Here is a 113,025-nt window from a genome sequence, read left to right on the forward strand (position 1 = left end):
TTCCGCGGCGGCCAGTATCTGCGCGAGCTCGGCGTCCCGCCCGATCAGGGTGTACACGTCACGCCGGAGTGCGGTCCGCAGCGCGGGACCCACCTCGGGGGCCGTCCCCGGTGCGGGTGGGCGTGGTTCCCGCAGAATTCGGCGGCGCGTCTCGAGCCAGGCCGGTAGATCCTCCCTCGGGACGCCGCAGCACCACAGATAGATCTCCAGCCGGTTGTCGATATCCGGTGCGGCCCGGCCGCCTTCGAGCCGGTGCCCTTTCTCCATGGACTCGATGATGTTCTTCGTCAAATTGACATAGGTCGCGGCGCCGCTGTTCTTGCGGGCCGCGGCCCGGAGTTCGAGAGCGCGAATGGACAGCGTCGCCGCCATCCGGGTCCGTTTCAGCCTCGCACCGAATTCGGCGGTGGTGTGCACTGCTTGCAGATCTGCCCGGGTCGTCTCCCGATTCGGTTTCTCGCTCATCGCATATCTTTCTGAATATGGGCACCCGATCGGTGGCTGCTTTCCGGTGTCCGGCAGTGTCTTCCCTGTCCGCCGGACAGCCGTGAAATGCGGCGTGCGGCCGCCGTCTTGTCTTCCGTGCTGTCGGACACCGGCCGCGACCGGGTGTGCTGTTGCTGCGACCGCAAGGTCGCAGACGAACCGGAGGACAGCGATGAACCCGATGATTTCGACAAATGTCACCGACGGGGACGGCCCTCGGCCGGGCGGCCGCGCCGAATTCCGGAACCGGTGCGAGACGGCCGTGTCCGTCCGGAGGAACGGCAGCGCCTTCGCCGGCCACGACGGACGACGGCGGAATTTCTCCGCGCCGGACATGGGACGCGCGGCGCACGGCGAGGTGGTCACCTCGACCTGGGACCAGGCCGCGCGGACCTGGTCGGCGGCGCTGCGGGCCGCGGACCGGCACCGGCGTTCCGCGGACCCGGCCGTCGTCGCCGCGAGTCTGCTCACCAGTCTGCCGCCGCACGTGGTGGTCGCCCTGCACCGCTTCCGAATCCAGGGCTCGCCCAACAACGCCCTGTTGCTGCGCGGCATCTGCCCGGTACTCACCGATCTGCCCGCCACCCCCGCCACCGTCACCCCGCGCACGACGACCCGCACCGTCGAGGCCGCCGCACTGCTGCTGCTCGCCCTGACGCTGCCGCTGGGCGAACCGTTCACCTTCCGCTCGCTGCACGAGGGCCGGCTGGTCCAGCATGTCGTGCCCGTACCCGGCCGTGAGGGCACCCAGACCGGCGTCGGCAGTACGGCGGCGCTCGACTGGCACGTCGAGGACGGATTCACCGACGACCGCTGCGATCACTTCGGATTGCTGTGCCTGCGTGGCCATCCCGGCGTGTTCACGGTCCTGTCCCCGGCCCGGCGCCTGGACCTCGACCCCGCCGATCTCGCGACACTGCGCGCCCCGCGGTATCTGGTCGCGCCCGACGACGCCCACGTGGGCGCCCGTATCGGCGAGCAGACCCCGGCACCGGTCCTCACCGGTCCGCCCGAGGACCCCGAGATCTGCTTCGGCGAGGGTGACGTACGCCCGGCCGACCCCGCCGACCGCCGCGCGGCGGCGGCGCTGCGCGCCCTGACCACGGCCCTGGACCACGGCGCGATCGGTCACGAACTGCGGCCGGGCGATGTCCTGATCGCCGACAATCGGCGAATAGTACACGGCCGCACCACTTTTCGACCGCGCTACGACGGCGCAGACCGCTGGCTGCTGCGGGCGATGACCTGCGCCTCGATCCGCGCGCACCGCCGCCGTGGCGCGCGGCGTGCGCTCGGCTGACCACGTCCGGACCACCCCCGCCCCCGTCTCCGAAGGGAAAGTGTCATGTCGTCTCCGTCGATCTCGCCGACCGTGAAGAACCCGGCACCCGCCGAACCCGTACCGGCCTACTCCGCCGACGAATTCAGCCCGCTGTTCGAGGTCGTCGTCGGCGTCGCCGACGGCGCCCGGATCCCGCCACTGGACCGCTCGGCGTGGCTCAACCTCTACCCCGGACTCGATGCCGCCGAACTGGCGCGAGTCCGGGTGGGACGCTTCCCGTCCCGGGTACTCGCCGAAACCGCCGAGGATCTCGACGGCCTGGCGGCGCTGCTGGAAAGCCTGGGCGTGCAGGTCGCCCGGCCCGCACCGGTGGCCCACGACCGCGCGTTCGCCACCCCGTGGTGGCGGACCAGTGGCTTCTACTCCTACTGCCCCCGCGACCTGGCCATCGTGATCGGTTCCACCATCATCGCCGCGCCCAGCCCGGTGCGCGCACGGATGTTCGAGCTCGCGGGGCTGCGGGAGCTGTTCCAGCAGCGCATGCTCGGCGGCTCGGCCTGGATCGCCGCGCCGACGCCGCAACTGCGCGACGAGCTCTACCCCGACGACGGCCACGGCCGCCCGGTCCTGGGCGAGACCGAGCCGGTGTTCGACGCCGCCAACATCCTGCGCTGCGGGCGCGACCTGTTCTACCAGGTCTCCGGCAGCGGCAATGAGCTCGGATACCGCTGGCTGCGGAATACGGTTGCCGCACTGGGGAACTACCGCGTGCATCCGATCCGCGGCATCTACCCCTACACCCACATCGACTCCACGATCAGCCTGCTGCGGGAGGGTCTGGTCCTGCTGAATCCGGACCGCATTCGCGACGCCGCGCAACTGCCCGCACCGCTGCGGTCGTGGGAACATCTGTGGTGCCCGCCGATGGCCCCGGCATCCACTCCGAGCGGTCGTCCACTGTCCTCGGAGTGGATCGGGATGAACCTGCTGATGGTGCGGCCCGACCTCGCCGTCGTCGATGCCGGTCAGCGGGAACTCATCGCCGCCCTGCGCCGCCACGGCATCGATGTCGCGCCGCACACCCTGCGCCACGCCCGCACCATGGGTGGCGGATTGCATTGCGTCACCTTGGATCTGCGTCGCGAACGCCGGAGGACCGGCGACCGCCGCCGGCCCGGCGTCAGCTGTACGAAGCCGGCGATCCGATGAGTTCGCGCGTCTCGGCCACCTGGGGGATGGCTCGGCCGGGCAGTGGCGCGAGAATTTCGCGCACCCGCTCCGGAACCTGGCCGACCTGGAACTCCAGCGGCAGGCGCAGCCATGTCGTGGTGATGGTGTGGCACGCACCCTCGAGCTCCCCTCGGTCGACGTGTGCCGCGGCCGCATCCAGGTGCAACAGGGAACTGCCGACCAGATCGTGCCGCGCCGGCGGCAGCTCCAGCACCCGGTCGCGCAGCGGGGCGGCCTCGGCGTGCGCCCCGCACAGCGCCAGCGCATTGGCCTGGTTCCAGCGCAACAGGTACTCGCCGAGGTGGAATCCGTCGGCGACGATCTCCTCGTCCGGCAGTTGGTCGAACATCCGATCGGCGCGCGCCACCGCGGCGAAGGTGGCTCGCCGGTCACCCAGGCGGGCCTGGATGCCCGCCTCGGCGAGATACCCCAGGACCGCCGCCGCGCAGGGCCGGTCCGCACCGGCCGATTGCGCGGCCCGCGCCGCGGTCAGACCCGGCTTGAACTGCCGGTGGAAAGCGCAGGCGTCTCCGGTCCAGCCCGCGATCCAGGCCTGCACGGTCTCGTCCTGCGCGGCCCGGGCGGCACGACGCGCGATCCCGAACCATTCGAAGGTGTCGGCGACCGCGCCGACGTCGGAGAGCCGGATCGCGATCAGACCGGCGTTCTTCGCATAGACCCGGTGCAGCCGACGCCGCAGCACGGCACTGCTCGTGGTCAGCAATCCGGCCTGGACCCGGGCGAGATCCATCATCCGCGCCGGGATGAACTCCGCGGGCGGAGCCGACTGCAACTGAAAACCGCTCTGCTCGACCAGTTCTTCGAGCAGTCCGACATATCCCGCACCGGCCTGACGGCCGCCCGGTGGGTCGAAGGTTCCGGTGAACAGCCCGGCCGGCACGAGTGCCGCACTCGCCGCGACAAGTCCCGTGAAATAGCGTCGATTCATGGCGTCCTCGGGTTCGTTGTGCGGGAACGAACCCGCCTCCGAGTAGTCGCTCCCGAATCCGAGCCGGTCCGGCCGGCTCTGGTACAGGAAACACAGTGCATCCATATAGTGCGGCGACGGGATGTCCTGGCCCTGTTCCCATTGCGACAGCCGCTGATGCCCCAGGCCGTCGGCGGGGGTACCGCGTTCGGAGAGCACATGTTTCAACGCCTCGACCGCCTCGACCAAGGTGTAGCCCCGGGTCGCCCGATACGCACGCAGCAGCGACACCGCGCAATGCGCGTGTACCGCGCGGGCCGCGTCGTGATCGGAACCGCCGGAATTCTTGACCTCGCGAGCGACACGACGTGCGCAACGCATCGAATGTGGGCCGACCGCCATGTGCACCATCCATCCCCTGGGCCCCGCCGGTTGCACTGTGGTCGATGCTAACCCCGCGTTCCTACCGTGTCGACGTCGGGAAATGTTGTGCACGCGATGCGTGCAGAATTCCTCCGCATACCGCGAAAACACCCGTATCGGCTCGTGATACGCGGGCCCGGCGGCCCATTCTCGACATGTTGCCGTCGTGTCCGGGTGCCATCCCCATCCGGCGTGGACGGTCGCACATGTTCCCGAGCGGCGGGACGAGGGGTACCGCCGCTCGGGGACTTCTCCAGAGTTCTTTCGCGAGAAGGAATCCGGTAGGACACGGAACGAGGTTTCTCATCCATGAATTCAACAGCAGAGGTCGGTTCGTTCACCTCACGGGCGCCGGCAGGGCGCGATACGGAGAACGGAATCGGTGGCGCCGCACCGGGTCCGGTGGAGGTCGGCACCCTGGTTCGCGGATTCGTCGCGCTCGGCGCCACCGTCGCGTGGGTCTTGGTGGCGATGGTCTCCGTCGCCCAGACATCGCCCGACGCCGGCCCGCCGGCTCCCGCGGTCGCGCACGTCGGCTCACGATGAGGGTGTGATCATGTCCGGTGTCACCGTCGAGCCGACGGCCGGGCGCGCGGATTCGCCCGAGATCGAAATAGTCTGGGACACTTCTGGTTTCACCACCCTGGTGAGCGCGATCCGGTGGCTGAACGATCGGCTCGCGGTCGCGGGGACGAAGGCGTTCGGCACCATGTGGGCCTGCTACGGCCTCGCGGTGTTCGGCCTGGCCCCGCTCATCGATCCTGGCCGCCAGGCGACCTATCTGTATCTGTCCAATCTCGTGCAACTGATCGCCGTGCCGATGCTGATGGTCGGCTCGGCGCGAGCCGTACCGCCAGACGAGCCGCGATCGCGCCCCCGGCGTTGACGGCGAAATGCAGCAGGGCCGGGGTGAGGACGGTGCCGGTGCGGCGGCGCAGCCCCGACAGCGCCGCCCCCGCGACAGCGGTGGCGGCCACGGTCGCGGGGACATCGTCGCCCGCGATCCGGGCCGGTGCGAGGTGCCACAGCCCGAAAAGCACGGCGCCCATGACATTTCCGGTGCGGCCGAGGGCGGACTCCAGCAGCGGGTCGAGGGTCGCGCGGAAGATCAGCTCCTCCGTGTACACGGTGCCCCAGGGGATCTGCACCGCAACCCATTCGGCGAGGGGCGCCTCCGGCGACCGGTTCGCGAATGCCGCCAATCGGTTTCGCAACACCGGAATGCCAAGGGCCACAGCATATCCTGCGACAACCACAGCCGCCGGAGCAACGGCAGCGGCGATCATCGGCCATCCCGGCGCGCCGGGCGGCCGGCTCGTGTGCGCGCGGGCCCGGGGCACCCGAACGGGCCGCGGGCACCGGACGTGCGCGGTCCTCCACTCCTCGCCGAGCTGCGAATCACTGTGATCACCTTGCTGGACAGTGTTTTCCGGTCGCACCGAGCCGACCTCACCGCGTCCGTGGAGCGAGCCGTGTACACCGAAGACCGCAGCGTAGGCGGTCGCGAAAGCGACGTTGGCGACGGTGCGGGCGCGCGGGCCGTAGTGCATGCGGGGTAGCAGCAGGTCGTTCCACAGGGGTGGCAGCGTCGCGGCCGCGACGAGGCGGACGATGGGCAGCACCCTCACTTCACGACCCGCTCGTAGGTCTCGGCCAGTTCCAGTTGGGTGCGGACGCGTTCGGTCAGGTCCGGGGTCCAGTTCGGGGGTGGGAGGACGGCGGCCCAGCCGTCCAGGACCAGGCTGCCGTAGTTGTGGCCGTGGCCGTCGGTGACGCTCTGGGCGTTGGTCAGGTCGGCGGCCACCTGCCAGAAGGTGACGAAGGGCCACCAGCGCATCTGGCTGGAGACGTCGGGGCCGCGGGGTTCGGACAGCCAGGCGGGGCGGGAGAAGATCAGGTCCGGGGACCACCAGACGATCGGGTCGGAGGCGTGCTGGAGGTAGGCGATGCGGGGACGGCGCCAGTCGGGCGAGGGCTTGCTCAGATCGGCTGTGTCCGAGGCGAATCGGACCACCAGGCCGTCGGCGTAGACGGGTTCCACCTCGGGCGAGCCCGGGTCGCGGCGGGAGACGAACTGGCTCCACAGCCGATTCGAGTTGGGCGGGCCCACCCACAGGGCGCCGTCGACCTTGTCGCGCAGGTCGGCCAGTCCGCCGAAGGCGGCCTCCGAACCCTGCGATCCCAGGCTCTCGCCGTACACCACCAGTTTCGGGCGGGACTGCGGCGGGCGCGCCGACCAGGCCGCGTAGACCGCGTCGAACATCTTGTGCCCCGCGACGGCGACCTTCTGCCGGTCCGCGAGGAAGGACAGCACGCTGGGCAGATAGGAGTACTGCGAGGCCACGATCGCGGTATCGCCGCTGTAGAGGTATTCCAGGGCGGCCGCGGCGGTCGAGTTCACCCAGCCGGTGCCGGTGGTGGTGACGATCGCGAGCACCTTCCGGTCGAAGGCGTGCGTGCGTTCCAGTTCGGCGACGGCCAGTTCCTCCTGGGTGTGGCCGGCGGTGGCCGAGTCCAGGCCGACGTAGACCCGGATCGGTTCGCGCGCGGGCTGTCCCGTGGCGGCCGACAGCAGCAGCGGGTCCGGGCCGTGCGAGACGAACCAGCGGCCCTCGGAGCCGAGGGTGTCCCAGGCCGCCAGCGATTGCGGACTACCGGAGCGCTCCGGCTGCCGCGGCTGGACCGCGTACGGGGTCACCTTGTCGTTGCGAACGCTGAACGCCGAATTCGCGACCGCGAAGAAGGCTTTGGTCGCGATGCCGTTGAACAGCAGCACCAGCAGCACGATCAGCAGGGCCGAGCCGACCGCCGGTGCGAATCGTGGCGGTACCCGCACCCAGCGGCTGAGTTCCCGGGCGACGAAGCGGACGAGCTCCCGCAGCGTCCGATAGCCGGCCACCACCGCCATGCCGACCGCCAGGCTCAGCCCGCCGGTGCGCAGGTACGCGGCCCGGGTGGTGCCGGGCATGTCCATCAGGGTGTAGATCTGCCGTTGCCAGTCCGCGGACAGCACCAGCATGTACGCGGCGATCAGCCCGCACATGATCAGGATCGCGACCTTCAGCACGTAGCGCCAGCGCATCGGCAGGCCGCCGACGCGCAGCCGCGGCCGCACCCAGCGCCGGAATCCCCACTCCAGCAAGCAGCCGGCGCCGTAGCCGATGGCCGCGTTGATGCCGCTGATCAGCCCCTGGAACAACCAGTCCCGCGGCACCAGCGACGGTGTCACCGACCAGGCGAAGAACACCGTCCCGGCCACCAGGCCGACATAGTTCAGCCCGATCACGTCGACCTCGATGCGGCGCGCCACCCGCAACGCGCGCAGCCACACCGACCGGCCCCGGCGGACGACGGCCGGGCCGCGCACCCGCGGCAGTGTCGTCGATTCAGTGGCTTCCGGCACCCGTCAAGTATGGCCAACCCCGCGGCGCGAACGCGGGCACCGCACGGCGACCGACCAACTCGGCGCGAACATCTGCGGGACCGGCGGCCGGATTTCGAGTAGTCGAACACTCGGGTCCGCACCGGTCGAACCGCAGATACTGCACGACATGACGAACCCGCAGAAGAACAGCCCGGCATTCCTCATCCAGTCGGCGACCGCCTTCGTGCTCAGCTTCGGTGCGACGGGCTTCGGCATCTTCCGTCTGCCACTGGACATCTGGCAGCGCGGTTTCCTGTTGATGGCCACGCTGTTCCTGGTGAGCAGCACCTTCACGCTGTCGAAGGTGGTGCGGGACCAGCACGAGGCGAACCGCGTCCATCACCGGATCGACGAGGCCCGGCTGGAGAAGCTGATCGCCGAACACGATCCGTTCAAGAGCGTGAGCTGACCGGGCCCGGCCGACACCGGGCCCGGTCCGGAACCGGTGTCAGCCGAACAGCGTCGGCAGCGTGCCCTCGAAGGCAGTCCGCAGCTCGGCCAGGGTGGCCGAGAACTGCCCCTGCACCTCGACGGAGTCCGAACCCTGGTCGACCACGCCGATGCGCACCCACGGCAGTTCGCGCGCGCTGCACATCTTGGTGAACCTGGTCTCCTCGGAGCGCGGCACCGCCACCAGCACCCGGCCGGCGGATTCGGAGAACAGCGTCACGAACGGATCGGCGCCCTCGGGCACCAGGATTCGGCAGCCGGTCTCACCGGCCAGCGCGGCCTCCACCACGGCCTGGGCCAGGCCGCCCTCGGACAGGTCGTGCGCGGCGCTGATCATGCCGTCGCGGGAGCCCGCCGTGAGGATCTCGGCCAGCAGCTGCTCGCGGGCCAGATCGACCCGCGGCGGCACGCCGCCGAGGTGATCGTGCGCCACCTGCGCCCAGATCGAGCCGCCGAACTCGTCGCGGGTGTCGCCGAGCAGGATCAGCGTCTCGCCCGGCTCCAGGCCCAGGCCGGTGGGAATGCGGCGGTGCACGTCGTCGATGACGCCGAGCACACCGACCACCGGCGTCGGCAGGATCGCGGTCTGCCCGGTCTGGTTGTAGAAGCTGACGTTGCCGCCGGTGACCGGAATACCCAGCGCCGCACAGCCGTCCGCGAGACCGCGTACCGCCTGCTGGAACTGCCACATCACGCCCGGATCCTCCGGCGAGCCGAAGTTGAGGCAGTTGGTGACGGCCTTCGGGGTGGCGCCGGTGGTGGCGACGTTGCGGTAGGCCTCGGCCAGGGCCAGCTGGGCGCCGGCGTACGGGTCGAGTTTGGTGTAGCGGCCGGAGGCGTCGGTGGCCAGTGCGATACCGCGGCCGCCGACCTCGTCGATGCGGATCACGCCGGCGTCGGCGTGCTCGGCGAGCACGGTGTTGCCACGCACGTAGCGGTCGTACTGCTCGGTGATCCAGCGGCGGCTGCACAGCTGCGGGCTGGCGATCATGGTCAGCAGCGTCGCGCGCAGATCCTCGCCGGTCTGCGGGCGGGGCAGCCGGTCGGGGCTGTCGGCGATCAGCGCGTCCTGCTCGTCGGGGCGGCGCACCGGGCGCTCGTAGACCGGGCCCTCGTGCGCGACGGTGCGCGGCGGTACGTCCACCACGGTCTCGCCGTGCCAGGTGATGATCAGGCGCTCACCGTCGGTGACCTCGCCGATCACCGTGGCCAGCACATCCCACTTCTTGCAGACGGCCAGGAAGGCGTCGACATTGTCCGGCGTCACGACTGCGCACATCCGCTCCTGCGATTCGCTGGAGAGGATCTCGGCGGGGGTCATGTGCTTGGCGCGCAGCGGCACCTTGTCCAGGTCGATGTGCATGCCGCCGTCGCCGGCGGCCGCGAGTTCCGAAGTGGCACAGGACAATCCGGCGCCGCCGAGATCCTGGATGCCGACCACCAGACCGGCGGCGTACAACTCCAGGCAGCACTCGATGAGTACCTTCTCCGCGAACGGGTCGCCGACCTGCACGCTCGGCAGCTTCTTGCGGCCGGCACCGGACTCGTCGCCGGAGAAGGTGTCCGAGGCCAGCACAGACACGCCGCCGATACCGTCGAGGCCGGTGCGCGCGCCGAACAGGATGATCTTGTTACCGGCGCCGGAGGCGAAGGCCAGGTGCAGATCCTCGACCCGCATCACCCCCGCGCACAGCGCGTTGACCAGCGGATTGCCCTGATAGGAGGCATCGAAGACGGTCTCGCCGCCGACATTGGGCAGGCCCAGCGAATTGCCGTAGCCGCCGACCCCGCGCACCACGCCGTCGACCACCCGGCGGGTGTCCGGATGGTCGGCCGCGCCGAAACGCAGCTGGTCCATCACCGCGATCGGCCGCGCGCCCATGGCCATGATGTCGCGCACGATGCCGCCCACGCCGGTCGCCGCGCCCTGATAGGGCTCCACATACGAGGGATGGTTGTGGCTCTCCACCTTGAAGGTGACCGCCCAGCCGTCGCCGATGTCCACGACACCCGCGTTCTCGCCGATACCGGCCAGCATGGACGCGCGCATCTCGTCGGTGGTGGTCTGGCCGAAGTAGCGCAGATGCACCTTGGAGGACTTGTAGGAGCAGTGCTCGCTCCACATCACCGAGTACATCGCCAGTTCGGCGTCGGTCGGACGGCGCCCGAGGATCTCCCGGATCCGGGCGTACTCGTCGTCCTTGAGACCCAGTTCCTTGTAGGGCTGCGCGGTCTCCGGGGTGGTGGCGGCGGTGCTGACGGTGTCGATGTGGACGGTCACTGTGAGTACCGGGGTCCTTTCGGCGAACAGGCGAACACGGCGCCCGGGACGCGGATAGTGGGAGACCACGCCAGTTTAGAAGCAGCATCCACCGGGCCCGCAGCCGCGGGGTCCGGCCGCCGCGGCGGGCCCGGTGAACCCGGCCACAGCCGTTGCGAAACCGGTATGGACCTGGGTGTCCGACCCGTTACGCTGGATCGGTGACCGATCGAGCCCGGCTCGCCGCTCCGGGCGGATCGCCCGCTGATCCCCGAACCCGACGCCCGCGCCGATTGCTGTGGATCGCGGTCGGACTGTTCCTGCTCTCCGCGGTGATCGAGATCGCCGCCCGGCAATGGGCCGGCTACATCGATCTCCAGGTCTATCGCAACGGCGCCCGGGTCTGGCTGGACGGCGGCGACCTGTACGGGCCGCTGCCGCCCTCGGGCGGGCTCGGGCTGCCGTTCACCTACCCGCCGCTGGCGGCGCTGTTCTTCACCCCGCTGGCCATGATGCCGCTGTGGCTGGCCGGGCCCGCGACGGTGCTGGTGTCGGTGGTCTGCCTGGGCCTGACGCTGTGGGTGGTGTCCAACACCCTGGAGCCGGTCCCGGCGCGGATCGTGCGGTGGGCGCTGGTGATCGGCGGCGTGGCACTGCTCGGACTGTCCGAACCGGTCCGGCAGACCTACAACTTCGGCCAGGTCAATCTGGTCCTGATGACCGCGATCACACTGGACGTGCTGCTGCGCCGGCCGGTCTGGCCGCGCGGCATGCTGGTCGGCATCGCGGTGGCGATCAAGCTGACCCCGGCCGGATTCCTGCTGTACTTCCTGGTGCGCCGGGACTGGCGGTCCGCGATCACCATGGTGCTGTCGGCGCTGGGCGCCGTCGGGGTCGGGGTGGCGCTGTTCCCGCACGAATCGGCCGAGTACTGGTCCCGGGTGATCCGCGACACCGGCCGCATCGGGCCGCCCGCCTTCGCCGGGAACCAGTCGCTGAAGGGAATGGTGTTCCGGCTCGGCCTCGGCGAGCCGGCGTCCACCCGGCTGTGGCTGACCCTGTCGGTGATCGCGGTCGCGCTGGCGGCGGTGGTGATGTGGCGACTGCTGCACGCACCGCAGGTGACCGGCCTGGAGCGGGCCACCGCGCTGCTGGTGAATGCGCTTGCGGTGCTGCTGGTCTCACCGGTGTCCTGGTCGCACCACTGGGTGTGGGTGGCCCCGGCGCTGCCGGTGGCGCTGATCTGGCTGCACCGCGCCGGGCTCACCCGGACCCGGATCGCGGTGGCGGCGGCGATCACGCTGATCTTCCTGGTCGGCCCGCACTGGCTGCTGCCGCACAGCGCGCAGCGGGAGCACGGCTGGGCGCTGTGGCAGCAGCTGATCGGCAGCAGCTATGTGCTGGTGGCGTTCACGGGCCTGGCGGTGGCCGCGATCTGCTACCGGCGGCGCGATTACCGGGGCGCCAGGAACGCCGCCAACGCGGCCGCGTAGGCCGGCACATCGGCGGCGGCCATCAGTTCCCGGGCCGAATGCATGGCCAGCTGCGGCGCGCCGACGTCGACCGTGGGCATGCCGGTGCGGGCCGCGGTCATCGGGCCGATGGTGGAACCGCACGGCAGATCCGCGCGGTGCACATAGCGCTGCAACGGCACCTCCGCCTGGGCGCAGGCCAGTGCGAAGGCGCCTGCGCCGACCGCGTCGGTGGCGTAGCGCAGGTTCTGGTTGACCTTCAGCACCGGGCCGCCGCCGGCCACGATCCGGTGCGCCGGTTCGTGCCGCTCCGGATAGTTGGGGTGGGTGGCGTGCGCCATGTCACCCGAGGCGCAGATCGAACCGGCAAGGGCCGCAAGGTATTCCGACCGTCCACCGCCGCGGGCCAGCACGATCCGCTCCAGCACCGCGGGCAGCAGATCCGATTGCGCGCCGCGATCGGACTGGCTGCCGACCTCCTCGTGGTCGAAGATCGCCAGCACCGGTGTGGGGGCGCCCGGCGCGGGCTCGGCCAGCGCGGCCAGGAAACCGTGCAGGCCCGCGTAACAGGTGGCCTGGTTGTCCAGGCGCGGGGCGCTCACCAGATCGCCGTCCCGGCCGACCGGGCCGCTCGGCGCGAGATCGTGGGTCATCAGTTCCCAGCCCAGCAGGGCGCCGACGGCGACCCCGGCCCGCTCGGCCACGTAGCCGGCCAGCGAACGCGGCTCACCGCCGAGGCCCCAGACCGCGTTGACGTGCCGCTGCGGATCCAGGGTGACCCCGCGCCGGTCCTCGGACAGGTGGATGGCCAGCTGCGGCACCCGCAGCAACGGCTCGTCGATGCGGACCAGCACCTCCCGGACAGCGCCGCCGTCGCGCACGGTCAGCCGGCCGGACAGACCGAGATCGCGATCCAGCCACGAGTTGAGCCAGGCGCCGCCGTACGGTTCCAGGCCCACCAGTTGCCAGCCGGCGACCGCGAGATCCGGATGCTGCTTGACGCGCAGGTTGGGACTGTCGGTGTGCGCCCCGGCCACCCGGAAATTGCGGGCGGCGTCGGCGGCGGCGTCCGCGGGCTCGGCCCAGGCCACCAGCGAACCTCCGCGCACCACGAAATATCGTCCCGTACCGGCGTGTTCCCACGGCCGGGACTCGGCGAGTTCGGTGAATCCGTGGGCCGCCAATTCCGTTGCGACGGTTCGGCACACGTGAAACGGGGAGGGGGACGCGTCGATGAAGGCACACAGTCCGGACGCGGTCGCGGTGATCGAGACGGGCATACCGCGATCCTAGGTGTCTTTACAATTCGCGAGAATTCCCGCCCGTGTGACTCACGATGCGAACGTGCACATTTTCGGCGCGCGCATATCGGCGGATCAACCGACGGCCGGCGCCTCGACGACCAGTTCCAGCAGGTGCAACAGGTCGGCATGCCGTTCGGCGCCGATCCGTTTCCGCAATTCCTCCTCCACCCGCGACTCCTCGGCGCGCACCGAGTGCACCAGCGCCACACCGAGATCGCTGAGGCCGATCAGGATGCGCCGGCGGTCCTCCGCGGCGGCGATCCGGAAGATCAGACCCCGATCGGCGAGCGCATCGGCATGTCTGGTGGCCGAGGAGGGCGGCAACTGGGCGCGCGCGGCCAGATCGGTCATGGTGATGCCGCTGTCGTCGGACAAATTGGACAACATCGCCCACTGATCCGCAGATAGTTGCCGGGCACACAGTGCCGCATCGAGGTGGCGCAGCCAGCAACGTTCCGCGGCACGCAACGCCCCGTGCAGCGTAGAAAATCCGCTCACAATGGTCGACATCGATTTCCGCCCATCGATTTCCGCCAGGACGAGACAGAGGGTACCGAATGTTTCCGCGCAGTGAGGGCCCGAACGAGATAATGCGTTCCCTGTTCTGTGGCCGATGGCGAATTACGTCGATGTCGTGAGCGGATGCAATTGCAGAGTTTGCCAGCAACACGCACGTGCACTGTTTGCCCGTGATCTCCGGTCGCACGGGCCGCGCGATCACCTCGTGGCACATGTGGTGTTCGCGGGGTGAAGCGGGTTGTTCGCGGGCCGGGAAGACATGTTTGCGGACCGGTTCCCGGTAGTTCGGGAGCCGGTCCGGCGGGTCGGAATGCGCTACGCGGTGCTGATGCGCTCAGGCGGAGACGAGAGTGTCGACGACCGACAGGAACAGGCCCAGTCCGTCGTCGCTCGGGCCGGTGAGCGGCTCGGTGGCGTGCTCCGGATGCGGCATGAGGCCGACGATCCGGCCGTCGGCCGAACTGATCCCGGCGATGTCGCGCTGCGAGCCGTTCGGGTTGTCGGCGTAGCGGAAGACCACCCGGCCCTCCCCCTCCAGCTCGTCGAGCACTCGCTGCGAGGCCTGGAAACGGCCCTCCGCGTTCTTGACCGGGATGAGGATCTGCGCGCCCGGCTCGTACCGCGACGTCCAGGCGGTGTCGGTGCGCTCCACCCGCAGCCACTCGTCGCGGCAGATGAAGTGCAGGCCCTGATTGCGGGTCAGCGCGCCCGGCAGCAGCCCGGCCTCGCACAGCACCTGGAAACCGTTGCAGATGCCCAGCACCGGCAGGCCCTTGGCGGCGGCCTCGACCACCTTGCCCATCACGGGGGCGAACCGGGCGATGGCGCCGGCCCGCAGATAGTCGCCGTAGGAGAAACCACCCGGCACGACCACCGCGTCGACGCCGCGCAGATCGGCATCGCCGTGCCACAGGGCCACGGCCTCGGCGCCACCCAGCCGCACCGCGCGGGCCGCATCGACATCGTCGAGGGTGCCGGGGAAGGTGATGACACCGATGCGAGCGTTGCCGGTGGCACCCGTGCGCGCGTCGGTGGTCACGGCAGCCGCACCACTTTCCAGTCCTCGATCACCGTGTTGGCCAGCAGCGCCTCGGCGATCTTCTCGAGCTCCGCGTCGTCGACGCTGTCATCGATATCGAGTTCGAATCGCTTGCCCTGCCGGACGTCCGCGACACCCGGAAAACCCAGACGCCCGAGCGCGCCGACGATGGCCTGACCCTGCGGATCCAGGATCTCGGCCTTCGGCATCACCTCGACCACGACTCGTGCCACGCGTTGCTCCTCAGCTGGTGGGGGAATACCGCCACAGCGTAGTCGGCGAGTTCCGCGCCGCACGGCGCGGGTGGGCCTTGTACGTTGGCCGTATGCGAGTCGCACACTTCGGACATTCCTGTGTTCTCGTCGAGCTCGACGGCATGAGGATCCTCTTCGATCCGGGCAACTTCTCACACGGATTCGAGGGCATCACCGGGCTGGACGCCATCGCGGTCACCCACCAGCACCCCGACCACATCGACGCCAACCGGATCGAGGCGCTGATCGAGGCCAATCCCGGTGCGCGCCTGCTCTGCGACCCGCAGACCGCCGCGCTGCGCGGCGAGCCGTGGGAGGCGGTGCACGCCGGTGACGTGCTCACCGTGGGCGAGGTGCAGATCACCGGGGGCGGCGGCCGGCACGCCGTCATCCACCCGGAGATCCCGGTGATCGACAACACCGTCTTCCAGCTCGGCACCCCCGCGGATCCGTCACGGTTCGTGCATCCCGGCGACAGCCTCTGGGTGCCGCCGACCCCGGTCGGGGTGCTCGCGCTGCCCGCGGTCGCGCCCTGGATGAAGATCAGCGAGGCCGTCGACTACCTGCGCGCGGTGCATCCGCGCACGGCGCTGCCCATCCACTACGGCATCATCAGCCCGCAGGCGCAGGGCATCTACTTCGGACGGCTGTCCGAGATGCGGCCCGCCGACAGCGATTTCGTCGTGATCGAGCCCGAGGATCAGACCGAGTTCGCCACCGCGTAGGTATCGAGGAACAGCGCCTCGGCCAGCGCGATGCGCTCGATCTCGGCCGGGTCCACGCTCTCGTTCGGGGCGTGGATCAGGCAGGCCGGCTCCTCGACGCCGATCAGCATGATCTCCGCGTCCGGATAGGTCTCCGCGAAGACGTTGCACAGCGGGATCGAGCCGCCCTGCCCCTGGGTGGTGGCCGGACGGCCGTACGCGGTGGCCAGGGCGGCCTCCATGGCGGCGCGGGCCGGGCCGCCGGTGCCCGAGCGGAACGGCGCCCCGACGGCCTCGGTCTCCACCGTGAGCCGCGCCCGCCAGGGCGTGTGCGCTTCCAGATGCGCGGTCAGCGCCCGCAGCGCCCGATCCGGATCGAGACCGGGCGGGATCCGCAGGTTCAGCCGAGCGCGGGCGCGCGGTTGCAGGGCCGCAGCCGAACCGACCACCGGCGGGACGTCGATGCCGAGCACCGTCAATGCCGGTCGTGCCCACAGCATGTCGGCGATCGTCCCGTCGCCGAACAACTCCACCTCCGCGAGCACGCCGGCATCGGCGCGGAACTGCGCGGGCGGATACTGCACCCCTTCCCAGATCTGGCCGCCGGGCAGGCCGTCGACGGTGGTGTTGCCGCGCTCGTCGTGCAGCGTCGCCAGCAGCCGGATCAGCGCGCTCACCGCATCCGGGGCGGCGCCGCCGAACATGCCGGAATGCAGAGGGCCCGACAGGGTTTCGATGGTGACCAGCACGTTCACGGTGCCGCGCAGGGTCTGGGTGAAGGTCGGCACCCCGACGGCGAAATTACCGGCGTCGGCGATCACCAGCGCGTCGGCGCGCAGCAGATCGGCATTACGGGGCACGAACTGCTCCAGCCCGCCGGTGCCCTGTTCCTCCGAACCCTCCGACACCACAGTGATTCCGACCGGGAAGTCGTTGCCGCCCAACGCTTCCCGCAGTGCACGCAGGGCGATCAGGTGGGCCACCAGATTGCCCTTGCAGTCCGCCGCGCCGCGGCCGTACCAGCGGCCGCCGCGCTCGTGCAACTCCCAGACCGGGGTCTGCCAGGCGGCCTCGTCCAGCGGCGGCTGCACGTCGTAATGGCAGTACAGCAGCACCGTCGGCGCTCCCGGCGGCGCCGGGTGGCGGGCCACCACCGCCGCACTGCCGTCGGGGGTCTCGTACAGCCCGGCGTCGGTCAGCCCTTCCGCGCGGAAGGCATCGCACACCCACTGCGCGGCACGGCGGCACTCCGCAGCCGGGAACTGCCGGGGATCGGCGACGGAACGGAACGAGACCAGTTCGGCCAGATCGGCTTTCGCCCGCGGCATGAGCGCCCCGACACGGGCTCGCAATGCGGCGGTACGGGAATCGTCGGTCATGGTTGTCCTTTCTACCCGTCCAAGGCGGGCATGATGAGAAGCGCCCGATCGACCTGCCGTCCAGTGAGAGGCCCGATAACCGTGAGCGACGACTCCGAGGATCTGTTCACCCTGCCGGCGCTGTCCCACGGCGCGCCCAAGGATCGGTTCCCGCACCGATCGATCCCGGCCCAGGCCGCGTATCAGATCGTGCACGACGAGCTGCTGCTCGACGGCGTCTCGCGGATGAACCTGGCGACCTTCTGCACCACCTGGCTCGACGATCAGGCGCGGCGGCTCATGTTCGAGACCACGGACAAGAACATCGTCGACAAGGACGAGTACCCGCAGACCGCGGAGCTGGAGCAGCGCTGCGTGCGGATGATCGCCGACCTGTGGCACTCCCCCGATCCCAGCGGCACCCTGGGCACCTCCACCACCGGTTCCAGCGAGGCCGCCATGCTGGGCGGGCTGGCGGCGAAATTCCGATGGCGGGCGCGCACCGACGGCCCGTACGCCGCTGCCAAGGGGGTGCCGAATTTCGTCTGTGGTCCGGTACAGGTCTGCTGGGAGAAGTTCGCGCGCTATTTCGACGTCGAGATCCGGCAGATCCCGTTGCGCGCCGACCGGTACACCCTGCACCCGGACGACATTGCGGCACACTGTGATTCGAACACGATCCTGGTGGTCGCGACGCTCGGCCAGACCTTCACCGGGCTCTTCGAGGACGTGGCGGGCATGGCCGCGGCGCTCGACGAGCTGCACCGCGACACCGGGCTGGACATCCCGCTGCACGTCGACGCGGCCAGCGGCGGATTCCTGGCGCCGTTCACCGCGCCGGAACTGATCTGGGACTTCCGGCTGCCGCGGGTCAAGTCGATCAACGCCTCCGGGCACAAGACCGGCCTGGCGCCGCTGGGCTCGGGCTGGGCGATCTGGCGCGAGGCCGCCGACCTGCCCGAGGAGCTGATCTTCGACGTCGACTACCTCGGCGGCAGCATGGCCACCTTCAACCTGAACTTCTCCCGGCCCGGCGGACAGGCCGTCACCCAGTACTACGAGTTCATCCGGCTGGGCCGGATCGGGTACACCGCCGTGCAGGAGGCGCACCATCACGTCGCGCGGCATCTCGCCCAGGGGGTCGAGCAGGCCGGGCCGTTCGAGCTGATCCACGACGGCGATCCGTTGCGCGGCATCACCGCCGCCTCGTGGCGGCTGACCGGGCCGGCCGACTACAACCTGTACGACCTGTCGGACCGGCTGCGCAGCCGGGGCTGGCTGATCGCCGCCTATCCGCTACCGGCGAACCGTCAGGACGAGACCATCATGCGCGCGGTGATCCGGCACGGTTTCACCTTCGACATGGCCGACCTGCTGCTGGCGGACCTGAAGCGCAGCATCGAACACCTGCACCGGCATCCGCTGGAATCCTCGCTGACCCGGAAGGAGGCCGGAGGGTTCACCCACACCGCGACCGCGCGATCGTCCTGAGCGGATCAGGCGGCCTGGGCGGTTTCGAAGCGCTCCCAGCGGTAGACGTCGGGAGTGGCGCTGTGGAACAGGGCCAGATCGACCGCGTCGAGCATCGCCTGCCGCGGCCCCGAGCGGTTCAGCTGGGCCGCGGAGACGGCCAGCCGGAGCGTGCCGCCGCGGCGGGCGGTCCGCACCGCGCTCATCACCAGGGCGTGGCACCACCACGGCTCGGCGCGGAAACCCTCGCCGATGCCGTGCACCCAGGCCCGCTGCACCGTCTGCCGCTCCAGATCGTGGATCGAGGTGAGGGTCAGGGCCAGCCGGAATCCGACCTCGGGCAGCGCCGCCAGCGCACCCTCGGAGGCGTTCCAGCGCGGCGCGGCGAACAGCCGGGTGCGCAACCCCACCTGCTCCAGCACGCGGTCGGCGGCCATCAGCCGCAACCGCGCCTCGTGCCGGGGCAGTGCGGCGAATTCGGCGCGACGGCTCCTGGTGGCCGCCTGGTCGTAGCCGTGCAGGACGACGGCGTCGCCGACGGCGCGGCGGGCCCGCAGCCACTCCTGGGTGTGCCGATCGTCGACGAGCCGGTACTTGCCCTTCAGCCGGGGAGCCACCAGCAGCGACAGCGGCACTCCGCGCCGGTCCATTTCCGTGGCGAACGACATGGCGGCCGCCCGCGTGGTGTCACGAATACCGGAAACCGAAACGATCAACTGCGAGCCGCTCATGTTTCCACTGTGTGGGCGGCAGATGTCCGTGACGTGCTGCTCCGGTGACGTGCCGACGAATTCGAGCTACCGAATCGTGAGCCGCCGGCACCGCCGATCAGGGTTCGATTCGTGGCCCGTTCGGAGAGAATCAGCACGACAGGAGTGTGATATCACTCACCGGATAACCGAACGATATCGGCGCGGACGCTGACACGCGGATGCGGACGCGCCGTTTCCGGATTGATGCAGCATGTACACGACAACGCAACGGTTACTAGACTGCGCCGCGTGAAAGCCGCAATTGTTTCCGCCCTCGCTCTCCCGTTCCTGATGGCCGTCCCGGTCGTGGCGAATGCCCAGATCGCGCCGCCGCCGGCCAACATCATGCCGGGCCAGTCCCAGTCCCCGGATCAGATGTGCGACACCACCGGTCAGATCGTCGACTGGGCGCGCGCGCAGCAGCCCGACGCCGACCCGGAGCAGATCGCCACCGCGTACGACACGCAGATGGCGGCCAAGGTGCCCGGCTACAGCTTCTTCCAGGCACAGCAGCACAGCGACCTGGTCGACCTGATCAAGGCGTGTGGGTTCGCCAAGCCGCAGCCGGCGCAGAACTGACCCGGCGCCGTCAGGCGCCGCGCCCCACCACGTCCAGCACCCACGCGTATTCGAACGCGACTTCCTTCCATTTCTCGTAACGGCCGCTGACGCCGCCGTGACCGGCGCTCATCTCCGTCTTCAACAGCAGCAGGGAATCGCCGGTCGCGGTGGCGCGCAGCCGGGCCACCCACTTGGCCGGTTCGACGTACAGCACCCGGGTGTCGTTGAGGCTGGTGACCGCCAGCATCGCGGGATAGCGCTGCGCCGAGACGTTCTCGTACGGCGAGTACGACTTCATGTAGAAGTACACCTCGGGGTCCGCCAGCGGATTGCCCCACTCGTCCCACTCGATGACCGTCAGCGGCAGCGACGGATCCAGGATCGAGGTGAGCGGGTCGACGAACGGCACGCTGGCCAGGATGCCCGCGAACAGTTCCGGCGCCAGGTTGGCGACCGCCCCCATCAACAGCCCGCCCGCACTGCCGCCGTCGGCCACCAGCCGGTCCGGGGCGGTGGCGCCGGTGTCGATCAGGTGCCGGGCGCACGCGACGAAATCGGTGAAGGTGTTCTTCTTCGTCAGCGTCTTGCCGTGTTCGTACCAGAGCCGGCCCATCTCACCGCCGCCGCGGACGTGCGCGACCGCGAACACCACGCCGCGATCCAGCAGCGACAACCGCGACACCGAGAATCCCGGGTCGATACTCGACTCGTACGAGCCGTAGCCGTAGAGCAGCGTGGGGGCGGGTCCGGCGGCCACGGCGGGTCCCGCGCCGGGCCGGCGGCGCACGATCGAGATCGGGATCCGGGTGCCGTCCTCGGCCACCGCCCAATCCCGGTGCTGCTCATAGTCGTTCGGGTCGTAGCCGCCGAGCACCTGCTGTTCCTTGCGCAGGATCAGCTCACCGGTGGCGGGTACGTAGTCGAACACCTGCATCGGAGTGATGAACGAGGTCAGCCCGATCCGCAGGGTCGGCTGTGCCCATTCCGGATTCGAGCCCACCCCGGCGGAGAACAGCTCCAGGCCGAATTCCAGCTCCTGCACCGTGCCGTAGCCGGCGCCGGGCGCACCGGAGGTGTCGTCGGTCAACGGCCACACCGCGACCCGCGGCAGCGCCTCGCGACGGTAGGACAGCACCAGATGGTCGGCGAAGCAGTCGATGTCCTCCAGCCGCACATCGTCGCGATGCGAGACGAGGATGGTCTGTTCCCCCGGCGCGTCCACCGGAGCCTCGGACAGGACGAAGTTCTCCGCCTTCACCCCGTCGACGACATCGTTGTGCAGGAACAGGAATCGGTCCTGCCCGGCGATCACGGCGTGCTCCGCGGAGTACTCCACCCCCTCGCGGCGCGGCAGCAGTACCCGGAATTCACCCTCCGGGTCGTCGGATTCGAGTACCCAGCCCTCGCTGGTGATCTTCGAACCGACCCAGATCATCAGATATTTCTCGGAGCGGGTGGCGCCGATGCTGACCCAGTACCGTTCGTCCGGCTCGTGATAGACGGTGACATCGCTGTCCTTCGCCGTGCCCAGGCGGTGCCGCCACACCGTGTCCGGCCGCCAGGACTCGTCGACGGTCTGATAGAAGACGTGGGAGCCGTCCAGTGACCAGGTCGCGCCCGGCGCGGTACCCGCGATCTCGTCGGCGAGGATCTCGCCGGTGCGCAGATCCTTGAACCGCAGCAGATAACGCTCGTCGCCGACGGTGTCGATGGAGAAGGCCAGCAGGTTCCCGTCGTGGCTCACGGAGAACGCGCCCAGCGAGAAGAAGTCGTGCCCCTCGGCCACCGCATTGCTGTCCAGCAGCACCTGCTCACCCGGGATCTCGGCCTCCGCCAGCAGCGTCGGCGGCGTCCAGTCGCCCGGATCGACGACGGGGCACCGGCAGTGCACGCCGTACTGCTTGCCCTCGAAACTGCGCGAGTAGTACCACCAGTCGCCCATCCGGGCCGGGACCGACAGATCCGTCTCCTGGGTGCGCGCCTTGATCTCGTCGAAGACGGCCTCCCGCAGCGGTTGCAGGTGGGCCGTGCGCGCCTCGGTGTACCCGTTCTCGGCCTCGAGGTAGGCGATCACCTCGGCGCTGTCCTTGTCTCGCAACCACTCGTACTCGTCGACGACCAGGTCGCCGTGGTGCAACCGCTCGGCGGGTACCCGTTTCGCCACCGGGGGGACCGCTCCGGCGGCGGTGGCCGGCGCCGCGTCGCCGGGGTTGGGGACCGTTCCGGTACCACTGTCGAGAGCCATGCGGTCCACGGTAATCGCGGGTCGCCGCCGGGCGACGTCCGGGCTATCCCAGACCGGTACGCCGGGCCGAACCCGGCAGACCGGCCCGGCGGGTGTCCACCCGGCGGGCATCCATCAGGAAATACAGGGCCGCATTGCGGCGCGGGCATTGCTCGGACGGACAACTGCGGTGAATGTGCAGGATATGGTGGGCCAGCTCGACGGTGAGGTGTAGGGGCACCACCGAGCAGGTGTCGTATTCGGGTGCCATCGGCGCTCTGTCCTTGTCGTGCCTGTTCGTGGCGAAATGCGCGATCAGGATCGTCCTGACCACATCGCCGTCCTCGTTCCGATACAGAGACAGAGGTTTCCGCTTCGATTGCCGGATAAACCACTTCGGCCACGACTACTGTGGATCGCGCTCGAGATCACCGAATCCCGCACCGAGGCAAGCCGAATCGTTCGGGCACGACGCCGACGCACAGGAGCAGACGTGGAAGCGAAGAATCGCGAGATCGAACCCGACGCCGTGTGGCACCGCAGCGGCGGCGGTACCGGCGGCGTGGAGGTGGCCTTCCTCGCCTCGGGCAATATCGGCCTGCGTGATGCGAAGAATCCCGGCGGTCCGGCGCTGATCTTCACCCCGGGCGAGTGGACGGCCTTCGTCGCCGGCGCCCAGGACGGGGAGTTCAACCGGCCCACAGCCTGATTCGTCCGGCCCGGACACCCGAGCCGCCCTGATCACTCCGGGTGCCGCGATCACCCTGTCGCCACGACCGCCCTGCCGCCGCGATCACCCTGCCGTCACGACCTCGCGAGGCCTGTCGCCTCCCCAGTGCCTCGAACGTCGGGCACCGGTGGGGCTAGGCGCCGATCGCTGCCGCGACCGTGGGCCAGGACGAGTGCAGGGTGTCCTGCCAGTACGACCACGAGTGGGTGCCGACCGGATCGTGTTCGATCCGGGCCGGGATGTCCAGCCCGCGCAGACGTTGCTCGAAGGATGTCACGCAGGCGTCGACCCCGGCCTCGATCGGCCCGCCGAAGACGATGTTCTCCGGTAGTTGCGGTTTGACCTCCGTCTCGTGCGGGCCGGGGAGGCCGGTACCGGTGGACAGGTAGATCGTCGTGCCGCGGAGATTGTCGGCCAGCAGCGCCGGATCGTGCTGGGCCCAGGCCGGATCGTCGGGCAGGCCCCACATGGCTGCCGGATTGCCGCCGCGATTGGCGATGGAGAATTCGATCGAGCCCTGGGCCATGCCCAGATCGGGACAGGCGCTGTACCCGGCCACGGCGTGATACCTGCCCGGATTGCGTACGGCCAGCACGAATGCCGCGATCCCACCCATCGACAGACCGCCGATGGCATCGACACCATTGCCGTCGAACGTGGCATCGATCAGCGGGGGTAGCTCGCGGGTGAGGAAGGTCTCCCAGCGGTAGTGCCCGAACTTCGGATCGTCGCTGCGCCAATCCGTGTAGTAACTGGCCTGGCCGCCGATCGGCAGCACCACGTTCACGGCTTTGTCCGCGAAGAAGGACTCGGCATCGGTGGCGTTGGTCCACGTGCTCTGCTGCTCGCCCGGGTCGAGGCCGTCGAGCAGGTAATACGTCGGCCGGGCCGCACCGCCGCGCGGATGCAGCACCTGGACCGGAACGACCCGGCCCATTGCGGGCGAGTCGATCGACAGGGCGGCCCGGGTCGGACTCAACTGCTCGACGGCCACGACCCGGGCGGCGGACACCGGGTCCGCGGCGGCGAGAGGCAACCGCCCGGCACCTGGAGTCCAGATCGTGACAGCCACCGAAAGCAACACGGCAGCAACAACACTGAAACGCATGCCCCACCTCCATCAGCCCACGTCGAGTGAGTCCCAACGTAGCTCACAGCGGTCGGCTTCGGCAGTGCTTTCCCGGTGCCGCACCCCTTGCGTGAACGTCGCACACCGTGGACCGAATCCGGCCCCGCACCAACGGGTTACCTCCCGGACACATCATGGTCCGAAATCCCGCCCGCACCAACGGGTTACGTCCCGAACCCGCGCGAACGCGCTACCGCGGCGCCTGCCGGTCCAGCGCGCCGCGCACCGAGGAGGCCAGGTAGTCCAGATCGGCGCGCACCGGATGGGTGGGCCGCGCCCGCAGACCGAAGCCGTCGCCGGGAGTCCGCGGAATCACGTGCAGGTGCACGTGGAACACCTCCTGCCCGGCCGTGACCCCGTCGGCGAGAAAGAAATTCACGCCGTCGCAGCCCACCTCGGAGGCGCGCAGCGCCGCGGCCAGCTGCTGCCCGACACGGAACAGCTTGCCGCCCAACTCCGGATCCAGCTCGGCCAGGCTGCGCGCCTGCACCTTCGGGATCACCAGCAGATGGCCGGGCGTCACGGGCCGAATATCCATGAACGCCAGCACATCGTCGTCCTCGTACACCTTCGACGCGGGAGCGCGGCCGGCGACGATATCGGCGAAGATCGTGTACGGATTCATGGCGAGCAGCCTACGTGCCCGATCCGCCGCACCCTCCGGCGCGGCGGAACCGCTGCGGCACTACAGGATCGGCGCCGGACTGTAGTGCGCGGCCGCCGGATCCGCGTCGACCAGCTTCTGCACCTGCGCCACCACCTCGGCCACCTGCGCCTCGGCCGCGCCGACGAAGGCGGAGCGATCGGCCAGCGCGGCCTCCAGTTCGGCGCGGGTCAGCGGCAGCCGGTCGTCGGCGGCCAGCCGATCCAGCAGATCCGGTTCGCGGCCCAGCTCGCGCATGGCCAGCGCGACCGCGACCGCGTGCTCCTTGATGACCTCGTGCGCGGCCTCGCGCCCGACCCCGGCCCGCACCGCCGCCATCAGGATGCGGGTGGTCGCCAGGAAGGGCAGGTAGCGATCGAGTTCGCGCCCGATCACCGCCGGATAGGCGCCGAATTCGGCGAGCACCGTCAGGAAGGTCTCGATCATGCCGTCGATGGCGAAGAACGCGTCCGGCAGCGCGACCCGGCGCACCACCGAACAGAACACGTCGCCCTCGTTCCACTGCGCACCGGCCAGTTCGGCGGCCATCGAGGCGTACCCGCGCAACACCACCTGCAGGCCGTTGACCCGCTCGCAGGACCGGGTGTTCATCTTGTGCGGCATCGCGGACGAACCCACCTGACCGGGCTGGAAACCCTCGGTGACCAGTTCGTTCCCGGCCATCAGCCGGATGGTGTGCGCGAACGAGGACGGTCCGGCGCCCACCTGCACCAGCGCGGACAGCACGTCGTGGTCCAGCGACCGCGGATACACCTGGCCGACGCTGGTCAGCACGCTCGCGAAACCGAGATGCCGGGCCACCCGCTGCTCCAGCAGCGACAACTTCGCCGCGTCGCCGTCGAGCAGGTCCAGCATGTCCTGTGCGGTGCCCATCGGGCCCTTGATGCCGCGCAGCGGGTAGCGGTCGATCAGTTCCCGCACACGGGTCAGGGCGAGCAGCAGTTCGTCCGCGGCGGAGGCGAAGCGTTTGCCGAGAGTGGTGGCCTGCGCGGCCACATTGTGCGAACGACCGGCCATGACCAGCGGCGCGTAGTCGGCGGCCCGCTCGGCCAGCCGGGCGGCGACGGCCACCCCGTGCCGGTACACATGCTCGAGCGACAGCCGGATCTGCAACTGTTCGACGTTCTCGGTGAGGTCGCGGCTGGTCATGCCCTTGTGGATGTGCTCGTGACCGGCCAGCGCGTTGAACTCCTCGATGCGCGCCTTCACGTCGTGACGGGTGACCCGCTCCCGCTCGGCGATCGAGGCCAGATCGACCCGGTCGATCACCCGCTCGTAGTCGTCGACCACGCCCGGCGGCACGTCCACGCCGAGTTCGGCCTGTGCCCGGAGCACCTCCAGCCACAGCCGGCGCTCCAGCACGATCTTGTTCTCCGGCGACCACAGGTGCCGCAGCTCCGGACCGGCGTACCGGTTGGCGAGGACGTTCGGGACAACACTCACGTCCGACGAGTCTAGTGTTCGGTGCCGACCCGATTGCCGGAGGTATGCGGGTGCAGGATGGTCTGCTGCGGAGTGGCCGGGGCGATCACGTCGATCAACTCCAGCAGGGCGCCGCGCGCGGTGCGCCGCGGCTGCGGATCCGGCTCGGTCAACGCCGCCACCACGGCCCCGTCGACCACCGCCACCAGCCGCCGCAGTTGCTCGCCGCGGACCACCCGATCGGAGCGGCGCAGCACGTCGGCCAACAGCTCCTCGAGCTGGCTGCGTAGTCGTAGCTGGACCTCGCGCAGTTCCGGGTGCCGGGCCGACGCCACCGAACGCTCGTAGCGGGCGAGCAGCTGTCCGCGCGCGAATTCGTCGTAGCCCTCGGCGCCCACCAGCAGATCCAGGATCAGGTCGACCGTCGCCTCCGCGCCGCGGCGGCGGTGGGTCACCTCGCCGATGCGGCGGCGCATCGCCTCGAGTTCGGCATTGCCGCTGAACTCGACCGCGCGCGCGATCAGATCCTCGAGGGATTCGAAGTAGTACGTCGTCGACGCCAGGGGGAGATCGGCCCGCGTGGCCACCGAGCGATGCCGGACAGCATCGAAACCACCTTCGAGCAACAGCTCGGCGGCAGCCGCAACCAGAGCCTGGCGACGCCGTTCGCCTTTCGGGGTCGTCGCGGTTATCACCGTGTCATCGTGCCAGTCGTCATCGGTTCATCCGTACCAAATCGGTGCGATCGCTGTCGGTTCTTCTTCTGCCGGTTCTTGTTTTGCGCACCCGATCCGGCCGAGGGCAACGTGATCCGGCCGACGGCAAAGGGGAGGGTGCGGTGCGAAATCAAACCATGCTTTTTCTACCGCATCCGCGGGCCGCAGGGGGCCCGGAACGGAAAGTCTTTGCGGGACTGGGCAGTCCGATGCGACGGATGTCACACAAAGCGCCCCATCCGGACCAGCGCCTCCTCGATATCGGCCGTGGCGCCGGCAAAGGAAATGCGGACCGTATGGTTTCCGTTCTCGGTGTCGAAATCGATTCCCGGTGCGAGCGCGACTCCGGTGTGCGACAACAGATCGGCACACCAGCGCGTCGAATCATCGGTCAGATGCGCGATGTCCGCGTAGGCGTAGAAGGCGCCGTCGGCCGGCGCCAGTTCGGTGATGCCCAGTTTCGGCAGACCGTCGAGCAACAGCGACCGGTTCTGTGCGTAGCGCCGCACGTGCCGGTCCAGTTCGACGCGGGACTCCGGATCGAACGCGTGCACCGCGGCGTACTGCGACACCGCCGGCGGGCACACCGTCATGTTCGAGGCCAGCCGCTGCAACGCCGGGCGCAGCCGGGCGGGCGCCAGCATCCAGCCCAGCCGCCAGCCGGTCATCGAGAAGTACTTCGACACCGAGCCCACCACCACCGAATCCCGCGAGGTCTGCCAGGCCGAGGCGGTCGGTTCGGTGTCGGCGTAGGTGATCCCGTGGTAGATCTCGTCCGAGATCAGCAGGGTGCCGTGGGCATCGCACCAGCGCGCCAGCGCGGCCAGTTCGTCCGGGTCGATCATGGTGCCGGTCGGATTGGCCGGGCTGGCCACGATCAGGCCCGCGGGCGGCTGGTCCAGCTCCTCCAGCATGGTCACCGTGGGCTGGAAGCGGGTCTGCGGCCCGCCGTCCAACTCCACCACCCGGCAGCCCAGCGCGGTGAGCGTGTTGCGGTAGGCCGGATAACCGGGCCGGACCACCGCCACGGTGTCGCCCGCGTCGAAGGCGGCCAGGAAGATCAGCGTGAAAGCACCGGAGGATCCGGTGGTGACCACCACGTCGTCGGCTGTCACCGCGACACCGTAGCCGTCGCGGTGGTACCCCGCGATCGCCTCGCGCAGCTCCGGGATACCGAAGGTCTCGGTGTAGCCGAGCAGTTCGTTGTCGATCGCCAGTTTGGTGGCCCGCAGCACCGGCGCCGGGGCGGGGGTGGACGGCTGCCCGGCGGCGAGCACCAGGACGTCACCGTGGGTACGGGCCCGTTCGGCAGCCGCCTTCCAGACGTCCATGACGTAGAAGGTCGGAATGGTGGATCGAAGCGATTCACTGCGCACCCGGTCGACGGTAGAACACGCCCGCACACCGGCTCACCCCCGGTCGCGAGACCGTCCTGTTATGGTCGGCGGTATGTCCGGACCGGGCATCGAGCGACGCGGTTCAGGGGGTGCGCACGGTGGTAGTGGTCCGCCCCGACTGGCGCTCGCAGCCCCCGCCGCCGACGCCGCGAGCGCGGATGCGGGACCTGGCGGGCCGTGTCCGGAGGCTCGCCGCACGACTGTGGGCCGCAGCGGCCCTGCTGTGGCGGTACGCACGACACCCCCGGCATCATGCGCGACGGCTCCGGCAGCGCACACAACGCCTCGAGCGCCGGGTGCGACGCCGGTGGCACGACGCGCGACGGCTCTCGCACACCGTCCGCACCCGGGATTGGCGTGCGGCGGGCCGGGATTCGGCGCACCGGGTCCGGCGCTTCGCCGAAACGCACCGGGCCCTGCTGATCGGCCTGTGCTGCACCGCGATTCTCGCCACGGCCGATGCCCGGCCCCCGGGTACGGTCGATATGGCTCTGGAAGTCGGTGCGACACAACGCATCCCGATCGCGTACGGGGTGGAGAACCAGGCCGCACCGGAATCGGCGCGGCGCTATCTCGACGCCATCGACAACGGCGAGCGCATCCGTGAATCCCAGGTGGTGGCCGCTGCCTCCCGCGCCACCCTGGAACGCGCCAAGGCCGAGGCCGCCGCCGCGGCGGCCGGACGCCCTGCTCCCTGGCTACCCGGTCCCGGCAGTCTCCCCGGCCTCGCACCCGGCCTCGGCGGCTACGCCCTGCCCGCCCGCGGGGTGTTCACCTCCGGATACGGAAACCGCTGGGGCACTTTCCATTACGGCGTCGATATCGCGGCGCCGATCGGCTCGCCGATCTACGCCGTCGCCGACGGCACGGTCATCGACGCCGGACCCGCCCAGGGCTTCGGACTGTGGGTGCGCCTCCGCCACGACGACGGCACCATCACCGTCTACGGCCACATGTACGACTTCTCGGTCTCCGTCGGCGAACGCGTCCACGCCGGTCAGCAGATCGCCCGCGTCGGCAACCGCGGCGATTCCACCGGCCCGCACCTGCATTTCGAGGTGCTGATCAACGGGCAGCACGTCGACCCGCAGCCGTGGCTGGCCCTGCACGGCATTCCACTGTCCTGACCCCGCGCGGCGACGCCGCACCGCTCTCCGGGCGACGAGCACGGGCCCCGGTCACGGCGATACGGAAATCGCGTGCCGTGCGTCAGACCCGGGACGGGACGGAGATGCGGTCCTCCACCGCCGCCAGCGCGATATCGGTACGGCAGTGCGCGCCGGGCAGTTTCACGCCCGCCAACCGGTCGTAGGCGCGACCGCGCGCCTCGGCGAGATCGGCGCCGACGGCGACGACGTTGAGCACGCGGCCGCCGGCCGACACCAGGGCGCCGTCGGCGCGCAGCGCGGTACCCGCGTGCAGCACCTCGGTATCGGGCTCGGCGTTCTCGGTGCCGGTGATCACGTCGCCGGTGCGGGGGCGGCCCGGATAGTTCTCGGCGGCCAGCACCACGGTGATCGCGGCGCCGGACCGCCAGCGCAGCGGCTGCGACCGGTCGAGGGTGCCGGTGGCGGTCGCGTACAACACCTCACCGAGCGGGCTGTCCAGCAGCGCCAGCACCGCCTGGGTCTCCGGATCACCGAAGCGGCAGTTGAATTCGACCACCGCGGGACCGGCCTGGCCGATCGCGAGCCCGGCGTACAGCAGCCCCGAGAACGGCACGCCACGGCGAACCATCTCGGCGGCAACGGGTTTCACGACATCGTCGACGATCTCCGCGACGGTCGCGGCGGACAGCCAGGGCAGCGGGGTGTAGGCGCCCATGCCGCCGGTGTTGGGCCCGGTATCGCCGTCGCCGACCCGCTTGTGGTCCTGCGCGGGCAGCAACGGCACCACGGTCTCGCCGTCGACCAGACAGAACAGCGACACCTCGGGCCCGTCCAGGAAGGACTCCAGCAACACCGGATGCCCCTGCTCGAGCAGTTCGGCGCCGTGATCGCGGGCGGCCAGTCGATCGGCGGTGACCACGACGCCCTTCCCCGCGGCCAGCCCGTCGTCCTTCACCACCCAGGTGGGCCCGAACCGATCCAGCGCCGCGTCCAGCTCGCCGGGATGATCGACCACCTCGCTGTGCGCGGTGCGCACCCCCGCGGCGGCCATGACGTCCTTCGCGAACGCCTTCGACCCCTCGATCCGCGCCGCGGCGGCCGACGGCCCGAAACAGGCGATCCCCGCCGCGCGCACCGCGTCGGCGACCCCGAGCACCAACGGCACCTCCGGGCCGATCACCACGAGGTCCGCCGCCACCTCCCGGGCCAGCGCCACCACGGCCTCGGCGTTGACCGGATCGACCGGCCGCAACTCGGCCGCCGGCGACATCCCCGGATTACCGGGGGCGGCGAACACCGCCCGCACCCCGAGGTCCCGGCGCAGGGCCAGCACGAGGGCGTGTTCACGGGCTCCGGAGCCGATCACGAGTACGCGCACGGCAGACAGCTTAGGTGACGTCGCCGGCCACCCCGACAGGTATCGCCCACCCACCCCGGGTGCCTCCGGCGCGGGCCGCGCGGGGACGGCAGAATACCCACCATGGCTTCCGTTTTCAGTGCGATCATCGCCGGTCAGTTGCCCGGACGCTTCGTCTACGAGGACGACGAATTCGTCGGCTTCCTCACCATCGCCCCCGTCACCCAGGGCCACACCCTGATCGTTCCCCGCGCGGAGATCGACCAATGGCAGGACCTCGACCCCGCCACCTTCGCCCGCCTGATGGCGGTCGCCCAGACCGTCGGGCAGGCCGTCCGCACCGCCTGGGACGCCCCCCGCGCGGGCCTGCTGATCGCCGGCCTCGAGGTCCCCCACCTGCACGTCCACGTCTTCCCCGCCTTCGACCTGGGCGATTTCAACATCTCCGGCGCCGACCAGGATCCGAGCAAGGAATCCCTCGACGAAGCCCAGGCCAGGATCAAGCAGGCCCTCCGCGACCTCGGCCACGGCGCCAACGTCCCCGCCTAGCCGCACGCCGCGGCCCGGCACCGAGGCGGTGCACTGGCCGGAGAATCCGTTACGGCCGATCATGATCACATGGTCGGCCGGTTGGAGGAGCTCTTGAGCCGCGTCACGCGGCGCTTGACGAAGGTCACCGACGACGCCGCGGTCGCTGCCGAGCGCGTGCCCCGGACGATCGGCACCGGTGTGCGTGAGGTTCGCGAGACCACGCTGGCCAGCGAGGCCCACGCATTTCCCGCCACCGAATTCTCCGTGCGTGACACCGCGACCGACCACGATGCGGTGACGATCCCCACGGGAGGTGGCGCCGCCACTCGCGACTCGACCGCATCCCACGCGGATATCGGCTCCGGGCGGGCCTATCGGCCGAGCCCGGCCGAGTCGGCGATGCGGACCCGTACCGGGCTGGTCGAGGATCCCGACGCAGCCGTGGCGGTCGGCGCCCGGACCCAACCGATACGACCAGTGGGCGCCCGGCCACAGCTGAATCGCCGACCGGCGCTGGCGATGCGATCGGACGACGGCGAACTCGGGATCTACAAACCGGCCGGACGCGAACGCCAGAACATGCGAGAAGGTATTCCGAACGACGTCGGGGAACAAGCCAAGCGCGAGGTCGCCGCGGCCCGCACCGACGAACTGCTGCAATTCGGCCTGGTACCGCCGACGGCACTGGTCGACGGCCCGCTCGGCAGCGGATCGTTGCAGCAACTGGTCCAATCGACCGAGGGACGGGCGATAGCCGACTATCCGCGCGTGCAACAGGAACGGATGGCAGTGCTCGACTACGTCATCGGCAACACGGATCGGTACGGCCCCAATTATCGGACCACGGCGTCCGGTGACCTGGTGGCCATCGACCACGGACTCACCTTTCCGGAGTCACCGGACCCGCAGGTGGGCATCATGTCGGAATTCGTCCACACCTACCGGTACGAACCGCTCAGCGAGGAGGTGCTGAACCAGGTCACCGCGGTCGACCCGGCGCAGCTCCGCAGCGCGCTGGAGGATCTCGATCTGCACCCGGACGCCGTGAACGGCGCTCTGGCGCGGCTCCAGGAGATCGCCGACCACGGCATGATCACGGGTGACGCCTGGCCGGGCCGGATCACCGTGTACAGCCAGAGGTAGACGATGGACCACCGACTCGGTCCACCGTTACCGTTGGTCATGGCAGCACACACCCCGATCGTGGTCGGCCTGTACGACATCGGATCCGGCAGACCGGAGCGAGTGGCCGAGTTCCGGTTGGCGGGTACCCGGGCGGAGCTGACGATCCTCGGTCCCGGCGGCTGCCGGCTCGCGCAGGAGTGGTTCGACCACGGAGTCGAGATCGAACAGGCTCGACGCGTCCTGCCTGACGACGGCCCCGGCTTTCTGCGCGCGCTGCTCCAACCGATCCCGCTGAGCTACTACCAACTGGTCGACGAGAGTCCCGTACCGCCGGCGACCCCGTGGAGCGTCACTGCCCCTGGCGCGGCAGCCGGACGGTGAAGGTGGTGCCCTCGCCGGGGGCGCTGCGGACGGTGACCGTGCCGCCGTGGGCGGCCACCAGGGCCTGGACGATGGACAGGCCCAGGCCGGTGCCGCCGCTGTCACGGCTGCGGGACGAGTCGGTGCGGTAGAAGCGCTCGAAGATGCGCTCGGCCTGGTCCGGGGCCAGGCCCGGACCGGTGTCGGCGACCTCGATCAGGACCTCGTCGACGGCGGGGGTCAGGCGGACCTCCACCGCGGCCTCCGGCGGGGTGTGGATGAGGGCGTTGTTGACCAGATTGCCCAGCACCTGACGCAGCCGGGCCTCGTCGCCGGCCAGTTCCAGGGTGCCCGCGCCGGAGCGGATCACCAGGTCGATCGGGCGGGGCGGGCCGTCGGGGCGGCGGGCGGCGTCGACCGCGCGGGCGCTGTGCACCGCGTCGCTGGCCAGGGCCAGCAGATCGACCGGACGGCGGTCCAGCGGACGTTGTGCATCCAGCCGGGCCAGCATCAGCAGGTCCTCGACCAGCACGCCCATCCGGTTGGCCTCGCGCTCGATGCGGTTCATGAACATGTCCGGATCGGCCATCGCGCCCTGCCGGTACAGCTCGGCGAAACCCTTGATGGTGGTCAGCGGGGTGCGCAGTTCGTGGCTGGCGTCGGCGATGAACCGCCGCATCTTGGCCTCGGACCGGCGAGCCGCCTCCTCGGAGGCCTCGGTGGCGGCGAACGCCTGCTGGATCTGCGACAGCATGCCGTTCAGCGACTGCGACAGCAGATCCACCTCGGTGTTGGTGCCGCGCACCGGAACCCGGCGGTGCAGGTCGCCACCGGCGATCGAGGCGGCGGTCTTCTCCACCTCGCGCAGTGGTCGCAGGCTGCGGCGGATCGCGAACTGGGCGACCACCGCCAGCGCGGCGAGCACGATGACCCCGATCACCACTTGCAGGCCGATCAGGCGATCGATGGTGTTGTCGATCTCGTCCAGGCGCAGCGCCACGATGCTGATCGAGCCGTCGGGACCGACGACCCGCATCGCCCGCCAGTGCTCGTCCGGATTGCCGACCGTCCCGATGGTCCGGGGATGCCGATCGAGATCGTCGGGAATGGCCGGAATCGTGGTGCCGGAGAGGAATTCGGTGCGCAGATTGCCGGACGGATCGAGGATGTGCACATAGAACAGGGTCGGCGGACGCTCACCACGCGGGGGCTGTTCCGGCGCCGGCGCCGGCTGGAGCGTCGGCCGGGCGAAGGTGTGCGACGCCTCGTCGAGCTGCCGATCGACCCGCTCGAGCAGGACCCGGTGCATCGAGGACGTGACCGCGACCCCGGAGACCAGCAATCCGAGACTCGACAGCAGAACCAGCGCCAGTACCAACGTGATCCGCAGTGGAACGGCGGTGAACTTCGACCAGACCAGGTGGGCGATCGATCGAGACCGGTGTGTCGATGACGCGGACGGCGGGCCTGTCGCGGTTGCCGGGGTGGCCGCGGCCGCGTCGACCTGGGTGCTCATCTCGCAGACTTGCTCCGGCTGGGCGCCCGCATCACGTACCCGACACCGCGCAGCGTGTGGATCAGCCGGTCCGGTCCGGTGTCGACCTTCTTGCGCAGGTACGACACATAGGTTTCGACGACGCCCACCTCGCCGCCGAAGTCGTAGCGCCACACGTGATCGAGGATGCGCGGCTTGCTCAGCACCGTGCCCGCGTTCACCATGAAGTACCGCAGCAGGGTGAACTCGGTCGGCGACAACGACACCGGCTCCCCCGCCTTCCACACCTCGTGGGTGTCGTCGTCCAGTTCGATGTCCTCGAACCGCAGCCGGGACGACTTCTGCTCCTCGACCACGTGACCGGAGCGGCGCAGGATCACCCGCAGCCGCGCCACCACCTCCTCGAGACTGAACGGCTTGGTGACGTAGTCGTCGGCGCCCAGCGTCAGCCCGGTCACCTTGTCCTCGACCTCGTCGCGCGCGGTGAGGAACAGCACGGGGGCGTCGATCCCGTCGGCACGCAACCGGCGCAACAGTCCGAACCCGTCCATGCCGGGCATCATGACGTCGACGATCATCGCGTCGGGCCGGAAGCTCTTCGCCTTGTCCAGCCCCTCCGCGCCATTACCGGCGGTGGCGACCTCGAAGCCCTGATAACGCAGGCTCACCGAGATGAGCTCGACGATCATCGGTTCGTCGTCGACCACGAGCACTCGGGCCTCTGGGGTTCGGTCGGCTGCACCATTCATAGGACAATCGTGCCCCGTACCATCGGGAAGTCGCTGAACCTTCTCTGGGAGTTTCCTGCGAGCCGCCTCCCCCTCGGGTCCGAGCCTCCTGTCAGCCCGGTCAGACCCCGGAACACGCCCGGACCAGGCCGGAATCGACTACCGCTACCGCGCAGCGACCCCGCGTGACCACTGGGCAACCCCTCGTGGAGCCTCCTGTCAGGATTGAACTGACGACCTTTCGCTTACAAGGCGAGTGCTCTACCACTGAGCTAAGGAGGCGGAAAGCGGGCCAATCATAACCGGGGTGACCCGCAGCCCCGAAAAGATGGAGGTACCGGCCCGGATCGGCGTGGGCCGACCGCCGGGAGCGACCGGCCCACGCGATGTCCGCGCAGTACCTTGGATCTCTACTCGGTGACGCGGCTCAGGACTGCGCGGCTTGCCGGGCGGCGTCGTCGGCCGCCATGGCGTCGCGCAGGCTCTTCGGCCGCATGTCGGTCCAGTTCTTTTCCACGTACTCGACGCAGGCAGCCCGGCTGTCCTCGCCGAAAACCACTCGCCATCCTGCCGGGACCTCGGCGAAAGCCGGCCACAGCGAATGCTGCTCTTCATCGTTGACCAGAACGAAGAAGCGGCCGTCCTCGTCGTCGAAGGGGTTGGTGCTCATCTCACCTCACTGGATACTGGCGCTGTGTACGGATACGCGGTCGGGGGTCCGACCTGGGGCTGACCCCGTGACGCGTCTGTCGACCCTAGCAAGGTCGAGGCTACGACAGTCACGGTTACCTGGAGCCTGCGAAGAAATCCAGCAAAACCTTGTTCACGGCCTCCGGTCGCTCCAGGTAGCCGTAGTGCCCCGCGTCGGGAATCTCCTGGTAGCGGGCACCGGGAATGGCCTCCGCGAGCTCTCGGGAGAGGTATGCCGGAATCATCCGATCGTCGGCGAAACCGATGGAAAGACACGGCACCCGGATGCCGCGATAGGCCTGCAACCGATCGAACTCGTGGTCCATCCGCCGCTGCGCGCGCACCCCGGGACTCACCGGTCCGCCGGTGAACTCGAACAGATCCAGCCAGTCCCGGGCGGCGTTCGGATCGGCGAGGGTGGCCGGCGAGAGATTCATCACTGCGGTGAGCGCGGCATCGTATTTGGCGGGCATGCGCACCCCGCTGGCGTCGAGTTCGTGCTCACCGGCCGACAACGTCTTCTGGAACAGGTCGAGGCGGGCGTGACCGGCCAGAAACACGGCCTTGCGGACCAGGTCGGGGCGGGCCAGCGCCAGTTCCTGGGTGACGCGCGCGCCCATCGAGGTGCCGGCCACCAGCGCCGGGCCCTCGTCGAGGAGTTCGATCAGTGCGGCGGTGTCGGCGACCATGTCCTCGATCGCGATGCCTGCCGTGGATTCGAAGGACGGCGCGATGCCGCGATTGTCGAAGGTGCACACCCGGTATCCGGCGGCCAGCAGCGCGGGCACCTGATGCAGCTCCCACACCCGGCCCGGACTACCGGTGCCCATGATCAGCACGACCAGCGGCGCCGCGCCCTTGGTGTCGGTGCCCTTCGCCCTGTCGCCCTTCACCTGATAGTTGAGCGAGATTCCGTTCACCGTGGCCAACGGCATGATGCTTCGGACCCTTTCTGCTACCTTCTGCTTTCCTTACCCAACGGTATAGGTAGACCGCCCGCCGGTGTTTCGCCCGGACGTTGCGGCCGTTGCAGTTCGGGGCGAGGTATCCCCGAGGGGACGGTACCCAGGTCGCCGCCCGATACCATGGACTCTCGAGTAACCGTCATATTCCGAGCTGTGCGATCACAGCCCGAGCCGAGAGGACACGCCGATGGCCGCGAAGGGCGCCAACGACATCGCGGACGACGATCTGGAGCCGCTGGCGGACGAGACGGCCCGGCAGGCCCAGCGCGTGGTGGCCGCCTACGCCACCGACGCCGACGAATGCCGCATGCTGCTGTCGATGCTGGGTATCGCTCCCAACGGCCGCGGCGACTAATCGCACGGTCTCCGCCGGAGACCTGCCCGCACCGCACAACTTCAACGCCGACACGGCCCGGCGACCGGAGGATCGAGCAGTGGACCAGATGAGCCAATCCCCGACCGACCTATCCCTGCCCGAGCAGCCGGACGGCGATGCCGCCGAGACGGTCCACCGGGGTAACGACGCCGGTTCCGGATTCGTGGTGGTCGCCAACCGCCTGCCGGTCGATCTGGAACGGCTGCCGGACGGCACCAAGCGCTGGAAGCGCAGCCCCGGCGGTCTGGTGACGGCACTGGAACCGGTGTTGCGCAGCAACAACGGCGCCTGGGTCGGCTGGGCCGGCGTGCCCGATGTCGATGTCGACCCGATCATCGAGGACGGCCTGGAGCTGTACCCGGTGCCGCTGTCGGCGGAGGAGGTGGCCGACTACTACGAGGGCTTCTCCAACGGCACGCTGTGGCCGCTCTACCACGACGTCATCGTGCGTCCGGAGTACCACCGCCGCTGGTGGACCGCGTACGTCGACGTGAACCGCCGGTTCGCCGAGTACACCGCCAAGGTGGCCGCCGAGGGCGCGACGGTGTGGGTGCAGGACTACCAGTTGCAGCTGGTGCCGAAGATGCTGCGCATGCTGCGGCCGGATCTGACCATCGGCTTCTTCCTGCACATCCCGTTCCCGCCGATCGAGTTGTTCCTCCAGATGCCTTGGCGCACAGAGCTGGTCGAAGGGCTGCTCGGCGCCGATCTGATCGGCTTCCACCTCCCCGGCGGTGCGCAGAACTTCCTGTACCTGGCGAGAAGGCTTGCCGGGCAACCGACCTCGCGCGGCACCATCGGCGTGCGCGCGAAAATGGGTGTGGTGCAGGTGGGTTTCCGCACCGTCCGGGTGGGTGCGTTCCCGATCTCGATCGCGTCGGCGGAGCTGGACGAGTACTCCCGGCGGCGCTCGGTACGCGAGCGCGGCGCGCAGATCCGCGCGGAACTGGGCAATCCGAAGAACATCCTGCTCGGCGTCGACCGGCTGGACTACACCAAGGGCATCGACATCCGGCTGGCCGCGCTGGAGGAGTTGTTGCAGGAGAGCAAGATCGACCCGGCCGAGACGGTGATGGTGCAGCTGGCCACCCCGAGCCGGGAGCGGGTGGAGAGCTACATCCAGATGCGCGGCGACATCGAGCGCCAGGTGGGCCGCATCAACGGCGAATTCTCCCGGGTCGGTTACCCGTTCGTGCACTATCTGCACCGGCCGATCCCGCGCGAGGAACTGGTGTCGTTCTTCGTCGCCGCGGACGTGATGCTGGTGACGCCGCTGCGCGACGGCATGAACCTGGTCGCCAAGGAGTACGTAGCCTGCCACAGCGGCCTCAACGGCGCCCTGGTGCTCAGCGAATTCACCGGCGCGGCAGCGGAATTGCGGCAGTCCTACCTGTGCAACCCACACGATCTGGAGAGCGTCAAGGAGGCGATCCTGCACGCCATCGGCGACGACGCCGACACCCGCCGCCGCCGGATGCGAGCGCTGCGGCGGCAGGTGCTCACCCACGACGTGGACCGGTGGGCGCGGGCCTTCCTGGAAGCATTGGCACAGGACCGGGTAGCGGGCAGCGCACTACTCAGCGACGACGAGCCGTAATATCGGCCTTCGCTTCGCTCCGGCGGGTTCGCGGCCCCTGAGTCTCGGTCCTTCCCTCCTCCGGTCGGTCCAGGACCGAGACGGGCCGCGAACGTGCCTGTCGAGCCTGCGAATTGGTGACCGGGGCGGGGTGAGCCGGGCGGCGACTAGATCGGGTCGATCTTCCCGACCAGCCACTGCCCGCCGTCCTTGTCCAGGCTGACCCGTACCCGGGTGCCCAGCACCGAGCCCTGCGGCGAATCCTTGCCGGTGGTCACCTGATTCAGGTACACCAGCACCACCGCGTGCGAGGGCTGGGTGGAGATCACTCCGACCGCCTCGGCGGTCGCCCGCACCGTCAGCTCCTTCTGCTTCGCGGCGGGCGCGATGTCCTTGGTGATCAGGGTGAGGTAGTCACCGCGGAAGCTCGGGGTGAGATTGTTGGCGGCCTTGGGCAATTCGGTGTCGACGGTGTGGTAGTCGTAGGTGAAGATCGCCTCCAGCGTGCGCTGCGCCACGGTGGAGGAGGCGGCCCGTGCCTGCTCGGTCCGCCGATCCGTCCAGAACTTGTAGCCGACGCCGGAGGACACGGTGACGGCGGCGAGGAACAGCACGACCGCCGTGACCACGAGTGTGATCCGCCTGGTTTCGATGTTCATGCCACGAACTCCACTTCGGATGCGGTGACGGTGCCGTTGCCGTCGCGGTTCAGCGTGACCCGGAAGCGATAGGTGCGCTGCTGCGGCTCGGTCGAACCGGCGTTGGTGAGCGTCTGCGTCGCGGCGACCAGCACCTTGGCGGTATCGGCGCTGTCGCTCTCCAGCGCCGCCTCCACGATCTCGCCGTGCGCCTTCACCTTGGCCTGCTGCACGACCTTCGCGTACGCGTCCTTCTGCGAGGAGTATTCGGCCTTCAACTGCCCGGAGGCGACCGAGAGCACCCGGTCGATATCCGCGGACGCGGTGTCGTCCTGGATGTTGGTCAGATTGAGAATGGCCTGCTTGGCGGTCTGCACATACTCGGTGCGCCGGTCGGACATCGCGTCCGCGTGCCGCTGGTGATAAATGGCGACACCGCCGGCGCCCAGCAGCAGCACCAACGACAACACCGTGACCACCGTGGCAGCCCAGCCCAGCACACCCAGACTGCGCCGGGGCTCGCTGCGGATGTCGGTGGTGGGATCGGCCAGGGCCGGCGCCGCGTCGGCCTGCCGCGCGGGGATCCGGCGATCGGACAGTGCGAGGTCGACGTAGGTCCAGCCCTGATCGGCGGCATCGTCGTCGGCCCCGTCGGCATCCACCACCTCACCGCCCCGCACGGTCGGGTCGTCCGTCGCGTCGGCGGGCGGCCCGGCACTGTCATCTCCGGCGACCTGCTCCGTCGCGCGGCGTTCACCGGTGGTCGGGGGGTCCGATTTCGCCGAGCCCGGCGCGACGGTCCCCTCCCGAGCGGCGCCCTGGGACATCGGCGATCGCCCGCCGTCCGGGACGGTAGGCACGATGGTCGCTTGCCGGAAATCGGCCGGGACCACGGGTTCGGCAGCCGCGGTGGCGGCCGACACGGGGGCGGCAGACGGCGTGACGGTGGACGGCGTGACGGCCCCGGACGCCGTCGACTCGGCAGCAGGCGGCACCACAGGCGTCGCCGGCACCGATCCGGTGCCCGCCGAGGTCCCGGGCGCGGCGGCTGCCGACTCGGCAGCGGCGGTGGACGGCGGTGCGGCCTCGACATGGCCGTCGACCGGGCCCGCCTGACGGCTCGCGCGCCGCCGGGCTCGTCCGCTGTTCGTTCTGCTGTCGCTCATCGCAGTGGCTCCTCGAACATCGCCTGCCAGGTGGACGGTACCGTGCCGGATCCGTCGGGACCGACGTCGCCTTGGTGGTAGGTGCGGCCGTCCGGGCCGACGAACGTGCCGCTCGCCGGGTCTCGGGACGTGGAGACGGCCGCCGGATGGGTCGTCCCCGGGTCGCCGGGCCGGTCGTCCGGCGGCGGCGCGGCGGCCGGGGCGGGCGTCTGGAACGGCGGGTTGTCCCCCTCCGGAACGTACCCCTCCGGGTCGTGGCACAGCTCCGGGGTCGGCGCGCGTTTACCGGGTACGTCGGCGCACGGTGTGTTGCGGATGCCGCGCACGGCCTCCTTGGCGTCCTGCGGCACCTTGCAGTACAGATCGCCCTGGATGTCGGGGTGGTCGGTCGCGGTGGGCGCCCGCCACTGGCTGGGCGGCAGGAAGCCGGTGAGGCAGCCGGGTGGGTCGTTGAGGCCGAGCATGAAGTCGACCACGGCGCCGTATTCGGCCGGACCGCGCACCACCGTCAGCAGCGCGGCGACCAGCGGCGGATAGATCACCAGGATCTGTTCCAGCCCCGCGTGATACGTGACCCCCACCTGCCCGACGCTGACCAGATTCGACAACAGCAGCGGCAGTGTCGGTTTCAGCTGCTGGAAGGTGGAACTCACCTGCTGCGCCGCCGACGGGGTCCGCTCCAGCAGTTGCCCCAGCGACGGATCATGCTGCCGCAGTTGGTCGGTCACCGTCGCGAGATCGCGGGTCCAGTTCCGGATCGAATCCGCCGACTGGTTCTGGGTGTCGAGCAGCGGCCCGATCCTCGCCAGCAGATCCTTGGTCTGGCCGGTGTTCGCCTGCGCCTCCTGCACCAGCAGCGAGGCGGAGTCGATGAACTTCTGCAGGTCCGGCCCCGCGCCGTTGAAAGCGACGAAGGCGTCGTCGATGACCTCGCGCAGTTTGGTGTCGGCCACGCTGGTCAGCAGCCGGTCGGCCTGGTCCAGCATGGCACCCACGTCCTGCGGCAGCCGGGTGCGATCGACCTCGATCACCGAGCCGTTGTGCAGGTTGCCGCCCTGCGGGTGGTCGGCGGGCACCAGATCCACGTACTGCTCGCCGATCGCCGAGACGCTGCGCACATAGGCGTCGCTGTCGCTGGGCACCTTGTAGTCGCTGTCGAGGGACAGCACCGCGTCCACCCCGGACGGGGTGAGCCGCACGGCGGTCACCTTGCCGATATCGGTGCCGCGGTAGGCCACGTTCGCCGTGGGGTACAGCCCGCCGGTCGCCTGCAACCGCACGGTGACCCCGTAGCGGCCGATCCCGAACATGGCGGGCAGCTGAATGTAGGTGCCGGCCATGACGATCAGGCCGACGAGGGTCAGCACCGAGAAGACGATCAGCTGGGTCCGCACGAATCCGGTGAGCTTCATCGATCCGTACCTCCCTGCGGCGCAGCCGCATCAGCAGGCGACCGCGGCGCAGCCGCATCAGCAGGCGACCGCGGCGCAACCGCATCAGCAGGCGACCGTGGCGCAACCGCATCAGCAGGCGACCGTGGCGCAACCGCATCAGCAGGCGACTGCGGCGCAGCCGGATCCGGCGACGGCGGGGATGCCGCATCCGGCGCGGGGCCCGCGGCAGGCGCCTGCGGCCCACCGGGAACGGTCAGTCCCGGAATCGCGGGCAGTCCCGGAATCGGCGGCAGCCCGGGAATGGTCGGGGTCGGCGGCGGTGCGGGTGGCGGCGGTTGCAACGGTCCGGTCACCGGATCGCCCTTGCCCTCGGCGGTGGTGCCCGCGAACGCGCCGAGCGCGCCCTCGACCCCGCCGAACCGGCCGCCGAGCGGTGTCCCGGTGAGGAAGTTGGAATCCAGCCGCGCGCCGGTGAGATCCACCGTCATCAGCAGATTCAAGTAGTCGCCCTTCAATGCCCGGTCGAGATTCTTCATCGGGAACGGGAAGGTGAGCAGGATCTGCAACGAGTCGGCCAGCTGGGTGCCGGTGGCCGCCAGCGACTGCAGGGCCGGCCGCAGATGAGCCAGGTCGGCGGTAAGGTTCGCACCGGAGGCGGCGATGATCCGCTGCACCACATCGCTCAGACCGCCCAGGGCGGTCAGGGTTTTGGTGATGTTCTCGCGGCGATCGGCGAGCACGGTGAGCGCCGGGTGGATCTGCGTGATCGCGGTGGTGACGTCGTCGCGCTGCCGGGCCAGCACGCCGGCGAACCGGTCCAGCCCGCTCATGGCGGCGATGATGTCGCCGGTCTGCTGATCCAATGTCGTTGTCAGCGTGGTCAATTGGGGCAGCAGGTCACGAATGGCGTCCTGGCGCCCGTGGAAGGTGGCGTCCAGCTCGTGGGTGATCGTCTCCAGTTGCGAGATACCGCCGCCGTTGAGTACCACCGACAGCGAGGACAGCACCTGCTCGGTGGTCGGGTAGTCGCCCGCGCGATCCAGCGGGATCACGTCACCGTTGTGCAGTTGCCCCTGTGGCGCAACATCTTTCGGCGGCGCAAGTTCGAGGTGGTTACTACCCAGCAGGCTGGTCTGGCCGATCCGGGCGACGGCGTTCGCAGGCAGTTGCACGCCCTTGTCCAGACTCGCCGTGACCAGCGCGTGCCAGCCCTCCACCTGGATGTCGGTGACCGTGCCGACGGTGACGTCGTCCACCTTCACCGGCGAATTCCTGGTCAGGGTGGTGACGTTCGGCATCCGGACGCGCACCTGCCAGGAGCCCGCGCCGGTGCCGGCCGCACCGGGCATCGGCAGCGTGTTCAGACCGTCCCACTGACATCCGGTGGCGGTCAGCAGTACCGCCAGGCCGATCATGACACCGGCCAGCCGGGTCCGCCGTCGGGTGTTCATCGCGCGCCTCCCGGGATCGCGAGGCCCAGGAAGTCCGTGGGCACGGCGACCGGCGTGGCCGCCGGTGCGTTCTGCTGCTGCAACCGGCCGGCCAGGTCGGGCGTGCTGTAGGTGAGCTGACTCGGGAACGCGCCCTGCCCGGACGCCGGATTCACCAGCAGCGGTGGATAATTCATCATCAGCGACTGGATCACCGGGGCCAGGTACTGGCGGCACAGCGCGCCGGAGCGGTCGGAGTCGTGATTCTCGATGCCCTCGACCGCGCCGCACAGGAAGGCGAACGGATTGGCCGCGTTCACGCCGACCACCGCGCCGGTGAGCGAGCCCTGCGCGGGCTTGTAGATCTGGTAGAAGTTCGCCAGCGCCGACGGCCCCGCGTGCAGCACCCGTTCCAGGTCGCCGCGCTTGTCGGCGAGCACCTGGGTGGCGTCGGCCAGGCGTTGCACGCTCTCGGTCAACTGTCCGCCGCGCTCGTCCAGGAACCGCTTCACGTCGGCGACCGCGGAATCCAGATTGTCCAGTCCCGCACCGAGATCCGTGGACACCCCGGACAGCACCGAGGACACCGAGGCCAGCCGGCCGCCGAACTGCACGATCTGGTCGTTGCTCTTGGACAGCACGTCGACGAACTGTTGCAGGTTGCGCAGGGTGCCGAACAGGTCGGTGCGCCCGTCCGAGAGTGTGTCGAGCGTGCTGGACAGTTCGCGCAGGGTGTCGCGCAACGCCTGGGCGTTGCCGTCGGCGAGATTGTCGGCGGCGGTGTTCACGAAACGCCCGAAGGAGCCCTGCTGGTCGGTGCCGATCGGCCCGAGCGCCTGCGACAGCTTCGACAGTTCGGCCTTGATGTCGTCCCATTCCACCGGGACCGCGGTGCGGTCGATCGGGATCTCGGCGTGATCGCGCAGCTTCGGGCCGCCGGTATATGCCGGGGCCAGCTGGATGAACCGCGCCGACACCAGCGACGGCGAGACGATCACCGCCCGCGCGGCGGCGGGGATGTCGATGCCGCGATTCACCGTGATGGTGACCTTCGCGCGGTCCGGACCCGGCTGGATGGAGTCGATGCGGCCGACCTGCACCCCGAGCACCCGCACCTGGTCCCCGGCGTAGAGCCCGTTGGTACTGGTGAAGTACGCGGTGACATGGGTTCGGCCGAGATCGGAGAGCACCCCGTAGGCGCCCCAGCCGACCAGCGCGACCACCACCACGCCCGCGGTGATCCGCACCCAGCGCGGTAACCGGCCCGCGCGCGACTGCCTGATTCTCGTGGCGACGCTCATCGTGGCGGCTCCTGGATCGACGGGCCGACCGACAGCGGCGGATGGTTGATGTAGTCGTTCAGCGATTCCGGCACGTGATCCGGCCAGACCAGCGCGTCCACCAGCACCCGCAGCGTGAGGCTGGTGGCATTGGAGACATACGCCTGGAAATACGGTCCGCTGCCGACCTGCTCCCCCAGCGCCGCCGCGAACGGGCCCAGCGCGTCGAGCGCCTTGCCCAGGTTGTCCTTGTTCCGCTGTAACAGCGCCAGCACCGAATTCAGTTTGTCCAGTGTGGGTTTCAGCTGCGCCTCGTTGTCGGCGACGAATCCGCTGAGCTGCTGCGCCAGTCCGTTCACGTTCACGATCAGCTGGCTCAGCGCGGTACGCCGGGCGTTCAGCTCGCCGAGCAGATCGTTGCCGTCCAGCAGCAACGCGTTGATCTGATCCGCGCGACTCGCCAGCACCTTGGTGACATCCTGTGCGTGCGAGAGCAATTCGGTCAGCGCCTGATCGCGGGCGTTGAGACTGCGCGACAGCGCGGTGATCCCGTCGAGCGCGCCGCGCAGCGGGGCCGGGGTGTCGGCGAAGGCGCCGGACAGCGCGTCCAGGGTCTGGTTCACCCTGTCGGTGTCCAACCCCTTCACGGTACCGGCCAGATCACTGAGCGCGTCGTTGAGCGAGTACGGAGAAGTGGTGCGCGCCAACGGAATCGGATCGTCGCCCCGGATCCGGCCGGGTCCGGTCGGCACCACCTCGAGCGATTTGCGGCCGAGTACGGTGTTGGTCTTGATCGCGGCGGTGGTCTGCGCGCCCAGTTCGATCGACTCGTCCAGGCTGAAGGTCACCAGCACCTTCGCGCCGTCCAGCCGTACCGTGTCGACCCGCCCGGAGCGCACGCCCGCCACCTGGACCGGATCACCGGGCATCAGTCCGCCGGCGTCGGCGAAGTAGGCGGAGTGCTCGGCGCCGGACCGGATGAACGGCAACCGATCGAATTGCAGGGCCGACAGCGACACGGTGGCCGCGACGACGACACCGATGATGCCGATGGTGGTCAGAGGGGCACGCTGCTCGCTCACTGGTCCGAACACCTCCCGGTGGTCTGTAGTCCGGGCAGGTTCACGTGCATCGGCTTACCGTCCGGGCCGTCGATCAGGAAGTTGGTGCCGCAGACGTACATGTTCAGGAACGACCCGTAGGAGCCGATGCGGACCAGTTTCTTGTAGGTGTCCGGCAGCTTGTCCAGCACCCATTGCACATCGGCGGACTTCTCGTCCAGATTGCCCGCGACCGCGCCGAGGTTGTCGAAATCGGCCTTCAGATCCGGGCGCGCCTCCTGCAACAGCGCGGTGAGATCGCCGGTGGCGCCGGCCAGCCGGGGCAGCGCGGCGCCGATCGGATCCTTGTCCGCGGCCAGTCCGCTGATCAGCCGCTGGAGTTCGGTGAGCGTGGTATCGAATTCCTTGTCGCGGTCGTCCAGCGTCGCCAGCACCGTCTTCAGGTTGTCGATGACGCTGCCGATCAGCGTGTCCCGATCCGCGAGCGTCTTCGCGAACGATCCGGAACTGTTCAGCAACGCCACCAGCGTGCCGCCCTGCCCCTGGAACACCTGTAGCAGCGCCTCGGTCAGATCGTTGACCTGCGCCGGATCCAGTCCGCGCAGCAGTGGTTTGAAGCCGCCGAGCAGCAGGTCCAGATCCAGCGCGGGCTTGGTCCGGTCGACGCCGATGGTGCCGCCGGACGACATCGCCTGGGCGGTACCGGGTCCCTCCAGCAGTTCCAGGTACCGGTCGCCGACCAGATTCTCGTAGCGGATGGTCGCCTGGGTGCTGGTGTACAGCCGGTACTGCCGGTCGACGTCGAAATCGACATGCGCGAGGTGATCCCGGCCCACCGACACCCGTTTCACCGAGCCGACGGGTACGCCCGCGATCCGCACCTTGGCGCCGGGCAGCATGCCGGACGAACTGGTGAACACCGCGTGGTACCCGTTCTCCCGGGCGAACCGCATCTGGCTGAAGATCACCGCCAGCAGGCCCAGCACGAGCAGCATCACCAGCGTGAAGATGCCGAGCTTCACCGAGGTGGCGTGTGGTTTCATGCTCATGGGTTGGGCACCCCCGGCAATCCGGCGAACAGCACTTGGAACACCCTGGCTCCGTTCGAATGCGAGTCCAGACCCGGCGTCCACACCTCTCCCTCGGAGGTGTCGGTGACCAGGTAGTTGGAATGACTGCCCGGCACCCGGTCCAGGATGCCCTCGCAGTGCGGGCCACCGGTGGCGTTCACCTTCGGCAGATCCTTCGGATATTTGTACGGTTCGCCGCCGGGCATGAAGCTGGCGTCCAGGGTCACGTACGGCCCGAGCCCGCCGAAGATCTGATTCGCCACCGGCAGTGCGTTCGCCACGCCGGTGACCAGGCAGTACAGCGCCGGACTGTATTCGTCGAGCAGGGCGGCGGTGGGCCGCAGCAGTTCCAGCGCGCTGTCCAGCTGGGTCTCGTTGTCGCGCAGCACCGATCCGGTGGTGTCGGCCAGTCCGATCACGTTCAGCAGCACCGCGTCCAGATCGTCGCGGTGCTGCACGATCGTCCTGCCCGTCACCGCGGCGTTGTCGGTGGTCTTCAGCAGATCCGGGGCGGTGTCGGCATACAGCTCGGTGACCGGGGCCGAGGTCCGCAAGTCCCGTTGCAGGTCCGGCAGGCTCGGATTGATGTCGCGCAGATACTGATCCGAGGAGGCCAGCAGCTGCCCCAGCTCGTCGCCGCGGCCCTGGAGCGCGGTGCCGAGGGCGGTCAGCGTCGCATTCAGCTTCTCCGGCTGCACCTTCGCCAGCACGTCGCTGAGATGCTCGAACAGCGTGTTGAATTCGACCGTCACGGCCTGCGCGGACACCGTGGTCCCGGGCCGCAGATGGTCGGCCGACGGCTGGTCCGGTGCGGTGAAGTTCACGTACTTCGCACCGAACACCGTGGTGGAGCGGATGTCGACGGTGGCGTTGGCGGGCACCAGCTTCAGCTGATCCGGATCGATGGCCAGTTGCAGTCGGGCCTGGTCACCGGCGTAGGACACGGTCTTCACCCGGCCGATCTCCACGCCCCGGATCTTCACCTTGGCATCCGGGTCGAGCACCAGCCCGGCGCGGGGGGTGTCGATATAGACGGCGTCCGTGGACGTGAACCCGCCCGCGAACATGGTCAGCGCGACCGCGACGATCGCCACCAGGCTCAGGACCATGCCCAGCCCGGCCAGCTTCACACCCCAGCCGGCGCCGAAAATCTTTCCCGCGCCGTCTTTTTCGACCAATTTGTTCGCCGCCATACCTACCCCGAGAGATGGAAGTTGCCGGTGGTGCCGTAGATGGCCAGCGAGACCAGCAGGGTCACCGTCACCACCGCGACCAGCGACGCGCGCACCGCGTTGCCGACCGCGACGCCGACGCCGACGGGACCGCCGGTGGCGTGATAGCCGTAGTAGGTGTGGATCAGCATGACCGCCAGGGCCATGAAGATCGCCTGGACGAAGGACCAGAGAATGTCGCTGGGGATCAGGAACGTCGAGAAGTAGTGGTCATAGACCCCGCCCGACTGATGGTTGATGTCGACGGTGGCGAATCGGCTCGCGACGAAGGCGGCGATCACCGCCAGCGCGTACAGCGGGACGATCGCGATCATCCCGGCCAGCACCCGGGTGCCGACCAGGAACGGCACCGGCCTGATGGCCATGGATTCCAGCGCGTCGATCTCCTCGGCCACCCGCATCGCGCCGAGTTGTGCGGTGGCGCCGGCGCCGATGGTGGCGGCCAGGCCGATGCCGGAGATCACCGGCGCCGCTATCCGGACGTTGATGAAGGCGGCGAAGAAGCCGGTGAGCGCCTCGACGCCGATGTTGCCGAGTGAGCTGTAGCCCTGCACCGCGATGGTGCCGCCGGCGAAGAGGGTGAGGAAGCCGACGATGACCACCGTGCCGCCGATGACCGCCAGCGCCCCGGTGCCCATGCTGATCTCGGCGATCAGCCGGATGGTCTCGGCACGGTAGTGCAGCAGCGCGCGCGGCACCGACGCCAGCGAGCGGCCGTAGAACTGTGCCTGCCGCCCGACGCCATCGAGGGAATCGGACAACCTGCGCACTCGTCGTACCGTACGCGGGAACCTGGATTCGATCACGAAGGCCATACCGTCACCGCGCTGTGAACTTGATCCCGACGGCGGTGACCACGACATTGACCACGAACAGGGCCATGAAGGAGAACACCACCGTTTGATTGACCGCGTCGCCCACGCTCTTGGGCCCGCCCTTCACGTTGAGGCCCAGGTAGCAGGCCGTCAGCCCGGCCACCAGACCGAACATCGTGGCCTTCACCTCCGAGATCACCAGCTCCGGCAGATGCGTCAGCAGTGTGATGCCGTTCACGAACGCACCGGGATTGACGCCTTGCAGGAAGACCGAGAAGAGGAAGCCGCCGAGGATGCCGATCGTGGAGACCAGCCCGTTCAGCAGGGCCGCCACGAACATCGAGGCCAGCACCCGGGGCACCACCAGCCGGTGGATCGGGTCGATGCCGAGCACCCGCATCGCGTCGATCTCCTCGCGGATGGTGCGGGCGCCCAGATCCGCGCAGATGGCGGTGGCGCCGGCGCCGGCCACGATCAGCACCGTCACGATCGGCCCGACCTGCGTGATCGAGCCGAAAGCCGCACCCGCGCCGGACAGATCGGCCGCGCCGATCTCGCGCAGCAGGATGTTGAGGGTGAAGCTCACCAGCACGGTGAACGGGATCGCCACCAGCAGAGTGGGAACGATCGAGACCCGCGCGACGAACCAGGCCTGATCGATGAATTCGCGCCGCTGGAAGGGCCGCCGGACCGCCGCGCGGGCCACGTCGGCGGTGAGTTCGAAGAACCCGCCGACCGCTCGTAACGGGACGGCAAGGACCTCGTTCATTCCGCGATTCCTCCTTGCCGTGCTGCGCAACACTACGCATCGAAATCCCCGGTAGCGGTCTCCGCGAGCCCCGCCAACCCTCACAAGTAGAACACGTTCACCCTGCTATGTGAAGGTGAATTCTCATTTTCGAACTGTACCTTTATCGGCAACTTCGCATGGCAGACTGGAACATGTTCATACGGCGTACAGTAAACCGAGCGGAAACCGTGCGTCATCGACCCATGTCTACCAAGGTCCCGACCGCCGATCAACCGGGAATCGGCGATCACAGACCGGCTTCACCCGGAAACAGGCGAACTTCACCACACCGCCATGCGAGCACACATCACCGCGTCGCGCCGGTGGAATTGCTCAGAATCGCAGCGCTTCGAGCGAGGAGAAGAGTTGCTCGGCGGGCCGGTCCGCGAAGTGCGTACCCAGCGCCCCGGCCAGTTCGGCGGTGGACCACTGCGCGCCCGCCGCCTCGAACCGATGTTCCACCTGCGGCGGCGCCATCAGCGCCACGGTCGGGCCGAACACCAGGAAGACCTGGCCGTTGATCGTGTCGGCGGCCGGTGCGGCCAAGTAGGCGACCAGCCGGGCGACATGTTCGGGCGACAGCGGATCCACCTCGCCGTCCGGCGCGGCCCCGAACGCCTGCTCGGTCATCGCCGTACGCGCCCGCGGGCAGATGGCATTGGCCCGCACCCCGAGCCGGGACAGACCGCGCGCCGCCGCCACCGTCAGCGCCGTGATTCCCGCCTTCGCGGCCGCATAGTTGGCCTGTCCGGGCGAACCGGTCAAACCCGCCTCCGAGGCGGTGTTGATCAACCGGCCGTACACCGGAGCACCCGATTCTTTGGACTTGCCACGCCAGTACGCGGCGGCATTGCGCGACAACAGGAAATGCCCGCGCAGATGGACCGCGATGACCGCGTCCCAATCCTCGTCGGACATATTAAAAAGCATTCGATCCCTCGTAATTCCAGCGTTGTTGACGACGATATCCACGCCGCCGAACGTTTCCTCCGCCGTTCGGATCAATGCATCGGCCGTGGCGCGCTCCGCCACGCTGCCGGCCACGAATTCGGCCTTCACGCCGAGGCCCCGGATGGCGGCCAGGGTGGACTCGACGGCCGCACCCTCGGCGAGGTCGTTCACCACCACCGCGGCGCCCGCACGGGCCAGCGCGAGCGCCTCCGCCCGCCCCAGGCCCGCACCGGCCCCGGTCACAATCGCCACTCGACCGGACAGGTCCACGTCATGCTCGCTCACGAGCCCGACTTTAGAACGTGTTTCAGTTTACGGCAAGAGCGGCTCACTCCAGCCGCAGCGCCGCCTTCGGGCACTGAGCGACCGCGTCGCGGACCGCCTCCAGGCGATCGTCGGGCACCTCCGTCACTGTGACGTTCAGGTAGTCCTGATCGTCGAGTTCGAAGATGTCCGGGGCGATTCCGACGCAGATGCCGTTGGCCTCGCACTGGTCGAAATCCACTATGAGCTTCATCCATGACTCCTTTCCCGCAGGTAACGCCAGCCTACAAGCCCGGTCCGGCCCGAGTCGGCCCATCGGACCGATCCACACCCTCATACTGGAACATGTTCCAGTCGTTGTGCAATGATCGGCCCATCGACCACCGACCCCGAGGTGACCCATGCGGATTGCTTACAACGAGCAGCAGGAGCAGCTGCGTGCCGAACTCCGCGACTATTTCGCGCAGCTGATCACGCCGGAGCGCCGGGCCGCGCTGTCCGCGCAGACCGGCGAGTACGGCACCGGCAACGTCTACCGCGAGGTCGTGCGCGATATGGGGCAGGCCGGATGGCTCGCGCTGGGCTGGCCGAAGGAGTACGGCGGGCAGGACCGGCCGATGCTGGACATGCTGATCTTCGCCGACGAGGCCGCGATCGCCGGTGCGCCGGTGCCGTTCCTGACCATCAACTCGGTGGCGCCGACGATCATGCACTACGGCAGCGAGGAGCAGAAGAAGTTCTTCCTGCCCAAGATCGCCGCCGGTGAGCTGCACTTCTCCATCGGCTACTCCGAGCCCGGCGCCGGCACCGACCTCGCGAGCCTGCGCACCGCCGCGGTGCGCGACGGCGACGACTGGATCATCAACGGCCAGAAGATGTGGACCAGCCTCATCCCCTACGCGGACTACGTGTGGCTGGCCGCCCGCACCGATCCGGCGGCCAAGAAGCACAAGGGCATCAGCATGTTCATCGTGCCCGCCACCGCCGCCGGCTTCTCCTGGACGCCGGTGCACACCATGGCCGGGGTCGACACCAGCGCCACCTACTACCAGGACGTCCGGGTCCCCGCGAGCGCACTGGTCGGTCCGGAGAACGGCGGCTGGCCCCTGGTCACCAATCAGCTCAACCACGAGCGGGTGGCGCTGACCTCGGCGGGTTCGCTGCAACTGGCGCTGACCCAGACCCTGGACTGGGCCCGCAACACCCGCGACGCGCGCGGTGTCCGGGTGGCCGACAGCGAATGGGTGCAGATCAATCTGGCCCGGGTGCACGCCAAGGTCGAATATCTGAAGCTGCTGAACTGGGAGATCGCCTCCGCGTCCGCGTCCGCTCCCCGACCGTGGGACGCCTCCACCTGCAAGGTCCTCGGCACCGAACTCGCCACCGAGGCATACCGATCGCTGATGGAGGTGCTCGGCCCGCAGGCCTACCTGCGCCAGGATTCGCCGGGTGCGCTGCTGCGCGGACGGCTGGAGCGGATGCACCGCTCCTGCCTGATCCTCACCTTCGGCGGCGGCACCAACGAGGTGCAGCGCGACATCATCGCCATGACCGCCCTGCGCCAGCCCGCCGCGGCCCGCTGATCCTGCCGACAGTTCCGAAAGCCTGGAGAACACAATGGATTTCACGCCGACCGAAGCGCAGCAGGATCTGACCCGGCTGACCGGCGAGGTGTGCGGCAAGCTCGTCACCGCCGACCGCCTGCGCGAACTCGACCACGCGCCCACCCGTTTCGACGAACCGCTGTGGAAGTCGCTGGCCGAGACCGGCGTCCTGGCCTCGGCGCTGCCCGAGGCCGTCGGCGGCAGCGATCTGGGCGTCCTGGAGCAGACCGCGATCCTGCGCGAACTCGGCCGCTACGTGGCGGCGGTTCCGTACCTGTGGTCGATCATGCTCGGCGCCGCCGCCCTGGCCCGCTTCGGCTCCCCGGAGCAGATCGAGCTGGCCGCGAAAGCCGCTGCGGGCGAGGAGATCCTGACCGTCGCCCTGGCCGAGGAACGCAACTGGGATCCGGCCCGGCCGGTCACCTTCGCCACCACCGACGGCGACCGCCGGCTGCTGAACGGCGCCAAGACCGGCGTCCCCTTCGCCGCCCACGCCACTCGAATCCTGGTGCCCGCCACCGTCTCCGGCAGCGACCACGTCGCACTGTTCCTGGTCGATCCGGCGGGCCCCGGGGTCCGCGTCACCGACGCGCTGGTGGTGGACAAGACCCCCGAATCGGAAATCGAATTCGATTCCGCCCCCGCCGAACTCGTCGGCGAACCGGGAGCCGGCGCCCTCACCTGGCTGCTGGACCGCGCCTGGCTGGGCCTGGCCGCCCAGCAGCTCGGCACGGTCGAACGCGCCCTCGAACTGGTCGCCGACTACGCCCGCGAGCGCGAGCAGTTCGGCCGCAAGATCGGCAGCTTCCAGGCTGTCGCGCAACGCCTCGCCGACGGCTACATCGACGTGCAGGGCCTGCGCCTGGCCGTCACCCAGGCCGCCTGGCGGTTGTCGGAGAATCTCGACGCCACCGCCGAGATCCACACCGCCAAGTTCTGGGCCGCCGACGCGGGCCACCGCGTCGCGCACACCGCCGTCCACGTCCACGGCGGCGTCGGCATCGACCGGGACCACATCGTGCACAACTACTTCCTCGCCGCCAAACACCACGAATTCGCTCTCGGCGGCGCCACCGACCACCTCCGCGCCCTCGGCGCGCTGCTGGCCCGCGGCTGAACCCGGCGGGAAATCAGACCTTCGGGTCTGCTGTGAACCGCCGCTGCGACGCCGGATTGTCGTCGCGGCGTGTGATGCTGGTAGGCATGACGACTCTGACGAGCTCCCCCGCGTCCGATGTGCTCGCCCGGATGCAGGCCGACGTCGACCGGCAGCGCGAGGAGATGCGGGCCAGGTTCGAGAGTCGGCGGGCCGAGCGGGCGGCTCGCGACCCGCAGCCGGAGGACTGGCGCGTCTTCTTCGAGGACGCGAAGGATCTCTACCTGGCGGTGCGACCGGAGACCGCGAAGTTGTTGTACATCCTCGCCCGGACCCGACATGCCCGGACCGTGGTCGAATTCGGCACCTCGTTCGGCCTGTCCACGCTGTGCCTGGCGGCGGCGGTCCGCGACAACGGCGGCGGCCGGGTGATCGGCACCGAATTCCTGGAGTCCAAGGCCGCTTCGGCCACCGCCTCGCTCGCGGAGGCCGGGCTGGACGATCTGGTGGAGATCCGCATCGGCGACGCGATGGAGACGCTGGCCCGAGACGTCCCGCCCAACGTCGACATCCTGTTCCTGGACGGCGCCAAGCACATGTACCTCGACATCGTGCGACTGCTCGAGCCGCGGCTGTCCCCCGGCGCCCTCGTCATCGCCGACAACTCGGACTCCAGCCCGGAACTGCTGGAGTACCTGCGCGGCAACGCCGGTTACCTGTCGTCGGCCACCCAGCCCAGCGTCGAGGTCGCCCTCCGCATCGGCTGAGCGTCACGCAACCGCCGGTGGCCGGACGAATACCGTCCGGCCACCGGCGGAGTCAGCGAAACGACCGTGGGTGGCGGCCAGTGGCGGCAGCCCTCGGCGCGTCCCGGCTGATCAGCGTCAGGACAGGGCCTTCAGCGCCGCGTCGTAATCCGGTTCCTCGCTGATCTCCGGGACCAGTTCCGCGTGCAGGACCGTATTGTTCTCGTCCAGGACCAGCACCGCGCGGGCCGTCAGGCCGCTGAGTCCGCCGCTGACGATATCGACGCCGTAGGCCTTGCCGAACTCACGACCGGTGCGGAAGGTCGAGGCGGTGACGACGTTGTCCAGGCCCTCGGTGGTGCAGAAGCGCGCCGCCGCGAACGGCAGATCGCCGGTGACGACCAGGACGACGGTGTTGTCCAGCGCGGAGGCGGCCTCGTTGAACTTGCGGGCCCCCATCGCGCAGGTCGCGGTGTCCAGGCTGACCGCGATGTCGAGCACCTTGCGCTTGCCGGCGAAGTCGGCGAGCGTCAGATCCCCGAGATCCTTGCCGACCAGATCGAAGTCCGGTGCGCTCGACCCGACGGCCGGAAAGTCACCTTCGACCTCGACCGGATTACCGCGCATCGTGAGTGTGGCCACGAATCCTCCCGAATGTTGATCCGAAATGACATGTGGTGCCTACCAGGCCACCAATGGAGCGGACGACCGCACCCGCCGTTCAGGCTACGAGACGCTCGGCCATCCGGATGATCCCAGGGGCGGGCGCGCGGCGCTACCCGAGCGGGTCCGGCTCGAAAGGGGCTGCGCGGTCCAGTATTTCGTCGACGGTCCGGTCCACGGTGAGATCCGAGTTGTCGAGCCACAGCCCGAGGAGCGGTGTGTCCCGGCGCAATCCGGCATCCAGATCGGCCACCGTATAGGCGCCGTAGGCCCGCTTGGCGCGGCGCGCCTCGCGATCCGCCACGACATCCGGACGCGGTGCCAGCACCACCACCCGCAATGGGCGGGTGCGGATCCGCCCGATCAGATACGGCAGCATCGGGCCCAGCACCACATCCTGCAAGACCACGGTGAAACCGAAGGCGGCGTAGTCGTCGGCCACTCCGGCGGCCAAGCGGTACCGCAGTCGCAGCTGCTCCAGCGCCTCGGCGCCAGGCTCGGGCGACATCTCGGCCCGGCCGCCGATCACGAAGCGGCGGAACACATCTCCGCGCACATGCACCGAGCGCGGCAGCCGCTCGGCCAGGGCCTGCGCGACGGTCGACTTCCCGGCGGCCTGGATCCCCGTGATCAGGTAGACACCGGTGACGGTCGCGGGATCAGGCATATCCTCAGGTTATCGGCCGCCGGAAAGCCGCTACCCGATGCGGCGAACGGACTCGGCACGGAGCGCCACCCGGCATCGGCCTTCGGCACCACTGGCCGGACTGCATCCGCGAAGCAACCGCGGACACTGGCGGCCTGCCGGATTTCTCCCGGATACAGCGGTGAGTTCCGGGCGGCCGATCCGTCGGTACTCCTGTCCGTACTGACTCATGGCCGAGAGGACCGGGATGCCGAGCACGATGATCTTCCTCAACTTACCGGTGGCCGATCTGGAGCGGTCGAAGATCTTCTACGAGCGGCTCGGCTGGAAGATCGATCAGGAGTTCACCGACGATGCCGCCGCCTGCGTGGTGATCGACGACAACATCAGCGTGATGCTGTTGTCGCAGCACTTCTTCCACAACTTCACCCAGCGGCCGCGCGCGATCACGACGGCGACGGTGGGTGCCGTCTACGCGCTGGCGCTCGGCAGCCCACACCAGGTCGATGCCCTGGTCGCCGCGGCGGTGGCCGCCGGTGGCATCGAGGAGCTGTACCCGGATCGCCGCGCGCAGGAACGGGCCGTCGGCATGTACGGCCGCACCTTCCTCGACCCGGACGGTCACCAGTGGGAGCCCTTCTGGATGCAGGGCCAGTGAGGCCGGTCGATGAGCGCCGGCCGCCACGGCCCGCAGCCGGCCGGGCCTACACCCGCAACTCCGGTGGCAGGCCGAACAGTGGGAACAGCCGCGCGGTGTCGAGGAAGTAGTTCAGGCCACTGATGCCGCGGTCGCCGTCGAGTTCCAGCACCGTGATCGACCAGGGCTCCAGCAGCGACGGGTCGTGCTCGCTGGGCTTGTAGTGGCCGAAGGCGGGCAGGCCGTTGGCACCCTCCAGCGGAACGAGTTTCGAACCGCGACAGGCCGATCCGGCGGTGAGCATGAAGGCGGCGACGTCCTGCGGGCCGCGCAGCCAGAAGTCGAAGGGCGGCATCTGCATGTCGACGTCCTTCTTCAGCAGCGCGGTGAGCGCCTCCATGTCGAACGCCTCGAACGCCTGCACATACGCCTCGACGAACTTGCGCTGCTCGTCGTCGGTGTCGTCATAGGACTTCTCCGCCGTCGGCTGCACCTTGGCGATGGTGGCACGGGCGCGTTGCAGCGCGCTGTTCACCGAGGTCGGCGACATGGTGAGCAGATCGGCGGTCTCGTTGGCGGAGAACCGCAGTACCTCACGCATGATGAGGATGGCCCGCTGGGTGGCCGGCAGGTGCTGCATCGCGGCGAGGAAGGCCAGGCGCAGCGAGTCCTTGGTGGCGGCCCGGTCGGCCGGGTCGGAACCGAACGCCAGCCCGTTCGGGATCGGATCGATCCACGGCAGATCGGCGCGCGGCGGCGGCAGCTGGCTGTCGGCCGACGCGGGCCCGGTCAGATCCATCGGCATCGCCCGGCGCTGCGGACCGTCGAGCATGTCCAGGCAGACGTTGGTCGCGATGCGGTACAGCCAGGATCGCAGGCTGGACCGGCCCTCGAACGAGTCGTACGCCTTCCACGCCCGGGTGAGCGTCTCCTGGACCGCGTCCTCCGCCTCGAAGGAGGAGCCCAGCATCCGATAGGTGTACGCGCACAGTTCCCGCCGGTAACTCTCGAATTCCGGCAGGACCTCCTCGACTCCGGTCGAGCCCCCGCTGGTGCTCATGCTGTGTCCTCTCGTCGCACGAGCGGGGACCACCTCGGCCCGACCTGACGCGGCTCGGTCGAGCCGCGCACCACCCCCGCTCGGGTCCCACTGTGGCACAGGGCACCGACAAGTTGTCCCGGAACTCCGGGACCGTTTCGCCGGACCTCGGCGGCGCACCGGAGACAACGAGCGAAATCGGGTGAATTGTCCGGAAAGTAGGTTTATTTCGTGGTCGGCGCGGGTGCGTCCTCGTCCGAGGGCCGCGACTCGGCCTCCGCCTGCGCCCACCGGTAATCGGGCTTACCGGCCGGATTGCGCCGGATCGCGTCCACGTACCAGAGACTGCGCGGCTGCTTGTAGGAGGCGATCTCCTGCGTCAGCACCGGGCGCAGGTCCTCCAGGGTCGGGCGCTTGCCGTCGCGGCACTGTACGACCGCGCCCACCCGCTGCCCCCAGCGCTCGTCGGGCACGCCCACGACCAGCACGTCGAAGACGTCCGGATGGCATTTCAGCGCACCCTCGACCTCCTCGGGATAGATCTTCTCGCCGCCGGAATTGATACTGACCGAACCGCGGCCCAGCATGGTGACCGAGCCGTCGGCCTCCACCCGCGCGTAGTCGCCGGGGATGGAGTAGCGAATCCCGTTGAACTCCTTGAACGTCGCGGCGGTCTTCACCGGGTCGTTGTAGTAGCCCAGCGGGATATGCCCCCTGCGGGCCAGCAACCCGACCTGCCCGGAACCCGGCTCGACCGGAGTGCCGTCCTCGCCGAGCACCTCGGTGGAGGCGTCGATCTTGACCCGCGGCCCGCCGGTGTGGGTGGCCCCCTTGGTGGCCAGCGACAGCCCGCCGAAACCGGTCTCCGAGGAACCGATCGAATCGGTGATCATGGTGGTCGGCAGCTGTTCCAGGTACTGGTCCTTGAGCGCCGGGGAGAACAGCGCGGCGCTGGAGGCCATCGCCCAGAGGTTCGTATGTTTGTACGGCTCACCGGTTTCCGGATTCCCGGCCAGCAGCGCGTCGAGCATCGGCCGCGCCATCGCGTCGCCGGTGATGAAGATCAGGTTCACGGTGTGCCGGTCGATCGCCTGCCACACCCCGTGCCCGGAGAACTCCGGCAGCATGATCGCCTTGCCGCCGTCGAAGAGGCTGTGGAAGGTGGCGGTCTGCGAACCACCGTGGATCATCGGCGGAATCGGATACCGCACCAACTGCGGATTACCCGCGCCGACCTTGGCCTGCTGCCATTCGTCCTGCACCACTTCGCCGGTGACGAAGTTGATGCCGCCGCCGAGCACCCGCCACCAGTCCTCGTGCCGCCACATCACGCCCTTGGGCAGGCCGGTGGTGCCGCCGGTGTAGATCATCATGATGTCGTCCGGCGAGCGCGGGCCGAAGTCCCGCTCGCCGGACGAAGCCGCCAGGGCCGCTTCGTATTCGACCGAATCCGCGGCGGTCGGGATCCGCCCGGCGGTATCGTCGTCGACGACCAGCACGGTCTTCAGCCGAGGCGTGTTCGGGCGCACACCGGCCACCCGATCGGTGTAGCGGCGCTCGTGTATCAACGCGACCAAATCCGAATTGTCGAATATGTATTGCAACTCGTTCTCGACGTAACGGTAGTTGACGTTGATCATCACGGCGCGCGCTTTGAACACCGCGACCATGGCCTCCACGGCCTCGATCGTGTTGCGCGAGTAGATGCCGACCTTGTCGCCCGGCTGCACACCATGTTCCAGCAGGTAGTGCGCCAGTTTGTTGGTCCGTTCCTCCAATTCGGCATACGTTACCGAGCGGGTGTCGTCGACCAGCGCGACACGTTCCGGCACGAGATCGATGGCGTGTTCGACAAGATCAGCAATGTTGTAACCCACCCGACAAAAATAGAACGCGTTCTTGGTGCTGGCAAGACTTGATTTACGGGGTTTACTAATGCCCTAGCAGGGGTGCCAACCGCCGCACCTGATCCGCGTCCCGCGCACCCACGAGCAGCATGGTGACCCCGGCCTTCTCCCACACCCCGAGTTGCTCGCGCACATGCGCCTCGTCGCCGATGATGGTGGTGTCGAGAATCAGCTGGTCCGGCACCGCGGCCGCGGCGGCCTCCTTGCGGCCGGACCGGAACAGCGCGGTGATCTCGTCGACCGCTTCGCCGTATCCCATGCGCCGGTACACCTCCGCATGGAAGTTGAGCTCCTCGGCACCCATGCCGCCGATGTACAGCGCCGAGAACGGCCGCAGCCGATCGAGTTCCCCGGCGACGTCGTCGGTGAGGATCACCTGCGCCGTCGCGGCGATCTCGAAATCCGCGCGGGTGCGCCGCGCGCCGGGCCGCGCGAAGCCCTCGTCGAGCCACTCGTTGTACATTCCGGCCAGCCGCGGCGTGTAGTAGATGGCCAGCCAGCCGTCGGCGATCTCGGCGGTCAGCGCCACATTCTTCGGCCCCTCCGCGCCGAGCCAGATCGGCAGATCCGCGCGCAGCGGATGGGTGATCGGCTTGAGCGGCTTGCCCAGACCGGTCGCCCCGGGCCCGCGCAGCGGCAGCGGATAGTGCGGGCCGGCGCTCACCACCGGCGCCTCGCGGGCCAGCACCCGCCGCACCACGCCGACATATTCCCGGGTGCGCGCCAACGGCTTCCCGAACGGCTGCCCGTACCACCCCTCCACCACCTGCGGCCCGGACACGCCCAGGCCCAGGATGGCCCGGCCGCCGCTGAGATGGTCGAGGCTCAGCGCCGCCATCGCGGTCGCGGTCGGGGTGCGCGCCGACAGCTGCACCACCGAGGTGCCCAGCCGCACCCGGCGCGTGCCCGAACCCCACCACGCCAGCGGCGTGAAGGCATCCGACCCCCACGACTCGGCGGTGAACACGGCGTCGAAACCGGTCTCCTCGGCCGCGGCGACCAGTTCGACGGCATTCGCCGGCGGCTGCGCACCCCAGTACCCGAGCTGCAATCCGAAACGCATGCCATGTCCTTTCTCGCGGGGCTACGATCGCAGCCTGCCGCCTCCACCTGCGCGAGCGTCTCCACATCGAGCGCCCTTGCCACCAGAATAAGAACCTGTTCTACTCGAAGTCGTGACTCAGGGGAACACCATCACCGGCACCATCTCCGACGACGGCAGCGCCCCGCCGGAGGTGCTCGCCGCAGAGCTGCGGCTGAAATTCGACTACACCAGATCCGTCGGGCCGACCATCGGACGCTTCCTCACCGGGCTGCGTTCCGGGCGTGTCGTGGGCGTGCGCGGTTCCGACGGCCGGGTCCTGGTGCCGCCCGCCGAATACGATCCGGTCACCTCGGACCCACTGACCGAATTCGTCGACGTGGCCGACGTGGGCACCGTGCAGACCTGGTCCTGGGTACGAGAACCCTTGCCGGGCCAGCCCTTCGACCGGCCCTTCGCCTGGGCGCTGATCCGGCTCGACGGCGCCGACACCGGTCTGCTGCACGCGGTGGACGTGGCCTCGCCGGACGACATCCACTCCGGCCTGCGGGTACGGGCCCGCTGGGCGGCCGAGCGCAGCGGCGGCATCCACGACATCGAATGTTTCGAGCCCGGTGAAACCTCCACCGCCCCGGCCGATTCCGAGGACACCGCGGCGCCGGTGACCGGCATCGTGACCCCGGTGGACCTGCGCTACAAGCACACTGCCTCGCCGCAGGAAACCGAATTCCTGAAGGCCATCGCCGACGGCCGCCTGCTCGGCGCCCGCGCCACCGACGGCAAGGTGTACTTCCCGCCGCGCGGCGCCGATCCGCGCACCGGCGAGCCCACCGACGACTACGTCGAACTATCCGACATCGGCATCGTCACCACCTTCTGCATCGTCAACGTGCCGTTCCAGGGTCAGCGCATCACACCGCCCTACGTCGCTGCGTATGTGCTGCTGGACGGCACCGACATCCCGTTCCTGCATCTGGTGCTCGGCTGCGCGGTCGACGAGGTGCGCATGGGCATGCGGGTCAAGGCGGTCTGGAAGCCGCGCGAGCAATGGTCCTACGACGGCCTGGACAACATCTCGCACTTCGAGCCGACCGGCGAGCCGGACGCCGAATACGACACCTACGCGCACCACCTCTGAGCGGGGCATGGTGTGCGATCCCGCGCGGCCCGCGCGTCCGGCCGACCGGATGCCGGTGTCCCGCGTCGACACAGAGAGCGGAATATCTTGAGCGACAGAGCAACCGATATCGCGGTGGTGGGTTTCGCCCACGCCCCGCATGTCCGGGAGACCTTCGGCACCACCAACGGCGTCGAGATGCTGACCCCGTGCTTCCGGAAGTTGTACGACAAGCTCGGCATCGGCGTCGGCGATATCGACTTCTGGTGCTCCGGATCCTCGGATTACCTTGCCGGACGCGCCTTCTCGTTCATCTCCGCGATCGACTCGATCGGTGCGGTGCCGCCGATCAACGAATCGCACGTGGAGATGGACGCCGCCTGGGCGCTCTACGAGGCCTGGGTGAAACTGCGCTCCGGACAAGCGAAGACGGCCCTGGTGTACGGATTCGGAAAGGCCTCGGCGGGCACACTGCGGCAGGTGCTGACGATGCAGACCGATCCGTATCTGGTGGCTCCGCTGTGGCCCGATGCCGATTCGATCGCCGGGCTGGCCGCCCGCGCCGGACTGGACAGCGGCCGGTGGACCGAACGGGATCTGGCCGCGGTCGGCGCGACCGATGCGGCCGAGATCGACAAGCGCCTGGCCGCACCGTATGTCACCGATCCGCTGCGAGCGCACGACATCGCCCCGATCACCGACGGCGCGGCGGCCATCGTGCTGGCGACCGGTGACCGGGCTCGCGAACTGTGCGAGCGGCCCGCCTGGCTGACCGGCATGGCCCATCGCATCGACACCCCGGTGCTCGGCGCGCGCGATCTGACCGATTCGCCGTCCACCCGGGCAGCCGCCCGAGCCGTCACCGACGGCGACGCCGCCGGCTTCGACATCGCCGAACTGCACGCCCAGTACAGCCACGAGCAGCTGATCCTGAAGGAAGCGATCGGCCTCGGCCCGAGCACGCGCATCAACCCCTCCGGCGGCCCGCTCGCCGGCAACCCCATGTTCGCCGCCGGGCTGGAGCGCATCGGTTACGCCGCCACCGCCATCATCGACGGCACCGCGAACCGGGCCCTCGCCCACGCGAGCAGCGGGCCCGCGCTACAGCAGAACCTCGTCGCCACTCTGGAGGCGCGATGAGCGCCGCCACCGGGAGACGGACTATCACCGGGAGACATCAGAATGCCTGAACTCGCCGCAGTACTCGGCACCGGCCAGACCCATCATGTGACGAAACGCGCGGATGTGTCGATGGCCGGAATGTGCAGGGAGGCAATCGATCGCGCACTCGCGGACGCCGAGCTGACGATGGCCGACATCGACGCCGTCGTGGTCGGCAAGGCGCCGGACCTGTTCGAGGGCTCGATGATGCCGGAGCTGTTCCTCGCGGATGCGCTGGGCGCCACCGGGAAACCGATGTTGCGCGTGCACACCGCCGGTTCGGTCGGCGGTTCCACCGGCGTGGTCGCCGCCAATCTGGTGCAGGCCGGCGTGCACGGCCGGGTGCTGGCCGTGGCGTGGGAGAAGCAGTCGGAATCCAATGCCATGTGGGCACTGTCGAATCCGGTGCCGTTCACCAAACCGGTCGGCGCCGGTGCGGGCGGTTATTTCGCGCCGCACGTGCGGGCCTACATCCGCCGCTCCGGGGCGCCGCTGCACGTCGGGGCCATGGTCGCGGTGAAGGACCGCCGCAACGGCGCCAGGAATCCGCTGGCCCATCTGCAACAGGCCGACATCACCCTGGAATCGGTGCTGGCCTCCCAGATGCTCTGGGACCCCATCCGTCTCGACGAGACCTGCCCGTCCTCGGACGGCGCGTGCGCGCTGGTACTCGGCGACGAGACCGCCGCCGCGGCCGCCGAGGCGGACGGCCGCACGGTGGCATGGGTGCACGGCACCGCGATGCGCACCGAACCGCTGGCCTACGCGGGCCGCGATCAGGTGAATCCTCAGGCCGGCCGGGACGCGGCGGCCGCGTTGTGGAAGCAGGCGGGCATCACCGACCCGCTGGCGGAGATCGACGCCGCCGAGATCTATGTGCCCTTCTCCTGGTTCGAGCCGATGTGGCTGGAGAACCTCGGCTTCATGCCGGAGGGCAAGGGCTGGACACTCACCGAATCCGGCGAGACCGAGATCGGCGGAACGCTGCCGGTCAACCCGTCCGGCGGGGTGCTGAGCTCGAATCCGATCGGCGCCTCCGGCATGATCCGGTTCGCCGAGGCGGCGAAGCAGGTCATGCGGCGCGCCGGCGACTATCAGGTCGAGGGTGCGCGCAAGGCCCTGGGCCACGCCTACGGTGGTGGCTCGCAATACTTTTCGATGTGGGTAGTGGGATCGGAGAAGCCATGACCGACACTGCGGTCGACCATCCGGCGCGGGTCGCGGGCCGCGCCTCGCAGGCCGCCGTCCGCGCGCGCGACAAGGCCGCCTGGCTGGACCTGTTCGCCGCCGACGGCATCGTCGAGGATCCGGTGGGCCCCTCGCTGTTCGACCCCGAAGGCGTCGGACACCGTGGCCGGGACGCGATCTCGGCGTTCTGGGACAAGGCCATCGCCATGGCGGACTCGATCGAATTCCTCTTCGAGGACTCCTTCGCCTGCGGCAACGAGGTCGCCTACACCGGCCTGATCCGGACCGTCATCGGCGGCCAGATCGTCGACGCGCACGGCGTATTCACCTACCGCGTCGACGATTCCGGCAAGATCGCCGCCCTGCGCGCGTTCTGGGAGACCGAGCGAGCAATGGCGACCATGCGTAGTGCTTGATTGCTTCGGCTTCGCCTCGCTGTTTGCGGCGCGGTGAGAGTCGGGTCGGCCGGTGAACGACGAGAGGAGGGCCACCCTCGGGTGGCCCTCCTCTCGCTGCGGATTCAGTGCGGCACGTGCGACTTCTGGTAGTCGACCCGGAATTCCTTCATGCCGTTGAGCCAGCCCGAGCGCAGGCGGCGAGGTGGGGCGACGGCGGTGATGTCGGGCAGGTGGTCGGCGATGGCGTTGAAGATGAGTTCGATCTCCAGGCGGGCCAGGTTCGCGCCGATGCAGAAGTGCGCGCCGGTGCCGCCGAAGGACACGTGCGGGTTGGGGTCCCGCAGGATGTCGAAGGTGTACGGGTCGGTGAACACCTCTTCGTCGAAGTTCGCCGAGCGGTACAGCAGCACCAGCCGCTCGCCCTTCTTCAACGGCACGCCGGACAGTTCGGTGTCGGCCAGCAGGGTGCGCTGGAACATGCTCACCGGGGTGGCCCAGCGGATGATCTCGTCGGCCGCGGTGACCGGGCGCTGCTTCTTGAACAGCTCCCACTGGTCGGGGTTCTCCAGGAAGGCGTGCATGCCGTGCGAGATGGCGTTGCGGGTGGTCTCGTTGCCCGCCACCGCCAGCAGCATCACGAAGAAGCCGAACTCCTCGGAAGTCAGTGCCTCGCCGTCGATCTCGGCCTGCACCAGATCGGTGACGATGTCTCCGGCGGGATTGGCCTTGCGATCCTCGGCCATCTGGTAGGCGTAGCCCAGCAGCTGGGCCGAGGCCATCACCGGATCGGCGTCCATATCCGGATCGTCGTAGCCGGTCATCTCGTTGGACCAGGTGAAGACCTTCATCCGGTCCTCCTGCGGCACCCCGATCAGATCGGCGATGGCCTGCAAGGGCAGTTCGCAGGCGACCTGTTCGACGAAGTCGCCCCCACCGGATTCCGCGGCGGCGCGCACGATCCGCTCGGCGCGCGCGGACAGTTCGGCCCGCAGCCCGTTGATCACCCGCGGGGTGAAGCCCCGGGAGATGATCTTGCGCTGCTTGGTGTGCTCGGGCGGATCCATGTTGAGCAGGATCAACCGCTGCATATCGATGTTCTCGCGCGGGATGTCGTCCTGGAAGCGCGGAATCGCGGTGTTCTCGTAGGTGGAGAACACGTCGCTGCGCCGTGACACCTCCTTCACGTCCGCGTGCCGGGACACCACCCAGAAGCCTTCGTCGTGGAAACCGCCGATCTCCGGGGCCTGCGGATTCCACCAGATCGGCGCGGTCCGGCGGAGTTCGGCGAACTCCTCGACCGGCACTCGCTGCGCCCACATCTCGGGATCGGTGACATCGAAACCGTCCGGCACGTTCGGCCGCGCGGCACCAGCCTCTACCACCAGCTGACTCCTTCACGTAACTGGAACACGTTCTATGGCCATTGCAGCACAGGCCGGAGGACTAGTAAAGACACTCGCATTTCCGGCCTGAGCTAGCATCGAACTTGTTTCAGTTTTTTGCTACATGCAAGGGGAAGGAAGGCTCATGGGCACACCCGTGATCGTCGAAGCGGCTCGGACCCCGATCGGGAAGCGTGGCGGCTGGCTGGCCGGACTGCACGCGGCCGAAGTCCTGGGGGCCGCGCAGCGCGGCGTCATCGAGCGTGCCCACCTGGATCCGGCACTGGTCGAACAGGTCATCGGTGGCTGTGTCACCCAGGCCGGCGAACAGTCCAACAACGTCACCCGCGTCGCCTGGCTGCACGCCGGGTTGCCGTGGCAGACCGGCGCGACCACCATCGACGCGCAGTGCGGGTCGGCGCAGCAGGCCAACCACCTGGTCGCGGGCCTGATCGCCGCCGGCGCCATCGATGTCGGGCTCGCCTGCGGCGTGGAGGCGATGACCCACGTGCCGCTGGGCGCCAACCTCAACACCGCGCAGGCCGGGCCGCGCCGCCCGGCGTCCTGGAACATCGACATGCCGGATCAGTTCGGCGCGGCCGAGCGAATCGCCAAGCGGCGCGGCATCACTCGCGCGGATGTCGACCAATTCGGCTTGCGCTCACAACAACTGGCCACGCAAGCCTGGGCGGAGGGCCGCTTCGAGCGCGAGGTGCTCACCGTCACCGCACCGCAGGTCGACAAGAGTGGCGCGCTCACCGGCGAAAAGCTGGACGTGACGCGCGATCAGGGCCTGCGCGACACCACGCTGGAGGGCCTGGCCAAGCTGAAGCCGGTGCTGGAGGGCGGAATCCACACCGCGGGTACCTCCTCGCAGATCTCCGACGCGGCCGCGGCCGTCCTGCTGATGGACGAGCAGGTCGCCGCCCGGCACGGACTGCGCCCGCGCGCCCGCATCCGCACCCAGGTCCTGGTCGGGGCGGAGCCGGAATTCCATCTGGACGGACCGGTGCAGGCCACCACCCGGCTGCTGGAGCGCTCCGGCATGAGCATCTCCGACATCGACCTGTTCGAGATCAACGAGGCCTTCGCCTCGGTGGTGCTGTCCTGGGCGTCGGTGCACGAACCCGATCCGGACAAGGTGAACGTCAACGGCGGCGCCATCGCGCTCGGTCACGCGGTGGGCAGCACCGGATCCCGGCTGATCACCACCGCGCTGCACGAGCTGGAGCGCACCGGCGGGACCACCGCGATGATCCTCATGTGCGCCGGTGGCGCACTTGCGACCGGCACGATCCTGGAGCGGTTGTAGAAACAGGCGCTTCACGTGGGCGTTGTTGAACGTTCATCCCCGTAGACCCTCCGGGTGGTGTACACCACACAATACTCAGTACAGAGTCTTGTATGAGACAACAGCTATCTTTTGGCTACCATTCGGAGGGTCGCGCCCACCCTCCCGACGGGCGAAAACCCGCTCCGGCCTGCGGTTCCCCAGTGCCGTTGGGGTACCCCGCAAACGCCGAGGCCGACATCCGTTCCCGAACCGGACGTCTGGAAGCTTCAAGGAAATCGCGAATCAGGCGTAGGTTTTCAGTTACTCAGCCGCTAATATCAATGATACGTATCCGAGATAACGACTGTTAGTACAGCGAAGGGAATTGGGCGGCTCACAATGGCTGATTTCGCGGCGCGGCTGAACAAGCTGTTCGAAACCGTGCATCCCCCGGGGCGCAAGCCGCACACCAATGCCGAGGTGGCGGCAGCGTTGACGGCCTCCGGCCATCCGATCTCGAAACCGTACCTCTCGCAGTTGCGGTCGGGACAGCGGACCAATCCGTCCGACGAGACGGTGGCAGCGCTGGCGAAGTTCTTCAAGGTCAAGCCGGACTACTTCTTCAACGACATCTACGCGGCCAAGATCGATCACGATCTGGAGCTGCTATCCCAGCTGCAGGGCTACGGACTTCGTCGGTTGTCGAGTAGGGCCTTCGACCTCTCGGAGGAATCGCAGAACCTCCTGACCTCGATGGCAGAGAAGCTGCGGGCAAGTGAGGGCTTGCCGGAGATCCCGCCGGACGGCACGGAATAACCAGGGCCTCGGGGCAACACACAGTGCGGTGACCACCGCGCTGTGTTTGTTTTGGGGGTGATTTCGGCTCACACCGAAGCGAGACCCGCTTCGGTGTGAGCCGTGTCCGTGCGCCGCTTCCGAGGTGGTCTCCCATCGCCGGCACAGAACGCCGCACTGTGATCCAGGACATAAAACCACCCGGTCGGGCGAACGCCCGGCAGTATGTGATTGCAATTGTTCGTACGCTTTTCGTTTGCACGCCATGGGTCCGCCTCAGCCTCCGGTCTTCCGGAAGGCCCGGGCGATGGCACGGACCCAGCCGCGCGGGCTCAGTCCCTCCGGCGGTGCGAGCCAGCGGGCATCGAGTGCGACCCCACCCGACGGGTCGTGCGCCCAGCGCGCGACCAGGTTCGCGCGCTCCCCGATCGAGATCGGTGGCGGGCCGAGCGGTACCAGTTCGACCCCGCTGCCGGACTGTAGATACATCGCGTCCATGATCTGTGTGACCTGGTCGGAGGCCTTCAGCTGAGTGGTGGAACCGGTCCCCTCCCGGGCCACCACCTCGGGGAACCGCCCGACCAGCGTCCGGTGCAAGGCGCGAATCCGCCGCAGCAGCAGGCGCGCCCGCGCCCACAGCTCGATCACGATCCACACCGCCCCCACGGCGATGACCACACCCGCCACCAGCCAGGCCGGCCAGAACCAGCCCGGGGCGCCCGGCCGGGCCGGGGCCCGGCCCAGCAGCAGCCGCCGGATCGACAGCGCCGCGAGCGCCCCCACCGCCACGGTGCCCGCGGTATAGAGGGCGATGCCGCGTCCGAGCGCCGTCCAGTCCAGATTGCGCAGCCCGGTCACCGCGATGAATCCGCAGGCCAGCACGGTGATCACGAAGCCGCACAACATCGACCACCCGATCGTGGCGCCGACCGCGAGCAGCCCGGCGAGATGGATCGACCACGCGATCGTGCGCAGATTGCGCCGGGACACGACCGGCCAGGCCGCGGCGGCCACCACGGAGGTCGCGACCGCGAACTCCAGCCAGGCCGCCCCGGTCACCCGGTCGCCCAGCGGAATCCCGTCGATGCCGCCCGGCAGCAGGTGGTCGACGGCGACCGCCACCTCCGGGATCGACACCGTCACGGCGACGGCCACCGCCGTCACCGCCACCACGATCGCGACCCGGGCCGTGGTCGCCGGTTTCACCAGCACCCGCCCGACCCGGCCGCCCGCGGCCATCCAGATCACCAGTGCCGCCATCCAGAACGTCATCCCAGCGCCTCGTCGAATCGAAGGACCGAGACGCCCGCGCCCCGGCTGTGGAACACGCGCAACCTGGTCATCAGCATGCTGGCGAAGGTCTCCGCCTCCCACTCGGCCCGCTCATCGGGCCCGTCGGCGACCATCTCCTGGTGCGCGCGCCGGTTCAGCATGTAGGCGATCAGATCGTCACTCGCCGCGAGCGTGACCTCGGCGGCGATCTCACCGGGATGATCGAAGACGATGTGCCCCAGCTCGTGCGCGAGCGTGTGCTCCCGGCTGGGCAGCCCCGCGGCCAGCACGATCACATCCTTCTCGGGATAGATGCGGCGCTGACCGCACACCCCCGGGGCCAGGGCGCCGGAGGCGATCTCGATCGGCCGGCGCCGCTCGGCGGAGATCGCGAGCACCACCTCGTCCAGCGTGGTGGCGTCGAAATCGGCGGCCACCGCGCAGACCGCGTCGACCGCGGCCGCCACCCGGCGATAGGACCGGCTCGGTGGCCGGCTGTCGTTGGTCACTCACACCCCCTCGTCATGCCCGTGGAAAGAACACCGCACGTGCGGCATCGACGCGGGCCTGCGCCGCCGCCGCACTCCGGAACCCGACCGCCCCCGACCCACCCGCCGCCAGCCCCATCGCGATCAGCCCCCCGACCACGGCGAGGACCCGCACCGGCGGCAGCCCCCCGTACTCCGCGACCGGCCGCACCTCCGGCGCCGCCCGCACCCCCGGCACGGGCATCGGCACCGCCGGCACCGCCACCGGCGCCTCCTCCGATCCCGACGGCGCCGGGACCGCGACCGGCCGGACCGACCACGGCACGGCCCCCGGCACCACACCCGGCAACGGCGGTACCGCCAACTGCGGCTCCGGCACCACCGGCGCGGGCGGCGCTGGCAGAAGCAACAACAACAGCGGCGACGCCAGCGCGGCCGACCCGACCGCGGCCGATCCCACCGCCGCCGACCCGGTCCCCACCAGCCCGGAACCCGTTGCAGCACCGGCCGACCCGGTCCCCAACACCTCCAGCAAGGCCGACCCCGTCGCCGCACCCGCCGACCCGACCGCCGCCGACCCCGTTCCGAGCACCCCCGACAAGGCCGACCCCGTCGCCGCACCCGCCGACCCGACCGCCGCCGACCCCGTTCCGAGCACCCCCAACAGGGCCGACCCGGTCGCCGCCCCCGCCGACCCCACTCCAGCCGAACCCGTTCCCAGCACACCGGCACCGGCCGAACCCGCCGCAGCGGATCCCGTGCCCAACGCCTCCGCCAGCGCGGCGCCACTACCCACAGCGGCCGAACCCAGCGCCGCCGAGCCCGTCCCCAACAGACCCGCGAGCACAGCAGTGCCACCGGCACCGGCCGAACCCACTGCGGCCGAACCTGTCCCCAGGGCATCGACCGGAGCAGCACCGGTACCCGATCCGCCCGAATCCGCCCCGACGGCGCCCACCGATACCACCTCGCCATCGGCATCAGCCGAATCCGCTGTGGCCGAACCCGTTCCCGGCTCACCCAGCAGCGAGGACCCAGTCGTGCCCGAGTCCGAACCCAGCGCCTCCGTCGTTCCGACCCCACCCTGATCAGCCGCACCCGGACCGATGCCCGGCGGCACTCCACCGGCCGACCCCGTTCCCAGAACATCCGGCAGCACAACACCGCCGATCACAGGACCCGAACTCGCCCGCGCCGTTCCCCTGTCACTCTGCTCGGCCACATCCGTATCCGTTTCCGGCCCATCCAGCGGAACCCCACGGTGCACAGCCGCACGCCCCGCCGCGCCGGGACCGGTACCCAGCGCCGCGGCGACGGCCGCATCGGCGATCGACGACGCGGCGTCACCGGATTCGATTGCAGCCGAATCGGATCCCGGTGACTCTCGCCATCCGGCACGATCCGCGGCACTGCTGCTCGCGCGGGCCGGATCCGACACCGTCGGATCCCCCCGGACCGCGCGACCGGGCCACATCGGTCTCGAACCGACGTTCGGCAGGCCCGACAGCCTGTCGGCGTCGAGCCCCACCGTCGTGGCCGGGCCGGGTGGGACGTTCGGGGTGATGGCGCCGGTATCCGGCGGCGCGGCTTCGGCGTCCGGGGTGGGTGAGTCGGTGCCGAGTGGGGTCAGCAGGGCCGCGAAGGCGGTCGGGGCCGACTCGGGGTGAACGTAACCTGTTGCAGCTGTATCGAATCCGGTGGCCAGGGCGCCGAGGAGGGTCGCGAATCCCGCCGAGCGGGTGTCGCGCAGGGCGGCTGGGACGCGGGCGTGCGGCGAGCGGGGCGGGAAGCCGGGGTATGGCAGGGTGACGCCGGTTCGGCCGAAAGAGAACGGCCGCGTAGGTGGTACCGGAGCAAGGGCCGGGGATTCGATTTCCACTGCCGCGGGGGCGGCGGGACCGGACGAGACGGCGCCGAACAGAGCGCCGGGGGTGGGATCGGGCGCAGAAGCCGCGATAGTGCCCGCTGAATGCGACGAATCGGGCACAGGAGCCGGGCGGCCGGGTATGTACAGGGTGCGCTCGGACGGTTCGTCTGTGGGGCATTGCGGGCATGCGGGCCGGGCCTCGGCGACCAACGGGCCCAGGAATCCGTACCCGGCCACGACCCCGGCGACCGCCGTGACACGCACCAAGCGACCCAGAGTCATGCGCTTACCTTTCCCCTCATCGTGTAGAGCGCAGAACGTCACCCGGGTTGCGAGCTCATCCGGGACTTCGATGGAGCCGACATCATGCTAGCTTCCAAACATTTGCCAAAACATTGAATTTGTATGATTTGCCCCACTTTTCACCGCGAACAGCATGACCGTCCGACTGCTGACCCAGTCTACTCGCAACAAACCGGACACGAGATCGTATCGGGCCACGCACGTTCCGGGCCGAGGATCCGCCCGGACAGCGGTCATTGCCACTCGCACAGGGTTATTCGGTGCGAGAGTGGCTGCGGATCGAACATCGTCGGAGCAGGACGGAGCGGATCGTCACGCGGCGCTGCGGTGACTCGGCAATCTTACAGACAGCTTCCGGGATCGGAGGTGTTTCATTTCGCTCAGCAATCATCTCGCACCGATTCGACACCGGCCGGTCGGTGGGTGAGACCTCCGGCGCCGCAGCCGCATCGGCGGTCAGCCGGCGGTGCGGAGCGCCAGCGCGCGGAAGATCTCGTCGGTGCGGGAACCGGGATCGGCGCAGTAGAAGATCATGCGCTGATCGGTGTCGGCGATGTGCATGACCTGACACTCGAATTCCAGCGGACCCCACTGCGGATGCGCCACCCGCTTGCGGTGGGCGCGGCGCACCTCGACATCGTGGGATGCCCACAGTTCCGCGAAGTGCGTTGAGGTACCCAGTAATTCGGTGACCATGCGGTTCAGGCCGGGATTGCCCGGATAGCGGGCGTAGGCGGCACGCAGATCGGCGACGGTGGATCGGGCGAAGGCCAGCGCCGCCTCGTCGCTCCAGACCCCGTCGGGCGGCACCGCCCGGAACATCCAGCGGATCATGTTCCGTTCGGCACCGGGCAGCGCGTCGAGATCGCCGATGAAGTGCACCGCGAGCGCATTCCAGGCGAGGATGTCGTAGGTGGCGTCGACCACATAGGCGGGCGTGGCCACCAGATTGGCCATCATGATCCGAATCGAGTGCGGCACGGTGCGATTCGGGCCGATCACGATCGGCGGCTGCTCTCCCGCGATGCGGTACAGGTACTCGCGCTCGTCGGCGGTCAGCAGTAGCGCGCGGGCCAGCGCGGCCAGCACCTGCCGCGACGGGCTCGCCCCGCGCGCCTGTTCCAGCCGGATGTAGTAGTCCACCGACAGCCCGGCCAGTTGCGCGACCTCCTGGCGGCGCAGACCCGGTGTGCGCCGGTGGTTTCCGAGGTCGGGCAGGCCCACGTCGGCGGGGCGCAGCCGGGCACGGCGGGTGCGCAGGAAGGCCGCGAGTTCGGCGCGATCACTCATCGGCGGCATCCCTTCGCTCGTCTGCGCTCCAGTGTCGGCCATCGCGACCGCCGGTGGGTGGTACAACTCGGTCCTCCCTCCCGGCGCGCGCGGCGCGAACAGTGGGGACATGACCGAAACCGCTCTGATCACCGGTGCCAACAAGGGCATCGGCTACGAAATCGCCCGTCAGCTGGCCGATCACGGCTTCACCGTACTGGTCGGCGCCCGCGACCGGGAGCGCGGCGAGACCGCCGTGGCGAAGCTGCGGGCCGGCGGCGCCGACGCCCAGCTCGTCCCGCTGGACGTGACCGACCCGGATTCCGTCGCGCGGGCCGCCGCCACGATCGAGGCCGACTTCGGCGCGCTCGACGTGCTGGTGAACAACGCCGCGATCGCGGGGCCGTACGAGGGCGACGGGAAGCCGTCCTCGACCACGCTGCCCACCCTGCGCCAGGTCTTCGAGACCAACGTGTTCGGCGTGGTCGCGGTGACCAACGCGATGCTGCCGCTGCTGCGCCGCGCCCCGGCCGCGCGCATCGTCAACGTGTCCAGCGAGGTCGGTTCGCTCACGATGACCACCGATCCGGACGGCCCGCTGTGGCCGATGGCGGCCATTCCCTATCCGACCTCGAAGACCGCGCTCAACATGATCACCGCGCAGTACGCGAAGGAGCTGTGGGACACCCCGATCCGGGTGAACGCCGTCAACCCCGGCTATACCGCCACGGATCTCAACGGCCACAGCGGATTCCGCACGCCGGCCCAGGGCGCCGAGCCGATCGTGGCGGTGCTCACCGCGCCCGCGGGCGGCCCCAGCGGGCAGTTCACCGGATTCCGCTGGGGCGCCGCCGACGGCGCGGAATTCGGCTCGTTGCCCTGGTAGCGGGCGCTGCCGCGACCGCGCCGAACCGCCGCCGCCGGACCGCTCGGCGCGCCGCTCGGCGGACGGTACCTCAGGCTCCGTAGACAGGCTCCGGCGCAACCGATTTCGCGATCAGATCCCGGACCGCGGCGCCGAGTTCGGCGGGCTCCCAGCGCGCGCCGCGGTCCACCGGGACGCCGTGCCGCCAGCCGTCGGCCAGCGCCACCCGGCCGCCCTCGACCTCGAACATGCGGCCGGTGACGTCGGCCGATTCGGCGCTGCCCAGCCAGACCACCAGCGGCGAGATGTTCTCCGGCGCCATCGCGTCGAAGCCCTCGTCCGGGCGGGCCATCGTCTCGGCGAAGACCTGTTCCGTCATCCGGGTGCGCGCGCTGGGCGCGATCGCGTTGACGGTGATGCCGTAGCGGCCGAATTCGGCCGCGGCGGTGATGGTCAGGGCGGCGATACCGGCCTTGGCCGCGCCGTAGTTGCCCTGGCCGACCGAACCCTGCAGGCCCGCACCGGAACTGGTGTTGACGATGCGCGCGGCGACCGGACGGCCCGCCTTGGACTCGTTGCGCCAGTATTCGGCGGCGTGCCGCATGGTGGCGAAGTGACCCTTGAGGTGGACGCGGATCACCGCGTCCCATTCGTCCTCGCCGAGGTTGACCAGCATCCGATCGCGGACGATGCCCGCATTGTTGACCAGCACGTCCAGGCCGCCGAAGGTCTCCACCGCCTGGCCGATCAGCCGCTTCGCCCCGGCCCAGTCCGCGACGTCGTCACCGTTGACCACGGCCCGGCCGCCGAGCGCCTCGATCTCCGCGACCACTTGTGCCGCAGGGGAATCGGCGCTGGGCGCCCCGTCCAGTTCGGCGCCCAGATCGTTGACGACGACGTTCGCGCCCGCCGCCGCGAAGGCCAGCGCGTGCGCCCGGCCGATGCCGCGTCCCGCGCCGGTCACGATGACGGTGCGGCCGGCGCACAGGGTGGTGTTGTCGGTCATGTCGGCTGTTCTCGTTTCGCTCGGGCGCTGCTGCGCGGTCGAATCTCGGTGGGCGGGAGACTGTCCCGCATCGGTCAGTGTCCGGCGGTCTCGACATTGCCCGCGGTGGCGGCGTCCAGGAAGGCCGGGCGCTCGCCGCCGCCGTGCACCAGCAGCGAGCCGCCGGTGACATATCCGGCCAGTGGCGAGGCCAGGAATGCCGCACAGCGGCCGATGTCCTCGGGGGTGGCCAGCCGGCGCAACGGCACGGTGTCCGCGACGGCGGCGATGCCCGCCTCGTCGCCGTAGTGCAGGTGGCTGCTCTCGGTGCGGACCATGCCGACGATCACCGAGTTGAGCCGCACCTTGGGCGCCCACTCCACCGCCAGCGAGGTGACCAGGCTGTCCAGCCCGGCCTTCGCCGCACCGTAGGCGGCGCTGGCCGGGGACGGGCGGTGCCCGGAGACGCTGGAGATCATCACGATCGAGCCGCCGTCGCGCTGCTGCTGCATGATGTTGTTGGCCTCGCGCGAAACCCACAGCGGCGCCATGAGATTCAGCTGAACGATCTTGTCGTGATAGTTCGGGCTCGCGGTGGCCGTGGGCGCGAACGGGGCGCCCCCCGCGTTGTTGACCACGTGATCGAGGCGGCCGTGCCGCGCCACGACCGCCTCGATCAGTTCCCGCACCGCGTCGGCATCACGCACATCGCAGGGCAGGAACTCCGCCGTGCCGGCGGCGCCGCTGATCGGCGCCTGCGGGGGGCGGCGTGCGCAGGTCACCACGTGGGCGCCGGCGTCGAGGAAGACCCGGCTGATGCCCGCTCCCACGCCGCGCACTCCACCGGTGACCAGGACGACGGATCCGGAGAGATCCACTTCGATTGCCACCGTGCTAACCTACCAAGCACTTGCTTGTTTTGCCAACGAATGGACATGCGATGGGGATCAACCGTCACACCGAGACCTCGGGGATCGAGGTCGTCACGATCGACTTCCCGCCGGTCAACGCGTTCCCGGCCGCGGGCTGGTTCGCACTCGCCGACGCGGTCCGGGCGGCCGGGCGGGATCCGGAGACCAAGGTCGTGGTGCTGCGCGCGGAGGGCCGTGGCTTCAACGCCGGGGTGGACATCAAGGAGATCCAGCGCAATCCGGGCCACCAGACCCTGATCGACCACAACACCGGCTGTTTCGAGGCGTTCGGCGCGGTGTACGACTGCGAGGTGCCGGTGGTGACCGCGGTGCAGGGCTTCTGCCTGGGCGGCGGCATCGGCCTGGTCGGAAATTCGGATGTGATCGTGGCGTCCGAGGATGCCACTTTCGGCCTGCCCGAGGTGGAGCGCGGCGCCCTCGGCGCGGCCACCCATCTGTCCCGGCTGGTGCCGCAGCATCTGATGCGCACGCTGTTCTTCACCGCGGGCACCGTCACGGCCCAGCAACTGCACCACTTCGGATCCGTGTACAAGGTGGTGCCGCGAGCCGAATTGGACGCCGCCGCACTGGAAGTGGCGAAGAACATCGCCACCAAGGACGGCCGGGTGATCCGGGCCGCCAAGCGTGCCCTCAACGGTATCGACACCCAGGACGTGCACCGCAGCTACCGATACGAGCAGGGTTTCACCTTCGAACTGAATCTGGCCGGAGTGGCCGACGAGATCCGCGCCCGGTTCGACGAGGACCTGGCGGCCCGGAAGGCGGGGAAATAACATGCGGGACAAGCGAATCTCCCTGGAGGAGGCCGTTTCCGGCCTGCGCAGCGGGATGACCGTCGGCATCGGCGGCTGGGGGTCGCGGCGCAAGCCGCTGGCCTTCGTGCGTGCGATCCTGCGCACCGATGTCACCGATCTCACCGTGGTCACCTACGGCGGTGCGGATCTCGGCCTGCTGTGCTCGGCAGGGAAGGTCCGCAAGGCGTATTACGGCTTCGTGTCGCTGGATTCGGCGCCGTTCTACGATCCGTGGTTCGCCGCGGCCCGCACCGGCGGCCAGATCGTGGCGCGGGAGATGGACGAGGGCATGGTGAAGTGCGGGCTGCAGGCCGCCGCCGCCCGGCTGCCGTTCCTGCCGATTCGCGCCGGGCTCGGCTCCGATGTGCCGAACTTCTGGGACGGCGAACTGCGCACCGTGCGGTCGCCGTACCCGGATGCCGACGGCCGCACCGAAACCCTGGTCGCGATGCCCGCGCTGCATCTCGACGCCGCCTTCGTCCATCTGGATGTCGGCGACAAGCACGGCAATGCCGCCTACACCGGCGTCGACCCGTACATGGACAACCTGTTCTGCCTGGCCGCCGAGCGCCGCTACCTCTCGGTGGACCGCGTGGTCGACACCGAGGAGCTGGTGAAAACCGTTCCGCAGCAGGCGATCATCCTCAACCGCATGATGGTCGACGGGGTGGTCGAGGCGCCCGGCGGCGCGCACTTCACCTTCTCCGGCAGCTACGGCCGTGACGAGCGGTTCCAGCGCCACTACGTCGCGGCCGCCGCGACCCCGGAGTCGTGGGCCGAGTTCAAGGCCCGGTACCTGGACGTCACCGAGGCCGAATACCAGTCGGCCGTCCGCGCTTTCGCCGAGGAGCCGGCGTGATCGGTCAGGGCGCGGAGGCGGCAGCGAAGCGTAACCAGGTAGCGCCCCCGAGCGCGCCGGAAAGGACAACACAGTGAGCAGTGACACCACCACCGTCACCCGCGCCGAGGTGTGCGCGGTCGCCTGCGCCGAGATCTTCCGCGGCGCGGGCGAGATCATGGCCAGCCCGATGTCGCCGACGCCGACGATCGGCGCCCGGCTGGCCCGGCTGACCTTCGAACCGGATCTGCTGATCTCCGACGGCGAGGCGCTGTTCCTCGCCGAGACCCCCGCGCTGGGCGCGAAGGCCCCGATCGAGGGCTGGATCCCGTTCGGCAAGGTCTTCGATGTGGTCGCCTCCGGCCGCCGCCATGTGGTGATGGGCGCCAACCAGATCGACCGGCACGGCAACCAGAACCTCTCGGCCTTCGGCCCGTTGCAGCAGCCCACGCGCCAGATGTTCGGCGTGCGTGGCGCTCCCGGCAACACCGTCAACCACCCGACCAGCTACTTCGTGCCCCGGCACACCTCCCGGGTGTTCTGCGACCGGGTCGACATCGTCTCCGGAATCGGTTACGACAAGGTCGATCCCGAGAATCCGGCGTTCCGGTTCCACCATCTGCACCGGGTGATCAGCAATCTGGGCGTCTTCGATTTCGGCGGCCCCGGCCACACCCTGCGCGCCCTGTCCCTGCATCCGGGCGTGACCGCCGCGGACGTCGCCGCCGACACCGCCTTCGAGGTCGCCGATGTGGAGACCGCCGCACCCACCCGTCTGCCCACCGAGGAGGAACTGCATCTGATCCGAACGGTGCTGGACCCCAAGGGTTTGCGCGAGAAGGAGGTCTCGGCGTGACCCCCCGCCTGCGCACCGCTCTGACGGAGCTGGTGGGCATCGAGCACCCGATCGTGCAGACCGGTATGGGCTGGGTCGCCGGTCCCCGCCTGGTCGCCGCCACCGCCGACGCCGGCGGCCTGGGCATCCTGGCCTCGGCCACGATGACCTTCGCCGAACTCGAGGCCGCGATCACGAAGACCAAGGCACACACCGGAAAACCGTTCGGCGTCAACATCCGCGCCGACGCCGCCGACGCCGCCGAACGCATCGAACTGCTGATCCGCGAACAGGTGAAGGTGGCCTCCTTCGCCCTGGCCCCGAAGCAGGAGCTGATCGCCCGCCTGAAGGACGCCGGCGTCGTGGTGATCCCGTCGATCGGCGCCGCCAAACACGCGGTGAAGGTGGCCTCCTGGGGCGCCGACGCCGTGATCGTGCAGGGCGGCGAGGGCGGCGGCCACACCGGCCCGGTCGCCACCACCCTGCTGCTGCCCTCGGTGCTGGATGCCGTCGACATCCCCGTGGTCGCCGCGGGCGGCTTCTTCGACGGCCGCGGCCTGGCCGCCGCACTGTCCTACGGCGCCGCCGGCGTCGCGATGGGCACCCGCTTCCTGCTGACCCGCGAGAGCACCGTCCCCGACGCGATCAAACAGGAGTACCTGCGCCGCGGCCTCCAGGACACCGTGGTCTCCCGCAAGGTCGACGGCATGCCCCACCGCGTCCTGAACACCGAACTCGTTGCCCGCCTGGAACATTCCGGCAGCTGGCGCGGCCTGTCCGCCGCCGTCGGCAACGCCGCCCGCTTCAAGAGCATGTCCGGCATGACCTGGTCCGCCCTGATCCGCGACGGGCTGGCCATGCGAAAGACCAAGGACCTCACCTGGTCCCAGGTGATCATGGCCGCCAACACCCCCATGCTGCTGAAAGCCGGTCTGGTGGAGGGCAACACCGACGCCGGTGTGCTGGCCGCCGGCCAGGTCACCGGCATCATCGACGACCTCCCCACGGTCACCGACCTGATCGACCGCATCGTCACCGACGCCGTCACCCGCATCGACGCCCTCGCGGCCCTCCGCACCACCCAGCCCACCGGCTGACGGCGCCGGACAAGGACGCCGCCGGCCCGATCATCCGCATCGCCGGCAGCGCGGGGCCCTCCGCCGAATTCCGCGTCCACCGCGGCGGCGTCGCCATGCTCACGGCGATGCTCAGCCGCGAGTTCCTCGAGGACGCCCGGCGCGCCCACCGCGCCGGCACGCTGCCGACGGTCGCGGACCCGGCCGGCGCGCGGCACTGAACCGGCCGGTCGGCGAATCCGCCCGGGCGACAGGATATTCGCCGCGTCCGGCCGCCGAATTCAGTGCCGGTCGAGGTGGTGGCGGAGGAGAAGAGCGAGTTGGGTGCGAGCGTCGTCGAAGGGGCGGGTGGATTTCAGGGCGCGGCTCTGGACGATGGCGCCTTCGACCACCGAGAGGAGCAGCCCCGCTATGGCGCAGGCGGGGGCCTCGTCGATGCCGGCGGCCATCAGGCCGTCGGCGAGGCGGGCGGTCCATTCGGCGAAGGCGTGGCCGGCTACGGATTGAACCTCGGGGTCGAGTTCGTCGAGGGCGGCGGCCATCATGAAGGAGCCCTCGCGATAGTCGCTGACCTCCAGGGGGGTTCGCCAGAACGCGAAGAGTTGGTCGAGCCACTGTTCGGGGCTCCGGGCCGATTTCAGGGCGTCGGCAGTGGAACTCACGTGTGAGTAGACGACGCGGGCCACGATGCGGGCGGCCGCCTCGACCAGCTGGGATTTACCGGCCGGGAAGTGCTGGTACAGCGAATTGCGAGAGGCGTTGCTGCGCTTCAGTAATTCGTTGAGTCCGGCGGCGTGCACACCGTGCTCCTGCACCGTGGCGATGGTGTTCGTGAGCAATCGGGCCCGCGGGCCGGCCGTCGCCACGTCGCTGTCCTCCTCGGATTGAACCGTTTTCTTGATTGAACCGATCGTTCCATGCTAGATCTAGCGTGTGTGGACCGATCGGTTCACATGAGAGAGGACGTCATGCCCGCGCACATCGCCACCACCGCCCCGGTCGCCCACGCCGCGATTCTGGGCCTCGGGGTGTACCGGCCCCGCCGGATCGTTCCCAATGCCGACATCATCGATCGGATCGACTCCTCGGACGAGTGGATCCGCTCCCGGTCCGGAATCGCTTCCCGCCGTTGGGCGGAAGCCGACGAGACCATCGTCTCGATGAGCGTCGCCGCCGCGCGCGACGCGCTCACCGCCGCGCGCCTGGAGGCCGGCGCGGTCGATGCGGTGATCCTGGCCACCTCGTCGCAGATGGTGCTGGGCCCGTCGGCGGGCGCGGTGGTGGCCGACGCGCTGGGGATGCACGACACCGCCGCCTTCGACGTCTCGGCCGGCTGCGCCGGATTCTGTTACGCGCTGGCCAATGCGGCGAATCTGGTGCGCGCCGGGCAGGCCCGGCAGGTGCTGGTGATCGGGGTGGAACGGTTGTCGGATCTGCTCGATCGCGACGACCGCAGCTGCGCGTTCATCTTCGCCGACGGCGCCGGGGCGGCGGTGGTGGGCCGGTCCGAACAGGAGGGCATCGGCCCGGTGGCCTGGGGCTCGGACGGTAGCCAGACCTCGGCGATCAAGCAGGACAAGGACTTTCAGCAGTATTTCGCCGAGGTCGCGGCGATCGGCGACGCTGCGGTGCGGCCGTACATCCGGATGAACGGCACGGCGGTCTTCCGCTGGGCGGTCACCTTCCTGGAGAAGGCGTGCCGCGAGGCCCTGGACTTGGCCGGGGTCACCGTCGACCAGATCGACGCGTTCGTGCCGCACCAGGCCAACATTCGCATCACCGAGGCGCTGATCAAAACCCTGCGCCTGCCCGAGGGCGTCGCGATCGCCCGCGACATCGTGGAGACCGGAAACACCAGCGCCGCGTCGATTCCGATGGCGATGGAGGAACTGCTGCGCTCGGGCGCGGCCCGGCCCGGCGACACCGCGCTGCTGCTGGGGTTCGGCGCGGGACTGGCCTATGCCGGACAGGTCGTGACCCTGCCGGCCCTCGCGTGACCGACCCCGCCCGGCGACGATCACCGGGCGGGATCGGGTCTAGCGGCGCACCCGCAGCAGCACCCCGGAGGCCAGCGCCGCGACCAGCGACAGCGCGCAGATCCCGCCGAAGGCGACGTGGTAGCCGAACGCCACGGGATGCGCGGAATCGACTGCTCGGGACAGGATCACGGCCACGACGGCGACCCCGATCGCGCCACCGATACGTTGCAGGATGTTGACGAACGCCGCGGCATCGGGCATCTGGTCGTGCCGGACGGCGGCATAGGCGGTGGAGACCAGCGGCATGCTGGACAATGCGGTACCGACGCCGGCCATGAACAGAAGCACTTGCAGCAGAACGGCATTCGCGTCGGCCGGGAGCAAGGCCAGCGGCGCGACGGTCGCGGCTACCACGAGAGTGCCGCAGACGGCGACGATTCCGCCGCCGACCCGGTCGGTCAACCGGCCACCGAGCGGCAGCGCGACGATTCCGCCGCCGCCGTAGGCGAGCAGCAGCAACCCGGTGCGGATCAGGCCGTCGTGGTGCAGCACCTGGAAGTACAACGGCAGCAACACCATCAGACCGAACATCGCCGCACCGGCGAAGAAGCTCGCGGTGTTGGCGGCGGCGAAGACCGGGTCGCGGAACATCCGCACGTCCAGCAACGGCAACTCGCGGCGGGCGGAGCGGATCACGAAGCCCGCCAAGGCGACCAGACCGGCCGCGATCGGCAGCCACACCGTCAGCGGATTCGCGGCGTGCACACCGAGTTCGCCGAGTCCGTAGACCACGGCCGAGGCGCCGCCGCCGGCCAGGATCAGGCTCGCGAAATCCAGCCCGCCGCTGTGGGTTCCGGTGGCCCGCGGCAGCACTCGCAGGCCCAGCGCGCACGCCACCACACCGAACGGCAGGTTGATCAGGAACAGCCACTGCCAGCTCAGGTTCTGGAGCATCAGCCCGCCCACGGTGGGTCCGAGCGCGGGCGCGCTCACCACCGCGATGCCGACCACGGCCATCACCCGGCCGAGGTATTTCGGCCCGGCGGCCTGCCCGAGGATGGTCTGCCCGGCCGGCACGACCACACCGGCCGCCAGCCCCTGGAGCACCCGCAGGGTGATCAGCCAGCCGATACCGGGTGCCAGGGCGCACAGTCCGGAGGCGACGGTGAACGCGGCGATCGCGCACACCCAGACCCGCGCGGGCCCGAACCGGCGGGCCAGCCAGCCGCACATCGGTAGCGAAACGGCCAGCGCGAGCAGGTAACCGCTGGCCACCCACTGCACGGTGGCCAGCGTCGCGTGCAGGTCGGCGCCGATCGTATGCAGCCCGATATTCACCAGTGAGGTGTCGAGCATGCTCATCAGCGCGCCGAAGACGACCACACCGGCGATGCGCCAGACGTGCGGGGGAATCGAGTCGGAGGAGGGAACCGCGGTGGCCGAGCGCGTCTGCGTCATCGGACGACCCTTTCGCAAGATTGTTGGCTTACTCAATTGCGGAGGTTATCAACAATCTAGTGGGTCAGCAACAGCATTAGAATCGGCCCATGCCCGACGCATCCGAACTCCACCTGGAAGGGCTGCTGCGCTTCCCCTCCTACGCGTTCGGGAAGCTGCATCGCGCGGTACATCAGGGGGTCGGCTCGTCCCTGCGCGACCACTGGGTGCTGGTCTACCTGGAGGATCGCGCGGACCGGATCTCCCAGCAGGAGATCGCCGACGCCCTCGGCATCGACCGCAGCGAGGTGGTGCGCCTGGTCGACGGCCTGGAGCGGGCGGGCCTGGTGATCCGCCAGCGCGACACCGTCGACCGCCGCAAACACTGCCTGTCCATCACCGAGGCCGGCCGGGCGGCGCGCCTCCGGGTCGACGCGGAGATCGAGGCGACCAACGAGGTCGTCTTCGCCCGGCTCACCCCGGAGGAACGCGACACCCTGCACCGGTTGTCGCTGCTCGCCCTCGGCTACGACGAGCAGTACCGGCCACTGCCGCCGGTGCAGCCCTGACACCCGGCCGCAGCGCGGGTGGGGCCCGCAGCCTGATGCGTCAGCGCAGGGTGATCTGGATCCGGTTGTCGTGGTAGACGGCTCCGCCGCCGAAATCCGAATCCCGTTCGGCGATGGTGGCGTTCACGGTGGAGCCCTGGGAGAACTTCATCCAGCGGCCCTTGGTGGTGGCGGCCACGCCCGGCCGGACCCGGTCGGAGACCAGTGCCACGGCCTCGAAGGCGCCGCGCTCGTTGTACACCAGAATCTTTGCGCCGTCCGCGATTCCGCGCTCGGCGGCATCGGTGGGGTGGATGGTCACCTGTGGGTCGCCGGCTCGGCGGCGCAGCTCCGGATTGGTGCCGAAGCTGGAGTTGACGAAATAGTGCGAGGCGGCCGAGATCAGCACCAGACCGTCGCCGGTGTCGGCGGGCGGGATGTAGGTCGGCAGTGCGTCGTGGCCGGCGGCCGCGGCGCGGGCGGACACGAATTGCAGTTTGCCGGCGGGCACCGGTTGCGCCTCGACGCGCAGGAAGCCCTCGCGGCGCAGGCGTTCCAGGTCGTAGCCCTTCAGCAGCTGGCGGGCCAGATCCTCGTCGGAGTCGTAGAGCGCCGGTTCGGTCAGGCCCATGTGCCGGGCCAGGCGGCGGAAGGTCTCCGTGGTGGAGAGGCATTCGCCGGGCGGGTCCACCGCGGGTTCGTTCCAGGCCAGGTAGAGGTTGCCGTAGGCGGCGAGGACGTCCAGGTGTTCGGGCTGCATGGTGGCGGGCAGCAGGATGTCGGCGTAGTCGGCGGTGTCGGTCTGGAAATGCTCCAGCACCACGGTGAACAGGTCCTCGCGCGACAGCCCCCGGATCACCGTGGACTGGTCCGGATTGGAGGCCACCGGATTGGCGCCGATCACGAACAGCGCCTGCACCGGCGGATCCTTCGCCTCCAGCAAGCCCTCGGCCAGCCGGGTCATCGACAGGGTGCGCACCGGATGCGGCAGCAGATCGAAACGCACCAGCTCCGATTCGTTGAGCCGGTAGTGGCCGCTGGTCGAATAGTGCAGTCCACCACCGGGAATCGCCCAGTCGCCGGTCACGCCCGGCAGACAGGCCAAGGTGCGCAACGCCATTCCGCCCCCGGCGTGCCGTTGCATGCCCTGCGAGGCGCGGATCGCGGTGGGGCGGGTGCGGGCGATCCGCTCACCGAGCCCGACGATCTGCTCCACCGGCAGCCCGGTGATCTCGGCGACCCGCTCCGGGGTGTACTCGTCGAGCCGCTCGCGGAACTGTTCCCAGCCCTCGGTGTGCTCGGCGAGATACTCGCGATCCTCGGCGCCCAGCGACACGATCACGTGCATCAGGCCCATCGCCAGCGCGGCGTCGGTGCCGGGCAGCGGCGCCAGATGTTCGTCGCAGCGTTCGGCGCTGCGGCTGCGCACCGGGTCGATCGCGACCAGGTAGGCGCCGCTGTCCTGGATGAACTTCCACACGTGGTGCCCCGAGGTCAGCGGGTTGGAGCCCCACAGGATGATCAGCTTCGACTTCGGGAAGTCCTCCGGATCCATGCCGCCGGAGGTGCCCAGGGTGTATTTCAGCCCGAGCGAGCCGGAGATCGAGCAGATCGTCGGATTGTGCAGGGTGGCGCCGAGCACGTTGAAGAACCGGCGGCCGGAAAAGCCTTCCAGCCCTTGCAGATAGCCGAGGCTGCCGGTGCCGTGGAACGGCCAGATCGCCTCGCCGCCGTATTCGTCGATGATGCCGGTCAGGCGCGTGGAGATCTCGTCGAGGGCCTCGTCCCAGCTGATCCGCTCGAAGCGGCCCTCACCCTTGCGGCCGACCCGGCGCATCGGATAGCGGATCCGATCCGGCGAGTCGACCTGCTCGAGATACCGGTTCACCTTCACGCACAGTGCGCCACGGGTGACCGGGTGATGTTTGTTTCCCCGTAGTCCGACCGCTCTGCCGTCATCGGCGACGGTCACCACCCAGGAACAGGCGTCGGGGCAGTCGAGCGGACAAGCGCCCAGAACCTCCATTCACTGATGGTAAACGCCGGTCCGGTGTGCGTCGCGGCGACGGTTGAAGCGTCACCCTTACAGGCGCTCGATGATCGTCACGTTCGCGGTGCCGCCACCCTCGCAGATGGTGAGCAATCCGTAGCGGCCGCCGACGCGCTCCAGCTCGTGCAGCAGAGTCGCGAAAAGCTTTGCGCCCGTTGCCCCGAGCGGATGTCCGAGGGCGATGGCGCCGCCGTTGACATTGACCTTGTCCGGGTCGGCGCCGGTCTCCTTCAGCCACGCCAGCACCACCGGCGCGAACGCCTCGTTGATTTCGATCACATCGATGTCGTCGATGGTGAGACCGGTCTTCTCCAGTGCCCACTTGGTGGCCGGGATCGGGGCGGTGAGCATGTAGATCGGATCGGCGCCGCGCGCGCTGACGTGGTGGACGCGCGCCCGCGGGGTCAGGCCGTACTCCTGCACCGCCCAGTCCGAGGCCAGCAGGGTGGCACTGGCCCCGTCGGAGATCTGGCTGGCCACCGCCGCGGTCAGCCGGCTGCCCTCCGACAGCGGCGCCAGCGTGGCCATCTTCGCCAGGCTGGTCTCACGCGGACCCTGATCGATCCAGAAGTCGCCGACCGGCACGATCTCCCGGTCGAAGCGGCCCTCGGCGATGGCGGCGCGGGCCCGCTCGTGACTGCGCAGTGCCCAGTGCTCCATGTCCTCGCGGCTGATGTCCCACTTCTCGGCGATCAACTGGGCGCCGGCGAACTGCGACACCTCGCTGGTGCCGTAGCGGTGATCCCAGCCCTCGGCGCCCACGAACGGGGAGTCGAAGCCGTACTCCCTGCCGGCCAGCATGGCGGCCGAGATCGGGATGGCGCTCATGTTCTGCACGCCGCCGGCCACGATCACCTCGGCGGTGCCGCTCATGATGGCCTGCGCGCCGAAGTTGATCGCCTGCTGGCTGGACCCGCACTGCCGGTCGACGGTGACGCCGGGCACCTCCTCCGGATATCCGGCGGTGAGCCAGGCGGTGCGGCCGATATTGCCGGCCTGCGGCCCGATGTTGTCGACGCAACCGACGATCACGTCGTCGACCTGCACGGGATCGATCGAGTTGCGGCCCAGCAGCCCGCGCAGCGCCGCGGCGCCGAGATCGGCCGGATGCACTCCGGCCAGCGCGCCGCCGCGCTTGCCGACCGGCGTGCGCACGGCATCGATCACGTACGCCTCCCGGACGGGGGCGTACTGACGGCGGGTCGGTGCAGACATGAGAGCTCCTACTTGCTGTTTTCCGTTGCGCCGGAAGGTCGCCGGGCCGGGTCGGTCCCGTTCTCGGGATTGGTGAGCCCGTCGAGCACGATGGTCAGGTACTGCTTGGCGAGGGTGCCGACGGTGATCCGGCCGCCGGGGCGGTACCAGCGCACCGCCACCCACACGGTGTCGCGCAGGAAGCGCAGCGCCAGTTCGACATCCAGTTCGGGCCGGAAGCTGCCGTCGGCGACGCCCTGCTCCAGCATCCGGGACCAGATCGCACGGAATTCGGTGTTGTACTCGTCGATGTACGTGAAACGCGGTGTGCCGCTGAGTCGTTTCGCCTCGGCCTGATAGATCGCCACCGCGGCGTGCGAGCGGTCGAACGATTCGTACGACGCGATCACCAACGCCTCCAAGGTATCCCGCGCCGGCAGACCCGAGGCGACGATCTCCCGATAGCGGCCGAAGAGATCGTCGAGGAAGCCGCGCAGGATCTCGTCCACCATCGACTCCTTGGAATCGAAGTGATGATAGAGACTGCCGGATAGAATCCCGGCCGCGTCGGCGATGTCCCGGACCGTGGTGGCACGCAGCCCACGCTCGGCGAACAGCTCGGCCGCCAGGGCGAGCAGTTCGTTGCGACGTGCGGACTTGGAGGTGTCGGGTGCGGTCACATCGGCCATAATACAACCAAGCATTTGCTTGGTCCACGGGGTGGTGATCCGGCCCGTCACGCCGTTGCCGAGCCGGGAAATCAGCGATCGGAACCGGCCGTCCGGCGGGGCCCGGCGGCGACGGTGATCCACACGGCAGCGCCGGCGATTCAGCGCAGCGAGAAGCGTAACGGCGAGGCGACCGAGAGGTCCGCGAGCAGCCGATCGCAGATGACGACCGGGGAGATGCCCGCCCGGGCCATCCGAGCGACCAGCGCGAGCCGGCGCTCGCAGCTGTCCCACTCCACCGTCAGCGGGCCGCGGCCGGGCCCGGCATCCACGGTCGCCATGGCCCGCGGCGCGCCGTCCCCGCCCGGCACCTCGCTGATCTTCAGCACCATGCCGCGCTGCCAGGCGTTGTAGGCGTCCATATCCGCACCGGTGACCAGCTTGTCGGTGGCGGCGCACAGGCCCTCGGCGATGCCGTCGGCGAACGCCACCCCGTCCAGCCGGAACCGGCGGCAGCGCCGCACCACGTCGAGCAGATCGGCGCGCACCTCGCACAGCAGCGCGGTGCGCTGCCGGCGGCGGCGGGCGTCGTCGGTCTCGGGTGCGCAACGATGTCCGCTCAGGCCGATGCGCCGGGCCCGCTCACGATCGCGGGCCATATCGGTGCGCAGGGCGCCGCGCGGATCGCGGCCCACCTCGGACTCGTCGACGGCGTGCGCCGCCAGGATCTGCGCCGCCCGCGTGGCCGTCACCGCCGGCGACGGATGGTCGAGCAGCTCGGCGCCCAGTGTCAGGGCGGCCAGCACGACGCTGTCGAGCCGGCGCCGGGTCAGCACCACCTCGCGTACCAGCTCCAACTCCAGCTCTTCGTGGCGCTCGCCCGTGCCACCGTCGACAGTGTTGTCGTCGCTGCCCACGTTGTCCTTGTGACGACGGTCCAGACCCATGGGTCCCGGTCCCTTCGCAAATCGCCGAATCGGCCTCTCCCAGGATTGCACACCCGGGAGGGGTCGGCGCCACCCAATTTCGGTCGGGGGTTTCGCCGCGAAGGACCGGCCGGTCAGGCCCGCTGACTGGAGACCGAAACCACCTCTCCGGTCAGATACGAGGTGTAGTCGCTGGCCAGCATGGCGATCGTGGCCGCGACCTCCCACGGCTCGGCGGCCCGTCCGAAGGCCTCACCGGCCGCCAGCCGGTCCAGCAGCTCCGTGGTGGAGACCTTGTCCAGGAACGGATGCCTGGCGATACTCGGCGCCACCGCGTTGATCCGCACCCCCAGTCCGGCGGCCTCCACCGCACTGCACCGGGTCAGCGCCATCACCCCGGCCTTGGCGGCGGCGTAGTGCGCCTGCCCGTGCTGGGCCCGCCAGCCGAGCACGCTGGCGTTGTTGACGACGACGCCGCCGTGACCGGCCGTGCGGAAATAGTTCAGCACCGCGCGGGTACACCGGAAGGTGCCGTTGAGGGTGATGTCGAGGACCCGATCCCACTGCTCGTCGGTCATGTCGACCACGGGCGTCTCACCGCCGAGCCCGGCGTTGTTGACCATGATGTCGATGCGGCCCAGCGCCGCGGCGGCGTCCCGGATCAGCGCGTCGACCTGCTCGGTGCTGGTCACATCGCATACCACCGCCGCCACCCGGCGGTCCGGATGCGCCGCGCGCAACTCCTCCTCGGTCTGCTTCAGCCGCCGCTCGTGCCAGTCGGAGACGACCACATCGGCCCCCTCGTCGAGCAGCCGCTTCGCGGTGGCGGAGCCGATGCCGGTACCGGCGGCGGCGGTGATCACCGCGGTCCGCCCGGCGAGCAGGCCGTGGCCGGAGACCGGCGGCGGCGGAACGGAGAGGTCGGTCACGGGAGAGTCCTTCCGAGAGGAGTCGGGGGGAATGCTGGTGCGCCGCCGGTTCGCTTGCGGCTCAACGGGCTTCGCGAGGCAGGCCGAGCACCCGCTCGGAGATGATGTTGCGCTGCACCTCGTCCGAGCCGCCGTAGATGGTGTCGGCGCGGGTGAACAGGAACAGGCGCTGCCACTGGTCCAGCTCACCCGCGCTGTTCTGCGCCAGCAGGCCGGGCGCGCCGAGCACGTCCATGGCGAGTTCGCCCAGCCCGCGATGCCAGTCGGCCCACAGCAGCTTCGACACCGACGCCTGACCCGCGGCGGTGCGCGCGTCGACGGTCTCGTGCGCGGATTCCAGCGTGCGCAGCGCGTGCGCGCGCAGCACCCGCAGCCCCACCCAGGCCCGGTCCAGGCGCTCGGCGAGCAGCGGATCGTCGATGCGGCCGTCGGCCCGCGCCACCGCCTCCAGGTCGGCGAGTTCGCGGGCGAAGCGGATCTGCTGGCCGACGGTCGAGATACCGCGCTCGAAGGTCAAGGTGCCCATGGCCACTCGCCAGCCCTCGCCCGGCTCGCCGACCACCAGCCCGGCTTCGGTGCGCGCGTCGTCGAAGAACACCTCGTTGAATTCCGACGTGCCGGTGAGCTGCACGATCGGCCGCACCTGCACACCCGGCTGCTTCATCGGCACCAGCAGATACGAGAGTCCTTGGTGGCGCGTGGATCCCGGCTCGGTGCGGCAGACCGCGAAACACCAGTCGGCCACGTGCGCCAGCGAGGTCCAGATCTTCTGGCCGTTGATCACCCAGTGGTCACCGTCGCGCCGCGCGGCGGTGCTCACCGCGGCCAGATCCGAACCGGCGCCCGGCTCCGAGTAACCCTGGCACCACAGCTGGGTGACGGTCTTGATGCCCGGCAGGAAGCGCTGCTTCTGCTCCTCGGTGCCGAAGGCCAGCAGGGTCGGGCCGAGCAGTTCCTCACCCAGGTGCGACACCCGGGCGGGGGCGTCGGCCTTCGCGTACTCCTCGTGGAAGATCACCTGCTGCCGCAGCGTCGCCTCGCGGCCGCCGTACCGCTTCGGCCAGCCGAGGCAGGTCCAGCCCGCCGCGGCGAGGTGGCGGTCCCACTCCAGCCGCTCGTCGAACGCCTCGTGCTCGCTGCCGGGGCCACCGAGTCCGCGCAGCTCCCGGAACCGTCCTTCGAGGTTCTCGGCCAGCCACGCGCGGATCTCGGCGGCGAATCGCCGATCGTCACCGGCCTGCGCGGCCGCCGCGGCGGCGGAATCGGAAGTCTGGATCGCGCTCACTCCGGTAGAGTAACCTACCAAGCACTTGCTTTGTAGACCGATCGAGGACGACCGTGACAACCCCTCCGCAGACCACCCCCGGCGCGCTGCACGCGGCGGCACTCGCCTACGGCGACGCGGCCGCCGTCCGGGACGGCGATGTCGAACTGAGCTGGTCACAGCTGCTGGACGAGGTCCGGCAGGTGGCCGGCGCGCTGATCGCCCGCGGCGTCGACCGCGGCGACCGGATCGCCATCTGGGCGCCGAACACCTACCACTGGGTGATCGCCGCACTCGCCGCGCACTACACCGGTGCCGCGCTGGTGCCCTTGAACACCCGCTACGTCGCCGACGAGGCCGCCGACGTGCTGGAGCGGGTACACGCCACGGCACTGTTCATCGCGGGGCCGTTCCTCGGCCGCGACCGGCTGGCCGAATTGCGCGCCACCGCACCGAAACTCGATATCGAGACGGTGATCGTGATCCCGGTGGAGGGCACCGACACCACCGCGGCGGATCGGATCACCTGGTCACAACTGCCCGCACTGGCCACCGCGATCTCCCCGGAGCGGATCACCGAGCGTGGCGAATCCGTTGCACCCGAGGACATCTCGGACATCCTCTTCACCTCCGGCACCACCGGCCGCAGCAAGGGCACCCTGGTCGCGCAGCGGCAGGCGGTCGCGGTGTCCCGGGCCTGGGCCGACTGCGCCACCCTGAACAGCTCCGATCGCTATCTGGTGATCCCGCCGTTCTTCCACAACTTCGGCTACAAGGCCGCGATCCTCACCTGCCTGCTCACCGGCGCGACCATCGTGCCGCTGGCCACCTTCGACGTCCCCGCGGCCATGCGGCTGGTGCAGGAGCTGCGCATCACCGTGCTGACCGGGCCGCCGACGATCTACCAGACCCTGCTGGACCACCCCCGCCGCACCGAATTCGACCTGTCCAGCCTGCGGGTCGCGGTCACCGGCGCCTCGGTGGTGCCGGTGGTGCTGATCGAGAAGATGCGCGAGGTCCTGCGTTTCGACGTGGTGCTGACCGCGTACGGGCTGTCGGAATCGGCCGGCTTCGGCACCATGTGCCTGCCCGAGGACGACGCCGAGACCATCGCCACCACCTCCGGCCGGGCCATCGCCGACTTCGAGCTCCGCATCGCCGGCAACGGTGAGCTGCTGCTGCGCGGCCCCAATGTGATGCTCGGCTATCTCGACGACCCGGTGCACACCGCCGAGACCATCGATGCCGACGGCTGGCTGCACACCGGTGACGTGGGCGTGCTGGACGACCGCGGTTATCTGAAGATCACCGACCGGCTCAAGGACATGTACATCTCCGGCGGGTTCAACGTGTATCCGGCCGAGATCGAACAGAATCTGGCCCGGCTGGCCGGGGTCGCCGAATCCGCGGTGATCGGCGTGCCGGACGAGCGGATGGGCGAGGTCGGCAAGGCGTACGTGGTGCGCGCACCCGGCGCCGCCGTCACCGCCGAGGACGTGCTCGCCCACGCCGGTCGCACACTGGCCAATTTCAAGGTGCCGCGCTACGTCGAATTCCGCGATCAGCTGCCCTACAGCGCTGCCGGAAAGGTGCTCAAGCGGCAACTACGTGAGGAGAATTCGTGAGTTCGCAAGCGTCGGTCCCCGATGAGGGCGAGGTCGTCACCTACGAGAAGCGCGGGCCGGTGGCGATCGTCACGATGAATCGGCCGCAGTACCGCAACGCGCAGAACTCGGTGATGACCTACGCCCTCGACGCCGCCTTCGAGCGGGCCGTGCAGGACGCCGAGGTGAAGTCGATCGTGCTGGCGGGCAACGGGAAACACTTCTCCGCCGGGCACGACATCGGCGCTCCCGGCCGCGACCACCACGTGCGATACGACAACAAGGCCGCGCTCTGGTGGGACCACCTCGACCGGCCCGGCGGCGACCAGCGCTTCTCCCGCGAGCTCGAGGTGTATCTCGGCATGTGCCGGCGCTGGCGGGAGATCCCCAAGCCGACCATCGCGATGGTGCAGGGCGCCTGTATCGCCGGCGCGCTGATGCTGGCCTGGGTGTGTGATCTCATCGTGGCCTCCGAGGACGCCTTCTTCTCCGATCCCGTGGTGCGCATGGGCATTCCGGGTGTCGAATACTTCGCGCATCCCTGGGTGCTGGGGCCGCGGCGGGCCAAGGAGGTGCTGTACACCGGCGACCGCTTCAGTGCCGCACAGGCTTACGAGTGGGGCATGGTGAATCGCGTGGTGCCGCGTGCCGAGTTGGAGACGCAGACGCTGGCGCTGGCCGAGAAGATCTCCGACATGCCGCAATTCGGCCTGGCGCTGACCAAGAAGGCCGTCAACCAGTGCGAGGACCTGATGGGGCTGCGGGCGGGCATGGATTCGGTCTTCGGCCTGCATCATTTCGCGCACGCGCACAATGCCGAGGTCGGCGCGGATCCGCTGGGCGGCATGAACGCCAGATCCATGAAGGCCGCCGCGACCGAGTCGAGCCCGGCCGCCGAACCGAACGGGGCCCGGTGACCATGGATCTCGACTTCGATTCCACCGCCGAGGAATTCCGCGGCGAGGTGCGGGCGTTCTTGCGCGCCAATGTCCCCCCGGCACCGCTGCCCTCGATGGACACCCGCGCGGGCTTCGAGGCGCATCGCGCCTGGGAGCGCACGCTGGCCGAGGCCCGGCTGTCGGTGGTGGCCTGGCCGGCCGAATTCGGCGGCCGCGACGCCTCATTGCTCGAGTGGGTGCTGTTCGAGGAGGAGTACTACGCCGCCGGCGCGCCCGGCCGGGTGAGCCAGAACGGTATCTTCCTGCTCGCGCCCACCCTGTTCGAGCACGGCACCCCGGAGCAGTTGGCCCGCATCCTGCCGCGGATGGCCCGCGCCGACGACATCTGGGCGCAGGCGTGGTCCGAGCCGGAGGCCGGCAGCGATCTGGCCGGAATCCGGTCCACCGCGCGGCGCACCAACGGCGGCTGGATCCTCGACGGCCAGAAGACCTGGAGTTCCCGGGCGGCCTACGCGGACTGGGCCTTCGGCCTGTTCCGCAGCGATCCCGAAGCTGTCTCCGATGCGGCGGAGGCGGGGCCCTCCGTGGTGACGCAGGCTGCCGCCTCCGGGCCTGATCGCCCCCGCCGGGCACGTCACCGCGGCCTCACCTATGTGATGTTCCCGCTCACCGCCGACGGCGTGACGGTCCGCCCGATCCCGCAGCTCGACGGCGAGCCCGGATTCGCGGAACTGTTCCTGGACAGCGTGTTCGTGCCCGATCGGGATGTGATCGGCGAGCCGAACAACGGCTGGCAGGTGGCGATGGCCACCTCCAGCAACGAACGCGGCCTGTCGCTGCGCAGTCCGGGCCGGTTCACCGCGACCGCGCGCAAACTGATCGAGTTGTGGCGCGAGAGCACCGACGCCACCGACAGCGCGGCGCGAAATGCCGCGGTGGACGCCTGGATCGGCGCCGAGGCGTACCGGCTGAACACCTGGGGCACCGTGACCCGGCTGGCCGAGGGCGGCAAACTCGGCGCGGAATCCTCGGTGAACAAGGTGTTCTGGTCGGATCTGGACATCGCCATGCACGAGACCGCGCTGGATCTGCTGGGCGTGAACGCCGAACGCATCGGCCCGTGGACCGACGGCTACCTGTTCTCGCTGGCCGGGCCGATCTACGCCGGTACCAACGAGATCCAGCGCAACATCGTCGCCGAACGCCTGCTCGGGCTGCCGCGCTGACCGCCGCCCGATTTCTGAACGGACTCCCTCGATGAGATTCGCATTAGCTCCCGAACAACGGGATTTCGCCGGCAGCCTGCGCAAGATCTGCGAGACCGCGGGCACCCCGAATATCGTCCGGACCTGGAGCGGCGGTGATCACCGCGGCGGCCGCGGCCTGATCCGCCAGCTGGCGGGGGCGGGCGCGCTGGGCCTGGTGGTCGACGAGCGGTACGGCGGTTTCGGGGCCACGCCGGTGGATCTGGTGGTGGCGTTCATCGAACTCGGCCGGGCCGCGGCGCCCGGCCCGCTGGTGGAGACGGCGGCGGTGATTCCCGTACTGCTGCAAGCGCTTCCGGATCCGGGGCCGGCGCAGCGCTGGCTGCCCGCGCTGGCCGAGGGCACCGTGCTGGGCACGATCGCCCCGGCCACCGGCACCCCGGCGCTGGACGCCGACACGGCCGAGGTGGTGCTGACCGTCGACGGCGATCGGCTGTCGGCCGCGCATCGGGTCGGCCCGATCCGCTCGGTCGACGCCGCCCGCCGCCTGTTCTCGCTGGCCGCCGACGAGACGGTGGCCGAGGGCGAGGCGGTGCGGGCCGCGGCCGCCGCGGGCTTCGACGCGGGTGCGCTGGCCGTCGCGGCGCAGACGCTCGGCGCGGGCCGCGCGCTGCTGGACACCAGCGTGGCCTACGTGAAGCAACGGCGGCAGTTCGGCAAGCCGATCGGGCAGTATCAGGCGGTCAAACACCACCTGGCGAATGTGCTGATCGGGCTGGAAATGGCGGAGCCGCTGCTCTATCGGGCAGCGCTCACCGTGGCCGAGGACGGCGATCCGGCGATCCGGGCCCGGGACGTGTCGGCGGCCAAGGTGGCCTGCGCCGAGGCCGCGCATCGCGCCGCCCGCACCGCGTTGCAGGTGCACGGCGCCATCGGCTACACCGCCGAATTCGATCTGTCGCTGTGGCTGACGAAGGTGATGGCGTTGCGAACAGCGTGGGGCACAGCCGATTTCCATCGCGGCCGGGTCGCGGCGGCGCTGCGGGCGGAGCAGTCGTGAGCACCGTGGCCGAACGCCGGGAACTGGCCGATACGGTGCGCGCGGCCCTGGCCCGGCACGGCGATCGCGAGGCGCTGCGGCGCGCGATCGACGGCGGCGCCGGTTACGACGAACGCCTGTGGCGACTGCTGTGCGAGCAGGTCGGCGTGGCGGCGCTGGCCGTGCCCGAGGAGTACGGCGGCATCGGCGCGGGCCTGGCCGAGGCGCTGATCGTGGTGGAGGAACTGGGCCGCACCCTGCACGCGCCGCCGATGCTCGGTTCGGCGGTGCTCGGCGCGCAGGCCCTGCTGCTGTCCGGCGACGCCGAGGCGTGCGCCCGGCTGCTGCCGGAGGTCGCCGAGGGGGCCCGCACCCTCGCGGTGTGCTGGGCGGGACCGGACGGCTGGGACGGCTTCGGGGTCCGCGCCGAGGACGGAAAGCTCAGCGGCACCGCGCATTACGTACTCGACGGTGGCGCCGCCGCGACGCTGATCGTGCTCACCACCACCGGGCTGTACGAAATCGACGCCACCGCACCGGAAGTCACCCGCACGCCGACCGCCGCGATGGACGTCACCCGGCGGCTGTCCGAGGTCACCTTCGCGGCGGCTCCCGCCCGCGCCCTGGCCGGCGACGCCACGGCGGTGGCGGCCCGGCTGCGCGACATCGCCTGGGCCGCACTGGCCGCCGAGCAGGTGGGCGCGGCCGACCGGTGCCTGGCGGCGACCGTCGAGTACACCGGATCCCGGGTGCAGTTCGGCCGCCCGATCGGCAGCTTCCAGGCGCTGAAGCATCGGATGGCGGACATGTACGTGCTGGTGGAGTCCGCGCGTTCGGTGGCCTGGTCCGCCATCGCGGCGCTGGACGATACCGCCGCGGACGACGCGGCGCTCGAGGTCGCGGCCGCGCGGATCCACTGCACCCGGTCCTTCCAGGCGGTGGCCGGGGAGATGATCCAGTTGCACGGCGGCATCGCCATCACCTGGGAGCACGACGCGCACCTCTACTTCAAGCGTGCGCACGCCGACGCCCACCTGTTCGGCGCCCCGGCCCGGCCCCTGGCCCGACCGGCCTGATCCGGAACCTCCGACCGCCCGCACGGCCCGCCGTGGGGGCGGTTTTTCGTGGCATCCGCCGGATTGCCCCTGGACAGTGACCCAGCTCACCAGAAAAATAGTTAGGGAAACTATGTAAATAGATAGTTAGTGTAGGTAAAGTAATCCGGGTGCAGCCGAACCAGGCGGAGGGATCCGCTCCCACCGCCGAGGCCCAGAGCCATCTGGTCGACATCGCAGTCACCCTCGGCCGACTGGTCCGCGTGGTCCGATCACTCGAGGAACTGCCGCCCGCGACCTTGCGGGCGCTGTCGATGCTGGACGAGCGGCGAGCGCTGCGGATCAGCGAATTCGCCCGTCTCGACGGCTGTTCCCAGCCGACGGCAACGGCGCTGATCGGCCGGCTGGCAGCCGAGGGCCTCGTCAGCCGCACCAAGGATCCCGGCGACTCCAGAGCCGTGGTCGTCGAGTTGACCCCGGCGGGACGCGACTGCCTGAACGCGTCCCGCCGTGCGGTCGGCACCACCCTGGCAGCCCGGCTGCCCTCCTTCGGCACCGATCGGCTGGCCCGGCTGCGCGCCGAGCTGACCGAACTGCTCGGGGAACTGAAAAACACTGCGCCATAACGTCGTCAACCCCAGGAACGTTCACACCAGGAACCGATGATGAGTACAACCCTGTCTCCCGCCGCCGATGCTGCGGTGCGCCCGAAATCCACCCAGCCCAAAGCCGTCTGGGCGGTCGCCTTCGCCTCGGTGATCGCCTTCATGGGCATCGGACTGGTCGACCCGATCCTCAAACCGATCGGCGAGCAACTGCACGCCTCGCCCTCCCAGGTGACACTGCTGTTCACCAGCTACATGCTGGTCACCGGCGTGGCCATGCTGATCACCGGCGTGGTCTCCAGCCGGTTCGGGGCGAAGCGGACACTGCTGTCCGGCCTGGCGATCATCGTGGTGTTCGCGGCGCTGGCGGGCAGTTCCGGCAGTGTGGGCGAGATCGTCGGCTTCCGGGCCGGCTGGGGGCTGGGCAACGCGCTGTTCATCGCGACCGCGCTGGCCACCATCGTGGGCTCGGCCACCGGCGGCGTGGCGCGGGCCATCATCCTGTACGAGGCGGCGCTGGGCATCGGCATCGCGGCGGGCCCGCTGGTCGGCGGCTTCCTCGGCGGAATCAGCTGGCGCGCACCGTTCTTCGGCGTCTCGGTGCTGATGGCGGTGGCCTTCATCGCACTGATCGTGCTGCTGCCCGAAGCGCCGAAGCCCACTCACCACACCTCGATCATCGCGCCGTTCAAGGCGCTGCGCTTCCGGGGCCTGCTGCTGGTCAGCATCACCGCGCTGCTCTACAACTACGGCTTCTTCACGCTGCTGGCCTACACCCCGTTCCCGCTGAACATGGGCACCTACGCCATCGGCTTCATCTTCTTCGGCTGGGGCCTGCTGCTGGCGATCGCCTCGGTGTGGTTCGCGCCGCGCCTGCAACGCCGCTTCGGCACCGTGCCGACGATCGCGACCGCGCTCGCGCTGTTCGCCGCCGACCTGGCCGTGATGGCGATCGGCGCGCACGACAAGCCTGTGCTCGTCGTGGGCACCGTGCTGGCCGGGCTGTTCCTCGGCGTCAACAACACGCTGATCACCGAGGCCGTGATGACCTCCGCGCCGGTGGAACGCTCCACCGCCTCGGCCGCCTACAGCTTCGTCCGCTTCGTCGGCGGCGCCGCGGCGCCCTATCTGGCCGGCAAGCTCGGCGAGCACGCCACGGCGCTGCCGTTCTGGGTCGGCGCCGCCTGTACCGCGGTCGGCGTCGTGGTCTTCCTCGGCGGCCGCTCCGCACTGCACACCACCACCGACCACCACCACGATCCGGCGCCGCACAGCGTCGAGGAGGCCCAGGCGATCACCCTCGCCGACGACTGATTCCCGGTGGTACGGGGCCCGGCACGATCTGCCGGGCCCCGTCTCGTTCCGATCCCGTCATCTCGCGGTCGCCGCCGGTGTCACCGGTCGCGAGTACCTTCGGGGGGTATGACCGATACGAATCGTGGACGGATCCGTACCGAACCCGGTCATCGCCGGGTCCGCGCGTATGTCGAGGGCCGGCTGGTGGTCGACACCATCCGGCCGCTGCTGGTCTGGGAGGGGCCGCACTACCCCGCCTACTACTTCCCGATCGACGATGTGCACGCCCGGCTGGAGCCCAGCGGCGCGAGCAAGCACTCGCCCAGCCGCGGCGAGGGCGTCGTGCACCATGTGGTCGTGGACGGCATCACCAGAGCCGATGCCGCACTGCGCTATCCGGAGTCGCCGATTCCCGAGCTGCGGGAAGTGGTTCGGCTGGACTGGAATTCGATGGACGACTGGTTCGAGGAGGACGAGCCCGTCTACACCCACCCGCGCGACCCGTACCACCGCATCGACATCCTGGCCAGTTCCCGGCAGGTGCGGGTGGAGATCGCGGGTCAGGTGGTCGCCGAGTCGCGGTCGCCGCGCATCCTCTTCGAAACCGGTTTGCCGCCACGGTATTACCTGCCGCTCACCGATGTCCGGACCGATCTGCTGACCCCGTCGCCGACCCGTACCGGCTGCCCGTACAAGGGCACCGCCGAGTACTACACGGTGCGGGTGGACGGCGTCGAGCATCCGGATCTGGTGTGGCTGTACCGGACGCCGCTGCCGGAGAGCCAGAAGATCGCCGGGCTCGCCTGTTTCTACAACGAGAAGGTCGACCTGTACATCGACGACGTGCGGCAGGACCGGCCGAAGACGCAGTTCAGTTGAGCGCCGGCGGTGCGAGCAGTTCGGCCACCAGCCGCGGCAGGGCGGTCCCGATCCGCTCGCGGATCACCTCGGTGGCGTAGGGGTCGTACGGGGTCGGTTCGGCGTTGACGACGATCAGGTCGGCGCCGTTCCCGGCCGCGACCGCGCACATCGAGGCGGCCGGTTCCACCTGCAACGAGGTGCCGATCGCGAGGAAGATCGTGCTGCGGGCCGCGATCCGCTCCGCTGTCTGCACCGAATCCGCGTCCATCGCCCGGCCGAACATGATCGTCGCGGATTTCAGGATGCCGTCGCAGTGCGGGCAGGGCGGATCGGGCTCACCGGCGGCGACCCGATCCAGGGTGGCGGCCATGGTCGCGGTGTAGTCGCAGTCGACGCACACCACCTCGAACATGTTGCCGTGGATCTCCACCACCCGATCCGCGGGTGTCCCGGCGCGCTGGTGCAGGCGGTCGATGTTCTGGGTGACGATCGAGACGTCCCGGGTCTCGCCGAGCCGCACCAGCGCGCGATGCGCGTCGTTGGGCTCGGCCTGCCAGGCGGGATTGTCCCGGCGGGCCAGCCAGGAGCGCTGCCGCAGTTCGGGATCGGCCAGGTAGCTGCCGTAGGTGGACAGCAGTTCCGCAATGGGATCCTTGGTCCACACCCCGCGCGGGCCACGGAAATCCGGAATGCCGGAATCGGTGGAGATCCCCGCCCCGGTGAGCACGCCGATCGGTCCGGGCCGCTGCCGCCACTGCGTCATGATCACCAGGGTACGACCGAGCATCCGGCGAGGGCCACGGCGGCGATTGCTACGCTCAGCGGATGTCGAGCCAGCCGCGGGTGACCAGGCGCCGCGCCGAAACCCGGCAGCGCCTGCTGGACGCGGCCTTCGACGCTTTCGCCGACGAGGGTTTCGGGCGCTGTACGGTCGAGCAGATCTGCGAGCGTGCGGGTTTCACCCGCGGTGCTTTCTACTCCAATTTCACCTCCCTGGAGGAACTGTTCCTGGCCATGTGGGAACAGCGCTCCGAGCTGTTGCTGCAAGAGGTCACGGCGGTGCTCGCCGACGACGCGGTCGAGGCCATGACCGATCTGCGCACCGGCGTGGAGCTGGTGCTGCGCGCGGTTCCGGTGGACGACCAGTGGTTCCGCATCACCTTCGAATTCACCGCGCACGCCCTGCGCAATCCGGCGCTGCGCCGGGTGGTGGCGGCCCGCGAGGACGCGATCGTGGCCGCGCTGCTGCCGGTGGTGGAGAAGCTGCTGGCCCGGGTCGGCCGGCTCGTCACCGACCCGGTGGCGCTGGGCCGCGCCCTGGTCGCCGTGCACGACGGTACCGCGGCGCAATGCCTGCTGGAGCCCTACGACGTGACCGCATGGGACCGCCGGGTCGACCTGTTCACCCTGGTGGTGCTGGCTTACAGCGACGAGACGCGATGAGCGGTAGGCGGTTCGGCGGCCTCGGCGAAGCAGGGTTGCATATCGTCGACGAGGGTGCCCCGGCCGCGAAACCCCTTGTGCTGCTGCACGGTTTCGGCGGGTCACTGCACTGGTACGCGCGGGTGGCGCCACTGCTGGCCGGCCGCTTCCGGGTGATCCGGCCGGATCTGCGCGGCCACGGCGGCACCGGCGGCCATCACGATCTCGACGCCCCGGCGCAGGGCCGCGCGATCGCCGCGCTGCTGGATGCGCTGGAGCTGGACGACGTCACCGTGGCCGGGCATTCGTTCGGCGCGGATGTCGCGCTCGCGGCCGCCGGCCAGTCGGGCCGGGTGCGCTGGATCGTGCTGATCGATCAGGCGCCGGACTACCGCGACGCCCGCTTCCCGGTCGGCAACGGCCTGCTCGCCGCGCCGGGGCTCGGTCCGCTGCTGCACCGGGCGGCGCTGCCGCCGTTCGTGCGACTGGGCCTGCGTTACGGTGCCGCACCGGGTTTCGACCTCCGCACCGCCTTCGACGATCCGGATCAGGGTGTCCGGGACTATCGCGCGATGAGCCCGCACATGCCCCGCGTCGTCCTCGTGGACCGGCGCCGGCGGCTCGCGGTCAACCCGCTGGATGCCCAGTTGCGCGCGCTGGGCCTGCCCACCCTGGTGCTGCACGGCAGCCACGACCGTTTCTACGACTGCGCCACCACCGCGGCCCGGTACCGTGCCACCGGTGCCAGGGTCGAAATCATCGACGGCGCGGGGCATTCCCCGAATATCGAGCGCCCGGCGGCGGTCGCCGACCTGATCGCCGGCTTCCTCGGTCGCTGAGCGCGGATATCGCGGGCCACCTACGCTCGTGGCCCGCAGGGATGCCACGATGTGCGGACTGTGCGCGTCCCGGGCGGGACGAGATGCCGGCGTGGCCACGAATTCGGGTGCGGCTGTGCGGCTTTTCGCAGAAAAGGGTGCGGCTGTGTGCAAGGGGTGCGAGGCAGCCGAGGACATTGCACGGATCCGGCGCGCTACGGGACGATCTTCGTAAGCGCGACGGAGTGGAGCAAGACATGGATGAGCGGCCCGAATTGGCGACAGTGCTGGATATGCAACCGCATCCGGAGGGCGGCTGGTATCGCGAAACCTGGCGTAGTCCAGTGGAATTCACACCTTCCGGGTACGACGGCACGCGCACGGCCGCCACCGCGATCCACTTCCTGTTGCTGCCGGGGGAACAGTCCGCACCCCATACGGTCCGCTCGGACGAATTGTGGATGTGGCAGCGCGGCGGGCCGCTGCTGCTGAACATCGAAGGCGAGGAGATCCTGCTCGGACCCGATGTGGAGCACGGGCAGCTGTTGCAGGCCGTGGTCCCGGGTGGGGTCAGCCAGGCGGCTCGCCCCGCCGGTGACGAGTACGTGCTGGTCAGCTGCGTGGTCTCGCCGGGCTTCGATTTCGCGGACTTCCGGCTGGATTGACCGGCCCGCCAGCGGATGCGTCCGGGCCAGCTAGTGAGACGTACGGACAAAAAGTAGAGATTCGAGGCCATTCATAGTCTTTCGAATCCTCCTTACTGTTGCTGTTGTTCGATCCGGCGACGTGCCGGACGACGAGGACGAAGGAGCTTACGATGCGTGCGGTGATCCAGAAGACCTTCGGCGGGCCCGAGGTGCTGGAGCTGGTCGAGGTCGACAAGCCGGCATTGCTGTCCGGTGAGGTGCTGGTCCGGGTCCACGCCAGTGGAATCAATCCGGTCGATGTGGCGGTGCGGTCCGGGGCCTTCCCGATGCTCGGGCAGCCTCCGTTCATTCTCGGCTGGGACATCTCCGGAGTGGTCGAGGCGACCGGTCCCGGGGCGCGGTACGAGATCGGCGAGGAGGTGTACGGCCTGCCGTTCTTCCCTCGGGCCGCCGGCGGCTACGCGGAGTACGTGGCCGCACCGTCGCGGCAGTTCGCCCGGAAACCGCAGTCGCTGAGCCATGCCGAGGCCGCCGCACTGCCTCTCGCCGCTTTGACGGCCTGGCAAGGGCTGGTGGACCGGGTGAATGTCGGCCCCGGCGACCGGGTGCTGATCCATCGCGCCGCCGGTGGGGTGGGCCACCTGGCGGTGCAGATCGCCAAGGCGCGCGGGGCCTACGTCATCGCGCTGGCCAGTGCGGGTAAGCACGAATTCGTGCGGAGCCTGGGCGCGGACGAGGTGATCGACTACCGCACCACCGATTACACCGAGGTGGTCTCCGATGTCGACATCGTCCTCGACTCGGTCGCCGACGGCGAACGCGCGCTGCGCGTGCTGAAGCCGGGCGGCGTACTCGTCAGCGTCCTCGAACACACGAATCAGGAACTGGCGGTGACGATTCGCGCGGCGGGCCGCCGGTTCGTCGGAATCTCGGTCGAACCGGACTACGCGGCATTGGAGGCCATCGCGGACCTGGCCGACACCGGCCGCTTGCACCCCACCGTCGCCGCGACCCTCCCGCTGGCCGACGCCGGTAAAGCCCACGAACTGGTCGCCGCGGGCGACACCATCGGCAAGGTCGTCCTGACGGTCGACTGACACCGCGGCCACGCCAGGTCAGGGGTTCGGCGAGCGCCGAACCACCGGGCCTGCCGACAGGGCGACCGGCCGCACCGCCGACCGCACCGGCAGACAGCCGCCGACCACCGCGGCCACCGGCTGCCGCTACGGCACTCGACGGGCAGCGCCGGCAACAGCAAGTGGGCGGCCGACCAGATCAATCGACCGGCATCGTCACCACCACACGGGCACAAGCGGCCGACGGCAGAGCGGTCGACCGGCACGCACGGGTTTATGCATGATCGTAGGAGGCGGGGCCGGTGGTGCCGGTCCCGGCGGGAAGGAGGACGGTATGGACGTGCTGACCGAGGCGCTGGCCTCGATGAGAACCGGTGCGCCGCAATCGGTGCGCACGGACGGGCGGACGCCGTGGGCGTTCCGGCTGCCGTCCACCGCCGGTGCGGGATTCCATGTGGTGCTGCACGGGGCCTGCTGGATCTATCCCTTCGAGCACAGCACGACACCGATCGCGCTCGGTACCGGCGATGTGATCTTCGTGCGCGACGGGTCCGGGTTCACCCTGGCCGACCATCCGGATACCGAGCCGGAAGTGCCACGGCCGGAACAGTTCACGACGCGACCGCCGGTCGGGTCGTTGCAGCTCGGTGGTGACGGCGCGCTGACCAGCCTGCTGTGTGGCAACTACCACCTCGACGGGCAGCGGCCGCATCCGCTGCTGCGGCAGTTGCCCGAGGTGATCCACATCCCGGCCCGGCACGGACGACACCCGGAGCTCGCCGCCGCCGTCCAGCTGCTGGGGTCCGAGCTCGACAATCCGCGGGCCGGTTCACACGGCATCGTGCCCGCTCTCATCGACGCGCTGCTGCTCTACATCCTGCGCGCCTGGATCGACGAGCAACCGCAGCACGCCGGTTCGGGATGGGCTGCGGCCCTGCGTGATCCGGCGATCGCCGAGGCCCTGACGGCGATTCACGAACACCCCGCCGCGGCCTGGACGGTGCAATCGCTGGCCGATCATGCGGGCCTGTCCCGCGCCGCCTTCGCCCGGAGATTCGCGGCCATGGTCGGTGAGCCGCCGCTGGCCTACCTGACCCGCTGGCGTCTCACCATCGCCGCCCGGCTGCTCCGCGAGGACGACCTCACCGTCGGCACCGTCGCCCAGCATGCGGGCTACGGCTCGGAATTCGCCTTCAACAAGGCGTTCAAGCGCGAATACGGCCTCGCCCCGGGCCGCTACCGGCGGCAATCCCGCGCCGCCTGAGGGAGTTGCCCGCGCCGCATCGATCGGCGAGCGCGGTCGCTGCACTCGGCGGCAGACAGCAGGTGCCGTGGGGTGGACCAGCGCACACCGCAGTCCAGGTCACACCGCAGTCCGGAGCTGCCACCGGCTGGGGCACGCCGCCGTCCGGGGCAGACGGCCGTCCGACGTGGGTCGGACAGACGGATTGTTCAGAGCCAGGTGTCGAGAGTGGTGGTGGTGAGGAAATGGTCCAGATCTGCGCGCCAGGGGGCGGGGACGGTCTTCTCCGGCTCGATGGCGGTGTACTGACCGCGGTAGAACAGCAGGGGGCGGCCGGATTCGGTGGTCTCCGAGAGGGCCAGGACGCGGCCGATCACGATGTTGTGGTCACCGCCGTCGATCACCTCGGAGACCGTGCACTCGATGGCGGCCAGCGCCTCGTCGATGCGGGGGAGGTCGAATTCGGTGGCGTGCCAGGCGGTTCCCGCGAACTTGTCCGGTTCGCGGGAGCCGAAGCGGGCGCACAGTTGCTGTTGTTCCTCGGCGAGCACGTTGACGCAGAAGCGGCCCGCGTGCTCGATCGCGGCCCAGGTGCGCGACTGTTTGGTCGGGCAGAACAGCACCAGGGGTGGATCCAGCGACAGGGCGGCGAAGGACTGACAGGCGAAGCCCACCGGGGTGTGGGCGTCGTCGAAGGTGGTGATCACGGTGATGCCGGTGCAGAACTGCCCCAGCACATTCCGGAATCGGCGGGCGTCGATCTCCGGGAAACCGCTGTCCGCCACTGCTTCCGAGGTCATGTCGGCCATCCTCTGTCGCTGGTCCGGGTGGTGCGCTCGTACGGGTGGCCGGGGTTACCGGAACCCGATGCTGAAGTCGTGGCCCCACAGGCTGAGCGCGGTCGACTCCCGGGCGATCCAGGACTCGTCCTCGACTTCCAGTCCCTCACAGCCGAATTCGATGTCGAATCCACTCGGCGACTTCATGTAGAACGACAGCATCTTGTCGTTGATGTGCCGGCCGAGGGTGGCCGACATCTTCACCTTCTTGCGCAGCGCGCGGTCCAGGCAGAGCCCGACGTCGTCGGAGTTCTCCACCTCGACCATGAGGTGCACGACGCCGGTGGGGTTCGGCAGCGGCAGGAACGCCAGCGCGTGATGGCGCGGATTGCAGCCGTAGAACCGCAGCCAGGCCGGTTCGCCGTCGGCGGGCCGGCCGACGATCTGCGGGGCCAATCGCATCGAATCGCGCAGCCGGAAGCCGAGCACGTCCTGGTAGAAGGTCTGCGCCGCGGCATCATCGGTGCAGGTGAGCACGACGTGCCCGAGGCCCTGCTGCGCGGTGACGAACCGGTGCCCGTAGGGGCTGACGAACCGCCGGCCCACGTACTGCGCGCCGTAGAACGCCTCGAGCGTGTTCTCGGACGGATCCTGGAAGCGGATCATGCCCTCGACACGGCGTTCGGCCAGTTCCTCCTTGGTGCCCTCGGTGAACGGCACCCCGGCCTTGTCCAGGGCCTCCCGGAGTCGTTGCAGCGCGGGGGCATCGGTGACCTCCCACCCGGCGACCAGCAGCCGGTCCTGTTCGCCGGGCACGATCACCAGGCGGGCGGCGAACTCGTCCATCCGCAGGTAGAGGGCGTCCGGGTCGGCCCCGTCGCCCTCCATCATGCCGAGCACCTTCAGGCCGTATTCGCGCCAGGCCGCCACATCGGTGGTCGAGATGCGCAGGTATCCGAGTGCCTTGATACTGCTCATGCCCGCTTCTCCTTGGGAGTGAGGAAATCCACTGCCAGCCGGTTGAATTCGTCGAACTTCTCCAATTGTGCCCAGTGGCCGCAACCCCCGAACACGTGCAACTGCACCCGCGGGATGGTCTTCAGGGCCACCAGGGCGCCGTCGAGCGGGTTGACCCGATCCTCGCGGCCCCAGATCAGCAGCACCGGCTGCCGCAGCTTGTACGCGTCCCGCCACAGCATGCCGAGTTCGAAATCCGCCGAGGCGAACGACTTTCCCATCGCCCGGGTGGCCGCCAGCGCCTCCGGGGTGCTCGCCGAGGCGAACCGCTGCTCGACCAGTTCCGGGGTGATCAGCGACTGGTCGAACACCATGATGCGCAGGAACGCCTCGATGTTCTCCCGGGTCGGCTGCACGTTGAACCGGCCCAGCGCCTTGACGCCCTCGGTCGGGTCCGGGGCGAACAGATTGGTGCTCAGGCCGCCCGGACCCATCAGCACCAGACGCCCGGCCCGGTCCGGATTGTCGAGTGCGAAGCGCACCGCCGCGCCGCCGCCGAGCGAATTGCCCAGCAGGTGCACGCGTCCGGTGATCTCCAGGGTGTCCAGCAGGTCGCGCAGCGCCGAGGAGCTGTGCACGAAGTACTGCGGATGGTCGATCGGCTTGTCGGACAACCCGAATCCGGGCTGGTCGACCGCCAGCACGTGGAAGTCACGGGCCAGCACCGGGATGTTGCGGGCGAAGTTGGACCAGGACGAGGCACCGGGCCCGCCGCCGTGCAGCAGCACGATGGTGGGACCGTTGCCCACGCCGGCCTCGTGGTAGTGCAGCCGCAGATCCGGCCGCACCTGGGCGTACCGGGAGGTGGACTCGAAGGTCAGCTCCTCGGTCGCGAGCTCGGCGGCCCGCGGGGGCGGCGTCATCAGACCATCCCGTCGGTGACCGGCAGGCCGAACTCGTGGGTGCCGTACATCACGTAGGCCCGCTCGGGATCGTTGGCCGCGTGCACCCGGCCGGCGTGCGCGTCCCGCCAGAAACGTTGCAGCGGAGTGCCGTTGGCCAGCGCGGTGGCGCCCGAGCTCTCGAACAGCTTGTCCACGGCCGAGATCGCCCGGCCGGTGGCACGCACCTGGTCGCGGCGCGCCCGCACCCGCAGGTCGAACGGGATCTCCTTACCGGCCACCAGCAGGGCGTACTCGTCGGCGACATTGCCCGACAGCTGCCGCCAGGCGGCGTCGATATCGCTGGACGCCTCCGCGATCCGCACCTTGGCGAACGGGTCGTCCTTGGCCTTCTCCCCCGCGAACGCCGCCCGCACCCGCTTACCCTGGTGTTCCACGTGCGCGGCGTACGCGCCGTAGGCCATCCCCACGATCGGGGTGGAGATGGTGGTGGGATGCACGGTGCCCCACGGCATCTTGTACACCGGATCGGTATTGCGCTCCAGGCCCGGCGCGGTGAGGTCGTTCATCGCCTTGAAGCTCAGGAACCGGTGCCGGGGCACGAAGACGTTCTCCAGCACCAGGGTGTTGGATCCGGTGCCGCGCAATCCGACCACGTTCCACACGTCGTCGATGCGGTAATCGCTGCGCGGGATCAGGAAGCTGCCGAAGTCGACCGGCTTGCCGTCCTTGATCACCGGGCCGCCGACGAAGGTCCACTGCGCGTGGTCGCTGCCCGAGGACCAGGCCCACGACCCGTTCACCAGATAACCGCCGTCGGTCACCACACCCGCGCCCATCGGGGCGTACGAGGAGGAGATCCGCACCCCGGTGTCCTCACCCCAGACATCCTCCTGCGCCTGCTGATCGAACAGCGCGAGATGCCAGTTGTGCACGCCGACGATGCCGGACACCCAGCCGGTGGAGCCGCAGGCGCTGGCGATCGTGCGGACGGTGTCGTAGAAGACGACCGGGTCGGCGGCGTAGCCACCCCACTGGCGCGGCTGGAGCAGCCGGAAGAAGCCGGCCTCCTGCAACGCCTTGATGGACTCGTCGGGGATGCGCCGCAGATCCTCGGCCTCCTGCGCGCGCTCGCGCAGCGCCGGCAGCAACGCTTCGACTCGTTCAGTTACTTCTTGCGTCATCTCTCGGCGGCTCCTGCCTGCTCCTACCTGCTCGAACGCCTTCGCGAGGCCCTCACGCAGGCGCTGTACTCCTGTCGAGACTAGAACACGTTACTACTGCTGTCGAGAACGGGTGACCATCGGGGCCGGAACAAGCGCTTTGCCTGGTGACCAAGGGAATAACTAGCGCAGACGCCCGCAATTTTGTAACGTGTTCTAGTACGTCCAGAGGAGGGATCACGATGGCAGAGACAACACCGCGGCCGGGCGGGAAGGTACGTGAGATCGATGTCGGACCCATGCCCACCCGTTACGCGCGCGGTTGGCATTGCCTCGGTACGGTCGCGCAGTTCCGGGACGGCAAGCCGCACGCCATCCAGGCGTTCGGTACCAAGCTCGTGGTGTGGGCCGACGGCTCCGGCGATCCGAAGGTGCTCGACGCCTACTGCCGGCACCTCGGTGGCGATCTCAGCATGGGTGAGATCAAGGGCGACTCGATCGCCTGCCCGTTCCACGACTGGCGCTGGGGCGGCAACGGCCGCTGCACCGCGATCCCCTACGCCCGGCGAGTGCCGCCGCTGGCCCGCACCCGCTCCTGGACCACCCTGGAACGTAACGGCCAGCTGTACATATGGCACGACCACGAGGGCAATCCACCCCCGGACGAGGTCACCATCCCGTACATCGAGGGCCCGTACACCACCGCGGACGGCGCGCCGAGCGAGCAACTCGGTGAACGCTGGACCGAGTGGACCTGGGAGACGCTCTACATCGAGGGCGCCAACTGCCGCGAGATCATCGACAACGTGGTCGACATGGCGCACTTCTTCTACATCCACTACGCGTTCCCGACCTACTTCAAGAACGTGTTCGAAGGGCATGTGGCCACCCAGTACCTGGAGACCAAGGCCCGGCCGGACATCGGCCTCGCCGCCAAGTACGGCGGAGAATCGCTGCTCCGCTCCGAGGCTTCGTATTTCGGGCCGTCCTACATGATCAACCCGCTGGTCAACAGCTACGGCGGGTACGAGATCAAGACCATGCTGATCAACTGCCACTATCCGGTCACGCAGAACTCGTTCGTACTGCAATACGGCCTGACCGTGGAGAAGCCCACCGGCATCGACGACGAGACCGCCAACCGGCTCGCCGCGAGCATGACCAAATTCTTCGGCGACGGCTTCCTCCAGGACGTGGAGATCTGGAAACACAAGTCCAAGATCGACAATCCGCTGCTGTGTGAGGAGGACGGCCCGGTCTACCAGCTGCGCCGCTGGTACGACCAGTTCTACGTGGACGTGGCCGAGATCGACCCGAAGATGGTGCAGCGCTTCGAATTCGAGGTCGACACCACCAAGGCGAACGAGTCCTGGGAGGCGGAGGTCGCGGAGAACATGCGCCGCCGCGAGGAGTCCTCGCAGGAGGCGAGCGCCTGATGACCGACTGGGCGAAGGCACCGAATTTCGCGGACCGGCCCCAGCGGCTGGCCGAGGTGCGCGCCCAGACGGTCGTCGACCGACACGGCCACCTGGAGGCGCGGCTGACTCCAGTGGCGTGCCGCACCTGCGGCACGGAAGTGCTGGTGCGCAAGAGCAGTGCGCATCAGACATCGGTGCAGTGGCCGGTCCATCCCGCCGACCACTGCCCGGTGTTCGAGGAACTCGGCGGCGGCCCCGGCCGCCCCGGTTCCTGCCCGAACCTCCAGCGCAGCATCGACCACGCCGTGGCCGAAGGACTGCTCCCCCTGGAATAACCCTTCTCGTCGCCCCGGTGGAAGCCGGAACTCGAGCACCCCGTCGATCGGCGCGGAATCGACGTCCGGTGTCCGAGCACCGGCTTCCGCCGGGGCGACGGGAAGGTCGGACCATCTGCTGTGGTGGCAGTGAAGCCATGTCCCGACTGCGCCGCATCACCACGGACCCGAACATTGCCACGGCAGCCCGTGGTGCGCGGCCTGCGCTACCGGCGCTGTTCGACAAGCACCTGGACGAGATCGTCGCGCTGCTCACGCACAGTGCCGTCGGGGAACCGGGTCAGGCCGTGACGGCCTGTTGTTCGCGCTGCAATTCCAGGGCGATGTCGATCAGTTGGTCCTCCTGGCCGCCGACCAGTTTGCGTTGGCCGGCGCGGACCAGCATGTCGGCGGCGGAGACGCCGTAGCGTTCGGCTTGGCGTTCGGCGTGTTTCAGGAAGCTGGAGTAGACGCCCGCGTAGCCCATCATCAGGGATTGGCGGTCCAGCAGGCATTCCTGGGGCATGGCGGGGCGGACCACGTCCTCGGCGGCGTCGGCGATGGCGAAGAAATCGATGCCGGTCTTGACGCCGATCTTGTCGCAGACACCGACCAGGGCCTCCACGGGGGTGTTGCCCGCGCCGGCGCCGAAGCGGCGGGTGCTGCCGTCGATCTGCTTCGCGCCCGCGCGGATCGCGAAAATCGAGTTGGCACAACCCAGGTCGAGGTTCTCGTGGCCGTGGAAGCCGACCATGGCGTCGTCGCCGAGTTCGGCGACCACCGCGGCGACGCGGTCGGAGACCTGTTCCAGCACCATCGCGCCGGCCGAGTCGACCACGTACACGCACTGGCAGCCGGCGTCCGCCATGATCCGGGCCTGTTTCGCCAGCACCTCGGGGGGCTGGGTGTGGGCCATCATCAGGAAGCCGACGGTCTCCAGGCCGAGGTCGCGGGCCAGGCCGAAGTGCTGGATCGAGACGTCCGCCTCGGTGCAGTGGGTGGCGATGCGGACGATCGAGGCGCCGTGGTCCTGGGAGACCTTGATGTCCTCCTTCACGCCGACGCCGGGCAGCATCAGGACGGCGATCTTCGCTTGCTTCGCGGTATCGGCGGCGAGCGTGATCAGTTCCTGCTCAGGGGTTTTCGAGAAGCCGTAGTTGAACGAGGAACCGCCGAGGCCGTCGCCGTGGGTCACCTCGATGACCGGCACGCCGGCGGCGTCGAGGGCGCCGACGATGTCGCGGACCTCGGTGGCGGTGAACTGGTGGCGCTTGTGGTGCGACCCGTCGCGCAGTGACGTGTCGGTGATGCGGATATCGATTTCCTGCGAAAAAGGCATGTCCCGCTCTTTTCTACACTCGGGCCGAGATGATCTGGCCGGCGATGACCTCGCCGACGCGGGTGGCGGCGGCGGTCATGATGTCGAGGTTGCCGGCGTAGGGCGGCAGGAAGTCACCGGCGCCCTCCACCTCCACGAACACCGAAACCTTCGCCAGCCCACCGGAAACCACGCTGGGCTCGTCGAACTGCGGCTCGTTCAGCAGCCGGTAGCCGGGCACGTACTGCTGGATGCCGGCGACCATCCGGTGGATCGACGCGGCGATCGCCGCGGTGTCGGCGTCGTCCGGAATGGCGCAGAAGATGGTGTCGCGCATGATCATCGGCGGTTCGGCCGGATTCAGGACGATGATGGCCTTGCCGCGCTCGGCGCCGCCGATGGTCTCCACACCGCGACTGGTGGTCTTGGTGAACTCGTCGATGTTGGCGCGGGTGCCGGGCCCGGCGGACACCGACGACACCGAGGCGACGATCTCGGCGTAGGGCACGGTGACCACCCGCGAGACGGCCGCGACGATCGGAATCGTCGCCTGCCCACCGCAGGTGATCATGTTCACATTCGGTGCGTCCAGCAGCGAGTCCAGGTTCACCGGCGGCACCACCGCCGGGCCCACGGCCGCGGGAGTGAGATCGACCGCGCGGATACCGGCCTCGAGGTATTTCGGCGCGTAGGCGCGGTGCACGTAGGCCGAGGTCGCCTCGAACAGCACGTCCGGAAGCTCCGCCTGCGCCAGCAGCCAGTCCGCGCCCTCGTGCGAGGTCTCCAGGCCGAGATCGCGGGCCCGCTTCAAACCCTCACTGTCCGGGTCGATCCCGATCATCCAGCGCGGCTCGACGAGATCCGAGCGCAGCAGCTTGTAGAGCAGGTCGGTGCTGATGTTGCCGGAACCGACGATCGCAGCCGCGACCTTCCGATGGGCTGTCACGTTCGCGTCTCCTCACTCGAATGTCAAACGAACCGAACCGAGTCCGGCGAACTCGGCGTGAAAAACATCACCCGGGTGGGCATCGATGGCCCGGGTGCAGGATCCGGGCAGCACGATGTCGCCCGCGCGCAGCCGCACCCCGAAGGCGGCGACCTTGCGGGCCAGCCACGCCACCGCGACGGTCGGATCACCGAGCACGGCATCGCTGCGGCCCGTGGCGACCACCTCGTCGTTGCGGGTCAGCACCGCATCGATCGCGGTGATGTCCAGCCCGGCCGGTGCCACCCGCGCGGCGCCGAGCACCCAGCCCGCCGACGAGGCGTTGTCGGCGATGGTGTCGCACAGCGCGATCTTCCAGTCCCGGATCCGGGTGTCGATCAGCTCGATCGCCGGCGCGTAGGCGACGGTCGCGGCCAGCACGTCGGCCTCGGTGCACTCCGCACCGGGCAGATCCGCGCCGAGCACGAAACCGACCTCGACCTCCACCCGCGGGTAGAGGTAGTTCGACGCGACCACCGGGACCTGTTCGAACACCGCCATCTCGCCGAGCAGGTGCCCGTAATCGGGCTCGTCGACACCCATCATCTGCTGCATGGCCTTCGAGGACAGTCCGACCTTATGGCCGATCACCCGCGCGCCGGCGGCCACCCGCCGCCGGATGTTGATCAGCTGGATCTCGTAGGCATCCACCACATCGATGCCGGGATACCGCACCACCAGCGGATCGACCGGGACGCGGTCGCGTTCGGCGGCCGCGAGCTGCGCGGCCAGTTCCTCCTGCACACCGTTCGACAGCACTGCGTTCCTTCCTGCGCACCCGATCGTCGTGCCACCGATCCCGGCGTCGGCCATCCCGTGAGCACGGCACCGTGACGACCGAGATCGGGCAGATGCAAATTGGAACGAGTTTACCCGTGCCCATCTGATCATCTGCCAGTCCAATATAGACCGGACCGGGACCGATTCTATAACGTGTTCTACATGAGTGATCGGGAATACGACGTCGTGGTGGTCGGCAGCGGCGCTGCCGGCATGACCGCCGCCCTCACCGCCGCCCATCACGGGCTGCGCGCGGTGATCATCGAGAAGGCCGCCCATTACGGCGGATCCACCGCGCGCAGCGGCGGTGGGGTGTGGATCCCCGGCAACAGGGCGCTGAAGGCCGCCGGCCGCGGCGACGACGCCGACCGCGAGCAGGCCCGCACCTACCTGCACAGCATCATCGGCGACGCGGTGCCCGCGGATCGCATCGACACCTACATCGATCGCGGCGCGGAGGCGTTCGACTTCGTGCTCGACCACACCCCGCTGAAGATGAAGTGGGTGCCCGGCTACTCCGACTACTACCCGGAGGCCCCCGGCGGACGCGGCGAGGGCCGCTCCTGCGAACCGAAACCGTTCGACGCCAAGATCCTCGGCGCCGAGCGCTTCAAGCTGGAACCGCCGTACGCCAAGGCCCCGATGAACGTGGTGGTCATGCAGGCGGACTACCGGCGGCTCAACCTGATCCGCCGCCATCCGATCGGCATCATGCGCGCCCTGCGGGTGGGCGCGCGCACCTACTGGGCCAAGGCCACCGGCAAACACCTGCTCGGCATGGGGCAGGCGATCATCGCGGCCATGCGCAAGGGCGTGCTCGACGCA

Annotated in this window: 110 protein-coding genes, 1 tRNA gene and 2 pseudogenes (2 of these 113 only partly in view); 49 read left to right on the forward strand and 64 right to left on the reverse strand. The window is 69.4% G+C overall.

Features of this window, described 5'->3' with window-relative positions:
• A protein-coding gene (locus tag LBW94_RS13545; RefSeq protein WP_225054113.1) for an ATP-binding protein crosses the window boundary here: on the reverse strand, positions 1-465 show its 5' end (the start). The gene continues 2,439 nt to the left of window position 1, outside the view; the window shows 465 of its 2,904 coding nt (coding positions 1-465); the start codon lies at positions 463-465; the stop codon falls past the left edge of the window.
• 283 nt (positions 466-748) lie between these two features.
• Between LBW94_RS13545 and LBW94_RS13550 the strand changes: the two genes are divergently transcribed.
• Entirely contained in the window at positions 749-1,786 is a 1,038-nt protein-coding gene (locus tag LBW94_RS13550) for a TauD/TfdA family dioxygenase (protein ID WP_225054112.1), read from the forward strand.
• Between the two features lie 45 nt (positions 1,787-1,831).
• Entirely contained in the window at positions 1,832-2,977 is a 1,146-nt protein-coding gene (locus tag LBW94_RS13555; RefSeq protein ID WP_225054110.1) for a scyllo-inosamine-4-phosphate amidinotransferase, read from the forward strand.
• On the opposite strand, the gene LBW94_RS13560 is transcribed toward LBW94_RS13555, so the two are convergent.
• Complete coding sequence (locus LBW94_RS13560; protein WP_225054108.1) at positions 2,949-4,328, reverse strand: helix-turn-helix domain-containing protein; 1,380 nt, start codon at positions 4,326-4,328, stop codon at positions 2,949-2,951. The two genes, LBW94_RS13555 and LBW94_RS13560, sit on opposite strands and share 29 nt — an antisense overlap.
• 330 nt (positions 4,329-4,658) lie before the next feature.
• Here LBW94_RS13560 and LBW94_RS13565 point away from each other — a divergent pair, with 330 nt between their 5' ends.
• Both LBW94_RS13565 and LBW94_RS13570 read left to right on the forward strand, forming a co-directional pair.
• On the forward strand, positions 4,659-4,895 hold the full coding sequence (locus tag LBW94_RS13565) for a hypothetical protein (RefSeq protein ID WP_225054106.1): 237 nt from the start codon (positions 4,659-4,661) through the stop codon (positions 4,893-4,895).
• A gap of 10 nt (positions 4,896-4,905) precedes the next feature.
• Positions 4,906-5,235, forward strand: coding sequence for a hypothetical protein (locus LBW94_RS13570; protein ID WP_225054465.1), 330 nt, complete (start codon positions 4,906-4,908; stop codon positions 5,233-5,235).
• Between the two features lie 52 nt (positions 5,236-5,287).
• Here LBW94_RS13570 and LBW94_RS44210 read toward each other — a convergent pair.
• Both LBW94_RS44210 and LBW94_RS13580 read right to left on the reverse strand, forming a co-directional pair.
• Positions 5,288-5,899: pseudogene (locus LBW94_RS44210) on the reverse strand (type II CAAX prenyl endopeptidase Rce1 family protein); the annotation flags it as partial.
• Positions 5,900-5,973: 74 nt separating this feature from the next.
• The gene (locus LBW94_RS13580) at positions 5,974-7,752 is read right to left on the reverse strand and encodes an alpha/beta hydrolase (RefSeq protein WP_225054105.1); all 1,779 of its coding nucleotides are present in this window, start codon (positions 7,750-7,752) and stop codon (positions 5,974-5,976) included.
• A 148-nt stretch (positions 7,753-7,900) separates the two neighbouring features.
• Between LBW94_RS13580 and LBW94_RS13585 the strand changes: the two genes are divergently transcribed.
• The gene (locus LBW94_RS13585; protein WP_225054103.1) at positions 7,901-8,182 is read left to right on the forward strand and encodes a YiaA/YiaB family inner membrane protein; all 282 of its coding nucleotides are present in this window, start codon (positions 7,901-7,903) and stop codon (positions 8,180-8,182) included.
• A gap of 39 nt (positions 8,183-8,221) precedes the next feature.
• Here the strand turns inward: LBW94_RS13585 and purL are convergent, their stop codons facing one another.
• The gene (gene purL / locus LBW94_RS13590) at positions 8,222-10,504 is read right to left on the reverse strand and encodes a phosphoribosylformylglycinamidine synthase subunit PurL (RefSeq protein WP_225054101.1); all 2,283 of its coding nucleotides are present in this window, start codon (positions 10,502-10,504) and stop codon (positions 8,222-8,224) included.
• Between the two features lie 200 nt (positions 10,505-10,704).
• On the opposite strand from purL, the gene LBW94_RS13595 reads away from it, so the two are divergent.
• Positions 10,705-11,976: a glycosyltransferase 87 family protein gene (locus LBW94_RS13595; RefSeq protein WP_225054099.1), complete on the forward strand. Its 1,272-nt coding sequence runs from the start codon at positions 10,705-10,707 to the stop codon at positions 11,974-11,976.
• On the opposite strand, the gene LBW94_RS13600 is transcribed toward LBW94_RS13595, so the two are convergent.
• From LBW94_RS13600 to purS, 4 genes are all read right to left on the reverse strand, one after another.
• Positions 11,937-13,235: a M18 family aminopeptidase gene (locus LBW94_RS13600; protein ID WP_225054098.1), complete on the reverse strand. Its 1,299-nt coding sequence runs from the start codon at positions 13,233-13,235 to the stop codon at positions 11,937-11,939. The two genes, LBW94_RS13595 and LBW94_RS13600, sit on opposite strands and share 40 nt — an antisense overlap.
• Positions 13,236-13,331: 96 nt before the next feature.
• Entirely contained in the window at positions 13,332-13,769 is a 438-nt protein-coding gene (locus LBW94_RS13605) for a MarR family winged helix-turn-helix transcriptional regulator (RefSeq protein ID WP_225054096.1), read from the reverse strand.
• A gap of 343 nt (positions 13,770-14,112) precedes the next feature.
• Positions 14,113-14,817, reverse strand: a complete 705-nt coding sequence (gene purQ / locus LBW94_RS13610) for a phosphoribosylformylglycinamidine synthase subunit PurQ (RefSeq protein WP_225054094.1) — start codon at positions 14,815-14,817, stop codon at positions 14,113-14,115.
• Positions 14,814-15,050, reverse strand: coding sequence for a phosphoribosylformylglycinamidine synthase subunit PurS (gene purS / locus LBW94_RS13615; protein ID WP_225054092.1), 237 nt, complete (start codon positions 15,048-15,050; stop codon positions 14,814-14,816). The genes purQ and purS overlap by 4 nt, the downstream gene beginning before the upstream one ends.
• 92 nt (positions 15,051-15,142) lie before the next feature.
• Here purS and LBW94_RS13620 point away from each other — a divergent pair, with 92 nt between their 5' ends.
• Entirely contained in the window at positions 15,143-15,796 is a 654-nt protein-coding gene (locus LBW94_RS13620; RefSeq protein WP_225054090.1) for an MBL fold metallo-hydrolase, read from the forward strand.
• On the opposite strand, the gene LBW94_RS13625 is transcribed toward LBW94_RS13620, so the two are convergent.
• The gene (locus LBW94_RS13625; protein ID WP_225054089.1) at positions 15,772-17,154 is read right to left on the reverse strand and encodes a dipeptidase; all 1,383 of its coding nucleotides are present in this window, start codon (positions 17,152-17,154) and stop codon (positions 15,772-15,774) included. The genes LBW94_RS13620 and LBW94_RS13625 overlap by 25 nt on opposite strands.
• Positions 17,155-17,229: 75 nt before the next feature.
• On the opposite strand from LBW94_RS13625, the gene LBW94_RS13630 reads away from it, so the two are divergent.
• Positions 17,230-18,624, forward strand: coding sequence for a glutamate decarboxylase (locus LBW94_RS13630; RefSeq protein WP_416276897.1), 1,395 nt, complete (start codon positions 17,230-17,232; stop codon positions 18,622-18,624).
• Positions 18,625-18,629: 5 nt separating this feature from the next.
• Here LBW94_RS13630 and LBW94_RS13635 read toward each other — a convergent pair whose 3' ends face one another.
• Positions 18,630-19,334, reverse strand: coding sequence for a DUF2334 domain-containing protein (locus LBW94_RS13635; protein ID WP_225054085.1), 705 nt, complete (start codon positions 19,332-19,334; stop codon positions 18,630-18,632).
• Positions 19,335-19,604: 270 nt separating this feature from the next.
• Between LBW94_RS13635 and LBW94_RS13640 the strand changes: the two genes are divergently transcribed.
• Positions 19,605-19,934 (forward strand): hypothetical protein, encoded by a 330-nt coding sequence (locus LBW94_RS13640; protein ID WP_225054083.1) that lies wholly within the window; start codon positions 19,605-19,607, stop codon positions 19,932-19,934.
• 10 nt (positions 19,935-19,944) lie between these two features.
• On the opposite strand, the gene LBW94_RS13645 is transcribed toward LBW94_RS13640, so the two are convergent.
• Both LBW94_RS13645 and LBW94_RS13650 read right to left on the reverse strand, forming a co-directional pair.
• Positions 19,945-22,161, reverse strand: a complete 2,217-nt coding sequence (locus tag LBW94_RS13645; protein WP_225054082.1) for a S9 family peptidase — start codon at positions 22,159-22,161, stop codon at positions 19,945-19,947.
• A gap of 43 nt (positions 22,162-22,204) precedes the next feature.
• The gene (locus LBW94_RS13650; RefSeq protein WP_225054080.1) at positions 22,205-22,474 is read right to left on the reverse strand and encodes a hypothetical protein; all 270 of its coding nucleotides are present in this window, start codon (positions 22,472-22,474) and stop codon (positions 22,205-22,207) included.
• Between the two features lie 159 nt (positions 22,475-22,633).
• Here LBW94_RS13650 and LBW94_RS13655 point away from each other — a divergent pair, with 159 nt between their 5' ends.
• The gene (locus LBW94_RS13655; protein ID WP_225054078.1) at positions 22,634-22,849 is read left to right on the forward strand and encodes a DUF397 domain-containing protein; all 216 of its coding nucleotides are present in this window, start codon (positions 22,634-22,636) and stop codon (positions 22,847-22,849) included.
• 154 nt (positions 22,850-23,003) lie between these two features.
• Here LBW94_RS13655 and LBW94_RS13660 read toward each other — a convergent pair whose 3' ends face one another.
• The 5 genes from LBW94_RS13660 to LBW94_RS13680 form a co-directional block, all read right to left on the reverse strand.
• On the reverse strand, positions 23,004-23,978 hold the full coding sequence (locus LBW94_RS13660; protein ID WP_225054077.1) for an alpha/beta hydrolase: 975 nt from the start codon (positions 23,976-23,978) through the stop codon (positions 23,004-23,006).
• Positions 23,979-24,189: 211 nt separating this feature from the next.
• The gene (locus LBW94_RS13665) at positions 24,190-24,624 is read right to left on the reverse strand and encodes an HIT family protein (RefSeq protein ID WP_225054075.1); all 435 of its coding nucleotides are present in this window, start codon (positions 24,622-24,624) and stop codon (positions 24,190-24,192) included.
• Between the two features lie 60 nt (positions 24,625-24,684).
• Positions 24,685-26,106 (reverse strand): adenylosuccinate lyase, encoded by a 1,422-nt coding sequence (purB, locus tag LBW94_RS13670; RefSeq protein WP_225054074.1) that lies wholly within the window; start codon positions 26,104-26,106, stop codon positions 24,685-24,687.
• Positions 26,107-26,117: 11 nt separating this feature from the next.
• Positions 26,118-26,780: a TetR/AcrR family transcriptional regulator gene (locus LBW94_RS13675; protein ID WP_225054072.1), complete on the reverse strand. Its 663-nt coding sequence runs from the start codon at positions 26,778-26,780 to the stop codon at positions 26,118-26,120.
• Positions 26,781-27,022: 242 nt separating this feature from the next.
• Positions 27,023-28,177, reverse strand: a complete 1,155-nt coding sequence (locus LBW94_RS13680; RefSeq protein WP_225054071.1) for a pyridoxal phosphate-dependent aminotransferase — start codon at positions 28,175-28,177, stop codon at positions 27,023-27,025.
• 110 nt (positions 28,178-28,287) lie between these two features.
• Here LBW94_RS13680 and LBW94_RS13685 point away from each other — a divergent pair, with 110 nt between their 5' ends.
• A complete protein-coding gene (locus LBW94_RS13685; protein ID WP_225054069.1) occupies positions 28,288-29,325 on the forward strand; it encodes a M23 family metallopeptidase in 1,038 nt (345 codons plus the stop codon).
• 82 nt (positions 29,326-29,407) lie between these two features.
• Here LBW94_RS13685 and purD read toward each other — a convergent pair whose 3' ends face one another.
• Positions 29,408-30,685 (reverse strand): phosphoribosylamine--glycine ligase, encoded by a 1,278-nt coding sequence (purD, locus tag LBW94_RS13690; protein ID WP_225054068.1) that lies wholly within the window; start codon positions 30,683-30,685, stop codon positions 29,408-29,410.
• A 102-nt stretch (positions 30,686-30,787) separates the two neighbouring features.
• On the opposite strand from purD, the gene LBW94_RS13695 reads away from it, so the two are divergent.
• The 3 genes from LBW94_RS13695 (at position 30,788) to LBW94_RS13705 (ending at position 32,701) form a co-directional block, all read left to right on the forward strand.
• Positions 30,788-31,213 (forward strand): HIT family protein, encoded by a 426-nt coding sequence (locus LBW94_RS13695; protein WP_225054066.1) that lies wholly within the window; start codon positions 30,788-30,790, stop codon positions 31,211-31,213.
• Between the two features lie 69 nt (positions 31,214-31,282).
• Positions 31,283-32,338 carry a phosphatidylinositol 4-kinase gene (locus LBW94_RS13700; RefSeq protein ID WP_225054065.1) on the forward strand — a complete coding sequence of 352 codons (1,056 nt, stop codon included), beginning with the start codon at positions 31,283-31,285 and terminating at the stop codon, positions 32,336-32,338.
• Between the two features lie 39 nt (positions 32,339-32,377).
• Positions 32,378-32,701, forward strand: a complete 324-nt coding sequence (locus LBW94_RS13705; protein WP_225054063.1) for a hypothetical protein — start codon at positions 32,378-32,380, stop codon at positions 32,699-32,701.
• Here LBW94_RS13705 and LBW94_RS13710 read toward each other — a convergent pair.
• The 5 genes from LBW94_RS13710 to LBW94_RS13730 form a co-directional block, all read right to left on the reverse strand.
• Positions 32,670-34,196 carry a sensor histidine kinase gene (locus LBW94_RS13710; protein WP_225054062.1) on the reverse strand — a complete coding sequence of 509 codons (1,527 nt, stop codon included), beginning with the start codon at positions 34,194-34,196 and terminating at the stop codon, positions 32,670-32,672. The genes LBW94_RS13705 and LBW94_RS13710 overlap by 32 nt on opposite strands.
• Complete coding sequence (locus LBW94_RS13715) at positions 34,193-34,924, reverse strand: response regulator transcription factor (protein ID WP_225054060.1); 732 nt, start codon at positions 34,922-34,924, stop codon at positions 34,193-34,195. The genes LBW94_RS13710 and LBW94_RS13715 overlap by 4 nt, the downstream gene beginning before the upstream one ends.
• Before the next feature lie 186 nt (positions 34,925-35,110).
• A tRNA-Thr gene (locus LBW94_RS13720) sits at positions 35,111-35,185 on the reverse strand.
• A gap of 145 nt (positions 35,186-35,330) precedes the next feature.
• Positions 35,331-35,573: an MbtH family protein gene (locus LBW94_RS13725; protein ID WP_019931522.1), complete on the reverse strand. Its 243-nt coding sequence runs from the start codon at positions 35,571-35,573 to the stop codon at positions 35,331-35,333.
• 115 nt (positions 35,574-35,688) lie between these two features.
• On the reverse strand, positions 35,689-36,528 hold the full coding sequence (locus LBW94_RS13730) for an alpha/beta fold hydrolase (protein ID WP_225054059.1): 840 nt from the start codon (positions 36,526-36,528) through the stop codon (positions 35,689-35,691).
• Between the two features lie 217 nt (positions 36,529-36,745).
• Between LBW94_RS13730 and LBW94_RS13735 the strand changes: the two genes are divergently transcribed.
• Together LBW94_RS13735 and LBW94_RS13740 are read left to right on the forward strand one after the other, a co-directional pair.
• Positions 36,746-36,913, forward strand: coding sequence for a hypothetical protein (locus LBW94_RS13735; RefSeq protein ID WP_225054057.1), 168 nt, complete (start codon positions 36,746-36,748; stop codon positions 36,911-36,913).
• An 88-nt stretch (positions 36,914-37,001) separates the two neighbouring features.
• The gene (locus LBW94_RS13740) at positions 37,002-38,531 is read left to right on the forward strand and encodes an alpha,alpha-trehalose-phosphate synthase (UDP-forming) (protein WP_225054055.1); all 1,530 of its coding nucleotides are present in this window, start codon (positions 37,002-37,004) and stop codon (positions 38,529-38,531) included.
• Positions 38,532-38,677: 146 nt separating this feature from the next.
• Here LBW94_RS13740 and LBW94_RS13745 read toward each other — a convergent pair whose 3' ends face one another.
• The 12 genes and pseudogenes from LBW94_RS13745 to LBW94_RS13800 all read right to left on the reverse strand — a co-directional run bounded on the left by LBW94_RS13745 (position 38,678) and on the right by LBW94_RS13800 (position 50,854).
• Entirely contained in the window at positions 38,678-39,169 is a 492-nt protein-coding gene (locus tag LBW94_RS13745) for a h domain protein (RefSeq protein ID WP_225054054.1), read from the reverse strand.
• Positions 39,166-40,314, reverse strand: coding sequence for a hypothetical protein (locus LBW94_RS13750; protein ID WP_225054052.1), 1,149 nt, complete (start codon positions 40,312-40,314; stop codon positions 39,166-39,168). Before LBW94_RS13750 ends, LBW94_RS13745 begins: the two co-directional genes overlap by 4 nt.
• The gene (locus tag LBW94_RS13755) at positions 40,311-41,726 is read right to left on the reverse strand and encodes an MCE family protein (RefSeq protein WP_225054051.1); all 1,416 of its coding nucleotides are present in this window, start codon (positions 41,724-41,726) and stop codon (positions 40,311-40,313) included. The genes LBW94_RS13750 and LBW94_RS13755 overlap by 4 nt, the downstream gene beginning before the upstream one ends.
• A gap of 209 nt (positions 41,727-41,935) precedes the next feature.
• Positions 41,936-43,159: pseudogene (locus tag LBW94_RS13760) on the reverse strand (MCE family protein); the annotation flags it as partial.
• A complete protein-coding gene (locus LBW94_RS13765) occupies positions 43,156-44,439 on the reverse strand; it encodes an MCE family protein (RefSeq protein ID WP_225054049.1) in 1,284 nt (427 codons plus the stop codon). The gene LBW94_RS13765 and the pseudogene LBW94_RS13760, both read right to left, overlap by 4 nt.
• Positions 44,436-45,500 (reverse strand): MCE family protein, encoded by a 1,065-nt coding sequence (locus LBW94_RS13770; RefSeq protein WP_225054048.1) that lies wholly within the window; start codon positions 45,498-45,500, stop codon positions 44,436-44,438. The genes LBW94_RS13765 and LBW94_RS13770 overlap by 4 nt, the downstream gene beginning before the upstream one ends.
• Positions 45,497-46,522 (reverse strand): MCE family protein, encoded by a 1,026-nt coding sequence (locus LBW94_RS13775; protein WP_225054435.1) that lies wholly within the window; start codon positions 46,520-46,522, stop codon positions 45,497-45,499. The genes LBW94_RS13770 and LBW94_RS13775 overlap by 4 nt, the downstream gene beginning before the upstream one ends.
• A 2-nt stretch (positions 46,523-46,524) precedes the next feature.
• The gene (locus tag LBW94_RS13780) at positions 46,525-47,742 is read right to left on the reverse strand and encodes an MCE family protein (RefSeq protein ID WP_416276882.1); all 1,218 of its coding nucleotides are present in this window, start codon (positions 47,740-47,742) and stop codon (positions 46,525-46,527) included.
• 2 nt (positions 47,743-47,744) lie between these two features.
• Positions 47,745-48,596, reverse strand: a complete 852-nt coding sequence (locus LBW94_RS13785; protein ID WP_225054046.1) for an MlaE family ABC transporter permease — start codon at positions 48,594-48,596, stop codon at positions 47,745-47,747.
• 4 nt (positions 48,597-48,600) lie between these two features.
• A complete protein-coding gene (locus LBW94_RS13790; RefSeq protein WP_225054044.1) occupies positions 48,601-49,365 on the reverse strand; it encodes an MlaE family ABC transporter permease in 765 nt (254 codons plus the stop codon).
• Between the two features lie 354 nt (positions 49,366-49,719).
• Entirely contained in the window at positions 49,720-50,622 is a 903-nt protein-coding gene (locus LBW94_RS13795; RefSeq protein WP_225054043.1) for a 3-oxoacyl-ACP reductase, read from the reverse strand.
• A gap of 43 nt (positions 50,623-50,665) precedes the next feature.
• Positions 50,666-50,854 (reverse strand): ferredoxin, encoded by a 189-nt coding sequence (locus LBW94_RS13800; protein ID WP_225054041.1) that lies wholly within the window; start codon positions 50,852-50,854, stop codon positions 50,666-50,668.
• Between the two features lie 148 nt (positions 50,855-51,002).
• Here LBW94_RS13800 and LBW94_RS13805 point away from each other — a divergent pair, with 148 nt between their 5' ends.
• The 3 genes from LBW94_RS13805 (at position 51,003) to LBW94_RS13815 (ending at position 54,068) form a co-directional block, all read left to right on the forward strand.
• Positions 51,003-52,184 carry an acyl-CoA dehydrogenase family protein gene (locus LBW94_RS13805; protein WP_225054040.1) on the forward strand — a complete coding sequence of 394 codons (1,182 nt, stop codon included), beginning with the start codon at positions 51,003-51,005 and terminating at the stop codon, positions 52,182-52,184.
• 34 nt (positions 52,185-52,218) lie between these two features.
• Positions 52,219-53,322, forward strand: a complete 1,104-nt coding sequence (locus LBW94_RS13810) for an acyl-CoA dehydrogenase family protein (protein WP_225054038.1) — start codon at positions 52,219-52,221, stop codon at positions 53,320-53,322.
• Positions 53,323-53,408: 86 nt separating this feature from the next.
• Complete coding sequence (locus LBW94_RS13815) at positions 53,409-54,068, forward strand: O-methyltransferase (protein ID WP_225054037.1); 660 nt, start codon at positions 53,409-53,411, stop codon at positions 54,066-54,068.
• Positions 54,069-54,185: 117 nt separating this feature from the next.
• Here LBW94_RS13815 and tpx read toward each other — a convergent pair whose 3' ends face one another.
• The gene (gene tpx, locus LBW94_RS13820; RefSeq protein ID WP_225054035.1) at positions 54,186-54,689 is read right to left on the reverse strand and encodes a thiol peroxidase; all 504 of its coding nucleotides are present in this window, start codon (positions 54,687-54,689) and stop codon (positions 54,186-54,188) included.
• A gap of 133 nt (positions 54,690-54,822) precedes the next feature.
• Positions 54,823-55,377, reverse strand: a complete 555-nt coding sequence (locus LBW94_RS13825; protein WP_225054034.1) for an AAA family ATPase — start codon at positions 55,375-55,377, stop codon at positions 54,823-54,825.
• Positions 55,378-55,603: 226 nt separating this feature from the next.
• On the opposite strand from LBW94_RS13825, the gene LBW94_RS13830 reads away from it, so the two are divergent.
• Complete coding sequence (locus tag LBW94_RS13830) at positions 55,604-56,014, forward strand: VOC family protein (RefSeq protein ID WP_225054032.1); 411 nt, start codon at positions 55,604-55,606, stop codon at positions 56,012-56,014.
• 46 nt (positions 56,015-56,060) lie between these two features.
• Here the strand turns inward: LBW94_RS13830 and LBW94_RS13835 are convergent, their stop codons facing one another.
• The 3 genes from LBW94_RS13835 to LBW94_RS13845 form a co-directional block, all read right to left on the reverse strand.
• Positions 56,061-57,053, reverse strand: a complete 993-nt coding sequence (locus tag LBW94_RS13835; protein ID WP_225054030.1) for a sigma-70 family RNA polymerase sigma factor — start codon at positions 57,051-57,053, stop codon at positions 56,061-56,063.
• Between the two features lie 203 nt (positions 57,054-57,256).
• Positions 57,257-58,909 carry an acyl-CoA synthetase gene (locus LBW94_RS13840; RefSeq protein WP_225054028.1) on the reverse strand — a complete coding sequence of 551 codons (1,653 nt, stop codon included), beginning with the start codon at positions 58,907-58,909 and terminating at the stop codon, positions 57,257-57,259.
• Positions 58,910-58,964: 55 nt separating this feature from the next.
• Entirely contained in the window at positions 58,965-60,002 is a 1,038-nt protein-coding gene (locus tag LBW94_RS13845; RefSeq protein ID WP_225054026.1) for an LLM class F420-dependent oxidoreductase, read from the reverse strand.
• Between the two features lie 142 nt (positions 60,003-60,144).
• On the opposite strand from LBW94_RS13845, the gene LBW94_RS13850 reads away from it, so the two are divergent.
• The 4 genes from LBW94_RS13850 to LBW94_RS13865 all read left to right on the forward strand — a co-directional run bounded on the left by LBW94_RS13850 (position 60,145) and on the right by LBW94_RS13865 (position 63,863).
• Positions 60,145-61,119: a Zn-ribbon domain-containing OB-fold protein gene (locus LBW94_RS13850; protein ID WP_416276898.1), complete on the forward strand. Its 975-nt coding sequence runs from the start codon at positions 60,145-60,147 to the stop codon at positions 61,117-61,119.
• 87 nt (positions 61,120-61,206) lie between these two features.
• Positions 61,207-62,238 carry a thiolase domain-containing protein gene (locus tag LBW94_RS13855; protein WP_225054023.1) on the forward strand — a complete coding sequence of 344 codons (1,032 nt, stop codon included), beginning with the start codon at positions 61,207-61,209 and terminating at the stop codon, positions 62,236-62,238.
• 42 nt (positions 62,239-62,280) lie between these two features.
• Entirely contained in the window at positions 62,281-63,447 is a 1,167-nt protein-coding gene (locus tag LBW94_RS13860; RefSeq protein ID WP_225054022.1) for a thiolase domain-containing protein, read from the forward strand.
• On the forward strand, positions 63,444-63,863 hold the full coding sequence (locus LBW94_RS13865; RefSeq protein WP_225054020.1) for a nuclear transport factor 2 family protein: 420 nt from the start codon (positions 63,444-63,446) through the stop codon (positions 63,861-63,863). Before LBW94_RS13860 ends, LBW94_RS13865 begins: the two co-directional genes overlap by 4 nt.
• A 104-nt stretch (positions 63,864-63,967) precedes the next feature.
• Here the strand turns inward: LBW94_RS13865 and LBW94_RS13870 are convergent, their stop codons facing one another.
• Positions 63,968-65,164, reverse strand: a complete 1,197-nt coding sequence (locus LBW94_RS13870; protein WP_225054431.1) for a cytochrome P450 — start codon at positions 65,162-65,164, stop codon at positions 63,968-63,970.
• A gap of 208 nt (positions 65,165-65,372) precedes the next feature.
• Between LBW94_RS13870 and LBW94_RS13875 the strand changes: the two genes are divergently transcribed.
• Together LBW94_RS13875 and LBW94_RS13880 are read left to right on the forward strand one after the other, a co-directional pair.
• Complete coding sequence (locus LBW94_RS13875; protein WP_225054018.1) at positions 65,373-66,539, forward strand: steroid 3-ketoacyl-CoA thiolase; 1,167 nt, start codon at positions 65,373-65,375, stop codon at positions 66,537-66,539.
• A 360-nt stretch (positions 66,540-66,899) separates the two neighbouring features.
• On the forward strand, positions 66,900-67,316 hold the full coding sequence (locus tag LBW94_RS13880; protein ID WP_011207048.1) for a helix-turn-helix domain-containing protein: 417 nt from the start codon (positions 66,900-66,902) through the stop codon (positions 67,314-67,316).
• A gap of 255 nt (positions 67,317-67,571) precedes the next feature.
• Here the strand turns inward: LBW94_RS13880 and LBW94_RS13885 are convergent, their stop codons facing one another.
• The 4 genes from LBW94_RS13885 to LBW94_RS13900 all read right to left on the reverse strand — a co-directional run bounded on the left by LBW94_RS13885 (position 67,572) and on the right by LBW94_RS13900 (position 72,515).
• The gene (locus tag LBW94_RS13885) at positions 67,572-68,567 is read right to left on the reverse strand and encodes a hypothetical protein (RefSeq protein ID WP_225054017.1); all 996 of its coding nucleotides are present in this window, start codon (positions 68,565-68,567) and stop codon (positions 67,572-67,574) included.
• On the reverse strand, positions 68,564-69,076 hold the full coding sequence (locus LBW94_RS13890) for an ImmA/IrrE family metallo-endopeptidase (protein ID WP_225054015.1): 513 nt from the start codon (positions 69,074-69,076) through the stop codon (positions 68,564-68,566). Before LBW94_RS13890 ends, LBW94_RS13885 begins: the two co-directional genes overlap by 4 nt.
• Before the next feature lie 13 nt (positions 69,077-69,089).
• On the reverse strand, positions 69,090-69,932 hold the full coding sequence (locus LBW94_RS13895) for a hypothetical protein (protein WP_225054014.1): 843 nt from the start codon (positions 69,930-69,932) through the stop codon (positions 69,090-69,092).
• 1,749 nt (positions 69,933-71,681) lie between these two features.
• Positions 71,682-72,515: a helix-turn-helix transcriptional regulator gene (locus LBW94_RS13900; RefSeq protein ID WP_225054012.1), complete on the reverse strand. Its 834-nt coding sequence runs from the start codon at positions 72,513-72,515 to the stop codon at positions 71,682-71,684.
• Positions 72,516-72,624: 109 nt separating this feature from the next.
• On the opposite strand from LBW94_RS13900, the gene LBW94_RS13905 reads away from it, so the two are divergent.
• Positions 72,625-73,380, forward strand: coding sequence for an SDR family oxidoreductase (locus tag LBW94_RS13905; protein ID WP_225054011.1), 756 nt, complete (start codon positions 72,625-72,627; stop codon positions 73,378-73,380).
• Between the two features lie 70 nt (positions 73,381-73,450).
• Here LBW94_RS13905 and LBW94_RS13910 read toward each other — a convergent pair whose 3' ends face one another.
• On the reverse strand, positions 73,451-74,365 hold the full coding sequence (locus LBW94_RS13910) for an SDR family oxidoreductase (protein ID WP_225054009.1): 915 nt from the start codon (positions 74,363-74,365) through the stop codon (positions 73,451-73,453).
• Between the two features lie 74 nt (positions 74,366-74,439).
• Positions 74,440-75,234: an SDR family oxidoreductase gene (locus tag LBW94_RS13915; protein WP_416276883.1), complete on the reverse strand. Its 795-nt coding sequence runs from the start codon at positions 75,232-75,234 to the stop codon at positions 74,440-74,442.
• A gap of 50 nt (positions 75,235-75,284) precedes the next feature.
• Between LBW94_RS13915 and LBW94_RS13920 the strand changes: the two genes are divergently transcribed.
• The 4 genes from LBW94_RS13920 (at position 75,285) to LBW94_RS13935 (ending at position 78,840) form a co-directional block, all read left to right on the forward strand.
• Entirely contained in the window at positions 75,285-76,049 is a 765-nt protein-coding gene (locus LBW94_RS13920) for an enoyl-CoA hydratase family protein (protein WP_225054008.1), read from the forward strand.
• A gap of 1 nt (position 76,050) precedes the next feature.
• Positions 76,051-76,929, forward strand: coding sequence for a CoA transferase subunit A (locus tag LBW94_RS13925; RefSeq protein WP_225054006.1), 879 nt, complete (start codon positions 76,051-76,053; stop codon positions 76,927-76,929).
• Between the two features lie 73 nt (positions 76,930-77,002).
• A complete protein-coding gene (locus LBW94_RS13930; RefSeq protein ID WP_225054005.1) occupies positions 77,003-77,764 on the forward strand; it encodes a CoA-transferase in 762 nt (253 codons plus the stop codon).
• Positions 77,761-78,840, forward strand: coding sequence for an NAD(P)H-dependent flavin oxidoreductase (locus LBW94_RS13935; RefSeq protein WP_225054003.1), 1,080 nt, complete (start codon positions 77,761-77,763; stop codon positions 78,838-78,840). The genes LBW94_RS13930 and LBW94_RS13935 overlap by 4 nt, the downstream gene beginning before the upstream one ends.
• Before the next feature lie 260 nt (positions 78,841-79,100).
• Here LBW94_RS13935 and LBW94_RS13940 read toward each other — a convergent pair whose 3' ends face one another.
• The gene (locus LBW94_RS13940; RefSeq protein WP_225054002.1) at positions 79,101-79,685 is read right to left on the reverse strand and encodes a TetR/AcrR family transcriptional regulator; all 585 of its coding nucleotides are present in this window, start codon (positions 79,683-79,685) and stop codon (positions 79,101-79,103) included.
• A 102-nt stretch (positions 79,686-79,787) separates the two neighbouring features.
• Between LBW94_RS13940 and LBW94_RS13945 the strand changes: the two genes are divergently transcribed.
• Positions 79,788-80,816 carry a beta-ketoacyl-ACP synthase III gene (locus LBW94_RS13945; RefSeq protein WP_225054427.1) on the forward strand — a complete coding sequence of 343 codons (1,029 nt, stop codon included), beginning with the start codon at positions 79,788-79,790 and terminating at the stop codon, positions 80,814-80,816.
• Positions 80,817-80,855: 39 nt separating this feature from the next.
• Here LBW94_RS13945 and LBW94_RS13950 read toward each other — a convergent pair whose 3' ends face one another.
• Complete coding sequence (locus tag LBW94_RS13950) at positions 80,856-82,256, reverse strand: MDR family MFS transporter (protein WP_225054000.1); 1,401 nt, start codon at positions 82,254-82,256, stop codon at positions 80,856-80,858.
• Positions 82,257-82,345: 89 nt separating this feature from the next.
• Between LBW94_RS13950 and LBW94_RS13955 the strand changes: the two genes are divergently transcribed.
• Positions 82,346-82,804 (forward strand): MarR family winged helix-turn-helix transcriptional regulator, encoded by a 459-nt coding sequence (locus tag LBW94_RS13955; protein WP_225053999.1) that lies wholly within the window; start codon positions 82,346-82,348, stop codon positions 82,802-82,804.
• Between the two features lie 40 nt (positions 82,805-82,844).
• Here the strand turns inward: LBW94_RS13955 and LBW94_RS13960 are convergent, their stop codons facing one another.
• From LBW94_RS13960 to LBW94_RS13985, 6 genes are all read right to left on the reverse strand, one after another.
• Entirely contained in the window at positions 82,845-84,809 is a 1,965-nt protein-coding gene (locus LBW94_RS13960) for a molybdopterin-containing oxidoreductase family protein (protein ID WP_225053997.1), read from the reverse strand.
• Positions 84,810-84,866: 57 nt separating this feature from the next.
• On the reverse strand, positions 84,867-86,048 hold the full coding sequence (locus LBW94_RS13965) for an acetyl-CoA C-acetyltransferase (RefSeq protein ID WP_225053996.1): 1,182 nt from the start codon (positions 86,046-86,048) through the stop codon (positions 84,867-84,869).
• Positions 86,049-86,056: 8 nt separating this feature from the next.
• A complete protein-coding gene (locus LBW94_RS13970; RefSeq protein ID WP_225054425.1) occupies positions 86,057-86,716 on the reverse strand; it encodes a TetR/AcrR family transcriptional regulator in 660 nt (219 codons plus the stop codon).
• Positions 86,717-86,856: 140 nt separating this feature from the next.
• Positions 86,857-87,642, reverse strand: coding sequence for a hypothetical protein (locus tag LBW94_RS13975; protein ID WP_225053995.1), 786 nt, complete (start codon positions 87,640-87,642; stop codon positions 86,857-86,859).
• A 113-nt stretch (positions 87,643-87,755) separates the two neighbouring features.
• Positions 87,756-88,550, reverse strand: a complete 795-nt coding sequence (locus LBW94_RS13980) for an SDR family oxidoreductase (protein WP_225053993.1) — start codon at positions 88,548-88,550, stop codon at positions 87,756-87,758.
• A gap of 61 nt (positions 88,551-88,611) precedes the next feature.
• Positions 88,612-89,835 (reverse strand): acyl-CoA dehydrogenase family protein, encoded by a 1,224-nt coding sequence (locus tag LBW94_RS13985; protein WP_225053991.1) that lies wholly within the window; start codon positions 89,833-89,835, stop codon positions 88,612-88,614.
• Between the two features lie 53 nt (positions 89,836-89,888).
• Here LBW94_RS13985 and LBW94_RS13990 point away from each other — a divergent pair, with 53 nt between their 5' ends.
• The 8 genes from LBW94_RS13990 (at position 89,889) to LBW94_RS14025 (ending at position 98,396) form a co-directional block, all read left to right on the forward strand.
• Positions 89,889-91,439, forward strand: coding sequence for a FadD3 family acyl-CoA ligase (locus tag LBW94_RS13990; RefSeq protein WP_225053990.1), 1,551 nt, complete (start codon positions 89,889-89,891; stop codon positions 91,437-91,439).
• The gene (locus tag LBW94_RS13995; RefSeq protein ID WP_225053988.1) at positions 91,436-92,335 is read left to right on the forward strand and encodes an enoyl-CoA hydratase; all 900 of its coding nucleotides are present in this window, start codon (positions 91,436-91,438) and stop codon (positions 92,333-92,335) included. The genes LBW94_RS13990 and LBW94_RS13995 overlap by 4 nt, the downstream gene beginning before the upstream one ends.
• 2 nt (positions 92,336-92,337) lie before the next feature.
• Complete coding sequence (locus LBW94_RS14000) at positions 92,338-93,543, forward strand: acyl-CoA dehydrogenase family protein (protein ID WP_225054422.1); 1,206 nt, start codon at positions 92,338-92,340, stop codon at positions 93,541-93,543.
• Positions 93,544-93,574: 31 nt separating this feature from the next.
• The gene (locus LBW94_RS14005) at positions 93,575-94,582 is read left to right on the forward strand and encodes an acyl-CoA dehydrogenase family protein (protein WP_225053987.1); all 1,008 of its coding nucleotides are present in this window, start codon (positions 93,575-93,577) and stop codon (positions 94,580-94,582) included.
• Complete coding sequence (locus tag LBW94_RS14010; RefSeq protein ID WP_225053985.1) at positions 94,579-95,637, forward strand: acyl-CoA dehydrogenase family protein; 1,059 nt, start codon at positions 94,579-94,581, stop codon at positions 95,635-95,637. Before LBW94_RS14005 ends, LBW94_RS14010 begins: the two co-directional genes overlap by 4 nt.
• Positions 95,638-95,786: 149 nt before the next feature.
• Complete coding sequence (locus LBW94_RS14015; RefSeq protein WP_225053984.1) at positions 95,787-96,242, forward strand: MarR family winged helix-turn-helix transcriptional regulator; 456 nt, start codon at positions 95,787-95,789, stop codon at positions 96,240-96,242.
• A 39-nt stretch (positions 96,243-96,281) separates the two neighbouring features.
• Positions 96,282-97,535, forward strand: coding sequence for an MFS transporter (locus tag LBW94_RS14020; protein ID WP_225053982.1), 1,254 nt, complete (start codon positions 96,282-96,284; stop codon positions 97,533-97,535).
• Between the two features lie 108 nt (positions 97,536-97,643).
• A complete protein-coding gene (locus tag LBW94_RS14025) occupies positions 97,644-98,396 on the forward strand; it encodes a DUF427 domain-containing protein (RefSeq protein WP_225053981.1) in 753 nt (250 codons plus the stop codon).
• Here LBW94_RS14025 and LBW94_RS14030 read toward each other — a convergent pair.
• Positions 98,389-99,141 carry an SIR2 family NAD-dependent protein deacylase gene (locus LBW94_RS14030; protein WP_225053979.1) on the reverse strand — a complete coding sequence of 251 codons (753 nt, stop codon included), beginning with the start codon at positions 99,139-99,141 and terminating at the stop codon, positions 98,389-98,391. The genes LBW94_RS14025 and LBW94_RS14030 overlap by 8 nt on opposite strands.
• Positions 99,142-99,203: 62 nt before the next feature.
• On the opposite strand from LBW94_RS14030, the gene LBW94_RS14035 reads away from it, so the two are divergent.
• From LBW94_RS14035 to LBW94_RS14055, 5 genes are all read left to right on the forward strand, one after another.
• Positions 99,204-99,821, forward strand: a complete 618-nt coding sequence (locus LBW94_RS14035) for a TetR/AcrR family transcriptional regulator (protein WP_225053978.1) — start codon at positions 99,204-99,206, stop codon at positions 99,819-99,821.
• Positions 99,818-100,639: an alpha/beta fold hydrolase gene (locus tag LBW94_RS14040; RefSeq protein ID WP_225053976.1), complete on the forward strand. Its 822-nt coding sequence runs from the start codon at positions 99,818-99,820 to the stop codon at positions 100,637-100,639. Before LBW94_RS14035 ends, LBW94_RS14040 begins: the two co-directional genes overlap by 4 nt.
• Positions 100,640-100,875: 236 nt before the next feature.
• On the forward strand, positions 100,876-101,283 hold the full coding sequence (locus LBW94_RS14045; RefSeq protein ID WP_225053974.1) for a cupin domain-containing protein: 408 nt from the start codon (positions 100,876-100,878) through the stop codon (positions 101,281-101,283).
• Between the two features lie 152 nt (positions 101,284-101,435).
• On the forward strand, positions 101,436-102,362 hold the full coding sequence (locus LBW94_RS14050; RefSeq protein ID WP_225053973.1) for an NADP-dependent oxidoreductase: 927 nt from the start codon (positions 101,436-101,438) through the stop codon (positions 102,360-102,362).
• Between the two features lie 313 nt (positions 102,363-102,675).
• Positions 102,676-103,605, forward strand: coding sequence for an AraC family transcriptional regulator (locus LBW94_RS14055; RefSeq protein ID WP_225053971.1), 930 nt, complete (start codon positions 102,676-102,678; stop codon positions 103,603-103,605).
• 188 nt (positions 103,606-103,793) lie between these two features.
• Here LBW94_RS14055 and hsaB read toward each other — a convergent pair whose 3' ends face one another.
• Genes hsaB through hsaA form a run of 4 tightly spaced genes read right to left on the reverse strand, consistent with a single transcriptional unit; the run spans position 103,794 to position 107,406 of the window.
• Positions 103,794-104,393, reverse strand: coding sequence for a 3-hydroxy-9,10-secoandrosta-1,3,5(10)-triene-9,17-dione monooxygenase reductase subunit (gene hsaB, locus LBW94_RS14060; protein ID WP_323137858.1), 600 nt, complete (start codon positions 104,391-104,393; stop codon positions 103,794-103,796).
• Between the two features lie 45 nt (positions 104,394-104,438).
• On the reverse strand, positions 104,439-105,341 hold the full coding sequence (gene hsaC / locus LBW94_RS14065; RefSeq protein WP_225053968.1) for an iron-dependent extradiol dioxygenase HsaC: 903 nt from the start codon (positions 105,339-105,341) through the stop codon (positions 104,439-104,441).
• Positions 105,338-106,243 (reverse strand): 4,5:9,10-diseco-3-hydroxy-5,9,17-trioxoandrosta-1(10),2-diene-4-oate hydrolase, encoded by a 906-nt coding sequence (gene hsaD, locus LBW94_RS14070; RefSeq protein WP_225053967.1) that lies wholly within the window; start codon positions 106,241-106,243, stop codon positions 105,338-105,340. Before hsaD ends, hsaC begins: the two co-directional genes overlap by 4 nt.
• Positions 106,243-107,406, reverse strand: a complete 1,164-nt coding sequence (gene hsaA, locus LBW94_RS14075) for a 3-hydroxy-9,10-secoandrosta-1,3,5(10)-triene-9,17-dione monooxygenase oxygenase subunit (RefSeq protein WP_225053965.1) — start codon at positions 107,404-107,406, stop codon at positions 106,243-106,245. Before hsaA ends, hsaD begins: the two co-directional genes overlap by 1 nt.
• Before the next feature lie 221 nt (positions 107,407-107,627).
• Here hsaA and LBW94_RS14080 point away from each other — a divergent pair, with 221 nt between their 5' ends.
• Positions 107,628-108,821 (forward strand): Rieske 2Fe-2S domain-containing protein, encoded by a 1,194-nt coding sequence (locus LBW94_RS14080; RefSeq protein ID WP_225053964.1) that lies wholly within the window; start codon positions 107,628-107,630, stop codon positions 108,819-108,821.
• Positions 108,821-109,138: a hypothetical protein gene (locus tag LBW94_RS14085; RefSeq protein ID WP_225053962.1), complete on the forward strand. Its 318-nt coding sequence runs from the start codon at positions 108,821-108,823 to the stop codon at positions 109,136-109,138. The genes LBW94_RS14080 and LBW94_RS14085 overlap by 1 nt, the downstream gene beginning before the upstream one ends.
• Before the next feature lie 280 nt (positions 109,139-109,418).
• Here the strand turns inward: LBW94_RS14085 and dmpG are convergent, their stop codons facing one another.
• The 3 genes from dmpG to LBW94_RS14100 are packed head-to-tail and all read right to left on the reverse strand — an operon-like array spanning position 109,419 to position 112,179.
• Complete coding sequence (gene dmpG / locus LBW94_RS14090) at positions 109,419-110,456, reverse strand: 4-hydroxy-2-oxovalerate aldolase (RefSeq protein WP_225053961.1); 1,038 nt, start codon at positions 110,454-110,456, stop codon at positions 109,419-109,421.
• A gap of 13 nt (positions 110,457-110,469) precedes the next feature.
• On the reverse strand, positions 110,470-111,381 hold the full coding sequence (locus tag LBW94_RS14095) for an acetaldehyde dehydrogenase (acetylating) (protein WP_225053959.1): 912 nt from the start codon (positions 111,379-111,381) through the stop codon (positions 110,470-110,472).
• A 12-nt stretch (positions 111,382-111,393) separates the two neighbouring features.
• A complete protein-coding gene (locus LBW94_RS14100) occupies positions 111,394-112,179 on the reverse strand; it encodes a 2-keto-4-pentenoate hydratase (RefSeq protein WP_225053957.1) in 786 nt (261 codons plus the stop codon).
• Positions 112,180-112,362: 183 nt separating this feature from the next.
• Here LBW94_RS14100 and kstD point away from each other — a divergent pair, with 183 nt between their 5' ends.
• Positions 112,363-113,025: the 5' portion of a 3-oxosteroid 1-dehydrogenase gene (gene kstD / locus LBW94_RS14105; RefSeq protein ID WP_225053956.1), read on the forward strand. 1,035 nt of this gene lie beyond the right edge of the window; 663 of the gene's 1,698 nt are visible here — the first part of the coding sequence; its start codon is at positions 112,363-112,365; its stop codon lies off the right edge, out of view.

This window comes from Nocardia sp. alder85J, from assembly GCF_020176955.2.
Taxonomy (GTDB): domain Bacteria; phylum Actinomycetota; class Actinomycetes; order Mycobacteriales; family Mycobacteriaceae; genus Nocardia.

What these genes read in the sequence shown, in the direction of transcription:
- LBW94_RS13665 (WP_225054075.1), bottom strand. Translation starts at nt 24,624, where the DNA reads ATGAATCCGTACACGATCTTCGCCGATATCGTCGCCGGCCGCGCTCCC.
- LBW94_RS13920 (WP_225054008.1), top strand. Translation starts at nt 75,285, where the DNA reads ATGGGGATCAACCGTCACACCGAGACCTCGGGGATCGAGGTCGTCACG.
- LBW94_RS14055 (WP_225053971.1), top strand. Translation starts at nt 102,676, where the DNA reads ATGGACGTGCTGACCGAGGCGCTGGCCTCGATGAGAACCGGTGCGCCG.
- LBW94_RS13660 (WP_225054077.1), bottom strand. Translation starts at nt 23,978, where the DNA reads ATGCGTTTCAGTGTTGTTGCTGCCGTGTTGCTTTCGGTGGCTGTCACG.
- hsaB (WP_323137858.1), bottom strand. Translation starts at nt 104,393, where the DNA reads ATGGCCGACATGACCTCGGAAGCAGTGGCGGACAGCGGTTTCCCGGAG.
- LBW94_RS13965 (WP_225053996.1), bottom strand. Translation starts at nt 86,048, where the DNA reads ATGTCTGCACCGACCCGCCGTCAGTACGCCCCCGTCCGGGAGGCGTAC.
- LBW94_RS13790 (WP_225054044.1), bottom strand. Translation starts at nt 49,365, where the DNA reads ATGAACGAGGTCCTTGCCGTCCCGTTACGAGCGGTCGGCGGGTTCTTC.
- LBW94_RS13880 (WP_011207048.1), top strand. Translation starts at nt 66,900, where the DNA reads ATGGCTGATTTCGCGGCGCGGCTGAACAAGCTGTTCGAAACCGTGCAT.
- LBW94_RS13755 (WP_225054051.1), bottom strand. Translation starts at nt 41,726, where the DNA reads ATGAAGCTCACCGGATTCGTGCGGACCCAGCTGATCGTCTTCTCGGTG.
- LBW94_RS13765 (WP_225054049.1), bottom strand. Translation starts at nt 44,439, where the DNA reads ATGAGCGTCGCCACGAGAATCAGGCAGTCGCGCGCGGGCCGGTTACCG.
- LBW94_RS13725 (WP_019931522.1), bottom strand. Translation starts at nt 35,573, where the DNA reads ATGAGCACCAACCCCTTCGACGACGAGGACGGCCGCTTCTTCGTTCTG.
- dmpG (WP_225053961.1), bottom strand. Translation starts at nt 110,456, where the DNA reads ATGCCTTTTTCGCAGGAAATCGATATCCGCATCACCGACACGTCACTG.
- LBW94_RS13975 (WP_225053995.1), bottom strand. Translation starts at nt 87,642, where the DNA reads ATGGGTCTGGACCGTCGTCACAAGGACAACGTGGGCAGCGACGACAAC.
- LBW94_RS13645 (WP_225054082.1), bottom strand. Translation starts at nt 22,161, where the DNA reads ATGGCTCTCGACAGTGGTACCGGAACGGTCCCCAACCCCGGCGACGCG.
- LBW94_RS13585 (WP_225054103.1), top strand. Translation starts at nt 7,901, where the DNA reads ATGACGAACCCGCAGAAGAACAGCCCGGCATTCCTCATCCAGTCGGCG.
- LBW94_RS13715 (WP_225054060.1), bottom strand. Translation starts at nt 34,924, where the DNA reads ATGAATGGTGCAGCCGACCGAACCCCAGAGGCCCGAGTGCTCGTGGTC.
- LBW94_RS13885 (WP_225054017.1), bottom strand. Translation starts at nt 68,567, where the DNA reads ATGACGTTCTGGATGGCGGCACTGGTGATCTGGATGGCCGCGGGCGGC.
- LBW94_RS13740 (WP_225054055.1), top strand. Translation starts at nt 37,002, where the DNA reads ATGAGCCAATCCCCGACCGACCTATCCCTGCCCGAGCAGCCGGACGGC.
- LBW94_RS14025 (WP_225053981.1), top strand. Translation starts at nt 97,644, where the DNA reads ATGACCGATACGAATCGTGGACGGATCCGTACCGAACCCGGTCATCGC.
- LBW94_RS13905 (WP_225054011.1), top strand. Translation starts at nt 72,625, where the DNA reads ATGACCGAAACCGCTCTGATCACCGGTGCCAACAAGGGCATCGGCTAC.
- LBW94_RS13865 (WP_225054020.1), top strand. Translation starts at nt 63,444, where the DNA reads ATGACCGACACTGCGGTCGACCATCCGGCGCGGGTCGCGGGCCGCGCC.
- LBW94_RS13950 (WP_225054000.1), bottom strand. Translation starts at nt 82,256, where the DNA reads ATGACGCAGACGCGCTCGGCCACCGCGGTTCCCTCCTCCGACTCGATT.
- LBW94_RS13800 (WP_225054041.1), bottom strand. Translation starts at nt 50,854, where the DNA reads ATGAAGCTCATAGTGGATTTCGACCAGTGCGAGGCCAACGGCATCTGC.
- LBW94_RS13945 (WP_225054427.1), top strand. Translation starts at nt 79,788, where the DNA reads ATGCCCGCGCACATCGCCACCACCGCCCCGGTCGCCCACGCCGCGATT.
- LBW94_RS14005 (WP_225053987.1), top strand. Translation starts at nt 93,575, where the DNA reads ATGAGATTCGCATTAGCTCCCGAACAACGGGATTTCGCCGGCAGCCTG.
- LBW94_RS13900 (WP_225054012.1), bottom strand. Translation starts at nt 72,515, where the DNA reads ATGAGTGATCGCGCCGAACTCGCGGCCTTCCTGCGCACCCGCCGTGCC.
- LBW94_RS13970 (WP_225054425.1), bottom strand. Translation starts at nt 86,716, where the DNA reads ATGGCCGATGTGACCGCACCCGACACCTCCAAGTCCGCACGTCGCAAC.
- LBW94_RS13625 (WP_225054089.1), bottom strand. Translation starts at nt 17,154, where the DNA reads ATGACCGACGATTCCCGTACCGCCGCATTGCGAGCCCGTGTCGGGGCG.
- LBW94_RS13825 (WP_225054034.1), bottom strand. Translation starts at nt 55,377, where the DNA reads ATGCCTGATCCCGCGACCGTCACCGGTGTCTACCTGATCACGGGGATC.
- LBW94_RS13560 (WP_225054108.1), bottom strand. Translation starts at nt 4,328, where the DNA reads ATGGCGGTCGGCCCACATTCGATGCGTTGCGCACGTCGTGTCGCTCGC.
- LBW94_RS14050 (WP_225053973.1), top strand. Translation starts at nt 101,436, where the DNA reads ATGCGTGCGGTGATCCAGAAGACCTTCGGCGGGCCCGAGGTGCTGGAG.
- LBW94_RS13810 (WP_225054038.1), top strand. Translation starts at nt 52,219, where the DNA reads ATGGATTTCACGCCGACCGAAGCGCAGCAGGATCTGACCCGGCTGACC.
- LBW94_RS14020 (WP_225053982.1), top strand. Translation starts at nt 96,282, where the DNA reads ATGAGTACAACCCTGTCTCCCGCCGCCGATGCTGCGGTGCGCCCGAAA.
- LBW94_RS14080 (WP_225053964.1), top strand. Translation starts at nt 107,628, where the DNA reads ATGGCAGAGACAACACCGCGGCCGGGCGGGAAGGTACGTGAGATCGAT.
- LBW94_RS13735 (WP_225054057.1), top strand. Translation starts at nt 36,746, where the DNA reads ATGGCCGCGAAGGGCGCCAACGACATCGCGGACGACGATCTGGAGCCG.
- LBW94_RS14045 (WP_225053974.1), top strand. Translation starts at nt 100,876, where the DNA reads ATGGATGAGCGGCCCGAATTGGCGACAGTGCTGGATATGCAACCGCAT.
- LBW94_RS13830 (WP_225054032.1), top strand. Translation starts at nt 55,604, where the DNA reads ATGCCGAGCACGATGATCTTCCTCAACTTACCGGTGGCCGATCTGGAG.
- LBW94_RS13785 (WP_225054046.1), bottom strand. Translation starts at nt 48,596, where the DNA reads ATGGCCTTCGTGATCGAATCCAGGTTCCCGCGTACGGTACGACGAGTG.
- LBW94_RS13695 (WP_225054066.1), top strand. Translation starts at nt 30,788, where the DNA reads ATGGCTTCCGTTTTCAGTGCGATCATCGCCGGTCAGTTGCCCGGACGC.
- LBW94_RS13845 (WP_225054026.1), bottom strand. Translation starts at nt 60,002, where the DNA reads ATGCGTTTCGGATTGCAGCTCGGGTACTGGGGTGCGCAGCCGCCGGCG.
- LBW94_RS13875 (WP_225054018.1), top strand. Translation starts at nt 65,373, where the DNA reads ATGGGCACACCCGTGATCGTCGAAGCGGCTCGGACCCCGATCGGGAAG.
- LBW94_RS13745 (WP_225054054.1), bottom strand. Translation starts at nt 39,169, where the DNA reads ATGAACATCGAAACCAGGCGGATCACACTCGTGGTCACGGCGGTCGTG.
- hsaC (WP_225053968.1), bottom strand. Translation starts at nt 105,341, where the DNA reads ATGAGCAGTATCAAGGCACTCGGATACCTGCGCATCTCGACCACCGAT.
- LBW94_RS13860 (WP_225054022.1), top strand. Translation starts at nt 62,281, where the DNA reads ATGCCTGAACTCGCCGCAGTACTCGGCACCGGCCAGACCCATCATGTG.
- LBW94_RS13570 (WP_225054465.1), top strand. Translation starts at nt 4,906, where the DNA reads ATGTCCGGTGTCACCGTCGAGCCGACGGCCGGGCGCGCGGATTCGCCC.
- LBW94_RS13705 (WP_225054063.1), top strand. Translation starts at nt 32,378, where the DNA reads ATGGCAGCACACACCCCGATCGTGGTCGGCCTGTACGACATCGGATCC.
- LBW94_RS13600 (WP_225054098.1), bottom strand. Translation starts at nt 13,235, where the DNA reads ATGCCCGTCTCGATCACCGCGACCGCGTCCGGACTGTGTGCCTTCATC.
- LBW94_RS13925 (WP_225054006.1), top strand. Translation starts at nt 76,051, where the DNA reads ATGCGGGACAAGCGAATCTCCCTGGAGGAGGCCGTTTCCGGCCTGCGC.
- LBW94_RS13700 (WP_225054065.1), top strand. Translation starts at nt 31,283, where the DNA reads ATGGTCGGCCGGTTGGAGGAGCTCTTGAGCCGCGTCACGCGGCGCTTG.
- LBW94_RS13635 (WP_225054085.1), bottom strand. Translation starts at nt 19,334, where the DNA reads ATGAGCGGCTCGCAGTTGATCGTTTCGGTTTCCGGTATTCGTGACACC.
- LBW94_RS13910 (WP_225054009.1), bottom strand. Translation starts at nt 74,365, where the DNA reads ATGACCGACAACACCACCCTGTGCGCCGGCCGCACCGTCATCGTGACC.
- LBW94_RS13955 (WP_225053999.1), top strand. Translation starts at nt 82,346, where the DNA reads ATGCCCGACGCATCCGAACTCCACCTGGAAGGGCTGCTGCGCTTCCCC.
- LBW94_RS13870 (WP_225054431.1), bottom strand. Translation starts at nt 65,164, where the DNA reads ATGTGGGCGCAGCGAGTGCCGGTCGAGGAGTTCGCCGAACTCCGCCGG.
- LBW94_RS13960 (WP_225053997.1), bottom strand. Translation starts at nt 84,809, where the DNA reads ATGGAGGTTCTGGGCGCTTGTCCGCTCGACTGCCCCGACGCCTGTTCC.
- LBW94_RS13565 (WP_225054106.1), top strand. Translation starts at nt 4,659, where the DNA reads ATGAATTCAACAGCAGAGGTCGGTTCGTTCACCTCACGGGCGCCGGCA.
- LBW94_RS14000 (WP_225054422.1), top strand. Translation starts at nt 92,338, where the DNA reads ATGGATCTCGACTTCGATTCCACCGCCGAGGAATTCCGCGGCGAGGTG.
- LBW94_RS14035 (WP_225053978.1), top strand. Translation starts at nt 99,204, where the DNA reads ATGTCGAGCCAGCCGCGGGTGACCAGGCGCCGCGCCGAAACCCGGCAG.
- LBW94_RS13805 (WP_225054040.1), top strand. Translation starts at nt 51,003, where the DNA reads ATGCGGATTGCTTACAACGAGCAGCAGGAGCAGCTGCGTGCCGAACTC.
- LBW94_RS13605 (WP_225054096.1), bottom strand. Translation starts at nt 13,769, where the DNA reads ATGTCGACCATTGTGAGCGGATTTTCTACGCTGCACGGGGCGTTGCGT.
- LBW94_RS13815 (WP_225054037.1), top strand. Translation starts at nt 53,409, where the DNA reads ATGACGACTCTGACGAGCTCCCCCGCGTCCGATGTGCTCGCCCGGATG.
- LBW94_RS14040 (WP_225053976.1), top strand. Translation starts at nt 99,818, where the DNA reads ATGAGCGGTAGGCGGTTCGGCGGCCTCGGCGAAGCAGGGTTGCATATC.
- LBW94_RS13555 (WP_225054110.1), top strand. Translation starts at nt 1,832, where the DNA reads ATGTCGTCTCCGTCGATCTCGCCGACCGTGAAGAACCCGGCACCCGCC.
- LBW94_RS13620 (WP_225054090.1), top strand. Translation starts at nt 15,143, where the DNA reads ATGCGAGTCGCACACTTCGGACATTCCTGTGTTCTCGTCGAGCTCGAC.
- LBW94_RS13835 (WP_225054030.1), bottom strand. Translation starts at nt 57,053, where the DNA reads ATGAGCACCAGCGGGGGCTCGACCGGAGTCGAGGAGGTCCTGCCGGAA.
- LBW94_RS14085 (WP_225053962.1), top strand. Translation starts at nt 108,821, where the DNA reads ATGACCGACTGGGCGAAGGCACCGAATTTCGCGGACCGGCCCCAGCGG.
- LBW94_RS13775 (WP_225054435.1), bottom strand. Translation starts at nt 46,522, where the DNA reads ATGAAACCACACGCCACCTCGGTGAAGCTCGGCATCTTCACGCTGGTG.
- hsaA (WP_225053965.1), bottom strand. Translation starts at nt 107,406, where the DNA reads ATGACGCAAGAAGTAACTGAACGAGTCGAAGCGTTGCTGCCGGCGCTG.
- hsaD (WP_225053967.1), bottom strand. Translation starts at nt 106,243, where the DNA reads ATGACGCCGCCCCCGCGGGCCGCCGAGCTCGCGACCGAGGAGCTGACC.
- LBW94_RS14030 (WP_225053979.1), bottom strand. Translation starts at nt 99,141, where the DNA reads ATGACGCAGTGGCGGCAGCGGCCCGGACCGATCGGCGTGCTCACCGGG.
- LBW94_RS13710 (WP_225054062.1), bottom strand. Translation starts at nt 34,196, where the DNA reads ATGAGCACCCAGGTCGACGCGGCCGCGGCCACCCCGGCAACCGCGACA.
- LBW94_RS13750 (WP_225054052.1), bottom strand. Translation starts at nt 40,314, where the DNA reads ATGAGCGACAGCAGAACGAACAGCGGACGAGCCCGGCGGCGCGCGAGC.
- LBW94_RS13730 (WP_225054059.1), bottom strand. Translation starts at nt 36,528, where the DNA reads ATGCCGTTGGCCACGGTGAACGGAATCTCGCTCAACTATCAGGTGAAG.
- LBW94_RS13780 (WP_416276882.1), bottom strand. Translation starts at nt 47,742, where the DNA reads ATGGCGGCGAACAAATTGGTCGAAAAAGACGGCGCGGGAAAGATTTTC.